Origin of the sequence: Providencia sp. PROV141 (genome assembly GCF_028481645.1) — a bacterium.
In the GTDB taxonomy this organism is placed as follows: Bacteria; Pseudomonadota; Gammaproteobacteria; order Enterobacterales; family Enterobacteriaceae; genus Providencia; species Providencia rettgeri.
Genome location: NZ_JAMPPR010000004.1, coordinates 1 through 115343 on the forward strand (window position 1 = coordinate 1; position 115343 = coordinate 115343).

At 40.0% G+C, this 115343-nt stretch carries 98 protein-coding genes, 1 pseudogene and 1 other annotated feature (1 of these 100 running past the window's edge); of the genes and pseudogenes, 51 read left to right on the forward strand and 48 right to left on the reverse strand.

The genetic code is table 11. The annotated features are described in order from the left end of the window. The 5 genes and pseudogenes from PSF09_RS02775 to PSF09_RS02795 all read left to right on the forward strand — a co-directional run. A pseudogene (locus PSF09_RS02775) lies at positions 1–201 on the forward strand (metal ABC transporter permease); the annotation flags it as partial. 169 nt (positions 202–370) lie between these two features. Beyond that, the gene (ybfE, locus tag PSF09_RS02780) at positions 371–664 is read left to right on the forward strand and encodes a LexA regulated protein (protein ID WP_004909532.1); all 294 of its coding nucleotides are present in this window, start codon (positions 371–373) and stop codon (positions 662–664) included. A gap of 154 nt (positions 665–818) precedes the next feature. Then, on the forward strand, positions 819–1346 hold the full coding sequence (fldA, locus tag PSF09_RS02785) for a flavodoxin FldA (RefSeq protein ID WP_004256261.1): 528 nt from the start codon (positions 819–821) through the stop codon (positions 1344–1346). Between the two features lie 269 nt (positions 1347–1615). Beyond that, the gene (fur, locus tag PSF09_RS02790) at positions 1616–2065 is read left to right on the forward strand and encodes a ferric iron uptake transcriptional regulator (RefSeq protein ID WP_004256285.1); all 450 of its coding nucleotides are present in this window, start codon (positions 1616–1618) and stop codon (positions 2063–2065) included. A 485-nt stretch (positions 2066–2550) separates the two neighbouring features. Further along, positions 2551–3240: a bactofilin family protein gene (locus PSF09_RS02795; protein ID WP_272683462.1), complete on the forward strand. Its 690-nt coding sequence runs from the start codon at positions 2551–2553 to the stop codon at positions 3238–3240. Positions 3241–3379: 139 nt separating this feature from the next. Here the strand turns inward: PSF09_RS02795 and chiP are convergent, their stop codons facing one another. Further along, on the reverse strand, positions 3380–4777 hold the full coding sequence (chiP, locus tag PSF09_RS02800; RefSeq protein WP_371031495.1) for a chitoporin ChiP: 1398 nt from the start codon (positions 4775–4777) through the stop codon (positions 3380–3382). 563 nt (positions 4778–5340) lie between these two features. Between chiP and PSF09_RS02805 the strand changes: the two genes are divergently transcribed. Continuing rightward, positions 5341–6135 carry an SDR family NAD(P)-dependent oxidoreductase gene (locus PSF09_RS02805; RefSeq protein WP_272665319.1) on the forward strand — a complete coding sequence of 265 codons (795 nt, stop codon included), beginning with the start codon at positions 5341–5343 and terminating at the stop codon, positions 6133–6135. A 97-nt stretch (positions 6136–6232) separates the two neighbouring features. Here PSF09_RS02805 and ansB read toward each other — a convergent pair whose 3' ends face one another. After that, positions 6233–7276: an L-asparaginase 2 gene (ansB, locus tag PSF09_RS02810; protein ID WP_272683463.1), complete on the reverse strand. Its 1044-nt coding sequence runs from the start codon at positions 7274–7276 to the stop codon at positions 6233–6235. Between the two features lie 194 nt (positions 7277–7470). Between ansB and ycaO the strand changes: the two genes are divergently transcribed. Further along, entirely contained in the window at positions 7471–9225 is a 1755-nt protein-coding gene (gene ycaO / locus PSF09_RS02815; RefSeq protein WP_272683464.1) for a 30S ribosomal protein S12 methylthiotransferase accessory factor YcaO, read from the forward strand. 66 nt (positions 9226–9291) lie between these two features. Here ycaO and PSF09_RS02820 read toward each other — a convergent pair whose 3' ends face one another. The 3 genes from PSF09_RS02820 to PSF09_RS02830 are packed head-to-tail and all read right to left on the reverse strand — an operon-like array spanning position 9292 to position 13170. After that, entirely contained in the window at positions 9292–10887 is a 1596-nt protein-coding gene (locus tag PSF09_RS02820; RefSeq protein WP_272683465.1) for a UxaA family hydrolase, read from the reverse strand. A gap of 24 nt (positions 10888–10911) precedes the next feature. Beyond that, the gene (locus tag PSF09_RS02825; RefSeq protein ID WP_004909506.1) at positions 10912–12225 is read right to left on the reverse strand and encodes an MFS transporter; all 1314 of its coding nucleotides are present in this window, start codon (positions 12223–12225) and stop codon (positions 10912–10914) included. A 51-nt stretch (positions 12226–12276) separates the two neighbouring features. Then, on the reverse strand, positions 12277–13170 hold the full coding sequence (locus PSF09_RS02830; RefSeq protein ID WP_210840057.1) for a dihydrodipicolinate synthase family protein: 894 nt from the start codon (positions 13168–13170) through the stop codon (positions 12277–12279). A gap of 346 nt (positions 13171–13516) precedes the next feature. Here PSF09_RS02830 and PSF09_RS02835 point away from each other — a divergent pair, with 346 nt between their 5' ends. The 4 genes from PSF09_RS02835 to pflA all read left to right on the forward strand — a co-directional run bounded on the left by PSF09_RS02835 (position 13517) and on the right by pflA (position 18881). Then, complete coding sequence (locus tag PSF09_RS02835; protein WP_210840058.1) at positions 13517–14290, forward strand: IclR family transcriptional regulator; 774 nt, start codon at positions 13517–13519, stop codon at positions 14288–14290. Between the two features lie 462 nt (positions 14291–14752). Continuing rightward, positions 14753–15610, forward strand: a complete 858-nt coding sequence (gene focA / locus PSF09_RS02840; RefSeq protein WP_109911032.1) for a formate transporter FocA — start codon at positions 14753–14755, stop codon at positions 15608–15610. Between the two features lie 70 nt (positions 15611–15680). Further along, entirely contained in the window at positions 15681–17963 is a 2283-nt protein-coding gene (gene pflB / locus PSF09_RS02845; protein WP_272683466.1) for a formate C-acetyltransferase, read from the forward strand. Between the two features lie 165 nt (positions 17964–18128). Further along, the gene (gene pflA, locus PSF09_RS02850; RefSeq protein WP_272683506.1) at positions 18129–18881 is read left to right on the forward strand and encodes a pyruvate formate lyase 1-activating protein; all 753 of its coding nucleotides are present in this window, start codon (positions 18129–18131) and stop codon (positions 18879–18881) included. A gap of 31 nt (positions 18882–18912) precedes the next feature. Here pflA and PSF09_RS02855 read toward each other — a convergent pair whose 3' ends face one another. Beyond that, complete coding sequence (locus tag PSF09_RS02855) at positions 18913–19335, reverse strand: DUF2000 domain-containing protein (protein ID WP_004909488.1); 423 nt, start codon at positions 19333–19335, stop codon at positions 18913–18915. Positions 19336–19490: 155 nt separating this feature from the next. On the opposite strand from PSF09_RS02855, the gene PSF09_RS02860 reads away from it, so the two are divergent. The 3 genes from PSF09_RS02860 to PSF09_RS02870 all read left to right on the forward strand — a co-directional run bounded on the left by PSF09_RS02860 (position 19491) and on the right by PSF09_RS02870 (position 22162). Beyond that, positions 19491–19958 carry an Lrp/AsnC family transcriptional regulator gene (locus PSF09_RS02860; RefSeq protein ID WP_272683467.1) on the forward strand — a complete coding sequence of 156 codons (468 nt, stop codon included), beginning with the start codon at positions 19491–19493 and terminating at the stop codon, positions 19956–19958. A gap of 364 nt (positions 19959–20322) precedes the next feature. After that, positions 20323–21117 carry a BPSS1780 family membrane protein gene (locus PSF09_RS02865; protein ID WP_272665325.1) on the forward strand — a complete coding sequence of 265 codons (795 nt, stop codon included), beginning with the start codon at positions 20323–20325 and terminating at the stop codon, positions 21115–21117. Positions 21118–21268: 151 nt separating this feature from the next. After that, the gene (locus PSF09_RS02870; RefSeq protein WP_272665326.1) at positions 21269–22162 is read left to right on the forward strand and encodes a LysR substrate-binding domain-containing protein; all 894 of its coding nucleotides are present in this window, start codon (positions 21269–21271) and stop codon (positions 22160–22162) included. Here the strand turns inward: PSF09_RS02870 and PSF09_RS02875 are convergent. The 6 genes from PSF09_RS02875 to lrp all read right to left on the reverse strand — a co-directional run bounded on the left by PSF09_RS02875 (position 22148) and on the right by lrp (position 31160). Then, positions 22148–22876 carry a sulfite exporter TauE/SafE family protein gene (locus PSF09_RS02875; RefSeq protein WP_272683468.1) on the reverse strand — a complete coding sequence of 243 codons (729 nt, stop codon included), beginning with the start codon at positions 22874–22876 and terminating at the stop codon, positions 22148–22150. The two genes, PSF09_RS02870 and PSF09_RS02875, sit on opposite strands and share 15 nt — an antisense overlap. Positions 22877–23057: 181 nt before the next feature. After that, complete coding sequence (serS, locus tag PSF09_RS02880) at positions 23058–24350, reverse strand: serine--tRNA ligase (RefSeq protein WP_004909472.1); 1293 nt, start codon at positions 24348–24350, stop codon at positions 23058–23060. A 108-nt stretch (positions 24351–24458) separates the two neighbouring features. Continuing rightward, positions 24459–25802 (reverse strand): replication-associated recombination protein A, encoded by a 1344-nt coding sequence (locus PSF09_RS02885; RefSeq protein ID WP_272665329.1) that lies wholly within the window; start codon positions 25800–25802, stop codon positions 24459–24461. 86 nt (positions 25803–25888) lie between these two features. Continuing rightward, positions 25889–26509: an outer membrane lipoprotein chaperone LolA gene (gene lolA, locus PSF09_RS02890; RefSeq protein ID WP_115167655.1), complete on the reverse strand. Its 621-nt coding sequence runs from the start codon at positions 26507–26509 to the stop codon at positions 25889–25891. An 88-nt stretch (positions 26510–26597) separates the two neighbouring features. Further along, the gene (locus PSF09_RS02895) at positions 26598–30242 is read right to left on the reverse strand and encodes a DNA translocase FtsK 4TM domain-containing protein (protein ID WP_272683469.1); all 3645 of its coding nucleotides are present in this window, start codon (positions 30240–30242) and stop codon (positions 26598–26600) included. Positions 30243–30665: 423 nt separating this feature from the next. After that, positions 30666–31160 (reverse strand): leucine-responsive transcriptional regulator Lrp, encoded by a 495-nt coding sequence (gene lrp / locus PSF09_RS02900; RefSeq protein WP_004256338.1) that lies wholly within the window; start codon positions 31158–31160, stop codon positions 30666–30668. A 535-nt stretch (positions 31161–31695) separates the two neighbouring features. On the opposite strand from lrp, the gene trxB reads away from it, so the two are divergent. The 6 genes from trxB to infA all read left to right on the forward strand — a co-directional run bounded on the left by trxB (position 31696) and on the right by infA (position 39512). Next, complete coding sequence (gene trxB / locus PSF09_RS02905; protein WP_272683470.1) at positions 31696–32655, forward strand: thioredoxin-disulfide reductase; 960 nt, start codon at positions 31696–31698, stop codon at positions 32653–32655. Positions 32656–32837: 182 nt separating this feature from the next. Beyond that, positions 32838–34517: a DUF7057 domain-containing protein gene (locus tag PSF09_RS02910; RefSeq protein WP_272683471.1), complete on the forward strand. Its 1680-nt coding sequence runs from the start codon at positions 32838–32840 to the stop codon at positions 34515–34517. A gap of 414 nt (positions 34518–34931) precedes the next feature. Beyond that, positions 34932–36698, forward strand: coding sequence for a heme ABC transporter permease/ATP-binding protein CydD (gene cydD, locus PSF09_RS02915; RefSeq protein WP_272520076.1), 1767 nt, complete (start codon positions 34932–34934; stop codon positions 36696–36698). A 2-nt stretch (positions 36699–36700) separates the two neighbouring features. After that, positions 36701–38443: a heme ABC transporter ATP-binding protein/permease CydC gene (gene cydC, locus PSF09_RS02920; protein WP_272665342.1), complete on the forward strand. Its 1743-nt coding sequence runs from the start codon at positions 36701–36703 to the stop codon at positions 38441–38443. 7 nt (positions 38444–38450) lie between these two features. Next, entirely contained in the window at positions 38451–39152 is a 702-nt protein-coding gene (gene aat, locus PSF09_RS02925; protein WP_210836811.1) for a leucyl/phenylalanyl-tRNA--protein transferase, read from the forward strand. A gap of 141 nt (positions 39153–39293) precedes the next feature. Beyond that, a complete protein-coding gene (gene infA / locus PSF09_RS02930; protein ID WP_004244560.1) occupies positions 39294–39512 on the forward strand; it encodes a translation initiation factor IF-1 in 219 nt (72 codons plus the stop codon). Positions 39513–39572: 60 nt separating this feature from the next. On the opposite strand, the gene clpA is transcribed toward infA, so the two are convergent. Both clpA and clpS read right to left on the reverse strand, forming a co-directional pair. Continuing rightward, positions 39573–41855 (reverse strand): ATP-dependent Clp protease ATP-binding subunit ClpA, encoded by a 2283-nt coding sequence (clpA, locus tag PSF09_RS02935; protein ID WP_210836810.1) that lies wholly within the window; start codon positions 41853–41855, stop codon positions 39573–39575. Between the two features lie 31 nt (positions 41856–41886). Continuing rightward, positions 41887–42207, reverse strand: a complete 321-nt coding sequence (gene clpS / locus PSF09_RS02940) for an ATP-dependent Clp protease adapter ClpS (RefSeq protein ID WP_004256357.1) — start codon at positions 42205–42207, stop codon at positions 41887–41889. Between the two features lie 390 nt (positions 42208–42597). On the opposite strand from clpS, the gene cspD reads away from it, so the two are divergent. Beyond that, positions 42598–42843 carry a cold shock domain-containing protein CspD gene (gene cspD / locus PSF09_RS02945; protein ID WP_272665343.1) on the forward strand — a complete coding sequence of 82 codons (246 nt, stop codon included), beginning with the start codon at positions 42598–42600 and terminating at the stop codon, positions 42841–42843. A gap of 77 nt (positions 42844–42920) precedes the next feature. Here cspD and PSF09_RS02950 read toward each other — a convergent pair whose 3' ends face one another. The 7 genes from PSF09_RS02950 to PSF09_RS02980 all read right to left on the reverse strand — a co-directional run bounded on the left by PSF09_RS02950 (position 42921) and on the right by PSF09_RS02980 (position 52381). Continuing rightward, on the reverse strand, positions 42921–43868 hold the full coding sequence (locus PSF09_RS02950; protein ID WP_272665344.1) for a DUF1177 domain-containing protein: 948 nt from the start codon (positions 43866–43868) through the stop codon (positions 42921–42923). 237 nt (positions 43869–44105) lie between these two features. Then, the gene (locus PSF09_RS02955) at positions 44106–44858 is read right to left on the reverse strand and encodes an IclR family transcriptional regulator (RefSeq protein WP_210836806.1); all 753 of its coding nucleotides are present in this window, start codon (positions 44856–44858) and stop codon (positions 44106–44108) included. After that, positions 44855–45688 carry a nitrilase-related carbon-nitrogen hydrolase gene (locus tag PSF09_RS02960; protein ID WP_272683472.1) on the reverse strand — a complete coding sequence of 278 codons (834 nt, stop codon included), beginning with the start codon at positions 45686–45688 and terminating at the stop codon, positions 44855–44857. The genes PSF09_RS02955 and PSF09_RS02960 overlap by 4 nt, the downstream gene beginning before the upstream one ends. A gap of 10 nt (positions 45689–45698) precedes the next feature. Continuing rightward, positions 45699–47045 (reverse strand): purine-cytosine permease family protein, encoded by a 1347-nt coding sequence (locus tag PSF09_RS02965; protein WP_004909397.1) that lies wholly within the window; start codon positions 47043–47045, stop codon positions 45699–45701. Positions 47046–47453: 408 nt separating this feature from the next. Beyond that, a complete protein-coding gene (gene macB, locus PSF09_RS02970; RefSeq protein WP_210836804.1) occupies positions 47454–49397 on the reverse strand; it encodes a macrolide ABC transporter ATP-binding protein/permease MacB in 1944 nt (647 codons plus the stop codon). A 2-nt stretch (positions 49398–49399) separates the two neighbouring features. Further along, positions 49400–50506 carry a macrolide transporter subunit MacA gene (gene macA, locus PSF09_RS02975; protein WP_272665347.1) on the reverse strand — a complete coding sequence of 369 codons (1107 nt, stop codon included), beginning with the start codon at positions 50504–50506 and terminating at the stop codon, positions 49400–49402. 210 nt (positions 50507–50716) lie between these two features. Further along, positions 50717–52381, reverse strand: a complete 1665-nt coding sequence (locus tag PSF09_RS02980; RefSeq protein ID WP_109911018.1) for an ATP-dependent nuclease — start codon at positions 52379–52381, stop codon at positions 50717–50719. A gap of 402 nt (positions 52382–52783) precedes the next feature. Between PSF09_RS02980 and PSF09_RS02985 the strand changes: the two genes are divergently transcribed. The 7 genes from PSF09_RS02985 to PSF09_RS03015 all read left to right on the forward strand — a co-directional run bounded on the left by PSF09_RS02985 (position 52784) and on the right by PSF09_RS03015 (position 59545). Continuing rightward, complete coding sequence (locus PSF09_RS02985) at positions 52784–53683, forward strand: lysine exporter LysO family protein (protein ID WP_272683473.1); 900 nt, start codon at positions 52784–52786, stop codon at positions 53681–53683. Between the two features lie 51 nt (positions 53684–53734). After that, positions 53735–55216 (forward strand): DUF2867 domain-containing protein, encoded by a 1482-nt coding sequence (locus tag PSF09_RS02990; protein WP_004909389.1) that lies wholly within the window; start codon positions 53735–53737, stop codon positions 55214–55216. A 98-nt stretch (positions 55217–55314) separates the two neighbouring features. Next, a complete protein-coding gene (gene artP / locus PSF09_RS02995) occupies positions 55315–56043 on the forward strand; it encodes an arginine ABC transporter ATP-binding protein ArtP (protein WP_210840301.1) in 729 nt (242 codons plus the stop codon). Positions 56044–56061: 18 nt separating this feature from the next. Further along, a complete protein-coding gene (gene artJ / locus PSF09_RS03000; RefSeq protein WP_004256405.1) occupies positions 56062–56805 on the forward strand; it encodes an arginine ABC transporter substrate-binding protein in 744 nt (247 codons plus the stop codon). 12 nt (positions 56806–56817) lie between these two features. Continuing rightward, entirely contained in the window at positions 56818–57558 is a 741-nt protein-coding gene (gene artQ / locus PSF09_RS03005) for an arginine ABC transporter permease ArtQ (protein ID WP_210840300.1), read from the forward strand. Next, positions 57555–58223: an arginine ABC transporter permease ArtM gene (gene artM / locus PSF09_RS03010; protein WP_210840299.1), complete on the forward strand. Its 669-nt coding sequence runs from the start codon at positions 57555–57557 to the stop codon at positions 58221–58223. The genes artQ and artM overlap by 4 nt, the downstream gene beginning before the upstream one ends. Before the next feature lie 146 nt (positions 58224–58369). Continuing rightward, positions 58370–59545 (forward strand): hypothetical protein, encoded by a 1176-nt coding sequence (locus tag PSF09_RS03015; protein WP_272665348.1) that lies wholly within the window; start codon positions 58370–58372, stop codon positions 59543–59545. A 66-nt stretch (positions 59546–59611) separates the two neighbouring features. On the opposite strand, the gene rlmC is transcribed toward PSF09_RS03015, so the two are convergent. From rlmC to PSF09_RS03030, 3 genes are all read right to left on the reverse strand, one after another. Continuing rightward, positions 59612–60745, reverse strand: a complete 1134-nt coding sequence (rlmC, locus tag PSF09_RS03020) for a 23S rRNA (uracil(747)-C(5))-methyltransferase RlmC (RefSeq protein WP_272683474.1) — start codon at positions 60743–60745, stop codon at positions 59612–59614. A 9-nt stretch (positions 60746–60754) separates the two neighbouring features. After that, positions 60755–61270 carry a YbjN domain-containing protein gene (locus PSF09_RS03025; RefSeq protein WP_210840384.1) on the reverse strand — a complete coding sequence of 172 codons (516 nt, stop codon included), beginning with the start codon at positions 61268–61270 and terminating at the stop codon, positions 60755–60757. A gap of 140 nt (positions 61271–61410) precedes the next feature. Next, entirely contained in the window at positions 61411–61737 is a 327-nt protein-coding gene (locus PSF09_RS03030; RefSeq protein ID WP_272665350.1) for a YbjC family protein, read from the reverse strand. A 160-nt stretch (positions 61738–61897) separates the two neighbouring features. On the opposite strand from PSF09_RS03030, the gene PSF09_RS03035 reads away from it, so the two are divergent. Next, positions 61898–62161, forward strand: a complete 264-nt coding sequence (locus PSF09_RS03035) for a GrxA family glutaredoxin (protein WP_004256424.1) — start codon at positions 61898–61900, stop codon at positions 62159–62161. A 247-nt stretch (positions 62162–62408) separates the two neighbouring features. Here PSF09_RS03035 and PSF09_RS03040 read toward each other — a convergent pair whose 3' ends face one another. Further along, positions 62409–62837, reverse strand: a complete 429-nt coding sequence (locus tag PSF09_RS03040; protein WP_272683507.1) for a secondary thiamine-phosphate synthase enzyme YjbQ — start codon at positions 62835–62837, stop codon at positions 62409–62411. Positions 62838–63036: 199 nt separating this feature from the next. Between PSF09_RS03040 and ybjG the strand changes: the two genes are divergently transcribed. From ybjG to PSF09_RS03055, 3 genes are all read left to right on the forward strand, one after another. Then, positions 63037–63645 (forward strand): undecaprenyl-diphosphate phosphatase, encoded by a 609-nt coding sequence (gene ybjG / locus PSF09_RS03045; RefSeq protein ID WP_210840385.1) that lies wholly within the window; start codon positions 63037–63039, stop codon positions 63643–63645. A gap of 851 nt (positions 63646–64496) precedes the next feature. Further along, positions 64497–65813, forward strand: a complete 1317-nt coding sequence (locus tag PSF09_RS03050) for a serine/threonine transporter (protein ID WP_115167670.1) — start codon at positions 64497–64499, stop codon at positions 65811–65813. A 75-nt stretch (positions 65814–65888) separates the two neighbouring features. After that, positions 65889–67256 carry an L-serine ammonia-lyase gene (locus PSF09_RS03055; RefSeq protein ID WP_272665351.1) on the forward strand — a complete coding sequence of 456 codons (1368 nt, stop codon included), beginning with the start codon at positions 65889–65891 and terminating at the stop codon, positions 67254–67256. A gap of 81 nt (positions 67257–67337) precedes the next feature. Here the strand turns inward: PSF09_RS03055 and PSF09_RS03060 are convergent, their stop codons facing one another. After that, positions 67338–68543: a serine hydrolase gene (locus PSF09_RS03060; RefSeq protein ID WP_272683475.1), complete on the reverse strand. Its 1206-nt coding sequence runs from the start codon at positions 68541–68543 to the stop codon at positions 67338–67340. A gap of 218 nt (positions 68544–68761) precedes the next feature. On the opposite strand from PSF09_RS03060, the gene PSF09_RS03065 reads away from it, so the two are divergent. Next, positions 68762–69385 carry a glutathione S-transferase family protein gene (locus PSF09_RS03065; RefSeq protein WP_272665353.1) on the forward strand — a complete coding sequence of 208 codons (624 nt, stop codon included), beginning with the start codon at positions 68762–68764 and terminating at the stop codon, positions 69383–69385. On the opposite strand, the gene PSF09_RS03070 is transcribed toward PSF09_RS03065, so the two are convergent. Beyond that, on the reverse strand, positions 69386–70213 hold the full coding sequence (locus tag PSF09_RS03070) for an SDR family oxidoreductase (RefSeq protein WP_272665354.1): 828 nt from the start codon (positions 70211–70213) through the stop codon (positions 69386–69388). Between the two features lie 268 nt (positions 70214–70481). Next, positions 70482–70609, forward strand: a sequence feature (His leader region). 53 nt (positions 70610–70662) lie between these two features. Between PSF09_RS03070 and hisG the strand changes: the two genes are divergently transcribed. The 8 genes from hisG to hisIE are packed head-to-tail and all read left to right on the forward strand — an operon-like array spanning position 70663 to position 77739. Beyond that, a complete protein-coding gene (gene hisG / locus PSF09_RS03075) occupies positions 70663–71562 on the forward strand; it encodes an ATP phosphoribosyltransferase (protein ID WP_272683476.1) in 900 nt (299 codons plus the stop codon). A 6-nt stretch (positions 71563–71568) separates the two neighbouring features. Continuing rightward, complete coding sequence (gene hisD / locus PSF09_RS03080) at positions 71569–72885, forward strand: histidinol dehydrogenase (protein WP_272683477.1); 1317 nt, start codon at positions 71569–71571, stop codon at positions 72883–72885. 3 nt (positions 72886–72888) lie between these two features. Further along, positions 72889–73959: a histidinol-phosphate transaminase gene (hisC, locus tag PSF09_RS03085; protein WP_272665356.1), complete on the forward strand. Its 1071-nt coding sequence runs from the start codon at positions 72889–72891 to the stop codon at positions 73957–73959. 13 nt (positions 73960–73972) lie between these two features. Next, on the forward strand, positions 73973–75040 hold the full coding sequence (gene hisB / locus PSF09_RS03090) for a bifunctional histidinol-phosphatase/imidazoleglycerol-phosphate dehydratase HisB (protein ID WP_272665357.1): 1068 nt from the start codon (positions 73973–73975) through the stop codon (positions 75038–75040). Further along, positions 75040–75633, forward strand: a complete 594-nt coding sequence (gene hisH / locus PSF09_RS03095) for an imidazole glycerol phosphate synthase subunit HisH (RefSeq protein WP_115167675.1) — start codon at positions 75040–75042, stop codon at positions 75631–75633. Before hisB ends, hisH begins: the two co-directional genes overlap by 1 nt. 5 nt (positions 75634–75638) lie before the next feature. Beyond that, positions 75639–76376 (forward strand): 1-(5-phosphoribosyl)-5-[(5-phosphoribosylamino)methylideneamino]imidazole-4-carboxamide isomerase, encoded by a 738-nt coding sequence (gene hisA, locus PSF09_RS03100; RefSeq protein ID WP_272665358.1) that lies wholly within the window; start codon positions 75639–75641, stop codon positions 76374–76376. Next, positions 76358–77134 (forward strand): imidazole glycerol phosphate synthase subunit HisF, encoded by a 777-nt coding sequence (gene hisF / locus PSF09_RS03105; protein ID WP_210838850.1) that lies wholly within the window; start codon positions 76358–76360, stop codon positions 77132–77134. The genes hisA and hisF overlap by 19 nt, the downstream gene beginning before the upstream one ends. Further along, positions 77128–77739 carry a bifunctional phosphoribosyl-AMP cyclohydrolase/phosphoribosyl-ATP diphosphatase HisIE gene (hisIE, locus tag PSF09_RS03110; RefSeq protein WP_004909325.1) on the forward strand — a complete coding sequence of 204 codons (612 nt, stop codon included), beginning with the start codon at positions 77128–77130 and terminating at the stop codon, positions 77737–77739. Before hisF ends, hisIE begins: the two co-directional genes overlap by 7 nt. Before the next feature lie 33 nt (positions 77740–77772). On the opposite strand, the gene PSF09_RS03115 is transcribed toward hisIE, so the two are convergent. Both PSF09_RS03115 and PSF09_RS03120 read right to left on the reverse strand, forming a co-directional pair. Then, positions 77773–78759, reverse strand: a complete 987-nt coding sequence (locus PSF09_RS03115) for an ABC transporter substrate-binding protein (protein WP_272665359.1) — start codon at positions 78757–78759, stop codon at positions 77773–77775. 58 nt (positions 78760–78817) lie between these two features. Continuing rightward, the gene (locus PSF09_RS03120; protein ID WP_442959952.1) at positions 78818–80884 is read right to left on the reverse strand and encodes a TonB-dependent receptor; all 2067 of its coding nucleotides are present in this window, start codon (positions 80882–80884) and stop codon (positions 78818–78820) included. A gap of 462 nt (positions 80885–81346) precedes the next feature. On the opposite strand from PSF09_RS03120, the gene PSF09_RS03125 reads away from it, so the two are divergent. Further along, positions 81347–81823 carry a YbaK/prolyl-tRNA synthetase associated domain-containing protein gene (locus PSF09_RS03125; RefSeq protein WP_371031507.1) on the forward strand — a complete coding sequence of 159 codons (477 nt, stop codon included), beginning with the start codon at positions 81347–81349 and terminating at the stop codon, positions 81821–81823. A 48-nt stretch (positions 81824–81871) separates the two neighbouring features. On the opposite strand, the gene PSF09_RS03130 is transcribed toward PSF09_RS03125, so the two are convergent. Beyond that, entirely contained in the window at positions 81872–82513 is a 642-nt protein-coding gene (locus PSF09_RS03130; RefSeq protein WP_272683479.1) for a CatB-related O-acetyltransferase, read from the reverse strand. A gap of 338 nt (positions 82514–82851) precedes the next feature. Between PSF09_RS03130 and PSF09_RS03135 the strand changes: the two genes are divergently transcribed. Next, a complete protein-coding gene (locus tag PSF09_RS03135) occupies positions 82852–86085 on the forward strand; it encodes a M66 family metalloprotease (protein WP_272683480.1) in 3234 nt (1077 codons plus the stop codon). Positions 86086–86155: 70 nt separating this feature from the next. Here PSF09_RS03135 and PSF09_RS03140 read toward each other — a convergent pair whose 3' ends face one another. Beyond that, positions 86156–87352, reverse strand: coding sequence for a multidrug effflux MFS transporter (locus tag PSF09_RS03140; RefSeq protein WP_272665365.1), 1197 nt, complete (start codon positions 87350–87352; stop codon positions 86156–86158). Between the two features lie 191 nt (positions 87353–87543). After that, positions 87544–88950 carry an NADP-dependent phosphogluconate dehydrogenase gene (gene gndA, locus PSF09_RS03145; protein WP_272665366.1) on the reverse strand — a complete coding sequence of 469 codons (1407 nt, stop codon included), beginning with the start codon at positions 88948–88950 and terminating at the stop codon, positions 87544–87546. A gap of 366 nt (positions 88951–89316) precedes the next feature. On the opposite strand from gndA, the gene PSF09_RS03150 reads away from it, so the two are divergent. Beyond that, positions 89317–90900: a TerC family protein gene (locus PSF09_RS03150; RefSeq protein ID WP_272665367.1), complete on the forward strand. Its 1584-nt coding sequence runs from the start codon at positions 89317–89319 to the stop codon at positions 90898–90900. A 185-nt stretch (positions 90901–91085) separates the two neighbouring features. After that, on the forward strand, positions 91086–91766 hold the full coding sequence (locus PSF09_RS03155) for a hypothetical protein (protein ID WP_272683481.1): 681 nt from the start codon (positions 91086–91088) through the stop codon (positions 91764–91766). A gap of 91 nt (positions 91767–91857) precedes the next feature. On the opposite strand, the gene asmA is transcribed toward PSF09_RS03155, so the two are convergent. From asmA to apbC, 6 genes are all read right to left on the reverse strand, one after another. Further along, positions 91858–93696 (reverse strand): outer membrane assembly protein AsmA, encoded by a 1839-nt coding sequence (gene asmA, locus PSF09_RS03160; protein WP_272665369.1) that lies wholly within the window; start codon positions 93694–93696, stop codon positions 91858–91860. A 127-nt stretch (positions 93697–93823) separates the two neighbouring features. Next, a complete protein-coding gene (gene dcd / locus PSF09_RS03165) occupies positions 93824–94405 on the reverse strand; it encodes a dCTP deaminase (RefSeq protein ID WP_004909269.1) in 582 nt (193 codons plus the stop codon). Between the two features lie 38 nt (positions 94406–94443). Then, positions 94444–95088 carry a uridine kinase gene (gene udk, locus PSF09_RS03170; protein WP_004256495.1) on the reverse strand — a complete coding sequence of 215 codons (645 nt, stop codon included), beginning with the start codon at positions 95086–95088 and terminating at the stop codon, positions 94444–94446. 178 nt (positions 95089–95266) lie between these two features. Next, a complete protein-coding gene (gene htpX / locus PSF09_RS03175; protein WP_210838962.1) occupies positions 95267–96223 on the reverse strand; it encodes a zinc metalloprotease HtpX in 957 nt (318 codons plus the stop codon). A gap of 85 nt (positions 96224–96308) precedes the next feature. Then, complete coding sequence (locus tag PSF09_RS03180; protein WP_210838964.1) at positions 96309–96869, reverse strand: LemA family protein; 561 nt, start codon at positions 96867–96869, stop codon at positions 96309–96311. A 221-nt stretch (positions 96870–97090) separates the two neighbouring features. After that, entirely contained in the window at positions 97091–98203 is a 1113-nt protein-coding gene (gene apbC, locus PSF09_RS03185; protein WP_004256506.1) for an iron-sulfur cluster carrier protein ApbC, read from the reverse strand. A 262-nt stretch (positions 98204–98465) separates the two neighbouring features. On the opposite strand from apbC, the gene metG reads away from it, so the two are divergent. From metG to cdd, 4 genes are all read left to right on the forward strand, one after another. Further along, positions 98466–100493, forward strand: coding sequence for a methionine--tRNA ligase (gene metG, locus PSF09_RS03190; protein WP_272683482.1), 2028 nt, complete (start codon positions 98466–98468; stop codon positions 100491–100493). Positions 100494–100636: 143 nt separating this feature from the next. Further along, positions 100637–101104: a CidA/LrgA family protein gene (locus tag PSF09_RS03195; protein ID WP_004256512.1), complete on the forward strand. Its 468-nt coding sequence runs from the start codon at positions 100637–100639 to the stop codon at positions 101102–101104. Next, positions 101104–101799 carry a CidB/LrgB family autolysis modulator gene (locus PSF09_RS03200; RefSeq protein ID WP_004256514.1) on the forward strand — a complete coding sequence of 232 codons (696 nt, stop codon included), beginning with the start codon at positions 101104–101106 and terminating at the stop codon, positions 101797–101799. The genes PSF09_RS03195 and PSF09_RS03200 overlap by 1 nt, the downstream gene beginning before the upstream one ends. Positions 101800–102003: 204 nt before the next feature. Continuing rightward, entirely contained in the window at positions 102004–102891 is an 888-nt protein-coding gene (gene cdd / locus PSF09_RS03205) for a cytidine deaminase (protein WP_109910994.1), read from the forward strand. 157 nt (positions 102892–103048) lie between these two features. Here the strand turns inward: cdd and PSF09_RS03210 are convergent, their stop codons facing one another. From PSF09_RS03210 to PSF09_RS03230, 5 genes are all read right to left on the reverse strand, one after another. Next, entirely contained in the window at positions 103049–103696 is a 648-nt protein-coding gene (locus tag PSF09_RS03210; protein WP_109910993.1) for a hypothetical protein, read from the reverse strand. After that, on the reverse strand, positions 103683–104351 hold the full coding sequence (locus PSF09_RS03215) for a hypothetical protein (RefSeq protein WP_109910992.1): 669 nt from the start codon (positions 104349–104351) through the stop codon (positions 103683–103685). Before PSF09_RS03215 ends, PSF09_RS03210 begins: the two co-directional genes overlap by 14 nt. A 155-nt stretch (positions 104352–104506) precedes the next feature. Beyond that, complete coding sequence (locus PSF09_RS03220; RefSeq protein ID WP_109910991.1) at positions 104507–105892, reverse strand: serine protease; 1386 nt, start codon at positions 105890–105892, stop codon at positions 104507–104509. A gap of 8 nt (positions 105893–105900) precedes the next feature. After that, positions 105901–106599, reverse strand: coding sequence for a hypothetical protein (locus tag PSF09_RS03225; protein WP_109910990.1), 699 nt, complete (start codon positions 106597–106599; stop codon positions 105901–105903). Between the two features lie 59 nt (positions 106600–106658). Continuing rightward, positions 106659–107282 carry a hypothetical protein gene (locus PSF09_RS03230; protein ID WP_115167695.1) on the reverse strand — a complete coding sequence of 208 codons (624 nt, stop codon included), beginning with the start codon at positions 107280–107282 and terminating at the stop codon, positions 106659–106661. Positions 107283–107707: 425 nt separating this feature from the next. Between PSF09_RS03230 and PSF09_RS03235 the strand changes: the two genes are divergently transcribed. Continuing rightward, entirely contained in the window at positions 107708–109405 is a 1698-nt protein-coding gene (locus PSF09_RS03235; protein WP_004256541.1) for an NAD-dependent malic enzyme, read from the forward strand. A gap of 285 nt (positions 109406–109690) precedes the next feature. Further along, a complete protein-coding gene (locus PSF09_RS03240) occupies positions 109691–110572 on the forward strand; it encodes a rhomboid family intramembrane serine protease (protein WP_272683483.1) in 882 nt (293 codons plus the stop codon). A gap of 64 nt (positions 110573–110636) precedes the next feature. Here the strand turns inward: PSF09_RS03240 and PSF09_RS03245 are convergent, their stop codons facing one another. From PSF09_RS03245 to PSF09_RS03265, 5 genes are all read right to left on the reverse strand, one after another. Next, a complete protein-coding gene (locus PSF09_RS03245) occupies positions 110637–111419 on the reverse strand; it encodes a sulfite exporter TauE/SafE family protein (protein ID WP_004909234.1) in 783 nt (260 codons plus the stop codon). Further along, positions 111419–112264: a MurR/RpiR family transcriptional regulator gene (locus tag PSF09_RS03250; protein WP_004909230.1), complete on the reverse strand. Its 846-nt coding sequence runs from the start codon at positions 112262–112264 to the stop codon at positions 111419–111421. Before PSF09_RS03250 ends, PSF09_RS03245 begins: the two co-directional genes overlap by 1 nt. A gap of 15 nt (positions 112265–112279) precedes the next feature. Beyond that, positions 112280–113641, reverse strand: a complete 1362-nt coding sequence (locus PSF09_RS03255; protein ID WP_004909226.1) for a PTS transporter subunit EIIC — start codon at positions 113639–113641, stop codon at positions 112280–112282. A 56-nt stretch (positions 113642–113697) separates the two neighbouring features. Beyond that, entirely contained in the window at positions 113698–114618 is a 921-nt protein-coding gene (gene murQ / locus PSF09_RS03260) for an N-acetylmuramic acid 6-phosphate etherase (protein WP_272683484.1), read from the reverse strand. Between the two features lie 168 nt (positions 114619–114786). Continuing rightward, positions 114787–115343: the 3' portion of a carbohydrate-binding family 9-like protein gene (locus PSF09_RS03265; RefSeq protein ID WP_210836107.1), read on the reverse strand. Its footprint extends 139 nt past the window's final position; 557 of the gene's 696 nt are visible here — the last part of the coding sequence; its start codon lies beyond the right edge, outside the window; its stop codon occupies positions 114787–114789.

The window sequence follows — 115343 nt, forward strand, 5'->3', positions numbered from 1 at the left end:
GAAGCCGCGATTATGGAAAATATGCCATTAATTACTCGAGGAAGAACCGTCATTAGCATTGCTCATCGGCTAAATACAATTATGCACGCAGATAGGATATGTGTGATTTGCCAAGGAGAAGTACACGAGATAGATACCCACGAAAACCTACTCAAATCAAATGGTTTATATGCCAATTTATGGCGCCAGCAGACGCAATAATTTGAATAAAAAAGCATCACGCTTATAGCAAGTGGTGCTTTTTTACCAAAAGCGCTCATTTTACAATCAATTAAACCCAATCATCATAGATGAAGCTATAGCACAAGGGGATTAGCTAGGGTATCATGGCGCGCTGAATTACTGGCACACCCTTTTAGCAGTTATAGACATGGCAAAAGAACAAACGGATCGAACGACACTAGATTTGTTCGCTGAGGAACGAAGGCCTGGGCGACCTAAAACAAGCCCGCTATCACGGGATGAACAACTGAGGATCAACAAACGCAACCAACTGAAACGAGATAAAGTGAAGGGATTGCGCAGAGTTGAATTGAAACTGAACGAAGACGCTGTCGCGGTATTGAATCAGTTAGCTGAAGATAAAAATATAAGCCGTAGTGAATTGATCGAAGAAATTTTGATGTCACAACTTGAACATGTTGATACATCAATACTCAAGTAACGTTATCTTGATAAATCACACAAATTTGACAGACTTAGCAACATTTTTTCGCCAGAATAAGGCGTAATATTCTATCTATTTTCGTTCTAAACGGGCTATAGAAGGCGAGTTTTCACCTCTAGCTCTCTTAGAAAAACAAGAGGTTAATCACTTTATGGCAGTCATAGGCATTTTCTTCGGAAGTGACACAGGTAACACAGAAAATATTGCCAAAATGATCCAAGAAAGATTAGGCAAAGATGTAGCAGAAGTTCACGATATCGCGAAATGTAGCAAAGAAGATATTGAAGCTTTTGACATTCTACTTCTTGGTATTCCAACTTGGTATTATGGTGAAGCCCAATGTGACTGGGATGATTTCTTCCCTACTCTCGAAGAGATTGATTTCGAAGGTAAACTTGTCGCCTTATTTGGTTGTGGAGACCAAGAAGACTACGCTGAATATTTCTGTGATGCTATGGGTACGATCCGCGATATTATCGAACCACGTGGTGCTGTTATTGTTGGTCATTGGCCAACAGAAGGTTATCACTTTGAAGTATCCAAAGGCATGGCAGATGACAACCATTTTATTGGTTTAGCTATTGATGAAGATCGTCAACCTGAGCTAACTGATGAACGTGTTGATGCATGGGTAAAACAAATCTCTGAAGAAATGTCTTTAGCTGAAATTTTAGGCTGATAGACTGCATAAAGAACCCTTACCCATAGATTACACCACTGTCTTACACAAAATGAACCCCCTAAGCCAGTGGCGTAGTCTAAAATAACCGATAAGGTATCCTAATAGGATAGGTTCTCAAGAGATTATCAAAATAATGAGACAATGCATGGTTTCTATTTTTATTTTCCATGCCTATAATTGTAAATCAGTTTAGAAGACAACTGTATTGATGTTAAAAATGTCTCATTATTGTTAAATTTATGATTTAAGATACAGGACAAACCCGCATGACAGACAACAATAAAGCATTGAAAAATGCTGGACTCAAAGTCACTCTTCCAAGATTAAAAATTTTGGAAGTACTTCAAGAGCCTGAGTGCCACCACGTCAGTGCGGAAGATCTCTATAAAAAGCTGATCGATATGGGTGAAGAGATCGGGTTAGCAACTGTATACCGCGTGTTAAACCAGTTTGATGATGCCGGTATCGTAACCCGTCACAACTTCGAGGGTGGTAAATCTGTATTCGAACTAACTCAGCAACATCACCATGACCATTTAATCTGTTTAGATTGTGGAAAAGTGATTGAGTTTACTGATGAATCCATTGAAACCCGCCAAAAGAATATCGCTGCTCGCCATGGCATTAAACTATCTAACCATAGTTTATATCTATATGGTCATTGCGCAGATGGTGATTGCCGTGACAATGCTGACGCACACGAAGCAAAAGAGTAATAGTATTCAACCATCGTCGATGAAACGTCATGGTTAAAAATGCCAAAACCCTGATAATACAATTTTATCAGGGTTTTTTATTTTAAGTATTGATATTAGCTTTTTTTACTCGATGAGTGATAATTGCTAGTAAATAACTTAAACACTATTATTTATCACTGTATTTTAGCAATAATGCAAGATTTTTATAAAAACTATAATAGTTGCAATTCAAATTAAAACCCTTATATTATTTCAGAGATAAATATATTCCGTTATCTAAAATAATACTTTACATATCAAAGTGGTATATAAATAACATCATAGATGATTCCAAACACTTCATACTATTTAAAATTATTTAATTACCTTACTATAATTTCAACTCCATATTAGAGAGTTAATGATTCAAATGTAGTCATAATGTTAAATCATAATTTAAATGCGTAATTACATTTATTGACTAAACTAATTGAGTACTTTAGTAATTTGTAAGAGATTAACTGATGAAAAAAACCTATCTTTTTCTCAATACAAGTTTTTTCTTCTGGTTTCTTACTTTAATAGGGTGGTTTTTTAGCTATTCAGCTATCACCTTATTTTCGTTTGTATTATCAATATTGTTCTTGATCGTATACTTCAATCAAAAAAAGGTAAGTAAAATGTTCACCAAAAGACAAAACAAGCCCGCGCCTACAGCGACGCCCCCTTCTATAAGTGATGAGCCTGAAGTGATTGCAAAAATAGAAGAACAAATAACACTGTCAACTCCGACTATTAGTGAAGAAAAATCGAATACGATTATCTCTAGGGACGTTATTTTTGAAGGAAATATTACATCTAATGAGCAAGTGCATATCTATGGGAAAGTCATTGGAAATATAACAGGAAAAGAAAATACGGTTAAAGTTATGTTAAACGGCCAAGTCACAGGAAATATCACCTGCAAGGAACTGGTGGTTAATGGTCGTATTGAAGGTGAATGCATATCTGATACTATTTGTATTGAAAATAATGGAGAAATCCACGGTACTATTCATTACAGTAGTTTATCAATTAAAAAAGGAGGGATTTTATCTGGCCAAGCACAAATTAAAAACCCACCCCATCAATCAGAAAAAGTTACCATATTAAAAGATAAATTAAAACAAGACCCCCTTATACTCAATGAAAGCGTAAATACCGTATCCTTGTAATCAAAAATAAAATAAGGGTTTATTCTTGTCTTAATATTCTATTCAATATTAAAAATATATGGTAAGTCCTTTGGTTATCAGGGGAAATGACTGCTATGGTTTCTTTATAGCAGTCATTGCAACTAAAAGATTTTACAAATTAGAATACCGTAAATGGCATCATCACCATAAACTTAATATCTTTTTCATCTTGGAAGATATTTCCGTAACCACCGCCATAGCTCGGAATATCTGTATGGTTATCATACTTGGTAAAATGCAGTTTAAATAGCGTATCTTTTGCTCGACCTGATTGTACGGTATACAAAATATCAAAGTTCCATGCGCTTTCTTTTAAGCGTACATCTTGAGCATATTGACTATTTGTACTTGGCTTAGCATCCCATCCATAAATATATGAGGTTCCGACCTTCCATCCTGCTAAGTCCCAATTTTTTAAATCATACATGACACCGGCCATAACTGCTTTTTCATTATTAGCATTCCAGTCCGAGCGGCCATCCCACCAAATGTCCATACGACCGTTTGATGTTGCCCAACCGGGGGTCATACGCTGTAGAAAATAGCCTTGATTACCTTTGGCTTTTACATAGGTTCCTTCTAATTTAAAATCAAACTCATCGTAGGTGTAGCCGAGTGTCATCGCTTGCAACCAAGCTAAACCGTCATAAACATCGTTAACGCCTCCGTCTGAAACCTTATCTTTTGCACCATAAAATTGATAAGACATACGTAAGTCATGGTCAATAACTGGAACAGCATAGGAAACCTTAGCAAAATATTGATCCATATAGCTTTTAGCTTGCCCATATGCCCCTTCTAGGACTAAATTATTTTTAAAGTCATATTTAAAGCCAATTGAGTGTAAATAGCTGATCCCAGTTTCGCCATCCGCTTCACGAAAGTCATACATAGTGCGATACCAAGGAGCCTTATAGCGGTCGGTCCACATATAGGACATACTAAGTTCACCATTTTGCTCAAAATCAAACACCCCGCCTATCTCTAACCCTCGGTATGTACCGGGCATATAGCTCCAGTGGGATGCGAGTAAAGTTTGACCAGTAGGTTGAATATAGCCGCCTCTACCCCAGAAAGGGCCATATTTCAATTTTGCAGCAGCCTTATAAAAAGTCACACCACTGCGATCCCCTGTCCATTTTTCATCCCAACGTGATTTCGCATCGCTAAAGCCGATTTCATTGGGTGCAGCTGGGCCACTATTTGATAACTCAATAGCGGTAAAACCCGCTAAATCTAGCCCGATGATGTCCTGAAAATAACCGGATGAGAAATCAAGACTGGCATTAAATGTTGAGTGTTTAAGATTATCCGCATACTTTTTATATTTATCACTATTTGGGTCTAAATCTTTACGTGAACGATCGCGTTGCCAGTAGTAAAGGCCACCTGTAAGTTTTGAATCTTCAATAAATTGCTCCGCATGCATGATTGGTTGGTAACCAATAGGAAGCATTGCTATTGCAATTTTTAAGACGAGCAATTTCCTGCCAGTATTGACATTTTTATTAACCATTCTTGTATTCCTCTAATATTTTTTAATTTTATTTTTCGGCCGAAATACGATTTAACTTTCCATTTAAATCTAAATATTCACAATGAGTTATATCTCTTGCGATGTATTTAGCCTATTTTTTGCAACGCGAATTATCAACACAGATACAGGCTTTGTTGCCAAAATATGATCAACGGCACATTAATTTTAATTAACTGTCATTATCACCGATGATGACCTTGCTAAAAATAAAAAGTAATTGATTGATAAATATAAAAAATATGCATGGGATACGTATAAGGAAGTGTTTAAGAAAAAATCAATAAATTAACTAATTGTTCCTTAATTTCGTCTATTTTGCAGGAATTCGCTAAGTTCTATCACCACATTGACCTAATTGCCTTAAAATAGATCAGATTGCTGAGTCAAATAATTAGGATAAATGTTGTTATGCTGAAAAATAACATACACAGCTATAAAATTTATCAACAAATAATCAAATAAAATGTACAGCATTAATAAGAAAAGCACCGCATTATCATTTGCTATTATGAATTCTCCTTTTCAATATAAAGAGTTCGTAAATGAAAATAGACTTAACAGGCAAACGCGCATTAGTCAGTGCATCAACAGCTGGAATTGGTTATGCAATTGCTAAAGGCCTCGCGAATTGTGGCGCAGAAGTTTTGATTAATGGCCGTAACGATATACGCGTTAATGATGCCGTTTCTCGCTTGAAAAAAGAATTACCCAACGCCAAAGTGTTTCCTGCTATTGCAGATGTCAGTGATGCGAAAAGCGTTGATAAACTACTTAGCGAAATCAGTGAAATTGATATTTTAGTTAATAACGCAGGTATCTATGGGCCAGAAGATTTCTACACAATGGATGATGCAAGCTGGGATAGCTACTGGCAAACAAATGTGATGTCCGCTGTGCGTTTATCCAGAGCACTTCTCCCTGCGATGGTGAAAAAAGGTTGGGGTCGAGTGGTCTTTATTTCGTCGGAATCGGCACGTAATATCCCTGCGGATATGATCCACTATGGCGTGACTAAAACAGCAATGCTCTCCCTTTCTCGGGGGCTCGCTAAATCTGTTGCGGGCAGTGGTGTTACTGTAAACAGTGTCTTGCCAGGGCCAACACTGTCTGATGGCTTTGCCAATATGATGGAGGATGAAGCCGCGAGAACTGGGAAGTCGATTGAAACCCTAGCAAAAGAGTTTGTAATGGCCCACCGCCCAAGCTCTGTAATCCAACGTGCAGCGACTGTCGAAGAGGTCGCGAATATGGTAGTTTATACCTGTTCTAAACAAGCCTCAGCGACTTCCGGTGCAGCCTTACGTGTTGATGGTGGCGTTATCGATGACATTGTGTAATTCGAGCATTCAATAATATTGCCTTATTGTCACAGCAAAACTAACGGGGTACAGGCTACTGCACCCCGCTGTATGAAATAAATACTTGTTTTGATAATTAATATTTTTCGAATAATGCCTGAATTTGCTGAGGATCTTTAGTCTGAGTTAAAGCCAATTGCAGCAATACACGCGCTTTTTGCGGATTTAACCTTTCTGAAGCAACAAAACCATATAAATTATCATCCACTTCGGCATTTCTTGTCGTATACCCTGTTGGTACACGGCTTGAGCGAACGACCACAACGTCTTCTTTCGCTGCTTTTGCTAAAGCGTCAAATACTGTTTTATACATATTACCGTTACCCACACCTGCGCTTACAATTCCTTCAACCCCTTCTTCTCTCAAGGCTTTCACAGGTGCTGCTGATGCATTGGCATAATTATAAACGATACCTACCGCAGGGAGCTTTTCAAGTTTGCTGATGTCAAATGCCGCTTTGTCACCGCGTGGTTGTGGTGCTTGGAAATAGGTGACTTTACCATCATGAATAAAGCCTTCTGCTCCACTATTAACGGCATCAAACGCTTGTACTTCAGTGGTGCTCATTTTCATCACATTACGGCCTTGAACGACTTTATCGTTCATTGCCATCAAAACACCGCGCTCTCCGGCTGACTTATCTGCCGCTAACACAACTGCATTATATAGATTTAGAGGACCGTCAGCGCCTAAAGCCGTTGAAGGGCGCATTGCGCCAACTAAAACAATGGGCTTTTTACATTGCGTGGTTAAATCAAGGAAAAATGCCGTTTCTTCTAAAGTATCAGTACCATGAGTGATGACAAAACCATCTGTTTTATCACAATCTTGGTTAATTTTTTTCGCGAGGGTCAGCCAAACTTGGTCATTCATATCTTGCGAACCAATATTCACCAATTGCTCACCGCTTAAATTGGCAATTTTTTTGGTTTCTGGCACCGCATTAATTAAAGCATCAATCCCTACTTTACCCGCTTGGTAACTGGAGGATGTGGCTGAATCCCCACCACCTGCTATCGTTCCTCCTGTCGCCAATACTGTAATATTCGGTTGAGCGATAGCGGATACGGCAAACAGTGAAACCAATGTCGCCAAAAGCGCTTTATTTCTGTTTTTCATCCTATTTTCCTTTCATTAATAAACTTCGGTTATTATGTGGAATTGTGCTGAATTTTATGTGACCTATACAATTATTTTAGGATAAATAATGAATTTTAAGATGATTTATCTATGAATGAATAAAAAGCGTGAGGCTTGCAGCAAAAATCCGTATCATAGCCCGTTTGAAACACTCTATTCACAAGTGACTGACAATGAGCCAAACTTTTATTCCCGGCAAAGATGCCGCTCTTGAAGATTCCATCGATGCATTTCAATCCAAATTAAAGAAATTAGGCTTTGATATTGAAGAAGCCTCTTGGTTAAACCCTGTACCTAACGTTTGGTCTGTACATATCCGTGATAAAGCGTGCCCACTTTGCTTTACTAATGGTAAAGGGGCGAGCAAGAAAGCTGCATTAGCCTCAGCGCTTGGTGAGTATTTTGAGCGTTTATCAACGAATTACTTCTTTGCGGATTTCTACCTCGGTAAATCTATTGCTGAAGGGGATTTTGTCCACTACCCTAATGAAAAATGGTTCCCATTAACCGAAGATGATAGCTTACCTGAAGGGTTATTAGACAATCGTTTGATTAAGTTTTATGACCCCGACAACGCCTTAGCCGCAAGCCAATTAATTGACTTGCAATCTGGCAATGAAGAACGCGGTATTTGTGCACTGCCATTTACCCGTCAATCAGACAACCAAACCGTATATATTCCAATGAATATTGTTGGCAACCTCTATGTTTCTAACGGAATGTCTGCGGGCAATACAGCCAACGAAGCTCGTGTACAAGGCCTTTCCGAAGTCTTTGAACGCTTTGTAAAAAATAAAATCATTGCTGAAAGTATTAGCCTACCGGCTATCCCTGCAGACGTCATGGCACGCTACCCTGCGGTAGTTGAAGCGGTTGAAACCTTAGAAAAAGAAGGTTTTCCAATTTTCTGTTATGACGCATCACTCGGTGGCCAGTACCCTGTGATTTGTGTGGTGTTGTTTAATCCACAAAATGGGACTTGTTTTGCCTCATTTGGGGCTCACCCTGACTTTGGTGTTGCCCTTGAGCGTACCGTCACGGAATTACTGCAAGGTCGTGGCTTAAAAGACCTCGATGTGTTTAATGCACCGACCTTTGATGACGAAGAAGTGGCAGAGCACACGAATCTTGAAACTCACTTTATTGATTCAAGCGGTTTAATTAGCTGGGATCTGTTTAAAGATGATGCCGATTATGCCTTTGCAGATTGGAGCTTTAAAGGTACAACTCAAGAAGAGTTTGCAACACTTATCAGTATTTTCAATACATTAGATGCTGAAGTCTATATTGCAGATTATAACCACTTGGGTGTCTACGCTTGCCGTATTTTAGTCCCAGGAATGTCTGATATTTACCCAGTTGAAGACTTACATATCGCCAATAACGCGATGGGCGCTTATTTACGTGACACCATTATCAACCTACCTGATAGCCAATGGGAAAAACAGGACTATCTTGCCCTTATCGAGCAATTAGATGACGACGGTTTAGATGATTTTACCCGTGTTCGTGAATTACTTGGTTTGGCAGTAGGTAAAGACAATGGGTGGAGTAACCTGCGTATTGGTGAGCTAAAATCCATGTTGGCACTCGCGGGTGGTGATCTTGAACAAGCACTTGCTTGGGTTGAATGGACACAAGACTTCAATAGCTCAGTATTTACTGCTGAGCGCGCAAATTATTATCGTTGCTTGCAAACCCTGTTGTTGTTATCTCAAGAAGAAGAACGTGACCCTGCGCAATACTACAACGCATTTGTGCATATGTATGGGCAAGAGGCAGTAGATGCTGCATCAGCCGCTATCGCTGGGGAATCATGCTTCTATGGCTTGTGGTCTATCGACGAAGAACTTAAAGCACTTCCTGCGCATCAAGCCTTGCTGGCAGCTTATGAAAAGCTGCAAAAAGCAAAGCGTGATAATGCATAATGTGAATTAAATCGTTGACGGGGAACTTGCCCCGTCAACATTTTTACATTTATTGGTTTATATTAATTATAAATCCAATGACCGTTTCCATAATAAGAAATCAAACTGTTCTAGGCGATCCGCTTGGACCTGATAATCACCGCTTGCCGTATCAATTACCCGTTCAAATAGCCCTTTACTGATTGTCGGTAATGGAACCCCATCAATAATTGGCCCGCAATCATAATCAATTATGTCTGATAGACGCTCAGCAATGGCACTATTCGTCGATATTTTTAAAACAGGTACAATCGGGTTCCCTGTAGGAGTGCCAAGCCCTGTTGAGAAAATAACCACATTACACCCTGCAGCAACAAGTCCTGTGACTGCATCAACATCATTACCTGGCGTACAAACTAAGGATAACCCACTGTCAGGCATAGGCTCTGCATAGTCACACACTGCACTAATCGGTGAAGTTCCGCTTTTTTTAGCCGCTCCAGTCGATTTAATCGCATCGGTTATTAGCCCGTCTGCAATATTGCCGGGGCTTGGGTTATCGGCAATGGTAGTATTAAAGAAATTCGCTGTTTTTTCATAACGTTCCATCAAATCTAAGAATTTTTTCTTATCCTCAAAAGAGACACACCGTTTCACCATATCCCCTTCTGCACCACACAATTCAGGGAATTCAGCTAACCCTGATGCGCCCCCCAAAGTCACTAGCCAATCAGAAACTAGCCCCATCGCAGGGTTACCCGAGATCCCTGAAAAACCGTCAGAAGCGCCACATTTCACACCGAGTTTTAAATGAGACAACGGAACATCCACACGAGATTGCGGTATGACGGCCTTCATGCACTCATAGGTTTGCTTCAACGCTGTTTGCATCATTTCTTCTTCGCTACTCCACTCTTGCTGGCGAAAGTAAAGTGCAGGTTTAGCAAAATTGGGGTTACGAGCAGCAAGTGACTCTTTAAACATTTTACGCTGTGCTTTTTCACAGCCCAAACTGAATACCGTAATACCGATGACATTAGGGTGGTCCGCATAAGCAGCAAGCACATCACACATCGTTTTACTGTCAGAGGTCGCTCCACCACAACCACTCGTGACCGTAATACAACGGACACCTTCTATATGTGGGAATAATTTAGGTTTTGCAGTTCCCCCTTGCTCCCCTGCGGTTAAATCCAACGCAAAGTTTTTCAAACTATTGTTGGTATAACCTAATGCTTCATTTAAGGCATCTGTAAGTTTTATTACATTGCGGTTTTCACAAAATACCAATGGAAAAATTAACCAGTAATTTGCGGTTCCCACTCGCCCATCCTCACGTACATAGCCTTTAAATGTGCGTCCTTGATATGTAGATACATCAGGTGCATTCCACTCGTACGGTGCGTCTTGTTCTAAAGAAACTGGGGCTGCATAGTGGCGAATATTATCGACTGTGATAACTTCACCTTTTGCAATTGGCTTTGTTGCTTTTCCTACTGCTGTGCCATACATAGAAACAATGCCATCAACGGGTATCGCTTCCATGGCAAATTTATGCTTTGCTTTAACATCAGTCACGAGGGTCACGTCTTCACTTCCCCAGTGGTAAATATCCCCTGCTTGCAGGTCTTTTAAGGCAACAATTAGGTTGTCGCTCTCATCAATTTTGAGAATTTTTTGCATGTCACACCTTCCTAAAAATTGTCATTAGTTAGATGACAATGCGTTGAGATTCTTGTTATGTGTGTTTTTTTTAAGTAATGCGATTAAGACGGCACAACCTACTGTGATCACCGCTAATGTCACGATACCCGCAGTATTGCTATTCATCATTTTATCGACTTCCACGCGAATGATTGGTGCGAGGAATGAACAAAATGCCCCCATGGTGGTACAGAAACCAATTCCTGCTGCTAGTGCAGGGCCGCTTAATAACTGAGGAGGAAACGTCCAAAACACTGGTTGAACGGATAAAAAACCAACAGCACTTAAACATAATGCTGCAATAGCAAAAACAGGGCTCGCAAATGCTGACAATGCCAAACCTAATGCTGCGGCTAACATACACAGTACTGAAATTTCGATACGACGAGTTGGATGGCGGTCAGCAAAGCGAGGAATGTAATACACTCCGAATGCAGAACAAGCCCAAGGTATGGCAGCAACTAAGGATTGTTTAAAGCCTAAACTTTCTCCCATTAAGGACGCAACTTGGGAAGGCAGAAAGAACATCAAACCGTATACTGAAATTTGAATCGTGCCGTAAATCAGTGCAAGGTGCCAAACTTTGATATTTTTTAGTGCAGATAATACCGATGTGGTTTCAGTTTTTGCATTTTCTTTGGCTAATTGCTCAGTTAGCGCTTTTTTCTCTTCTTCGGTTAAAAAACGGGCTTTTTCAGGGCTATCATCCAAATAAAAGAAAGCAAAAATACCAATCACAACGGCAGGAAGTCCTTCAATGACAAACATCCAGAACCAACCCGGCCGACCTAACCAGCCATGCAATTCCAGTAACGCACCTGATAATGGCGAGCCCAATGTCAATGCCAAAGGTACACCTAGAACAAAGATCCCAATTACAGACCCACGTACATTATTGGGAAAATAAATTGAGGCTAGTAATAGAATTCCTGGATAAAAACCAGCTTCCCCAAGTCCCAACAAGAAACGCAAAACAATAAATTGCGTTTCATTGGTGACAAAACCGGTCATTGCCGACAGAACGCCCCAAATTACCGTAGTAATACTCAGCCACTTTTGTGCACCAATTTTGTTTAAAATTAAGTTAGCGGGAATACCAAATAATGCATATGCCGCAAAGAAAATACCGGCACCAAAAGCAAACGCAGAATCAGATAAACCAATGTCGACTTGCATTGCATCTTTCGCAAACCCCACATTGACTCGGTCAATAAATGCAACAAAATACAAAATAAACATCAGGGGTACTAAACGTTTCCACGATTTGGCTATCGCAGAATTTAAAACAGGATTGTTATAAGCTTTAGTGGTCGCCATGATATTTTTCCCTGTTGGTAAGATGTTCTATTGTGTTTGATTTAGGAAAGGTCAGAGCGGTGAATCAGCAAGGGTTAACAACTGCTGAAGTTGCTCAATCTGTATATTGTTCAACCCAATAAATGGTGCTGTACAATAGTCTGAATTAACCACACCTTTTAGCTGCAACGCTTTCTTAAAGGTTGGGATAAATGGTGCATTGACACCATATATAGCCATCAATTGGTCTACTCGTTGCTGGTGTTTTGCCACTAATGCTAAATCACCTTGGGTAAACGCCTGCATCCACGATGCAAAAAATTGCGGCACAATATTTGAAAGCCCACCAATGCACCCATTTCCCCCCGATAACACCACATGAGCAAAGTTATTATCGTAACCTGCGTATACCTCAAAATGGGGCAAGCGTGATTTCACCGTTTCAATCACCTGGGCGGTATGAGTCGTGTCAGGAATGGTATCTTTCAATCCGATGATATTGGGATATTTATCCGCTAAACGCAGGCAAACATCCGGGGAGACAGAATAACCTGTTCGTTCAGGAAAGTTATAAATGAAAATGTTAGCAGATGTTTTTGCTGCTATCGTACTGTAAAAACGGAAAACACCTTCATCATCTAGCGGGAAATAATATGGGCTAATGATCATCACCCCATCGATTCCTTTTTCATATGCATAGTTAGCCAATTCAATCGATTCTTCCACATCAAGGCGGCTTGCCCCTGCATAAACACGCATTTCCTCCTTTGGATAACGACCACATAGGTCGATTAATGTTTTTGAGCTCTGCATATTGAGCGCAAAAAACTCCCCCGTGCTTCCCATAGCGACAAAACCGGAAACTTTGCCCTTCAATGAGTCATAAACACGTATATTTTGTTCTATATCCACTCGACCTTTGTCATCAAAGATGGTCACTACTGGAGTGATATAACGACTTTCCATACTGATAATCTCCTCATAAACTTCTTGTTCATATATACAAACTTCATTCATAAATAAAAACAAATAACAAGAAATCATGAATCATTGATTGAGTCAAATTCATCCAATTCATATAAAAATTTTATGTAATGATTTGATTAAAAAGGTATTTGAAGGGATTAAATGGCCATAAAGCTAACTAAAGAATACTTTTTTATTACTAAATTTTGAGCAAGGTCACGCCTTTTGGATGACTTCACCCATTATTAAGAATGACCAATTTGAGATTAAACGTATTCCTGAGATGATTTACATAGTGATATTTTAAACCTAGAATAGCGACAAAATTAATCAGGGAGGTGGTTTAATGTCTACGGGGCACATGCCGACAATTCGGGTATTAGAAATACTGCAAGTTTTATCGGCTGAAAATACTGGGCTTTCTTTGACGCAACTTTCTGATAAAACACAAATATTAAAAGGGACGATTTATCCTATCTTAAAAACATTGGTTGAACATCGATATATTAATTACGATGATAATAGCCAGTTATATTATTTAGGTATCGCCTGCTCGCTTCTTTCCCGCTCATTTTTCGAAAAATCCTATTGGCTAAAAATGGTTCATCGGGAAATGGTACATATTGTTGATGAATGCAATGAAGTGTGCCAAATGGGGATTTTAGACGGTGCTAATGTGTTATACATTGATAAAGTTCAATCGGCGCAAAAGGTCCAATTAATCTCTAATATCGGCACTCGTTTGCCTGCGATTTACTCAGCACTGGGTAAAGCCATGATTTTTAACTACAGTGATCAGCAAATTTCCGAGCTTTATCCTTCGGGTTTTACGCCATTAACCCAATACAGTGTGCAAACGTTGGCTGAACTGCGCCTGCAGCTTAACGCGGTTCGCGAAAAGAGTTATGCAGTTGATAATAAAGAAATTGATGAAGAAACCATTTGTTATGCTGTCTCATTACGACAACGCAATAACATCATTGCGGCAATCAGTGTGTCTATCCCAACCTTCCGCATCGATGAACCCAAAGTGAACCAAGTCATCAAAACGCTCTTAACAAGCCGAGAACGTATTGAGCAAGAACTAAACACTCTTGAAAATATTGAATTTTATACCTAGTTACAACGTTAAAAGCTGATTATCTTATTAAGATATATCACTTTAATTCATCGATTAATTTATATTAATCTTTTATTATTTGCATAATTGTTAGATAAATATTGCAAAAATACGGTTTGGCTAAGGAATATATATCGGAATCCCCCCTGATTAACTAGGGCATTATGCAAACATAAGTTAAATTATATGCCAAAGAGATCATATTCATCTTAAATAGTTAACATTTACGCGTATATTTTTACTTATTTTGCTGGCCAAAACTGACCTTATAAAAATTTTATATAAATTTTAAAAAATATTTAATCCTTATTTATCATGTAGATACATCGAAATTTAACATTAAATTAACCAACTTCACCACTCTCTCTAGAGAGTTCATGATCCATATCAAATTTATCAATTCTTCCCTTTGTTACTATTATTGCGTGCTATAATTAATCAACTTTGTAAGAGAGTGTTGGTATGAAAGCTGACAACCCTTTTAATTTATTGCCACCAGCTGTAATGGCGCAAGTCGCAGATGATGCCTCTGTTTATAAGGCAAATAAACATCCTGCAATTACTTACTTGTCAGCATTCACTGCCGGTATTTTTATCTCTATCGCATTTGTATTCTATATCACGGCAACAACCGGGGCAGCTGAAGCGCCTTATGGTTTCACTAAACTTATTGGCGGGATTTGTTTCTCCTTAGGTCTGATGTTAGTGGTTGTATGTGGTGCAGACCTTTTCACCTCCACCGTACTCACTATCGTCTCAAAAGCCACAGGTAGAATCACTTGGGGGCAAATGTTCCTCAACTGGTTTAATGTCTATATTGGTAACTTAATTGGTGCGCTGTTCTTTGTTGCACTGATTTGGTTTGCAGGACAATACACCGCAGCCAATGGCCAATGGGGATTAAATGTCTTACAAACCACCAGCCATAAATTACACCATACCTTTATTGAAGCGGTTGCATTAGGAATTTTAGCAAACTTAATGGTTTGCCTTGCGGTTTGGATGAGTTACTCCGGCCGTAGTTTAACTGATAAACTGGTCGTTCTAGTGTTACCTGTCGCGATGTTTGTGGCGAGCGGTTTTGAGCATAGTATTGCAAACATGTTCATGATCCCATTAGGTATTATGATTAAAGAGTTTGCACCTGCTGAATATTGGTCTCAAATAAATATGTCTCCTGATCAATTTTCACACCTAACAGTCGGTAACTTTATTACAGATAACTTAATTCCAGTTACTATCGGAAATATTATTGGCGGCGCGATTTTAGTCGGCCTCATTTATTGGTTTATGCATTTACGTAGTGGCCAAAAACATTAATAGCCACTGACACACACTAAAAGATTTATTAAGATCCCTAAAAGATCCATTGTTAAAAGGTAAAAGTATCATGTCCGAGTTAAATGAAAAATTCGCTTTAGCATGGCAAGGTTTTAACCAAGGTGACTGGCAGAATAACGTCAACGTACGTGACTTCATCCAGAAAAACTACACTCCATATGAAGGTGATGAATCTTTCTTAGCAGACTCTACTCCAGCAACTGACTCGCTGTGGGATAAAGTCATGGAAGGGATCAAAATCGAAAACCGCACTCATGCGCCTGTTGATTTTGACACAGATGTCGCTTCAACCATCACTTCCCATGATGCAGGTTACATTACTAAAGAATTAGAAAAAATCGTTGGTTTACAAACTGATGCACCTCTGAAGCGTGGTCTTATCCCATTCGGTGGTATCAAAATGGTTGAAGGCTCGTGCAAAGCTTACGACCGTACTTTAGACCCAGAAATCAAAAAAATCTTCACTGAATACCGTAAAACTCACAACCAAGGTGTTTTCGACGTTTACACGCCAGACATCTTAAAATGCCGTAAATCAGGTATCTTAACAGGTCTGCCTGATGCGTATGGTCGTGGTCGTATCATCGGTGACTACCGTCGTGTTGCTCTGTACGGTATTGATTTCCTGATGAAAGACAAATTTAACCAATTCACCTCTTTGCAAGAAAGATTAGAAAAAGGTGAAGACTTACAAATGACTATCCAACTGCGCGAAGAAATTGCTGAACAGCACCGTGCATTGGGTCAAATGAAAGAAATGGCTGCAAAATATGGTTACGATATTTCTGCACCAGCAACAAACGCACAAGAAGCAGTACAGTGGACTTACTTCGGTTACTTAGCCGCTGTTAAATCACAAAACGGTGCTGCAATGTCGTTTGGTCGTGTTTCTACCTTCTTAGACGTGTATATCCAACGTGACTTAGAAGCAGGTAAAATTACCGAACAACAAGCGCAAGAATTAATTGACCACTTAGTCATGAAACTGCGTATGGTACGTTTCTTACGTACTCCTGAATACGATGAACTGTTCTCTGGTGACCCAATCTGGGCAACTGAGTCATTAGCAGGTATGGGCCTTGATGGTCGTACTTTAGTAACGAAAAGCACATTCCGTTTCCTGAACACACTGTATACCATGGGCCCATCTCCTGAGCCAAACATGACTATCCTGTGGTCAGAAAAACTGCCAATGAATTTCAAAAAATTCGCGGCTAAAGTGTCTATCGATACCTCATCAGTTCAGTATGAAAATGATGACCTGATGCGCCCAGACTTCGATAACGATGACTACGCAATCGCATGTTGCGTCAGCCCAATGATTGTTGGTAAACAAATGCAGTTCTTCGGTGCTCGCGCAAACTTAGCGAAAACCATGCTGTATACCATCAACGGTGGTGTTGATGAAAAACTGAAAATGCAAGTGGGTCCTAAACATGCACCAATCATGGACGAAGTCTTAGATTTCGATACTGTGATGAACCAAATGGACCACTTCATGGATTGGTTAGCAACTCAGTATGTCACAGCACTGAACTGCATCCACTTCATGCACGATAAATACAGCTATGAAGCTTCACTGATGGCGTTACATGACCGTGATGTATATCGCACCATGGCTTGTGGTATCGCGGGTCTATCTGTTGCTGCTGACTCACTGTCTGCAATCAAATATGCGAAAGTTAAACCTATTCGTGATGAAGATGGTATTGCTGTCGACTTCGAAATCGAAGGTGAATACCCACAATTTGGTAACAACGACTCTCGTGTAGATGATATCGCGTGTGACTTAGTTGAACGTTTCATGAAGAAAATTCAGAAACTGCCTACTTACCGTAACGCAGTACCAACTCAGTCAATCCTGACCATCACATCTAACGTTGTGTATGGTAAGAAAACAGGTAACACACCAGATGGTCGTCGTGCAGGTGCTCCATTCGGACCAGGTGCAAACCCAATGCACGGTCGTGACCAAAAAGGTGCAGTAGCTTCACTGACTTCTGTTGCTAAACTGCCATTTGCTTACGCGAAAGATGGTATTTCTTATACCTTCTCTATCGTACCAAATGCGTTAGGTAAAGATGACGACGTTCGTAAAACCAACTTAGCAGGCTTGATGGATGGTTACTTCCACCACGAAGCGTCTATCGAAGGTGGTCAACACTTAAACGTTAACGTTATGAATCGTGAAATGCTGTTAGAAGCAATGGAAAACCCAGAGAAATATCCACAGCTGACTATCCGTGTATCGGGTTATGCTGTACGTTTCAACTCACTGACTAAAGAACAACAGCAAGACGTTATTACTCGTACTTTCACAAGCACAATGTAATAATTAGCTTATTAAAATAAAGTAAATTAAAGGCCCCGCTTTATGGGGTCTTTTTATCTATACCAGCAACGATATTTTCTCTAAAGTTTGCGGTATGACAGATATTTTGGAGTGCCTGCTATGTCTATCGATGATACTAAAACCAAAACAATAGCGATAACTAATATGACAGAAACCCCAACCACACTCGGCCGCATTCATTCATTTGAATCATGCGGAACGGTCGATGGTCCAGGGATCCGTTTTATTGTCTTTTTCCAAGGCTGCTTAATGCGCTGCCTGTATTGCCATAACCGCGATACTTGGGACACCCATGGTGGCAATATCGTCACTGTTGACGAATTAATGAAAGAAGCCGTAACCTATCGCCACTTTATGAATGCGACTGGCGGCGGCGTTACTGCCTCTGGTGGTGAAGCTATCTTACAAGCCGAATTTGTGCGTGACTGGTTCCGTGCATGTAAAAAAGAAAATATTCATACTTGCCTTGATACCAATGGCTTTGTGCGCCGCTACGACCCAGTGATTGATGAACTGATGGATGTCACTGACTTAGTGATGCTTGATTTAAAACAAATCGATGATGAAATTCATCAAAAATTAGTGGGTGTTTCTAATCACCGTACTTTGGAATTTGCCCGTTACCTTGCCAAACGCAACCAAAAAACCTGGGTGCGCTATGTTGTCGTGCCGGGTTGGAGCGATGACGACCATTCAGTACATTTACTGGGTGAATTTACCAAAGATATGAACAATATCGAGAAAATCGAATTATTACCTTACCATGAGCTTGGTAAACACAAATGGGAAACCATGGGTGAAGAGTACAAGCTAGATGGTGTTAGACCACCATCAAAAGAAGTGATGGAACGAGTTAAAAGCATTCTTGAAAGCTATGGTCACAAAGTGATGTACTAAAATTATAGAGGCTCTTTACAGAGCCTCTTATTTATTTGAAAAGCGGTAAATGACCAATTAGCTGAGTGACTGCCTTTTTATTTCCCACCAAGCCTATCCCTGCCAATTGAATATCTTTATATTGCTGTTCAGATAATTTCTGCTGATATTCATCATAAGTGCGGCAAGATTGAGCGAGCAAACTAAAAGGAATGATATAAATATCATCTTTCTGGTAAGCTGCCACTTCAATCTCTTTCATATATTGCTCTGCGGATTTTAATATCGGTAATGGTGCATAAATCACCCCTGGGTAATTCATATTATCCAAACTATTAAGATCATTCCCTACCATATTATTGACTTTATTTCCTAAACTCACACCAATTACACTCGCTGCATTCATCGCTAAACCATTCGATAAGTTTTGGTTTACCACGATGGCACAACGGTGTTCTGTTGGATTAAAAATCATCTCTCTTTTCCCTTTTACTGTTTGTTATTGTTCTAAAACACCTCATTATTATTGCATTTAAAGAAAGAAATAAGCTTTCTAACTCAGTCATTACACGCTAAAATTTAGGCGATTTTATCCTATTTTATGCAATTTTAAGGTAAAGGCTTTCATTTATGGCAATAGATAAGACAGAAATAAAAATATTGAAATTACTACAAGATGACGCTCGAATAACGAATCAAGTTCTTGCTGAAAAAGTAGGCATGTCAGCCTCTCCCTGTTGGCGAAGAGTTAAAAAACTAGAAGAAGAACATATTATTGAAGGATATCGCGCTATTCTCAATCGTAAAAAAATTGGCTTAGGTGTGATGGTATTTGTTCGCGTTATTATTGATAGCGATAGCGAGGCTGAAGCTCAAAAATTTGAACAAGAAGTGACTGAGCTCGAAAATGTTGTCGCTTGCTACAGTATTGGTGGTGATACCGACTTTTTATTGCAGGTTGTATCTCATGATTTAGACTCCTACGCCGACTTCGCGATGACGGTTATTCGCCGGTTACCGGGTATCAAAGAAATGCAAAGTATGTTTGTACTAAAAGAGATTAAGCCATTGGATGCTTACCCCATATCGCTCATTTAACCGCTGGGTAAATGGCATTTTGCTTACGTATTAATAATAATGATTATTTAATTTACTATTCACTATTAAATTAGGGTTTGGTCTTACTGTATAGAATAAAAAAAACAGCCGTTTTCACTGTACTACTAAATACTCATACTCTATTCAATACATTAAGGTATAGATAATGGTCTTATTACAATAAAAAATATCTTATACAAGAAAATTTTAATCAAAAATACCTTACCAGAATAGTCTGCTTTATAATAAGCTGACTTATCTGCATACTACTGCCGATAAGTTACTAGAATGAGTATAAGCTCAGAAAACTTATTAATAATAATATATTGCTAATTCACTACGACTAACAGGTTCCTTTTTTATCATGAATAATGAAAACTTCAGTGCAGATAACAACCCTGCACCACAAACTCAAGCCGATACATTCGTTTTTCACGCAGAACCTCGCGCTGTAGATGCAGGTGAAGGTGTTAACTGGATCAGCCAATCATGGTCTCTCGTTAAAGAAAAACTGGGAATGTGGATCCTAATTAACATCGTTCTGTTTGCGGTGATCTTTATCATTTCAATGATCCCATTCTTGAACTTACTGATTACTTTTATTACACCTATTTTTATTGGTGGTATTATCGCTATCAGTGAGAATCAACGTAAAACTGGCCAAGCAGAAATTGGGTTATTATTTGCTGGTTTCCAAAATAAATTCGGTACCCTATTTGCCGTTGGAGCCATCAACTTTGCGGCTAACTTAGTCGGTATGATCATCGCCTTTATTATCGGTGGTTCTGCTATGTTTGGTTTATTAATGGAAAGCAACCAATATGGTTCACCATCTGACGCGGCTATCCTTGCATCTTCAGGCACATTCTTCTTTGCAATTATTATCATGGCCGTTGCTGCATTAGTAGGTACTGCCTTGACATGGTTTGCTCCAGCATTGGTTATGAACCACGACTTCACTGTTGGCGCTGCAATTTCTGCAAGCTTACAAGCTGTTAAGAAAAACATCCTGCCAGGTCTTCTGTTCTTTATCGTTTTATCAATCTTAATGATAATTTCAGTAATTCCTTTAGGTTTAGGTTTATTAGTTTCTATGCCAATTATGTATGTTTGCTATTACAGCAGCTACCGCAGCCTGTTTTTCTCACAAGTAAAATAAACCAAAGTGTGATGGTTTAACGACTTTGCTAAATTATTAAATCTAAAAAAGGAAAGCAATTGCTTTCCTTTTTGCTATCCCATACAAATTCACATATATTCCTTTAAATAGTAATTTCCCTCTTTCCTTTCATAAATTGGAGCTGTTTTCCATGTATTTCGATATCACTGATTTAAAACTGTGTGTCAATGTCGCTAATGCAGGGAGCATCACCCATGGAGCGAAACTAACTTATCTGACACTGCAATCTGCAAGTGAACGAATACATGGGTTAGAAAATGAATTAAACGTAGACATTTTTGTTCGCTCAGTGAAAGGGGTTTCATTATCAAATGCAGGTCATGTATTTATTGAACATGCAAAAACAATTTTGCAGCAAATTGAAGTAATGCAAGATGAACTGCAGCAATATAGTCGACACCTACGTGGGCATATTAATATTCTTTGTAATACCTCTGCTCAAATGGAATTTTTACCTGCCCGTGTTAGCGCTTATTTACGCCAGCACCCCGCTATGTCTGTGTCAGTGAAGGAAATGCCAAGTACTAATATCGTCACTGCAATCAGAAATAAAATTGCTGATATCGGTGTTATCGCAGATTCTACTGATCTCACCGGGCTGGATATTCGGCCATTCAGCTCAGATGAATTAGTTGTTTTTGTCCATAAAGATAGCCTTTGGGCAAACCGAGAAAATGTTCCATTTTCTGACATTATTGATGCTGAATTTATTGGTTTAATGGAAGATAACCCATTACAAAAACATATTGATAATAACGCCAAACAACAAGGCAGGCGGCTAAACTACCGAGTACGTATGCCAACATTAGATTCTGTAATGCAAGGGGTTAATGATGGCATTGGCATAGCTATTATTCCCAAACAAGCGGCACAGCGTAGCCAATTCTCTGCGAGTAAAATAGTGCAATTGGCTGAGATTTGGGCATGTCGAAAATTAGTTATCTGTGCACGAGATTTCAACCAATTACCTGATTACACTAACGAGTTTGTTAATTTCTTAATTAACTGGTCATCTGAAAGCTAATTTTGTCGCCATGTAAATTCCTAATCCGATCAAACCAATAAAAAAGCAACGACGGAATAATTTCTCGCTAATAATCTTGCGTAAAAATTGACCAAGGTACATTCCACCAATAGCAGGTATTAAGGCAAAGGCAGATAAACGCCAATTAATATCATATTGTTGCTGGTCAATGGATAACTTGATTGCTAATGCAACTGTTGATGCGGTAAAGGCTAGCCCTAGAGCCTGAATAAGCTCATTTTTATTTAATTTTAAGGTTTGCAAATAAGGGACTGCTGGAATAACAAATACACCTGTAGCAGCCGTAATCACACCAGTGATATACCCCACTGTTGGGGAAAGCCATATTTCATGTTTCTCGGATGATGGCATTTTTTTTGCGATTAACCCCCATATTCCATAGATAATAAGTACGAAACCAAGTGCAGGTAGTGTCCAATAAGATGCTGAGGTTAAAGAAGGTAAAAAACTGAATACGGTGCCTAGTACCACCCCAATAATAAAACCACTGAGCCGTTTGATTAGTGCCATAAATTGTGGGCCAATCAATAATTGCCATATATTCGTGATTAACGAGGGAATAATTAACAAGCTAGCAGCGGCAGCAGGCTCCATGGACGTGCTTAATAACCCCATTGCGATTGTTGGTAACCCTAACCCAATCACCCCTTTTACAAGGCCTGCTAGTAAGAAAACACCAATAATTACACCCATCTATATCGCTCCGATAAATTTACTTTACCGTAGATTAATGTCCTACATTGAATAGCGCTATTTGGAAAATATTGAGGGGGGATCAGGTTTAGCCTGAGGATACGTTTTCAAAATACTTAAAATTTGCAAAAAAAACGCGACTACTATGAGTCGCGTTTTACTTTTGAAGAAGTAATGGAAATTAACCGATGTACTCTAACCCTTTCATATATGGGCGCAATACTTCTGGAACTTCAATACGGCCATCTGCTAATTGGTAGTTTTCTAAAATCGCCACCAATGTACGACCAACCGCTAAACCAGAACCATTCAGAGTATGAACAAGTTGTGTTTTCTTATCACTCTTACCGCGGAAGCGAGCTTGCATACGACGCGCTTGGAAATCCCACATGTTTGAACAAGATGAAATTTCACGATAAGTATTTTGCGCTGGTAGCCATACTTCTAAGTCATAAGTTTTACGTGAACCAAAACCAATATCACCGGTGCATAAAATCACTTTACGATAAGGTAAGTTCAGTAATTGTAATACTTTTTCTGCATGGCCAGTCAGTTCTTCCAATGCATCCATAGATTTTTCTGGATGAACGATTTGCACTAATTCAACTTTGTCAAATTGGTGCATACGGATCAAACCACGTGTATCACGGCCATAAGATCCCGCTTCAGAACGGAAACAAGGTGTGTGTGCTGTCATTTTCAGAGGAAGTGAGTCTTCATCTAAAATTTCATCACGAACCAAGTTAGTCACAGGTACTTCAGCTGTTGGGATCAAAGCATAAGTACTGCTGTCTGCTTCTTCTTCCAGTGGTTTAGTATGAAATAAGTCTTCACCAAACTTTGGTAATTGGCCAGTTCCGTACAGCGTGTCATGGTTGACTAAATACGGAACATACAATTCTTGGTAGCCATGTTGTTCAGTATGTAAATCAAGCATGAATTGTGCCAAGGCACGGTGCATGCGAGCAATTTGCCCTTTCATGACAACAAAACGAGCACCCGTCAGTTTTACCGCAGCTGGAAAATCTAAGCCGCCAGATAACTCACCAAGGCTAACATGGTCTTTAACTTCGAAGTCATACTGGCGAGGTTCACCCCAACGAGCCACTTCAACGTTGTCAGAATCATCTTTACCATCAGGTACTTGGTCATCAGGGATATTCGGGATACTCAAGGCAATATCACGGATTTCTTGTTGCAGCTTTTCAAGCTCCGCTTTTGCAGAATCCAATTTTTCGCCTAATTGGTTAACTTCTAGACGTAATGGTTCGATATCTTCACCACGTGCTTTTGCCGCACCAATAGTTTTCGATCGCGAGTTACGGTCTGCTTGCAGGGTTTCAGTTTCAACTTGTAAAACTTTGCGGCGTTCTTCTAATTCACGCAGCTTTTCCACATCAAGGGTAAAACCCCTGCGAGCCAGTTTTTCAGCAACCGCGTCTAGCTCCGTACGCAGTAAATTGGGATCGAGCATGCTTATCCTGTGATTATTGTTAGTAATTAATGATACTTTTTGAGGTGCGTTCCAGCACAACAAATAAAGTAAAGTATTTCGCTATATAACCTTACCGCATTGCCCAGTTTAGCGATAGCGTTTTGTGGTGCTAATTTGATCCTGTTGGGCTAACCAGTCTAGTTTTTCAGCAAACTTGCTTTCTTGACCCCGTTTCGTAGGGTAGTAATAACGCGTTGTTTGCATCGGTTCAGGAAAATAGTTTTCCCCTGCCGCGTAAGCGTTAGGTTCATCATGCGCATAACGATACTCTTTCCCTGCTCCCATTTCTTTTAATAGTTTAGTTGGGGCATTTCGAAGATGTTCTGGCACATCGTAATCCGGTTGCATTTGCGCATCTTTAATCGCCGCTTTATAGGCGGTATAAACTGCGTTACTTTTCGGCGCACAAGCTAAATAAACAATGGCTTGGGCAATTGCACGCTCACCTTCGGCTGGCCCCACTCGAGTAAAGCAATCCCAAGCTGAAATGGCGACTTGCATCGCACGAGGATCCGCATTACCCACATCTTCTGATGCAATTGCAAGTAACCGACGCGCAACATACAGCGGATCTCCCCCCGCAGTAATGATCCTTGCAAACCAATATAGTGCGGCATCCGGTGCTGATCCTCTAATAGACTTATGCAGCGCAGAAATTAAGTCGTAATAACGGTCGCCTTTGTTATCAAACCTTGCTGTTCGCTCGCCACTGACTTCTTTTAATAAATCAGCGGTTAAAATACGCTGCCCTTGGCCATCCGCCTCGGCCATATCCGCCATCATTTCCAGCAGATTTAATGAACGCCTAGCATCCCCATTAACCAACTGAGCAACCATTTTGCGCGTGCTGTCAGGTAGAACAATATTTTGCCCACCAAGGCCACGAGATGAGTCTGCCAGCGCTTGCAGCAATACCCGCTCAATATCATTTTCTTCAAGAGATTTAAGCAAATACACCCGAGCACGTGATAACAACGCAGAGTTTAATTCAAATGATGGGTTTTCTGTTGTCGCACCAATAAATGTAATCGTGCCATCTTCTATGTGCGGTAAAAATGCATCTTGCTGGCTTTTATTAAAACGATGAACTTCATCCACAAATAAAATGGTTCTTCGCCCTGCACTACGATTTTGCCGAGCCTTTTCAATGGATTCTCGGATTTCCTTAATACCAGAGGTGACTGCTGAGATGCGTTCAATATCGGCTTGTGCATAATTGCCAATAATTTCAGCAAGGGTTGTTTTGCCTGTTCCTGGGGGCCCCCATAAAATCATGGAGTGCAGATGACCCGCTTTAATCGCACGCGGTAACGGTTTGCCCTCTGCCAATAAATGCTTTTGGCCAATATATTGTTCAAGGGTTTCAGGCCGCATTCTTGCTGCTAAAGGTTGAAATTCATTCTGCGAAAAATCAAGAGACAGGTTACCCACTATATCCTCTTTTTTACCTCTTAAAATATCTTATATATTAACCAGCAAATACCAAAGTTGCTGGTTAATATTTTTTCTAATCAAGCTTATTTTGCGTTTGAGCGCTGGTCATCTAGAGTGACACCTTTTGGTACTGTAAATTTAAATTTACTTGCATCAACGCGACCATTTTTTTGCTCTTTTAATTGATAAGCACTGGTTTGGCCATCTTGCTCAACCGCTGAAAACTGCTCAATCGTCCCTTGGGGAGAAACTGTAATGGAAAAACGTTTTAAAGTTCCATTAGTTTGTTTTGGTTTTAAATCAAACGTATTTCCTTGTTGGATGATTGAGTACTGTTTCCAATCTTTCGGGTCGTTACGTGTAATTAGTAGAAATGGCGTATCTTGCGTAGCATCCGCTAAATTAGTTACGGTCACTTGTTCTACAAACGGATTATAAAACCACAAATTTTTTCCATCTGACACCAGTACACTTTCATCAGGTGATGTCATATTCCAATTAAATAAATTTGGGCGCTCAAGCCATAAATCCCCAACACCTTCTTGAATCAAATCCCCTTCAGGACTTGTCACTTTTTGCGAGAAGCTAGCTTGGAAGCTATTGACCTTATTCAAACGTTCTTGAAGGTCTTGGCTTGCGTCTGCCAATACTTGGCCAATATGTAAACTCAGGGCTAACGCACCCAATAACATCATTTTTTTCATCGATGAAAGACCTTAAAATTATTACCTTAAGAGGCGTCCCGTCTTTATACACCCCTTAAATTAAACCAGCAATTAGCACACTAAATTATTAATGTCCCATTGACGGAGGAGCAAGAACTTCACGGTTACCATTGTGCCCTTGCTCACTAACAATACCTTGGATTTCCATTTGCTCAACAATCCTTGCAGCACGGTTATAACCGATCCTGAATTGGCGTTGAACCCCAGAAATGGAAACTCGTTGTTTCTCAATAACAAACTCTACAGCTTGGTCAAACAGCGGATCGAGCTCTTCGCCACCACTATCATAACCACCGCCTTCGCTATCATCACTACAGGTTGTAATGCTATCAATATATTGTGGTTTACCGCGAGCTTTCCAATCATTCACAACGGCATGAACCTCTTGGTCACGGACAAAGGCGCCGTGCACCCGCACTGGAATTGAAGAGTTTGGTGGTAAATACAGCATATCCCCCATACCGAGTAAAGACTCCGCGCCGCCTTGGTCAAGGATCGTACGCGAGTCAATCTTACTGGATACCGTAAAAGCAATCCGTGTTGGGATATTTGCTTTGATTAACCCTGTAATAATATCAACCGATGGTCGTTGGGTTGCCAATACCAAATGGATACCCGCTGCACGTGCCTTTTGCGCCAATCGTGCAATTAGCTCTTCCACTTTTTTACCTGCCGTCATCATTAAGTCAGCAAACTCATCAACCATGACAACAATGTAAGGTTCTTTTTTCAGCATTGGATGCTCTACATCCATACTATCACCAGGTTTCCAATGTGGATCAGGGATTGGCCGTCCCATTTCGTCTGCCGCTTTGATGCGATCGTTATAACCCGCTAGATTACGTACCCCTAACGCAGACATCAATTTATAACGGCGTTCCATTTCATTCACGCACCAACGCAAGGCATTTGCCGCATCTTTCATGTCAGTAACCACTTCTGTCAATAGATGTGGGATACCTTCATAAATGGATAATTCGAGCATTTTCGGGTCAATCATGATAAAGCGAACATCTTCTGGTTTCGCTTTATACAAAATGCTGAGGATCATTGCATTGACCCCAACAGATTTACCAGAGCCAGTTGTCCCCGCAACGAGTAAATGTGGCATTTTCGCTAAATCAGCAACGACAGGATCGCCTTCAATATCTTTCCCTAACACAATAGTGAGAGGAGATGGATTTTTGCGGAAGTCATCGCAGTCTAATACTTCACTCAAGTAAACGGTTTGCCGTTTCTCATTAGGGAGCTCTAGGCCCACATAAGGTTTACCTGGTATCACTTCTACAACACGTACGGCTACGGTTGACAACGAACGAGCAAGGTCACGTGACAATGTAGATATCCTTGCTGCTTTTACTCCCGGCGCTAGATCAAGCTCAAACCGAGTAATGACAGGGCCTGGCGAGAACCCAACCACTTCAGCTTTAACACGATAATCATTGAGTCTCGCTTCAATCAACCTCGCTGTTTGTTCTAGTTTGAACATGTCCACTGGCTCTTCTTGCGCTGGCGGGCTTGCCAGCAAATCAAGAGATGGCATTGGCGTTGTTGGTTTCGGTAATGGTTGGTCATTACGCACTAAGAACGGGTGGAATAAACTATCTTGCTGTGGCTGCTGTGGCTGCTGTGGCTGCTGTGGCTGCTGTGGCTGCTGTGGCTGCTGTGGCTGCTGTGGCTGCTGTGGCTGCTGTGGCTGCTGTGGCTGTGCAAAAGTTTGTGTTACCGATTGTGGGTTGCCAAGCCCTTTAGCAATATTATCAATATTATTTTGCGAAGCCGCAGGTGGAACAGAAGACGCACTAAATGACGGCATAAATAATGGGTCAGCCGGCTCGTTATCAACCAAGTCATCAATAGGGGTAAAACTATCCAGTACAGAAAACTCTTTTCTTAAATCAATCCTAGGTTCAAAGTCCTCTTGTACTTGCGGAGAATACTCTTGCGTGAACTGAGGTTGATAGCCATTATCCACGATTGGCGTAATCTCCTCAGGCTCTGGAATTGTATGTGTATTATTAGACAATTGCGAAGCCGACGCCCAACGGTGTTCAATTTCTGGCTGTGTAAATGAGCTGATTTTATTTTCTGTCATTGGCTCATTTTGCAATGGTTCTTCATCTGAATGTACGCTATTTAACGGCGCTTCATAATCCGTTTCATCAACTTCACCATAACGTTCACGTTGCTGCTCTAAAAACTGCGCTCGTAGTAATTCACCTTGTTGTGCTTCATCATCAGTTTCAAGTTGCTCAGACTCACTCGCAGACCACTGCTGATATATCTGCTCACGCTTAGAGGCTTCTTCTTCACGCCGTTGTAGTTCTGCATCACGTAACGATGGAATGCGAATACCATATAACTCACGACGAGTCGGTAAGCGAACAGGGTTTGGCCGTGGAAGCTCTGGTTCCATATTTTGTTTAACCTGAGCATGACGTTCCAGCGCAGCCACTGAAATACCCGCAGCTGCTAATGCCGCAGGGTTAGAGCCCCTTTCAATGACTGATGAAGGAATAACACTTTGCGTTATATTTGCAGCGTCAAGTGGTGGAGCTGAGTGAGTTTGTGGTTCAAAAGCAGCTTGCTGAACAGGCGTTTTTTGTTTATCTGAATACTCTTGGTAAGCGGTATTACCTTGTTTCTGTGGTTCTGTTTGTTGATGATGTTGAACACTAAACAGCTGTTCTTCTGGTGCAACATATGGCGACGCTTGAACTAACGGCTCATTAACGGTATCAGATGTTATATCAAAACCAGCACCCAGCTTAGGCTGGTAATCTTCAGGTACTTCAAAATGATAAGTGCTCGGCTCATCCACTGCCGAGAAGGTCGGTACTGGAACTTGCTCAGATACGCTTTGATTCGCTAATGGGATTGAGTTTTCTGTCGCAGTAATCGCTTCATTCGTCGTTTTTTCTGTTGTTGGAACGATTTCAGTGACTAATTCAGCCACTGTGGGAGCAGAAAATAAAATATCATCCGCATCAATATTTTCTAGATCGTCATTAGCCCTGTGCTCAGCTTCTTGCGCACGCTGTAAAGCCCCTTCAGTCTCTTCAACGTCATAATCATAGTTATCTAAATCATCTCCCCTAGCTCGATTTGTCAGCAACGTAATTGGGAGAAGCACAGCCGCACCAATTTTTTCTGCTATTGTAAGCCATGACCACCCAGTAAACAGGGTAAAGCTTATTGCCCATAAAAATAGCAATGCTAACGTAGCACCTAATGAATTGAACCACGGCATAATTGCACTGCTAAATACACTGCCAATCACACCACCAGAGGCGAAGTTAGGTAAGTCATCAAAATTGAGAGCCGCGAGCCCACAAGAGGATAAAATAAGTGCTAAACCACCAATTAATCTTAATGATAAAGAGAAAAAGTCAATATATCGGCGCTGACTTTCGTATTGGAAAATCGCCCAGCACCCTAGAAGTAATAAGGGAGGAATAGCAAATGCAAGAATACCAAAAGCAGAGAAAAGGATATCAGCGCTCCATGAACCAACACTCCCCCCTAAATTTTTCACTGGGGCATTCCAAGTTGTCTGTGACCAGCTTGGATCTGAAGGGCTGAAGCTCAATAAAGCCACCATTAAGAAGAGTGCGCTCAAGCATATTGCGAGCAAAATAACCTCTAATAGCCGTCTTCCGCTACTTAGTTTTTTAAATTTGATGTGTTTATCTTCTGTATATTCTTGGCTCATTATTGTTTCTTTGCTAACTGATGTTCTTGACTAACCTAGGTTTATTCTACCATTAAACGCCTGGCTCTGCCTGCTTTACAACATCTAAGGTAAATCAGGACATTATGAAAACGCTAAGATGCAGTATTCCATCTAATGTATGACGATTCAATTTCTATTTCTCATCAAAAGTCCTAAATATTTATAGCTTTAGAATCAATAAATTGGAAATAAAATTTATCAATTGCTAAGTAATCTTTGCAAAATAACACAGAAAGACTTGGATTACGGTCAGACAATGCCTTTTAAAGGAGAGATATTACGTTTTTATCTAGCTGCAAATGAGGTGAGAAAACGGAACAACGCTGAGTAAACTCAGCGTTGAAACTGCAGTGCGGCAACAAAGCTGAAATGCTGTGCTGAAGCGAGGTTAAAAAGCTATGATTAGCGAGTTTTGATCACTAAGCGGTTGCTTTGTTTAACTTCTTCCATAACTACATAGGTGCGAGTGTCGTTCACGCCTGGTAAACGTAACAGAGTTTCACCTAACAGTTTACGATATGCGGACATATCTGGCACACGCGTTTTCAACAGGTAGTCAAAGTCACCAGAAACCAAGTGGCATTCCTGAATTTCTTCCAGTTTTTGAACTGCAGTATTGAATTGCTCAAACACATCAGCTGCACCGCGGTTGAGTGTAATTTCAACAAACACGAGTAAAGATGCATCTAAGTAGTGTGGGTTTAATAACGCCGTATAGCCAGAGATAAATCCTTGTCTCTCAAGACGACGCACACGCTCTAAACAAGGTGTTGGGGATAAACCAACTCGTTTAGATAATTCTACGTTAGAAATTCGCCCGTCTTTTTGTAACTCGTTTAATATATTCCTGTCGATACGGTCAAGGTCTTTGCCTGGACGCTTTTTATTGTCAATCATCTCTTTATCTCTCTTTCTCTAATTGTTATTTTCTACATCTAAAAATAAGCACCTTAGCCGCCACCTTTTTTATTTAGGAATTCGTGTTCAGGAGCAAATTTTATTCGTAATGCTGAAGTTAGTGTGAATGTAATTATCACCCACAATTTTTACTTGTATTTTAAATTTGTAAGTAGTGTAAAGTTAATTTTCCAGTGAGAACAAAAATGCGCCATTTCCATTGATCCGCTAGATAATTAACTCTTACACTGATGTTTTCGCAAATGCGCAGCCGATTGTCAAAGCAAATGAATAAAAATCAGTACAAGATTTCGCTTTTTTTTCCAGTAAAACGTTTCGCAGCCTTAATTCAAGATAATTCCTAAAAATTGTGATGCGTGACACAAGCAACTTTTTGTCACATTTTTTTACATTTTGTCGGTTTTACCTATTGATGAAATAAGCCAAATGAAACTAAGTCGCACTTAAACCACTTTTGTTAGCCTCTTATTTCTCCTACAATCTGATAAATGCTTTTTAGATTAAAGAGGAATTCATGAGCACAACAACACATCGCAAGTTAATCATTCTTGGTTCTGGCCCAGCAGGCTATACTGCGGCTGTCTATGCTGCACGTGCAAACTTAAACCCAGCATTGATTACTGGGGTGGAAAAAGGCGGTCAATTGACCACCACAACTGAAGTTGAAAACTGGCCTGGTGACCCAGAAGGTTTAACCGGTCCAGGGCTTATGGAACGCATGCATGAGCACGCGTCAAAATTTGATACTGAAATCATTTCTGACCATATCCAAAAAGTGGACTTAAAACAACGCCCTTTCCGTTTAATTGGCGATGAAAATGAATATACCTGTGACGCTTTAATTATTGCGACAGGCGCTTCCGCGCGTTATATCGGTCTGCCTTCAGAAGAAGCGTTCAAAGGCCGTGGCGTTTCAGCTTGTGCAACCTGTGATGGTTTCTTCTATCGCAATCAAAAAGTGGCTGTCGTTGGTGGTGGAAACACTGCAGTAGAAGAAGCGTTGTACCTTTCTAATATTGCATCAGAAGTCCATTTAATTCATCGCCGTGATAGCTTCCGCGCGGAAAAAATCCTTATTAACCGTTTAATGGATAAAGTTGAGAACGGTAATATTATCCTGCATACCGACCGTACATTAAATGAAGTCTTAGGTGATGACATGGGAGTAACGGGTGTACGCTTAGAGTGTACTAAAACACACGCAACAGAAGATATCCCTGTTATGGGTGCATTTATTGCTATCGGCCACAGTCCAAATACAGGCATTTTTGAAGGCCAACTCGATTTAGACAACGGTTATATTAAAGTGCAATCAGGCACCCAAGGCAATGCAACCAAAACCTCTGTTGAAGGTGTGTTCGCTGCCGGTGATGTCATGGACCACATCTACCGTCAAGCCATTACCTCTGCGGGCACAGGCTGTATGGCAGCCTTAGATGCAGAGCGTTATCTTGATGGCTTAGCATCTAAATAATCAATAAATTATTGTGATTTAAATAGGCTTCAATGTTTATTCAATTGAAGCCTTTTTTGTTACTGATATTACCCATCTTAACTATTGGTTTTACATATATTTTTAAGAGCAAGTTTATATTGTACTTCTCGAATACTCCCTATACTGTTTTTACATAACATTTACGAATATAGGGTGTAGGTATGGGGCAACAGTTAGAACGTGATGCCATTCGCGGTTATTCTTATTTTATTATTGTCATACTTGCCGTGATGCAAGGCATCGTCATCACTGCCACCACTGATTACGCCATCCGTATAGAAAGCCAATTAAGCGCGACCACTCTATATCTGCCTATTTTGCTCGCTATTTTTGTTCCTTCAGCAATAAGTTACCTAATTACCAATGCAAAATCCGGTATTTTTTATCTCAACATCGTCGTTATTATTGGGTTAATTTTCTGGCTCAATTACTGGCATGCCCAAGACTTTAAAAATCCTGCAGATACAGACCCATTCTTCGCCTTTATCACCCTAACCGTCCTGTTCTTTTTTATGCTTCCTTGGATGCAACTGTGGCAAGCAACAAGAACATGGAAAATCGATTACGGTTGCTTAATGGGGCTATATATTAAAAATACCTTTTTAGGTGTTCTAGCTGCTGCTATCGGTGGGTTGCTAACTTTAATCATAAAAATAGCCAGTTTCCTATTTGATATTGTTAACCTTAATTTTTTGAGTGAGGCTCTTGATAACGACGTTATCTACTGGGTGAGCTTTGCACTTGGCTTCAATGTAAGTTTAGTTTTTTTACGGACAACACTAAATGTACAGCTCAGTAATTTTGCTAGCTTTATTGCTCGTTTTTTCTTACCTCTCTTAAATATAGTTGCCGTTATTTTCTTAGGTGGTTTTGTTGTTTCCTACTTTTCAGGTTTAAGCTACTCGGAATTAGGCTCCGCCGTGATGCTATGGTTTTTAATTTTAAATCTCATTTTTATCAATTTTGTGTATGGCGATGGCACGAGCCAATATCAATACCGTACAGGTTTAAATGGTTTTGTCTTAATTAGCATTATTCTACTCAATGCATTTTCAGTGCTTTCTCTCTATGGCATTTTGGTTCGAGTTAACCAGTATAGTTGGAGTGTTGAACGCCTGTATGCATTTACTATTGCCTTATTCCTATTTGTATTGGTTTTTGCTTACAGCATTGCCATTATTTATAAAAGATCAGCTTGGATGTCCTATTTAGGGTTTATCAATAAAGCGGGGGTCTTGTCTCTAATTGCCATTATATTGGTCACTAACAGCCCTATTGCTGATTTTAAACGTATCACACTAAACAGTATTCTTGCTGGCGTTGAAAATGGCAAAATTAAAGTCAATAGCTCGCTAGCTTATGACTTAAAACAATTAGGTGAAAAAGGGCAACAGGCTTTTGAGCAACTCAATAACAACCCTGAATATCAAAAACTATTCCAAACTAGCCCTTATGAAGAAGAACAGCGCAAACCACTGAAATCAGTATTAATTCAGGCTCAAAATAGCCCCACAATACCAGACAGCTGGTTCGATCTCGGAGAAAATGTTAGCAGTGCGTGGTATTGCACTTCACAATATGACCCATACCCATGTGTGGGCTTTATGGCCGATGTAAACCAAAACAACCAAAATGATGTAGTTATGTGCTATTCCTACCCAAGTAGTTCGAGTATTGATTGCAATATATGGCAACAAACGGAACAGACCTGGGAGTTAATGGATACGCAAACTCGCACATTTAATAGCATGCAAGAAAAAAATCAGGCTTGGGATAATTTATTAAAAGGAAACTTTAAACTAAAACCCAAAGAATGGTTAATGATAGACCCCACTTCTTAATACTAATTAAAAATGCAGGTGGCTTAACATTTCTTTGTTAAGTCACCTTTTCATTACGTAAAAATACAGTAACATCTCAAGATTATTACATTCCAAACCTTACTGAAATATTAAATTTACCTTTACAAAACAATTTAATAACAAAACACAACTCACCGTAAATAACCCACTTTTATTATGTAACATATCGTGGTGAAACTGTTATGATGTACCCTAGTACCCGAATTTATGGGTAAGATCAAAAACGCAGATTTCCTTATAACCACCAATTGCGTTACCAGATCAAAAAATTATCGTTCTCATGCGGTATAAAATAGTCCAACTGCAATATAGCGCATGGTAAAAGCAACGTTAGGTTGGTATTTCCTAACTATACTCAATGACATTAAAACTACACCTGCTAACTAAATCATTATGGATAAATCAAGACAGACTGAATTGGTACGTTGGTTAAAACAACACAGTGCCCCTGCCAAGCGCTGGTTGCGGATCTCTATGTTACTAGGTATTTTGAGCGGATTACTGATTATTGCTCAAGCCTGGTTCTTAGCTGTTATCTTACAAGCATTGATTATGGATAACGTTCCTCGAGAACAGCTATTAACTCCCTTTATTCTTCTGATTTGCGTTTTCGTCTTACGTGCAATTGTCACCTATATACGAGAACGTGTTGGCTTTCGTTGTGGCCAAGTGGTGCGCCAAGAAATACGCACCATGGTACTCGATAAACTCCAAGAACTCGGCCCTGTTTGGGTTAAAGGTAAGCCAGCGGGTAGCTGGGCTACGATTATTCTTGAACAAATTGAAGACATGCAAGACTACTATTCACGCTATCTTCCACAAATGTATTTAGCGGGGATCATCCCCATTATGATCCTGATTGCTATTTTCCCATTTAACTGGGCTGCTGCACTTATTTTATTCGTCACTGCCCCGCTAATTCCTATTTTTATGGCATTAGTCGGGTTAGGTGCTGCGGATGCTAACCGCCGTAATTTTATTGCATTAGGCCGTTTAAGCGGTAGCTTTCTCGATAGATTACGAGGCCTTGATACCTTGCGGTTATTTTTTCGTGAAAAAGCAGAAATTAAGCAAATTCGCGAATCAACAGAGGATTTTCGTTCTAGAACGATGGAAGTACTAAGAATGGCATTTCTATCTTCTGGTGTACTTGAGTTTTTTGCATCGATTTCTATTGCTGTTGTTGCCGTCTATTTTGGTTTTTCTTACCTAGGTGAAATGAACTTTGGTAGCTACGGTCTACCTGTCACACTATTTGCCGGTTTTCTTGCCCTGATACTGTCTCCAGAGTTTTTCCAACCACTACGAGATCTTGGCACATACTACCACGCCAAAGCACAAGCTGTTGGTGCCGCTGAAACACTCGAAACATTGTTAAACAGTGATGGAGAACAAAACACTCAACAAGGAACCCAAACACTGAGCGATGATGCTATCTATATTCAGGCTAAACAATTAGAAATTTTATCCCATGATGGCGTGCGCCTTGCTGGGCCATTAGATTTCAATATTGAACCACAACAGCGTATTGCGATTGTTGGTCAAAGTGGCGCAGGGAAAAGCTCATTACTCAATTTATTGTTAGGCTTTTTACCTTATCGTGGCTCCATCACCGTCAATGGTGTTGAACTTCGTGAATTATGCCCTGATAAATGGCGTGAATTACTTGGTTGGGTTGGGCAAAACCCTCACCTTCCAGAGCAAACACTGGTTGAAAACATCTGTTTAGGCAAGCCAAATGCTACAGAGGCAGAAATTCAACAGGCTATTGATAATGCATATGTTTCCGAGTTCTTAGCCCATTTGCCTGACGGTCTAAATACCAAATTAGGTGACTATGCCGCCCGCCTTTCGGTCGGACAAGCTCAACGTGTTGCCGTTGCACGAACCCTGTTGAAACCTTCTCGTATGCTACTTCTAGATGAGCCCGCTGCGAGCTTAGACTCCCACAGTGAGCAACGTGTCATGCAAACACTTAACCAGCTATCAAGTCAGCAAACAACCCTTTTAGTCACCCATTTGCTGGAAGAAACCCTTGATTATGACCAAATTTGGGTAATGGCTAATGGGCAAATCATTCAGCAAGGTAATTACACACAATTAAGTCAATCAGAAGGCGCTTTTGCCCAATTACTTGCCCATCGTAGTGAGGAGCTTTGATAATGAAAATTTTATTACCTTTCTTAGCTCTTTACCGCCGCCATTGGTTTTTAATTACATTAGGTATCATCTTAGCGATTGTGACCTTACTGGCGAGTATTGGCTTACTTACCCTTTCCGGTTGGTTTTTAGCCGGAACCGCAATTGCTGGTTTTCCGGGTCTTTACTATTTTAATTACATGTTACCCGCTGCGGGCGTCCGTGGCGCCGCTATTTTTCGTACCGCTGGCCGCTATGGAGAACGCCTAGTTAGTCACGATGCCACCTTTAAAGTACTTGCTCATTTGCGAGTTTTCGCTTTTAGTAAAGTATTACCCCTTTCACCGGGCGGTATCAGCCGTTTCCGTCAGGGGGAATTACTCAATCGCCTCGTCGCCGACGTAGAGACCCTAGATCACCTCTATTTACGCGTTTTATCGCCGATCATTACTGCGTTTTTTGTTACCTTTGTCCTTATTTTTGGTTTAAGTTACCTCGACCCTCGTCTTGCATGGACTCTGGGTGGCATCATGTTGTTCTTACTGTTTACCATGCCATTTATATTTTATCGTGCTGGTAAACCTATCGGCCGTGAACTAACCGAATTACGTGGAAGTTATCGCACTATTTTAACCTCTGCACTGCAAGGGCAAGCTGAGCTAACATTGTTTGGCGCCACTGACCGTTTTCGCCAAAATTTGCTTAATATTGAAAATAAATGGCAAATACGCCAACAACAGCAAGCAGCACTTACCGGGCTATCTCAAGCCATTATTTTATTTGCCTCTGGTGTGACTGCTACACTACTTCTTTGGATGGCAGCCGACCATGTCGGGGGGGATACCAAGCCGGGTGCTCTGATTGCTTTGTTTGTTTTCTGTGCGCTGGCTGCTTTCGAAGCATTAGGCCCTGTAGCGGTAGCCTTCCAACATATGGGGCAAGTGATTGCGTCTGCTACTCGCGTTTCCCAATTAATGACCGCAAAACCGGAGGTAACTTTCCCGAGTGAAAGCCCTTCAATCGCAACATTGGAATGCCTGACTGTCGACAATATTTCATTTACCTATCCAGAACAACCATTTGCCGTTCTTCACAATGTATCTTTAACGTTAAATAAAGGCCAACACCTTGCTTTATTAGGTAAAACTGGCTGCGGTAAATCAACACTCCTTCAATTATTAACTCGAGCTTGGGATGTTGATAGCGGAACCATCTACTTAAATGGCACGCCTATTAACGAATTTAGCGAAAAATCGTTACGCAATATGATGTCTGTTGTGCCACAACGAGTTCATGTCTTTAGTGATACATTACGCAATAATCTATTACTCGCCAATGAACAAGCGACTGATATCGAATTAAGTGAAGTATTACAACAAGTTGGCTTGGGAAATTTATTAGAAAACGAATTAAAGCTTAATGCATGGATGGGTGAAGGCGGTCGACAGCTTTCTGGTGGGGAACAGCGCCGCTTAGGCATTGCCCGTGCTTTATTACATAATACCCCATTAATTCTAATGGATGAGCCAACGGAAGGGCTTGATGCGCAGACAGAACAACAGATTTTAGCGCTACTCAAAGAAAAATGTGCTGATAAAACATTAATTGTCATTACTCACCGCATGCAGGGCTTAGAGGAAATGGATAACATTTGCGTGATGGATAATGGTAAAATCATCGAACAAGGTACCCATCAAGCGTTGTTAGGCATGCAAGGCCAGTATTATCAGTTCCGCCAGCGCCACTGGGCACAGCAACCGCTCTGAGGCGTATATGTATCAATTAGATGACGACTCCTATTTATTCCCTCCCGTGTCTGAAGCCATGCGGGAGCCCAATGGTTTATTAGCGATTGGCGGAGATCTTTCATCAAAAAGGCTGCAAGCCGCTTATTATGATGGTATCTTTCCTTGGTTCAATCCAGGAGAGATGCCTTTATGGTGGTCTCCGGACCCGAGAGCAGTACTCATGGTTGGTGAGCTTCATATTAGCCGGTCAATGAAAAAAGTATTAAAAAAGCAGACTTATCGCATTACTGTAAACCATGCATTCAAGCAAGTTATTGAAGCTTGTTCTGTACGCCAAGAAGGCACATGGATTTTACCGGAAGTTCAAGCGGGGTATTTGGCATTACACCAAGCAGGTATGGCGCATTCCATCGAAGCTTGGTATGACGATAAACTCGTTGGAGGCCTGTATGGTGTGAACATGGGGCACCTATTTTGTGGGGAATCTATGTTCAGTAGAATGAATGATGCATCCAAATTTGCTTTTATTACATTCTATTTTCATTTTTTGCGCTATAATGGGCAACTTTTTGATTGTCAGGTACTTAACCACCATACCGCCTCAATCGGCGCAAAAGAGATATCCCGTAGGGATTTTTTACATATTCTTTATCGGTGGCGTGACAAAGCGATTGACCCCGCCTGCTGGATACCGCAATCGATTGAAATACCGCCAATTTTCGATTAATGAATTTTGGTTTTACATTAATTTTATTCCTTCACTTAAAAATAAAGATCGCGTTAAAATGCGACACTTCTTTACTTAGTGCGGGTTTTTGGGCATTATCTTGCCCGTTAAAAATCACGGTTATTAAACTTAGAGGATTAGATGGCCAAAGAAGACAATATTGAAATGCAGGGCACAGTTTTAGATACCCTGCCAAACACAATGTTCCGTGTTGAACTGGAAAACGGTCACGTGGTGACTGCTCATATTTCTGGAAAAATGCGTAAAAACTATATCCGCATCCTGACAGGCGACAAGGTAACTGTAGAGTTAACACCTTATGACCTGAGCAAAGGCCGAATCATTTTCCGTAGCCGTTGATATTCGCTTCAGGCAAGGCCTGACAACCACAGGTGCATTGATACACCTGTGGTCTATTCGTCAGAATACCGCATCCTCCGGAGAGGCCTTGTGCACGCTACTGAAGCTGTATGTCAGTGTGTTACTTTTTTCATCAAGCCCGATACTTACAGAGCCACCATTCGTTAGTGAACCAAATAGCAACTCGTTTGCTAATGGTTTTTTCAGGTTATCCTGAATGGTGCGAGCCATAGGTCGGGCACCCATCGCTTTATCATAACCTTTTTCACATAACCAACGGCGAGCCGCGGCGCTAACTTCAATTGATACGCCTTTTTCATCAAGTTGAACTTGTAATTCTACAATAAACTTATCAACAACTTGCGTAATAATTTCCGGAGTTAATGAGTTAAACCAAATGATACCATCAAGGCGGTTGCGAAACTCTGGTGAGAATGTCTTTTTGATTTCAGACATCGCATCAGTACTATTATCTTGCTCAGCAAAACCAATAGAACGACGCTGAGTTTCTTGCACCCCTGCGTTAGTTGTCATTACCACAACAACATTTCGAAAATCTGCTTTACGGCCGTTGTTATCCGTTAAAGTACCGTGGTCCATTACCTGTAAGAGGATATTAAACACATCAGGATGGGCTTTTTCGATCTCATCTAACAACACCACTGAATGTGGATGCTTGATAACAGCATCTGTCAGTAAACCACCTTGGTCAAAGCCGACATAGCCAGGAGGAGCACCAATTAAACGACTAACAGTATGACGCTCCATATACTCGGACATATCAAAACGTAATAATTTAATATCCAGCGCTTTGGCTAACTGAACAGTGACCTCCGTTTTACCCACCCCCGTCGGACCTGCAAACAAGAAAGAACCCACCGGTTTATTTTCTAACCCTAAACCTGCCCGATTCATTTTAATTGCCTCAGACAATGAATCTATCGCTTTGTCTTGCCCAAACACTAACATTTTCAAACGAGAGTCGAGTGTCTTGAGTTTGTCTTTATCACTTGAAGAAACAGTTTTTTCAGGAATACGAGCGATACGCGCCACAACAGTTTCAATTTCGGGTACACCAATAGTTTTTTTACGCTTACTTGGTGCAACCAATCGCGTTCGTGCACCAGCTTCATCGATCACGTCAATGGCTTTATCAGGCAAATGTCTATCAGTGATATATTTAATGGATAAGTCTACTGCGGCTTGAATCGCTTTTGCGGTATACCGAACATCATGATGCGCTTCATATTTAGGTTTTAACCCATTGATGATGCGAATTGTTTCTTCTGGAGTTGGTTCCACAATATCAATTTTCTGGAAACGACGCGCCAAAGCTCTGTCTTTCTCAAAAATACTGCCAAATTCTTGGTATGTTGTAGAACCAATAACACGAATTCGGCCACTGGATAGCAACGGTTTAATTAAATTTGCAGCGTCAACTTGCCCACCAGAGGCCGCCCCTGCACCGATGATAGTGTGTATTTCATCAATAAATAAAATACTCTTCGGATCTTTTTCCAGCATTTTTAATAATGCTTTGAAGCGTTTCTCAAAGTCACCACGGTATTTGGTTCCCGCCAGTAATGAGCCAATATCTAATGAATAAATTGTGCAACCTTTCATTACGTCAGGAACATCATCTTGCTCAATACGCCACGCCAGCCCTTCGGCAATCGCGGTTTTACCGACACCTGACTCGCCAACTAATAATGGGTTATTTTTACGACGGCGGCACAGTACTTGAATAGTACGCTCTAATTCAGCCTGACGTCCAACTAGAGGGTCGATATTCCCTTTCTTGGCCTGCTGGTTCAAGTTGGTCGTAAAGTTGTCCATATGGTCTTCTGAGACCGGCTGCTCTTCATTTTGCATGCTACTAGAGGGGATATCTTGTTCTGATGACGCCTCTTCGCCTTTTATCGTGCCATGAGATATATAATTAACCACATCTAAACGGCTAACATCATGTTTACGTAATAAGTACGCAGCTTGGGATTCTTGCTCACTAAAAATTGCGACTAATACGTTTGCGCCGCTAACTTCGTTACGCCCAGATGATTGCACATGAAAAACGGCGCGCTGTAATACACGCTGAAAACTCAACGTAGGCTGGGTGTCTCTGCTATCATTTTCGGGTAACAAAGGTGTCGTTTGCGCGATGAAGTGTTCAAGTTCTTGACGTAATGCAACAAGATCAACCTTACAAGCATCTAAAGCTTCGCGAGCAGAGATATTACTCAGTAGCGCTAGCAATAGGTGCTCTACAGTCATAAACTCATGGCGGCTGTCTTTCGCTTTCGTAAAAGCTACGTTTAAACTAAGCTCCAGTTCTTGATTGAGCATAAGCACCTCCCAAAATTGATATTAAGCCAAATTAGACTTTCTCTATAGTGCAAAGCAAAGGGTACTCATGTTCACGAGCAAAAGTATTGACTTGTGCCGCTTTTGTTTCAGCAACCTCTGCAGTAAAAATTCCACAAACGCCCTTTCCTTGAATATGGACATCTAACATTATCTGTGTAGCGCGTTCTTCATCAAAAGAAAAGTATTTTTGTAACACTTCGACAACAAAATCCATCGGAGTGTAATCGTCATTATTTAATAGCACCTTATACATCGAAGGTGGCTGTAAGGTTTGTTCTATTTCATCTTTAAAAATGACGTCAGTTTTAAATGTGCCCAGAAAATCACTCATTACTTTCTTGCTCAGTGTTTAACTTCAATTTAAGCATAGTCTTTATTATCAACGATTTCTATCAATCATATTGATAACACCACAAAACTATACCATTTCGTAACCATGCTGTTTTTGTCTATATTGCTTCAAGTGACAGTGTACCATGGGAATCACCTTTGCTTCCATGGTTAGCAATCTGTGAGCCACATCAAATATTATAGAAAATGAGCGCTATTGATTAGTGAATTCTTAACACTTTCCACTAATTCCTGTACCTCGCCTCTTGACCTTAGAAGGCAATTTATTACAGTATATTTTACGAACAAATGACATCGTACTTATACTTATTTTGTATGTTTTTTATACATTGCTTTAAACGCAAATATTGGTAAATCTGAAGGATGAAATATGGAGACGGGTATCGTTAAGTGGTTCAATAACGCAAAAGGCTTTGGTTTTATTTGCCCGGCTGATGGCGGAGAAGATATTTTTGCTCATTATTCCTGTATTCAAATGGACGGTTACAGGACACTAAAAGCTGGCCAGAAAGTTCAATTTAGTGTGACTATTGGCCCAAAAGGTAATCATGCAAACCTCATTGTTCCTATTAACATTGAGGATGGCCCAGACAATATTACCGAATTAAATCAATAGCTCAGCAATAGAGCACAGTTAATTATTTTAGTAACACTGACAACACTAATAATTAACTGTGACTATTTATCAATTAATCACTTCTTTACCGCACCATTGCCTGCGGTTTGCAGGTGCGACATATCACCATATAATGACGTTAATAAATCATACTGTTCAACATCATAAAACGCACATTGCTTTCCTGTGAATGCTTTAGCCACTTCTATCATAAATTTCACTGTCGCTGCAATGTCGACCTCATGGCTAGCCCCTGTAGAGCAACCAGGCACCACCGTTTCTGAGCAAATAGCGACACCAACCACTGGCGCAGATGTAGATACTGCAGGTTGTAATATACTGTTGATATGATGTAGGCCATTACCATATGGCGTGATGTCTTGAATGGACAACGGGAATGTCACCGCTTTTTGGCCACTGCTCCACTCCATCAAACGGATTAAATCCTCTGATACAGGTAAAATATAACCATTTTTTACCGTTGGAGACAACGCATACCCTTTATGATTGAGTAAACGATTTCCCTTTGTGGTATCTACAGACAAAATAGCATCCGCTTCTGGGATCGCTTCATGTTGATTCATCGTATCATCTTCAAGGGGGGAATCCATGAAATCAACAGGTGTATGCGGACGTGTTGGCGCATTGGGGCAAATATGTGTTGTGATCACGACATCGCCGAGTAACCGATCACCCTTTTCATACATTTGTGCCAGTTTAAGTGCTGCTGCAAGTGCGGCAATCGCACCATCTGCATCAGACACGACACCAATGCGAGAAGGCCTAGCACCTATCCCACCTAAACGCCCAATGATCCCCAGCGTTGGCGCGTCTTTATGGTGTGATTTACCTTGTATTCCAGGAATAAGGATACGAACAAAATCGCTTTGCCCTTTATTATCCTTAACCGTTTTAGATATGACTTCAATGTGTGGGAAATCTTGGAACAATGCAACAATGTCTTCACCTTTAACACTAGCGCAATCGATTAGCTCATATACGCAAAGAGTTTGTTTTAGACTCATTGTACTTCCTTTAATTTTTTTTATGGGAGTGAAGAACTACTTTGAGGTTAACTCGCATAAAATAACGAGTTAACCTCATTTCGCTCTAGATGGAGCCTCATATAATTGAGGTTCCATTTTTCCTGATGAAGGCGTATTCACGCACTTAAAATAATAACAATATAAATATTTATAAATTACTGATTACTTCTACTGCCTACTTCTTACTACTGTTTGCTTTTATGACACGAAATAAGTTCATGACTTATTCATGCTTTTTTGCAACCAATACGGGTCACCCACCATACAACCAAGATAAGCGGCTTTATGGCAAAGACTTTTGGATAACAGCGCCATAACCTCATCATTCATTTGCGTTGCAGGCAAACTTAAACACAAGGCATATAACGTATTTTGCGCTGGGTCGAACACCGTGCTAGATATGGAAGCGACTCCAGCAACGGATTCATCCATCGAAAATTCCCAGCCGCGCTCAGCCACTATGTCCAAACGCTCAACTAATTTACCGCGCTCTTCTTTGGGTTCACGGTCAATAATTTTTGACCGCTCATTTAGCGGTAACCTTGCTAATAATGCACGCCCCGTTGACGTTCCCAGTATGGGTAAGCGTGTCCCCGGTTGAGTAATCACTTGCAACATGCTATTGCCAAAGCGTGCATGAACGACGCGAACCATATCATCGTCAAGTGCTGACACATAGCTGGTAAAACCGCTATCTTTCGCAAGTTCATCAAGCGCTTCAAGCATCATATCGATTAACGGATTCATTCCCCTAGCTCGATGCGCTAATTCCATAATCAGCAAACCTGGCCGATATATCGGTGCATTGTTTTTCTTTTCTAACAACCCAAGCTCTGCCATTTGCTTTAAAAGGCGGGAGGCCGAACTTTTAGGCATGCCTAATTCATTAACCAACGTTGTCACAGTCAGCTCATTTCCAGAACGCAGGAACAATTGGTAAACGTCAACAACGCTAGATAAAATACTCATGACCCTAAACCTTGGGTTAATACACCGTAGCTTTGTGGCTTTCTATCTCTTAGATAAGGCACTTTTAAGCGTGTATGGGCTTGGTTTAAAAAATCAACCTCACCAATTAATAGCGCCTCACCTTCACAGCTGGCTTCACAAAGTACTTGGCCGCGAGGACCTAAAACCTTACTACCACCAAATAAATGCAGATCTTCTTCATGACCCCAACGGTTCACTGCAAGTAAATGAGTTCCATTTTCTAATGCACGACAAGCACTGTTAATATCCCAGACATCTCGGTCTTGAACACACCAAGCTGAAGGAGCTAATAACAATTCGGCACCTTGTAATGTTAAAATTCGTGCGACTTCGGGAAAGCCCATGTCATAACAAATCATGATACCGATTTTACCAATCGGTGTTTCAAACACCGGGAAAGTATCACCGCGCCCAAACCACTGTTTTTCAAGCCCAAAGGCATGAACTTTACGAAAAACACCACTGATACCTTCACATCCCGGATTCCAAACACCGACAGAGTTATAGATATCACCTAAATATTCACCACGCTCAACAAAGCCGCTCACAATAGTGATATTTAGACGAGTAGCAAGCTCGCTAAATAGCCTATAGGTTTCACTTCCGATGGAATCGCTTAAATCCCACAACTTAGTGGTCAGTAAGTCACCACGGTAACCTGTTGTCGCCAATTCAGGGAAACAAATCAATTTTGCCCCTGAATCTGCGGCTTGTTGGCATAACTGCGCCATACGTTGCAAGTTATTGGTTTTATTGCCAAGTTCTGAATCAAACTGAGCCAGAGCAACTTTAACTTTTGTACCTGACATTGTTTAATCCTTAATCTAAATGAGAGACTTTGCGAAAGTGTACCGTTTCAACACCTTTCGCTTTCGCCTGCCAGCGCATGCCTATCCAATAGGCTACTGCACCAGTAATCAAAGAGTTAAGCGCAGGGATACCATAGTCAGCGTGCAATGGACCTAATTCCGAGGTTCCCCATCCAACAGCCACAGCAATCACCCACACAACTAATGTAACAGGGTTATATGCTTCACAGCTTGGTGGTAATATGCCTTGCTCTCGAGTGATATCTAATTCTTTACGGTCACGCTTCAATAAATAATAGTCAACAACCATAATCCCTGCGACAGGCGGGATGGCTATTCCTAAGTAAATTAAGAAACCAATAAAGTTATCTAAGATCCCTAACATTGAAGCGATTGTGCCAAAGATACCAATCACCCACGTTAAATAACGGCGGTCAAAACGCTTATTGAAGATAGCATTTAGTAGTGTTGAAAAACCTAAAGATGACGAATACAGATTGATATCATTCATTTTTATTGTCGAGAAGATAACAATCGATGCACCTAATAGGCCAGTCAGCGCCATCATTAAATCAAATACTTGGCTTGTACGTAATGATAATGCCATTAGTACTGCTATCATATTGACCAATAGTTCACCAAAAAATGTGCCGATGAGAGTCATCCAAAACACATCTTTAGGCCCTTTCATAAAGCGACTGATATCGGGTGTTGTTACTGCAGCAATAATAAAACCACCAGCAACCATTGTAATGGCCGCAGGCATAGTCATTAATGGCCCGGCGGGTTCAGTGTCATTGATAAGCGTACCAATATCTTGACCTGATAATAAATTATATGTCGCCCAACCTAACGCGAATAAAAATAGCGGCGTTGAGATATTGGCAGTAATAGATAAAAATCGGTACCCATATACTGTTATAACCGTCACCGCAATACCTGTAATAAGTGACCAAGTCCCTGGTGTTAGCACATTAGTCGCTTTATACATTCCATCCGCAAAGAAACCATTTTGGACGCCAAACCAGCCCATTAAGGAGATAGCAATCGCGCCACCAATGAGAGCTGAGCCTAACTTACCAAAACCCGCCCACCGAGACAGTAGGCTGATTGACATTCCTTCACGGCACGCAGCCGCTCCAAGCCCCCAGCTGACAACCTGTAAAATTACAGAGCCAAGCATTGTTGCCCAAAACGCCTGCCAAAAAGTTAACCCATACCCAAGAGCTGCACCTAACATCACTTGTGAAACACAAGCTAGTGCGCCAATTCGTAGAATTAACACTTCATAGAACGGTCTACGAGCACTTTGGGGTACTCGAGCCAAAGAATAATCTTCACCTGCTTTATTCGCCATATCGCACCTGCTGTGTGGTTGTCTTTGCTTATTTTTTACTGGCTTTATTATAAGTTCCATTATATGGAACTAGGTTTCATTTATTCTACAAGGCAAATGATATCCATGATCGATACCAATTCGCAAGCAGAATTTATCTTTTCAGATAGTTTTTTATTATGAAATATTTTGGGAAACGAGGGAATATATAGATTGAAAAAAATATTATCAGGAAATGAAGAAGTTAAAAATAACACATTTAATTAGCAGAATTTATTTGAGGAACTCAGTTCCAATAAATGAGACTATTCTTGAGCAGATATCTCTTTCAAGTTAGCATTTAATGCCTTCTTTATATCTTCTGCACCAAACCCTGTGATGCAGAAGACACACAGTTATTATTTAGCTTATAAATGATTAAGCTATAAACTATTCCCTCGCTAATGCGTCAATTGGGTTTAAGCGAGCCGCATTTCGAGCCGGTAAAAAGCCAAAAATAATACCAATGGCTGTTGAACAAGCAAAGGCACTGATTAACGCCACAGGATCAAAAGAGAAAGTCCAGCCCGGTAGCGCCATTTGAGCCAATAAACTAATTCCATACGATAGGCCAATTCCCATCAGCCCGCCCATTAAACATACCAGCACGGCTTCGATGAGAAATTGCTGCATCACATCGCTGGTTCTAGCCCCTACCGCCATGCGAATACCAATTTCCCGCGTCCTTTCTGTCACAGAAACCAGCATAATATTCATCACACCAATTCCTCCAACCACTAATGAAATGACGGCCACTAGTGTGAGGAATAACTGCATTGTTTGGGTTGTTTTCTCTGCCGTTTTAATAAAGGTATCTAGGTTATAGGTAAAAATATCTTGCTTACCATGACGCAATGTCAATAAACGGATCAGTTGCTGCTCCGCTGTTTTAGCATCATAGCCCTCTTTAACCCGCACAGTGATACTGTCGTAGTATGGCCGGTTAAGCACTTTACTATTTACCGTGGTGTCTGGTAACCAAATGGATAATGACTTATTCGAACCAAAAGCTGATTTTTTTTCTTCAAGTACACCGATGACCGTTGCTGGCATATTACCAATGAGTAAAGTTTCGCCAATAACATGCTCTTGTTTAGGAAAAAAGCGGCGCTTGGTGTTAGCATCAATGACCACCACTTGGGCTCGTCTGTCCGCCATATCTTGAGTAAACCCCATTCCTTCTGAAAACCTTGAAGCATAAACATTAAAATAATCACGCCCAACACCTGAAAGTTGAGCTGATGCATCTAAATTGCCTTTTCTTAGCCGAGTTGAGCTATTTAATTCCCCAGAGACAGCATGGACATAAGGTTGCTTAGCAATCGCGTCAATATCCGACGACTTTAATGATTGCCTATTTTCCGCATCGTCACTCCCGAAGTCTTTCCCGGGATAGATAGAAATGGTATTGGTTCCGATCGATTTAATATCATTGAGTACCATGCCTTGCGCCGCATCGCCAATCACCATAATTGAAACCACGGAGGCAATACCAATTATAATTCCAAGCATCGTCAGCAGCGTGCGCATTTTATTGACAACCATGGCTCGCCAAGCCATTAACAATGCCTCACTAAATCGGCCATACATTTGATTTAATGTGAGTTTTCTTGCAGGAGCTTTTGGTAATGAATTCGTACGTATCGAGGCTTTACTCCCCGAATCTTTCAAAATTTCGCCATCTTTAATTTCTACGATACGTTCCGCTTGCTGAGCAATTTCGGGATCATGAGTAACAATAATCACTGTATGCCCCTGAGCACAAAGGTCTTTTAAAATACTCATGACCTCTTCCCCTGAATGGCTATCTAGCGCTCCTGTTGGCTCATCCGCGAGAATTATTTGCCCACCATTCATTAGAGCGCGAGCAATACTCACGCGCTGTTGTTGCCCGCCAGACAACTGACTTGGACGATATTCAATTCGCTCCCCAAGCCCTAAACGCTGTAATAGTTGAGCTGCTCGTTCACGACGTTGGTTTTTACCTGCCCCTGCATATACCGCAGGTACCTCAACATTTTGCTCCGCACTTAAATGGCTTAATAAATGGTAACGTTGAAAAATAAAACCGAAATGCTCTCGACGCAATTCTGCTAATTGGTCGTTATCTAATGTTGCAACGCTTTGGCCATCAATACAGTAATTCCCTTCTGTTGGTTTATCTAAGCACCCAATAATATTCATGAGTGTAGATTTACCTGAACCAGAAGCACCTATAATTGCTACCATCTCACCTGCATTAATTTGCAGTGAGACATTTTTTAAGACCGTAACTTGGTTTTCACCTTCCCCGTAGCGGCGAGTGATCCCTTGAAGATCAATTAGCGCAGCCATAGTTAGTATTCCGCCTCACTGTGCCCAATGACGACTTTGTCACCTTCATTTAGGCCTTTGGTAATTTCCACATACACATCGTTTCGGCTACCAATTTCAACTTGTTTTTTCTCGACTTTATTGCCTTGCAGAATATCCACTTCATAGGTTTGTGGTGAAATTTCATTGCCTAATGCAGATAGTGGTAGCAACAGCACATTCTTACGTGAATCTAATTCAATCGTGACCTGAGCGGTCATCTGTAATTTCAGCAAATGTTGCGGGTTAGGCACTTCAAAACGCGCATAATAGAAAATGGCATCATTAATTTTTTCAGGAGTTGGCAAAATATCCTTTAATTGCCCAGCAAACTTTTTATCTGGAGCGCCTAGAACAGTAAAAGAAGCATCTTGACCGGGTTCCAAATAAATTACGTCGGCTTCAGAAACTTCGGCTTTCACTAGCATCGTGTCCAAATCCGCAAGGGTTAAAATTGTTGGTGCTTCTTGGGCAGCAATAACTGTCTGCCCCTGTAGTGTTTTAATAAAGGTCACAATGCCATCCATTGGCGCTGTAATTTGCGTATAGTTTAAATTATTTTTTGCTGTGTCTAATGTGGCCTGATTACGTTTAATTTGTGCTTGATAAGTAGCAACTTGCGCTTTTTTCACCTCAACATCTGTTTTGGCTTTATCGAGATCTTGCTGAGCAACAGCTTGTAACTTCGCCAAACTCAGATGGCGCTGATAAGTCACCTGAGCAAGACGCAGCTCGGCTTGAGCTAATGATAAATTGGCTTCGAGCTCACGTGTTGTTGCCTCAGACTCAATAACATCATTTTGGGCTTTTTTCGGGTCAATAACCGCTAATAAATCGCCTTTTTTAACATAATCTCCCTCTTTGACATACAGAGTTTGCAGCTGCCCACTCACCTGAGCCCCCACATCGACTTTACGTACGGCATCAAGTTTCCCCGTTGCCAGTACTTGTTTATCTAAATTGCCTCGAGTGACATCTACGGTTTGAAAAACCTTGGCTTCCTCACGATTAAAAAGAAACCCAGCGGTGATTAGGGCAACAATAATGATTGCCAAATAAATCGGCCACTTTTTCTTAGGCTTTGCCTTCATGTTTACTTGCTTCCTATGAACAAAAAGAGGGCTTTGCCCTCTAAGATCGCTGACAACGTGTAAAAAGGTGGATCCAATTAGTTGCCAGCTAAAAACTAATGATCAAATTATATATCACTTAAGTTATCAATTGATTCAACATGTGATAAACCTGAGAGAGCCATTTCTTAATAATCAATCAACAACAAGTAATATTTATCGATATCACCATTAATTTGCTTTCCCCCTTGCCAACCATGCCACGCGAGAAAACATACTTTTTAATTGCAGAGGAATACTGTCTGGCCCTAGTTCTGCGGCTCTATTTACAGTAGCTAGCGCTAAATCTGGTTTCGATGTACGAGAAATCGCCTTAATAATGACTCGCCTGGTTGAAACCTTCGCATTATCTGGAATATCAGCAATTTCATGATAAAGGCTTCTAAACCCTTCACGATATAGGAAATGTTCCATATCTGGTGCGGGGAGCATCGTTAGCCTATCCCTATCTGAGGAATTAATTTTGTTGGCATAATGTGTCGCTGTTGCTGCATACTTGCGCCCAGCCTCATCACCATCGGTTAAAACATGCCATTCAATACCCATTTTATTGGCAAACTTCAGCAATGGTTTCAAACCACTTTGTGCAAATGCAATAACTTTTATTCCTTCAGTTTCAAAGTAATAGTTACACTGGCGCGAAAATTCATTCATCAACCAAATTTCAGTTTCCCCTTCAACTAATAACCAGCAGCGAGCAAACAGCGCTGATGGACGATTAAAGCGAATATGGAAAGAAATTTTACGTAATTCTTCAGCACTTAAATCATTTTCACTCAATCGATAAGCTGAAACTTTATTGGTATTGCGTACCAAACGACACAAATCTTCCAGAGGTGCTAATGAAAGTAACTCCCCTGAGTTCGTCGTGGTAATCCGCTGTAGAGAAAATAGGCTAAATAACCCCCATGCGATGGAGAGCATAATCGGGTGTAAGCGTGTTTCTGGATCTTCAACGATAATCAATGGCCGTGCATGTTTATCTAACTGAATATTACCTTTTGATTGTAATAACGAAGAAAACATTCCTAAGATAATTAAACGAATATTGCGTTGGTTTGGTTTAGCGATTAAACGGCTAATATTATCAAGTGCTTTCCACCCACGCTTGCGCGGTTCTATATTGACAATTGAGTTATCCAGTTTTATAAGATGCGCGCTCTGCCCTGAAAAATAATGACTGAGCAGCTGTTGCATTGCATCAATACCATCACCAAGGTCCTCGTCACTTAAACATTCAGGATTATTGACCAATGCATGGGTTAATTCTTTAATGCGAACGTTGAACAAATCACGTAAATCTTTTTGGCCCGTAACGATAGTTTCAGTGTTAAGTGTATGCAAAAAGCGGGCATCTCGCAGGCGAATAACCGGATACAACCTAATAATTTCTTTAATGTATTTACCTACATTATCTAAAGAAAGCTTATTACCGCCTGAGTTCAAAAAGTTTTTATCTACAACTATCGTGTCATCATCTCTCAGCTCTGCGCTAACACGATAGAAAATATGTTTAAGGCCATCTCCGTTATCGACCCAAACAGAGTTAAGATTATGAAAACGATATGATTGATGACGTCCTTTTCGGCGTTCACAAAATTTTAGAACAATCTGTAATGAGCGGTAACGTGATTCATCGTTCCCTGCTGGGTGATGGAAGTCATGAAGGCTGAATTGGTAATCTGTATGCTCAGGGGAAAGAAGAAGGTCAAGTGCGTCCAGTAAACTCGATTTTCCCCAGGAATTCTCACCGACTAAAACCGTACTATTATTCAGTTCTAAAGAAAGCCGGTTAATCCCTCTAAATCCGTATATTTCCACACGTTCCAGGTACATATTACTCTCCTTGGAAGATTTTTAATTCACCCTCAATATTATTAGTTTTCATTACATACCGGGTGATTCCGTCAATTAAACAGACTAAAAGACACTATTTAGAGCTTACCGATTAAGCGCCTTTATTACTATAAATATGTAAGCAAAATAAAAATACTTATAACAAAACAGCGAACTGTGTTGAGCATCTAATTACAGTGTTATAAAATAGTAAAACTTTCATTTTTAGTGTTTTTGACCTATTTTTCTTTCTTTAACCAATAAAAAAATTTTATAACAATAAATTCTTTTAGCACAGGGCGCTAAATCAGGTTTATGCTTCGATAACCTAAATAAAAAAGATAAGCATAACCCTTTGTTTACATTAACCTAGTCGATGGGATAACCTCTAAGGAAACGGCCATGTATTCAGGACTCTTAATTATTCTTCTACCGTTAACACTCGGTTATCTTATTCCTATTAAAAATAAACGTATTCTCCATCGAGTTCATCAATCTCTGAATTCAATGGTATATGTTATTTTATTTTTAATGGGAATTACCCTCGCACTACTTGAAAACTTAAGCGTTCACTTATTTTCTATTTTAATTTATGCAGTTACCTTTTTTGGTTGCATATTTTCATTGAATGTAATCTCACTGTTATTGCTCGACAGATTTGATCCATGGAGAATTCCGCAACATAAACAAGAAAAGCCACCTTCACGAATCAAAATGGTTCTCGAATCCTTACAGCTATGCGGTGTGCTACTACTCGGATTTGCCGTTGGCTTGACGCATTTTGACTTTCTACACTATGCCGACAAAGGCAGCCAAGTGGCGTTAATGCTATTGCTATTACTTGTCGGTATCCAGCTACGCAATAGTGGCATGAGCATCAAGCAAATTTTAATCAATCGCCGTGGTACCACCATCGCGTTTGTCATGGCAATCAGTGCGTTAGCCGGTGGCGCGTTAGCTGCATTTTTACTCGATCTTCCAGTGAAAATGGGGCTAGCGCTCGCTTCTGGCTTTGGCTGGTACTCATTAACAGGCATCGTACTTACCGATGCATATGGCCCAGTCATGGGAAGTGCGGCTTTTTTCAATGACTTAGCAAGGGAACTTGCTGCCATCATGCTCATTCCTATTATTATCAACCGGTACCGCTCAACGGCTCTTGGCATTTGCGGTTCAACATCAATGGATTTTACATTACCTGTTTTACAACGCAGCGGTGGAGTTTCAATTGTCCCTGCCGCCATTGTTCACGGCTTCGTACTTAGTCTAATTACGCCAATTCTTATGGCCTTCTTTACATAGGTAAAATTTCAGTCACAATAGCCGTTAATTTGCGTGAAACAGGAAATTAACATGACAGATAAACAACGTGTTTTAGTGTTGGGCGCTAGTGGCTATATTGGTCAGAATTTGATCCCTAAACTCATTGAGCAAGGATATGACGTAACAGCAGGTGCACGCCGTGTTGATTGGATGCTATCTCAAGGCTGGCAAGACACCCAATGCATTTATGTAGATCTTCACGACCCCGAAACATTAAAAGGTGTCATGGAAGGCATCGACATTGTTTATTTCCTCGTTCATAGCATGGCTGACCAAGCCAATTTAGTCGAACGTGAGCGCGCAGCCGCTCGCAATGTGCAACAAGCCCTTGAAGGCTCAAGCGTTAAACATGTTATCTATCTCAGCGCATTACAACACGGGCATACCTATTCACCACACCTAATAGCACGGCGTTTAACCGGTGATATTTTACGTGAGAGCCAAGTCCCTGTTACTGAAATTCGTTCATCCATTATCGTTGGCTCTGGTTCTGCTGCATTCGAAATCATGCGCGATATGGTCTACAACTTAGCGATTTTAACGCCACCGCGTTGGGTTCGCTCTAAGTCGTCACCTATCGCCCTGTCGAATATTTTGTATTATTTAACGCAACTAGCAAAAATACCAACAACCGAGAACCGAATTTTCGATGCGGGTGGTCCTGAGTTTATTAGCTACCAAGAACTATTTAAACGCTTTATTAAAGTCAGTGGTAAACGGCGTTTACTTATCCCTATTCCGATCCCCATCAGTATGATCTCTGTGCATTTCATCAGTTTGATCACCTCTGTGCCACCATCAATTGCTAAGGAGCTAATCCAAGGCTTGCAGCACGATCTCCCGGCAGATGATAAAGCGTTACGAGAACTGATCCCACAAACCTTAATTTCTTTTGATGACGCGGTTAGAACCACTTTAGCTGAAGAAGCCGATGCCGTTGATAACGCAGATTGGGGTTATGACCCAGAAGTCAGAAAGCGTTGGCGTCCTGGTTATGGCTATTACCCAAAACAAGCGGGAGCAACCCTTGGAACAACGGCCAGTTCAGAATCGCTCTGGTATACAGTGCAACAGATTGGCGGAAAAAACGGCTATTTCTATGCCAATGGTCTGTGGAAAACCCGCGCCATCATGGATGATATGATGTTGAATAAAGTGAAATATGGCCGCCCCGATCGTGAACAGCTCCAACTCGGTGATGAGATTGACGGCTGGCGCGTGATTAATCTTGAGCCTAATAAACAACTTAGCTTGTTATTTGGTATGAAAGCTCCAGGACTTGGCCGCCTAACTTTTACTATTCATGATAGCGGAAACCGCCGTTCAATCGATGTTCGGGCATGGTGGCACCCTGCTGGCTTTTGCGGTCTACTCTATTGGTTTGCCATGATGCCTGCACATTTATTTATTTTTAAAGGCATGGCAAAACGCATCAGTGAGCTAGCTTATGAGCGGGATAAACAACTCGCTAAACAACAGCAAGCAGAGCAACTGACCGTTAAATCAGAATAAATTTAGCGTAAAAACCAAATTTTTATGCAGAAATTATTGCATAAATATGCTCATAGGATTAATATCGCGGGTAGTGAAATAAGATATTATTGGTACACATGAGCATTCAATTAAAAAACATCAACTGTTTCTATGGTTCCCATCAGGCACTCTTTGATATCAATCTAGAGTGTTCTTCTGGTGAGACTATGGTATTACTCGGGCCAAGCGGAGCAGGTAAAAGCTCATTGTTACGTGTCCTCAATTTATTAGAAATGCCACGTTCAGGCCACTTAAATATTGTGGGTCAGCAATTTGACTTTTCTTCAGCTCCAGATGCGAAAGCGATTCGTGAGCTGCGTCAAAATGTGGGAATGGTATTTCAACAATATAACCTATGGCCTCATTTGAGCGTTATGGACAACTTAATTGAAGCACCGTGCCGCGTGTTAAAATTGTCCAAGCAAGAAGCGCAAGCAAAAGCCTCTAAGCTATTAGAGCGCTTACGGTTGTCTCAATTTGCTGATCGCTACCCCTTACATTTATCGGGTGGGCAGCAACAGCGTGTTGCGATTGCTAGAGCATTGATGATGGAACCAAAAGTTTTATTATTTGATGAACCAACTGCTGCACTTGACCCAGAAATCACCGCACAAGTTGTTGATATTATTCGAGAACTATCTGCAACTGGAATTACGCAAGTCATCGTTACTCACGAAGTGGAAATTGCTCGTAAAACCGCTAGCCGTGTAGTGTATATGGAAAATGGCCATATAGTAGAACAAGGGGATGCAAGCCATTTCACTGCACCTCAAACAGAAGCATTTGCAAATTATCTGTCACATTAATAGATATAGGATTAAGCAATGAAAAAAATTATATTAGCTGCACTACTGGGCGCTGTAACCCTATCTGCAACTGCTGCGGAAAAAGAAACCATCCGTTTTGCAACAGAAGCGACTTACGCACCTTTTGAAATGTTCGATAAGAATAACCAAATCGTTGGCTTTGACGTTGATTTAGCCAATGCCATGTGTGAAAAAATGAATGCAACTTGTACATTTACTCACCAATCTTTCGACAGCTTAATCCCTAGCTTAAAATTCCGCCGCTTTGAAGCATTAATGGCAGGTATCGATATTACCCCTGAGCGCCAACAGCAAGTGGATTTCACTGAAACTTACTACCCTAACTCAGCAGAGTTTATTGCTGTGAAAGAAAAAATCAGCTCAGTAGACCAATTAAAAGATAAAAAAATTGGTGTTCAAAACGGAACCACTCACCAAAAATATATCATGGAACAACATAAAGGTATGACAACCGTTCCTTATGATAACTACCAATCTGCTATTTTAGACCTGCAAAATGGCCGTATCGATGCCGTCTTCGGTGATACCGCAGTTGCTGACGAATGGTTAAAAGCTAAAGGTAACGAAAACTTAGCCGCTGTAGGTGAAAAAGTGACTGATCCACAATATTTTGGTATTGGGCTTGGTATTGCGGTGCGTAAAGGAAATAAAGAGCTGTTGGATAAAATGAATAAAGCCTTAGCTGAAGTTAAAGCAGACGGCACTTATGATGCTATCCACAAAAAATGGTTTCAACAGTAATTGATATAATTAATGAGCAACTTTCTATTTTTAACAAGTGCCGCCGGTATTACCGTCGGCCTTGCTGTTTCTGCACTGGTTTTGGGGCTGATCCTCGCCATGCTATTTACCGCGTGGGAATCCGTCCGTTTTAAACCTATTGCCTTTTTAGGGACTTGTTGGGTTACTTTGATTCGCGGTCTACCTGAATTACTGGTCGTGTTGTTTGTCTATTTTGGTACATTACAACTGATCAATTTGTTTGGTGATGGGTTCGATATAAACCTCGGTTTTTGGCAAGGCACTATCCAGATTGACCCCAGCATATTCTTTGCTGATAGTGGTGAATTTGATTACACCCCATTTGTTTGTGGTGTTATTGCCCTCGCCTTGTTATACGCATCTTATGCATCACAAACATTAAGAGGGGCTTTAAAAGCAGTACCTTATGGTCAATGGGAAGCCGGTTTTGCATTAGGCTTAAACAAACGTACTATTTTCTTTCGGTTCATTATGCCGCAAATGTGGCGCCATGCGCTTCCAGGCTTAGGTAACCAATGGCTTGTATTATTAAAAGATACTGCGTTAGTTTCACTCATCAGCGTTAATGATTTGATGTTGCAAACAAAAACAATCGTCAATAGGACTCACGAACCATTCACATGGTACGCCATTGTGGGTTTGATTTACCTTGCCATTACGTTAGTCAGCCAAGTTATTTTAAAACGTATTGAATTGCGTACGACTCGCTTTGAGCGAGGTGAATCAAAATGATGGATTTAATTTTAGATATTCTTCCTGGGCTACCAACCAGCTTATCACTGACATTTAGTGCTCTTATTGTAGCTTTTATCTTAGCGATATTATTTACTTTAATTCTTTCACTTAAAACCCCCGTGGTTTCTCAAGCCGTTAAAGTCTATATCACGCTTTTCACTGGTACGCCTTTATTGGTGCAGTTCTTCTTAATTTATAATGGTCCAAGCCAGTTTAAATCGCTGCAGAATTACCCAATGCTATGGGAGTTTATCTCAACCCCTTGGGTATGCGCCATGATAGCATTGGCACTAAATAGTGCAGCATATTCTACTTTGTTATTCCACGGTGCAGTTAAAGCTATTCCGTCAGGCCAATGGCAATCGTGCCAAGCCCTCGGGATGAGCAAAATGCAAACCATGCGTATTATTTTGCCTTATGCCTTTAAACGTTCGTTATCGTCCTATTCCAATGAAGTCGTCCTGATTTTCAAAAGTACTTCACTTGCCAGTACGATTACAATGCTAGATGTTATGGGTTACAGCCAACTGATCTTTGGTCAAAGCTGGAATGTGATGGCGTTTGTTGCAGCAGGAATTATTTATTTAGTGGTCAATGCAATTTTGACCATTCTAATGCGCTTAATTGAACGCAAAGCGTTGGAATTTGAGCACAGAGGTTAGTCCTTCTTTCTCGCCGACAAGTAAAAAAAGCTTGGTGTTATGCCAAGCTTTTTTTAATAAGATTCATTGTTTTTTGAAAGAACATTAAAATTACAAATACCATAATTCAGGTCATTGCATAAACAAAATAAATAATTGAGATGACTATGCCTAATATTAAATTTGACATTCCTTTTAATCAAAATAAATTAATTACCTATTTTAAAAAAGACAAAAAAAACATAATAAGTAACAAACTATCTCTTGTAAAGAATACATCACATATAACTAATGGCCTTTGTTATGGATTGTCCTCTGCTTATCTTTGTAATGAAAACAAGAATCAAGGTGATAAATTAATAAAAACCATAACTTCACAATTAAAAAAATGCAACCAAGATAAAGCATCAAACAAATTTAAGTTACTTAGTACAAAAACAAAGAAATACAATTATAATATATCGACATTGAACACTCATTTAGCTAATATTTTAAACATTCAAATAAATTGCTCACGCGCATATAATTTCAATTACATCTCATACAACTTAGATTCAATTATTGGAGAAACAGTGTCCCAAAAACTCTCTCTAGATAAAAAGATAAGCTACCTAAATACCAATGAAGAAACTAAACCATTAATAATTGATAATAAAAAAAACAACAGCTTATATAACATACTATTTTTTCTTAATGAAAGAAAAGATGTAATTAATGATAAAATATCATTTTCAAAAGAGAGTCATGAAGTTTTAAAACTGGTGAATTTATACTACAATCTGTTAAAAACAGAAAATATTGAATTCTATCCTAAATCAGATTTAAATATAGATATCCTTCATAAAATAAAAAATGACATAGAATTAAGTGAAGCTGAAGTAATAGATTTTTTAAAAAGCTCATTTAAATTTTTAGCCAAAAATGAAATGTATAAAAATACGTCTAAAAAATTAAACTTTGGTTTAGTAAACTGTAAAGAACGAAAAATCAATGACGATGAAAATTTAATTTTCAATAATAACCGTTCATCCATTCAAGAACTTAAGGACAGAATAAAAAGCATAATAAACAATGAAAGGGATTTTCATTCATTAATTATTTATGATAATCATTGCATGGCTATTTCGATTAAACGTAACTCAACAAGCTCCGATTATATCTATAAATTCTTTGATTCTAATAAAGGGATAAAAAAATATAAAACTCAAGAATCTTTTTTTGATGATATTGAAGAGTTACTTTCCAATCATAGTTCAGATAAAACTCTAATCAAAACACTGGATTTTCCAGTTGAAATAATCTCAATGGAATCACTTAATAATTCTAGTTATAATATTTTATAAAATAACTAGAATAAATTTTGAAAATAGAGCATAAAAATGTCGAACAATAAGCTGTTCAAATAGGCTTTACTGTTCGATTCGCTTTAGCAATGTCAGCACTTCAAAGTGTGCAGTATGAGGAAATAAGTCAAATAACTGGACTTTACAGACTTGATAGCCAGCCAACAGTTGTAAATCTTGCGCCATGGTTTGTGCATTACAGCTAGAATACAAAATATATTCAGGCTGCATATGCGTAAGGTAATCGCATAATTCCTTACCGATCCCTCGACGTGGCGGATTAACTAAAATAAGCTGAGGGATATCCTGATTCGCCGTGGCAAAACGCGTTGAATCAAGGGCTTTAAACTCAACATGCTTTAATCCAAGTTCATCCGCTGATTGCTGTGCGCTGGCAATCGCTGGTGCACTGATTTCTATCCCTGTTAAGCGAGTGTCTTTTTCAGCACAGTGCAACCCAAAACCGCCCACGCCACAAAACAGATCCCACAAGCTATCGATATCTAACGCTTTAACCCATTCTCTAGCGGTTTGGTATAATTTTGCAGCCACTATAGGATTCGTTTGGAAAAAACCTTGTGGACGAATAAATAAAGGGACTTGATTAAACTCTTCACGAAGTGTGCGCTGCTCCGTTAAGAAAATTTCATCCTCACCTTCAAGTATTGCCATATGCACGGGTTGAATATTGGCGGTGATCACCTCAAGCTGTGGCAACTGTTCTTGTAGCCATGGCAGTGCCTTTTTTAATTGCTCAATTTTTTTCTCTGAGCGCAACACAAACCGCAGCATAAATTTCCCAGTATGATGACTTTGAGTCAATAATAGGTATTTTAACTCACCACGTTTGCGTTCAATGTTATAAGGCGTCAGCCCTGCCCTTGCAATAAAAGGAATAATGGCACTAAACACATCAGAAAAGGCATCTGGATACAACGGGCAGTCCGTTAAATCTACACCTTGCCCATCTCGCCCAACAATACCTAAAATGGGCTTCTCAACACTACCACTAACGACCATTTTAGCTTTATTGCGAAAAGCCGTTTGCGGCCCTGTAGCTGGAGGCTGAAATAGGGAGGTATCAATAGCAGGTAAAAGAGCCTGTAGTTGGCTCTGCTTTTCAATAATTTGCTGTTCAGGAGTTAGTGTTAGCCATTGGCATGAATGGCATTGCCCTGTGGCATACTTTTCACAATGCATAACAAAGACTTAGTGGATGATTATCGAAGGTTTGTCGTCAAGAGAATGCTCAGAGTCTTCATCAACATTGTCATCGTCTTCACTGAAATCATCTTGATTCGCATACAGCAAGTTATTGCTAAAAATTTCAAATACAATAGCTGAAATTTGTTCTTCTGCTTGCTGTAAAAAATGACCGAATTGACGATATGTCATTCCTGCTGCTAATGAAAATGATTGGCTAACAATCAATTTAGGCAAGTTTTCATTATTTATTTCAAGGAAAACTTTTGCCGTTAATGAGCTGGCATTAATTTGGCTGATATTCGCCACTAACGTCACAATCGCTGTCGGTTTGAGCTCAGCTAATGCAGACAACACCAAAACATTATTTAAAATATCGAGCTTCGCATCAAAAATACCGTCAATATTTTGCATATGAGGTAAATGTAATGCAGAGCAGGAATCACACTCGAAATAAGAGGTTTTGAGTTGGTCTAGCCATTCACGTAACTTAGTGATGTCAGGGTAACAAATAGAATCCATGGGCAGTAACCTTCTTCAACTCAAAATAGTCGTGCAATATTGATTTGTTAGGGTTTTGGCACATTTTCCCCCTAACGAAAAAAACGAATAATTCTCACATATTGTAGGCCGAAACACCAGTAAAACCGCGTTTAATCTGCTTATTCATCGAGTTTATTATCTGTAGAGTCTGATTTTTTAGAGGCTTTCTTTTCTGGTTGTTTATTATCTATCCCCAAAAAACTCAGGCCATGAATTGCTCGCCAGACAATATTGATCATTGCAGGTACCAAACAGCCAATACCGACCATAATAATGCTGACGATAGCCCCCGGCTGCATTAAAGGCTCCGGCAGGGTGATATAGTCATTTAATGCCAACAACACAATGATAAGCAGAATGATCCCGACACCTTCTAACACGATAATGGGCTTTGGCATATCCGCCAATGAACGCATCGTCCCTTTAGACTGAGGTTTATTACTCATTCTTCCTCTCCTCTCATTATTGTGTCACTTCCTCAAACTGAGGATTATATGCCATACCTATAGGTATAACAGGAAAATTCGACTTTTATTTCATAATTTATGTAGGCATAGTATTGAGCATTGTAATTAGAATCTGAGTTCAAGATAAAAAGGAGATACTATGTATACTGTTATTTTTGGTCGTCCTGGCTGCCCATACTGCGTTCGTGCAAAAGAACTCGCTGAAAAACTGAAAAATGAACGTGAAGATTTTGACTACCGCTATGTTGATATTCAAGCAGAAGGTATTTCTAAAGAAGATTTATCTAAAACTGTCGGCAAACCTGTTGAAACCGTTCCACAAATTTTCATTGATGAGCAACACATTGGTGGGTGCACAGATTTCGAAGCTTATGCAAAAGAAAATTTAAATCTTTACAAATAGTTAGCCACTTCCGTTTTTCATCTCAACAAGCAAAGTTGTTCACTTATTTATCGGTGCTGACACTTTGCTTGTTCTTTTTGTGCTATTTAAGCCAAATTTAATAAAAATATTGCACTTTTTTTCATCTAGGTGAGAACTTTCTTTTTTAGACGGAGTCTTAATTAATGCCACTGCTTTTCTTTGATGTCCCCATATTGAGGAGCCCGATAGCCAACTTTTTGTTTTCCTGCTATCGGGTTTTTTGTTTCTAACGACTGGGTTCACCTTGCAATGTAATGATTAACCTACGTTTTCCACCATAATTTCGGTGCTCACATAAATAAATCCCCTGCCACGTCCCCAAGTTTAAACGCCCTTTAGTAATCGGAATAGTCAAACTGGCACCTAATAAACTGCTTTTTAGGTGAGCTGGCATATCATCACTTCCTTCATAATCATGTTTATAATAAGGCTCATTTTCAGGAACGGCCTGATTAAAAAAACTTTCGAAATCTTCTCTGACAGTGTAATCCGCATTTTCATTTATCGTTAAAGATGCCGATGTATGTTGAATAAAAATATTGGCTAAACCAACATTGATTAAACTAAGTTCGGGAAGCTGCTTGAGAATTTCTTCTGTCACTAAATGAAACCCTCTTGCTTTTGCGCTAAGTTGTATCTCTTTTTGCCACCACATCACTTTTTTTCTTCCTTTTACTTATCAAAGTCTGTTACTGCACTAAATAATTATTGAGTAATAGTTAAACCGCAAGTAAATTTGTCGCACAAAGCTTTCAATAATAAGACAAAGGGACTTTACCTGCTCATTAAGAAACTTTAATCTCCCTTTTTGACTCTATTCTGTCTCACTAACTATCTGTCCGAGGTACTGAACTGTGCTGGAACAACTTAACCTTGATCTATTCAATTTGATCAATGCCACTCCAGAAACCGCAAGTGGAACCATTGCTGTAGCGAACGTGATTGCGAAACGTTTAATTTTGTTATTTCCACTATTTACTGTTGCTTGTTGGTTTTGGGGCGCCCAGCCAAATATGACTCGCCAACGTGCCTTTGCCTGTAAAGCCGCTATTGCTATCGTCATTGGTTTAACTATCTCATGGTTAATTGGTTATTTTGCTCCACATGACCGCCCATTTGTCATGGGGGTTGGTACCAATTTCTCTGATCATGAAGCTACGCCATCCTTCCCGAGTAATCATGGCACAATTGTCTTTACATTCGCCTTCGCATTCCTTTTCTGGCTAAGAACTTGGGTCGGGCTTGTGATGATGATCCCAGCTGTTGTGATTGCTTGGTCACGTATTTACCTCGGTGTTCATTGGCCTTTAGATATGGCTGGTGCTTTCATACTTGCGATGGTGGCATGCGGCTTAACTCAAATTCTCTGGTCTCTTGGTGCGAATAAAATTCAATTACCTATCACTCAACTATATAGCTTTATTTTTTCCCCACTTATTCGTAAAGGTTGGTTTCAACCATAACAATATAGACTCAAATACTGGCATTAATTAATGCCAGTATTTTTCGCCTTATAAAAATTGAGCTAAATCAAAGTTTCTGTTTATTTTCATTTTCATCATTAAAACTTTTTTGAAGTTATCAATAAAATTATCAAAACAATTAATTAACAAATATTTTGTTACCTTTTTCAATTATTTTTTTCGTTGCAAAAAAAGTGACAAATATAGGTCTGAGAAAAACATAAAATAATTAATATATAGTTCTATTCCCTCCAATTTTCAAACTAATTAATCACGCAATAAACCAATCAATAAATGAAAAATATTTTGTTATTTTTCATGTAAATACAAAAATACACAGCTTAGAAAATCGTACTACTATTACAGTACAGTTCAATATTCACATTGATATGGATGATATTTTAACCAGCTACATTCCGATCATTAATATAATAATATTTTTCTAATAGAATTTTATTCTACTCACATTTAAGCAAAGAAAAACTTATTTACTCAGTATTTAATCGCTAACAAAAATAAACTTAACACAAATTTATTTAACAATTTTATAAAATATGATTATTTCTCGCAATCTTGGGGGATATTTCTCTTTTGAGATAATGATCACGGCATTTTATTCTGGTAAAATATAAATTCACACACTCAAAATCCACTGTTAAAATTAAATGATAAAAATACAAAACTGATTGAAAATCAATTTACCGTAAATTTTAGTTTTATTTCCAATCAGATTGTTACGCAAAAGAAAACAATTGTTATTGAGTAATTGTTCGTACCAAAAGATTAAAAGTTCGTAACGCAATTGCCGTTACGCTAAATGATTTTTTTGACTTATATTTTCGGAGACTATTATGGATGCAACAAAAGTTGGTTCCATCGACAAAACAGCCTCGCAAACAGTAACGAGTAATGCTTGGCGCAAAACTGACACAGTATGGATGCTGGGTTTATATGGTACAGCTATCGGTGCTGGAGTGTTGTTTTTGCCAATCAACGCAGGTATGAGTGGTTTATTACCTGTTTTACTGATGCTGGTATTAGCCTTCCCAATGACATTTTTTGCTCACCGTGGGTTAACACGCTTCGTTCTCTCTGGTTCAAAACCTGACGGTGATATTACTGAAGTCGTCGAGGAACACTTTGGTCGCACAGCAGGTAACTGGATCACCCTACTCTACTTCTTTGCTATTTACCCTATTCTTCTTGTTTATGGTGTTTCCATCACCAATAACGTCAATAAATTCTTAACCGAATTATTAGGCGTTGGCGCACCACCACGCTGGTTACTTGCCTTGATCCTTGTCGGCGGAGTCATGGCGATTGTAGCATTCGGTGAAAAATACATCGTCAAAGTCATGAGTATGTTAGTGTTTCCATTTATCGCCGTACTGGTTGCATTCTCACTGTATATGATCCCACACTGGTCTGGTGATGTACTGAATACCTTAACTTGGGAAGGTATCACTGAAGCAACAAAAAATACGGGTGGGCAAAGTATTTGGGTCACCATTTGGCTGACAATCCCTGTGATGGTATTCGCATTTAACCACTCGCCAATTATTTCTGCTTTCTCTGTGGCAAAACGTGAAGAATACGGTGATGCCGCTGAACAAAAATGTTCACGGATCCTTGCATCCGCGCACATTTTGATGGTGCTGACCGTTATGTTCTTCGTGATCAGCTGTGTATTTACCTTATCTTCAGCAGATCTCGCACAAGCTAAAGCACAAAATATTAGTATCCTTGACTATTTGTCTGGCTATTTTGATCAGCCATTCATCAAGTATGCTGCTGCAATTATTGCCTTTATCGCAATTATTAAATCTTTCCTCGGCCACTATTTAGGGGCTCGTGAAGGTTTCAATGGCTTAGTTGAACGTGCTTATCGTGCAAAAGGTAAAACCATTGATGTTCGCAAATTAAACCGCGGTACTGCAATTTTCATGTTAGTCACCACTTGGATAGTAGCAACATTAAACCCGGGTGTATTGGATATCATTGAAAGCCTAGGTGGCCCAGTTATCGCTATCTTACTATTCTTAATGCCAATGTATGCAATTAGCAAAGTACCTGCGATGCGTAAATACTCAGGTAAAATCAGTAATGTATTTATCGTAATTATGGGTCTGGTCGCTATCTCTGCGGCAACATATAAGTTATTCTTCTAATTGAAGCCACTAGGTAGCAACCAGTAATGGAAGCTACCTAATTTCAATGACTTTCTACAAAAGGAAGCACTGAATATGATTAGTGTATTTGATATCTTCAAAATTGGTATCGGCCCTTCAAGCTCCCATACTGTCGGCCCAATGAAAGCAGGCAAACAGTTTGTTGACGACCTTATCCAGCAAGAATTACTCACTCGTACGACACGAATTTCAGTAGATGTCTATGGCTCACTCTCTTTAACGGGTAAAGGCCATGCAACGGATATGGCGATTATTATGGGCCTTGCGGGTAACTTACCAGACACCATTGATATTGACGCTATTCCTGCTTTTATGCGTAATGTAGAGCAAACTGAAAGGCTCTCCCTTGCACACGGGCAACATGAAGTTGATTTCCCTACTGAAGGTGGCATGAATTTTCATACTACCAACCTCCCCCTCCATGAAAATGGAATGAGTATTACGGCATTCAGTGGTGATGATGTTATTTACAGCAAAAATTACTATTCTATCGGTGGCGGTTTTATCGTCGATGAAGAGCACTTTGGCCAGTCTGATGAAAATGCAGTGCAAGTCCCTTACCCATTTAAATATGCGGCCGACCTGCAAAAGCATTGTAAAGACACAGGGTTATCACTTTCGGCACTCGTGATGCAGAATGAATTAGCATTACGTAGTAAAGAAGAAATTCAGCAATACCTCTCGTCCGTATGGGAGGTCATGAAATCCGGTATTGAACGGGGAGTGACAACCGAAGGTTTACTACCTGGACCATTACGTGTACCGCGCCGAGCAGCCGCATTACGCCGTCAACTCGTGACAACCGATAACACCAATATGGACCCAATGGCAGTCATAGATTGGATCAATATGTATGCGCTTGCCGTTAACGAAGAAAATGCAGCGGGTGGTCGTGTTGTCACGGCACCAACTAATGGCGCATGTGGCATCATTCCTGCGGTATTAGCTTATTATGATAAGTTTATTCGCCCTGTGAATGAAAATTCCTATACCCGTTACTTTTTAGTTTCTGGTGTGATTGGTGCGTTATATAAAATGAATGCATCAATTTCCGGCGCCGAAGTAGGTTGCCAAGGAGAAGTGGGTGTTGCTTGTTCGATGGCCGCTGCGGGGCTCGCCGAATTAATGGGCGGTAGCCCTGAGCAAGTGTGTATCGCAGCAGAAATTGCCATGGAGCATAACTTAGGTCTCACCTGTGACCCTGTCGGAGGGCAAGTTCAAGTCCCTTGTATTGAACGTAACGCCATTGCTTCCGTTAAAGCCGTGAATGCGGCACGCATGGCACTTCGCCGCGTCAGTGACCCACGTGTTTGCCTCGATAAAGTCATTGAAACCATGTATGAAACTGGTAAAGATATTAACGCGAAGTATCGAGAAACTTCTCAAGGCGGCTTAGCGATTAAATTGGCTCACTGCGAATAGTATTGGTTATCTATCGTCTCTAAAAAAATGCCTGCTAATGCAGGCATTTTTTTGTTCACATCATTTTCAACTCAACCATTATTAACCGAAAATGGCACTCCACCAGCCACTAATGGTTTTCATGATATAATCCCAAATACGCCCAAAGAACCCCGCTTCTTCAACCGCATTTTTTGCGACTAAAGGGTGCTGTTCGACGACTTCATCATTAAGAATAAAGTTAATCGTTCCCACTGTTTGGTTCTTAGCAAGAGGCGCTTCAAGTGAATCGTTGGTGAGTTGAATATCCACTTTTAAGTTTTGCAATTGCCCTTTAGGAATAGTAATAGAAACATCATCGGCAACACCTAAATCAACTTCTGAAGTATCACCAAACCAGACACGCTGCTTTTTCAATGTGTCATCAGCTTTAATTGGCGTGACAGTTTCAAAGAAACGGAAACCCCATGTTAGTAATTTTTCGCTTTCAGAAAAACGCACTCGGTCACTTGGTGCCCCCAACACAACTGAAATTAAACGCATATCACCTTCTGTTGCAGAGGCGACTAGATTATGACCTGCACCACTCGTGTGCCCAGTTTTTACACCATCCACCTTTAAATTTTGGTTCCATAACAGACGATTTCGATTAGGTTGACGAATTTTATTAAAGGTAAATTCCTTTTCCTTGTGCAATGCGTATTCATCGGGAACATCACGGATCATCGCTTGGGTTAACAATGCCATATCCCGTGCCGTACTGTATTGCCCTTCAGAATCGAGACCATGAACCGTTTTAAAGTGAGTATTTTTCAAACCAATCTTTTGCACGTATTGATTCATTAAGCTCACAAATGAATCTTGGCTACCTGCAACATAATCAGCAAGGGCGATACTGGCATCGTTCCCTGACTGGATCACAATCCCTTTATTTAAATCCAATACAGAAACGCGGTCTTTTGGCTTCAAAAACATCAAAGAAGAGCCTTTCAAAACAGGATTACCCGTCGCCCACGCATCTTCCCCTACCGTGACCATGTCTTGAGGGGTAATTTTCCCTGCATTTACTGCCTGACCAATCACATAGCTGGTCATAATTTTGGTTAAACTTGCGGGGTCTAAGCGTTCATCTGGATTCCCAGAAGCTAAAATTTTACCGCTATTATAATCCATCAGAACAAATGCTTTTGCATCGACTTGAGGAGCAACCGGTGTCTGCGCCGCATAAACACTGCTACTTACGGCAACCAAAAGACTCAACCCGATACCTGCTCGGCGGGTTTTTAAAGACAACATTTTCTTACTCATCGGTTATTCCTTCACTTAATTCTACACATTTAAAATACGGTCATTGACTCAGCATCACTAAACGAGAAACCATCGCCGTGACAAAATTCGATAACTAGACCTAATATAAGACTTTAATTTCACAGAGGCCACAGCTAACAAATAAACATTTGCCTATGAGTGAATTTAATCTATCTTAACCATAGTCGATACCAAAAAAATCAATTTAGGAGACTGCAATGTTAACTGTTTGGGGACGCGTCAACTCTTCCAATGTCAAAAAAGTACTTTGGTGCTTAGAAGAATTAAATATCGCTTACAATCAAAAAGATGTGGGTGGCCCATTTGGTGGACTAGATACACCTGAATATATAAAAATGAATCCAAACAGCACCATTCCAACTCTACAGGATGATGACTTTGCGCTGTGGGAATCAAATACGATTTTACGTTACCTTACGGAAAAATTTGATCATTCTCACTTATTACTCGCACAAGACCTACAAGAAAGAGCTGCCGCCGATAAATGGATGGATTGGGGTGGTGCTAATTTATTCGACCACATTAAGCAAATGATGAACAAAATTGTTCGTGTCCCTGAAGCAGATAGAGACCCAGAGCAAGCTAAAATTATATATGGCAATATTAATCGATTACTCACAATTGCTGATAATGCATTAGCCAACCAAGCCTATTTCAGTGGTGATAAATTTGGTATCGCAGACATCGCTATCGCGCCACTATTTTACCCTTGGCATGAAATTGTGACTGAACGCCCTGAATTTAACAATTTGGAACGCTGGTATCAGCAGCTGACCACGCGTCCTGCGTTCCAAAAAATTGTCATGATCCCGATTAAGTAATCACAGAGTCATACTCATCAAACTTGGGTTTGGGTACTGGTATTCAAACCCGAGTTCTTGGCAAATTTTATTACCGTTAATGACTTTCCCTTCTAATGCATTCCCCTCTTCAATAAATTGTGGTGGAACTAAACCAATAGATTGAGCGGCATGAGTATAAAATTCGGCTCGTGTTGGGTGGATTGGCGCACAAAGGTTATAAATATGCCCGCCTTGTGGCTGCTGGAGCAATAATAAAATGGCGTCAATGACATCGTCTTGATGCACCATATTGACAGGCTGACTTGCCCCTTTCACCCCGGTTTTACCTGCTAAAAAACGCCCTGCATGTCGTTTTTCCCCGACTAATCCAGCTAATCGCAGAATATCTACCGATATGTTCGGTAACTGATGCAACCACTGTTCTGTCGCCACTAAAGCTTTAGCCGAATCCGTCACGCCATCCAATGGGCTATCTTCGGTCATTTCACCATTTTGCTCCCCATAAACCGCAGTAGATGACGTGAAAATAACTTTGGGTACCTGAAATGCTATTGCACTATTCACCAGTGTTTCAATCGCTGCCATATAGTATTCGGTATTAATTTTAGAAGGGGGAAGCAAGATGACGATAGCATCGCTTTGCATCATCAATTGCGCTAAATCATCGTTATCACATTCAAGTTCTGGGGTTAATTTCAATGCATAGCACTCAATTCCTACCGCTTGAGCGGCTTCAATACCATCTGGTGTTGTTTTAGTGCCAACCACATGAATGCCTTGGGACAATAAAGCTTGGGCAAGGGGTAACCCTACCCACCCTAACCCAATAATGGTGACTTTCTTCATACGATAACTCCTCAATCGACCAACTGACTGAAATTAATCACAGAGTAGCTGAAAACCATAAAACTTCCGAACACAATTTCTGAGAGATTAATCACTATAAAAGCGCATCAACTAATTATTATTGGTTATTTTTTAAAAAAAGGTTGCATTCATAGGGGGAAATCGGATAGGTTGAATACCAATGAGTATTTAGTTAGCACAATGAATGTTTAGTCATTCACTTAAATAACAGAACGGAAGACATTATGAATCGTATTTCACGCAACCATCATCATCACCATCATCCTGACTAGTCTTTCGGGCGATGTGTGCTGGAAGACGTTCAACGAATCTTCCGGTGGCTGAAATGCGAATTGAGAGAACCCTCGGAAGATAATCTTCCGAGGGTTTTTTTATTCTTGAACAAAGAGTTACTAAACAAAAAATTTTAAAGGGATAAGGGTAAAGTCATGTTGGATAAATCACGTTTACGTATTGCAATTCAAAAATCAGGTCGCCTGAGTGAAGAATCAAGAGAACTACTGGCTCGCTGCGGTATCAAAATCAACTTACAACAACAACGTTTGATTGCTTATGCAGAAAATATGCCTATTGATTTACTTCGCGTTCGTGATGACGATATTCCAGGGCTGGTCATGGATGGCGTTGTTGATTTAGGGATCATTGGTGAAAACGTTCTTGAAGAAGAATTATTAAACCGCCGCGCGCAAGGCGAAAACCCACAATACAAAACACTGCGCCGCCTCGATTTTGGTGGCTGTCGCTTGTCATTAGCTGCACCATTGGACTTCAACTACACTGGCGCAGAATGCCTGAATGGTTCACGTGTTGCGACTTCTTATCCACACTTGTTAAAACGCTATTTCGACCAAAAAGGCATTCAGTTTAAATCATGTCTGTTAAATGGTTCGGTAGAAGTTGCCCCGCGTGCTGGACTTTCGGATGCGATTTGTGACCTTGTTTCTACTGGTGCCACATTAGAAGCAAACGGCCTAAAAGAAGTGGAAGTTATTTACCGTTCGAAAGCGTGTTTAATTCAACGTGACGGTGAAATGTCAGTTGATAAACAACAACTTATCGACCGTATGATGACCCGTATCCAAGGTGTTATCCAAGCGCGCGAATCCAAATACATCATGTTACACGCGCCAAGTGAAACACTAGAAGAAATCATTGCCTTATTACCAGGTGCTGAACGCCCAACCATTCTGCCATTAGCCGGTGACAACAACCGTGTCGCTATGCACATGGTGAGCTCAGAAACCTTGTTCTGGGAAACCATGGAAAAATTAAAAGCCTTAGGTGCAAGCTCAATCCTTGTGTTACCAATCGAAAAAATGATGGAGTAAGCCGCTATGGAACTGGGATTTAACCAACCCATTCGCTGGGCAAGCTGTGATGAACAACAGCAAAGTGCACTGTTAATGCGCCCTGCTATTGCGGCTTCCGGTAGTATCAGTGCCGCAGTGCGTCAAATAATTGACCAAGTGCGTAACGAGGGCGACACTGCCCTCCAAGCACTAAGCCGTCGTTTCGATAAAACTGAAATCGAAACAGTGCAAGTACCTGCAAATGCCGTTGACGCGGCAGAGGCTCGTCTTGGCGATGAAATCAAAACAGCAATGAAAACAGCCATTAGCAACATTCGTCGTTTTCACGAAGCCCAAAAACCCACTCCGATTACAGTGGAAACACAGGCAGGCGTAGTGTGCCAACAAGTCACTCGCCCAATAGATGCGGTCGGTTTATATATTCCAGGGGGCTCTGCGCCTTTGTTATCAACGGTCATGATGTTAGGAACTCCGGCGAATATCGCAGGCTGTCGCAAAATTATTTTGTGTTCGCCCCCACCTATTGCCGATGAAATTTTGTATGCAGCGAAACTGTGCGGCATCAGTGATATTTTCCAAGTAGGTGGCGCACAAGCGATTGCAGCAATGGCATTTGGTACCCAAAGCATTCCTGCGGTTGATAAAATTTTCGGGCCGGGTAATGCCTATGTCACCGAAGCAAAACGTCAAGTTAGCCAAAGCCACGAAGGTGCAGCTATCGATATGCCAGCGGGCCCTTCTGAAGTGTTAGTGATTGCGGATAACGGAGCAAACCCAGCATTCACCGCATCTGATTTACTATCACAAGCGGAACATGGTCCTGATTCACAAGTCATTTTATTAACTGACGATGAAAACTTTGCCCAGCGCGTGATTGAAGAAACAGAAAAACAATTAGCGCAACTTTCTCGTGCCGAAATTGCGAGAGAAGCACTAAGTGCCAGCCGTGTCATTATTGCTGATTCGATCGAACAATGTGTTGAAATTAGCAATCGCTATGGCCCTGAGCACTTGATTTTACAAACACGCAATGCCGATGACCTAATCGATTCTATCACTAGCGCAGGCTCCGTGTTTGTCGGAGACTGGTCACCCGAATCTGCGGGAGACTATGCTTCAGGCACTAATCACGTATTACCAACTTACGGATATACTGCAACCTATTCAAGTCTTGGGCTCGCGGATTTTATGAAGAGAATGACGGTGCAGAAACTGTCAAAACAAGGGTTATTAGGTTTAGCCAACACCATCGAAACCTTAGCGCAAGCAGAGCAACTCACCGCTCACAAAAATGCCGTTACCTTACGCGTTAACGAACTAAAAAAACAAAATCGGGAGTAAGTCATGAGCCAACCATTTAATGCCGCCAGTCTTGCACGTGAAAATGTTAAAACCATGACCCCTTATATGTCTGCACGACGTCTAGGAGGAAATGGAGATGTTTGGCTCAATGCCAATGAATACCCAATTGCACCTGATTACCAATTCAGTGAACGCAACCTTAACCGTTACCCTGAATGCCAACCGGTAGCCGTGATCAATAACTATGCGGCTTATGCGCAAATTACACCTGAACAAGTATTGGTTTGCCGTGGGGCCGATGAATCTATCGAGTTATTGATCCGCGCATTTTGTGAGCCGGGTAAAGATGCGGTGATGTTTTGCCCACCAACCTATGGCATGTACAGCGTTAGTGCAGAAACCTTTGGCGTTGAACAAAAGAAAATCATGGCATTGCCTGACTGGGCATTAAACGTTAACGCGATCCGTGAAAACTTATCTAATACCAAACTGATTTATATTTGCAGCCCAAATAACCCAACGGGCAATATCATCGATAATAAAGATTTGCGTGAAGTGCTAGATATGGCGGCAGGCCGCGCATTAGTCGTTGTCGATGAAGCTTATATTGAGTTCTGCCCACAATACAGTGTGGCAAGCTGGTTAGCACAATACCCCAATTTGGTGATTTTAAGAACCTTATCTAAAGCCTTTGCATTAGCCGGTTTACGCTGTGGCTTTACCTTAGCCTCTCCTGAAGTGATTGAAGTGCTATTGAAGGTTATCGCTCCTTATCCTTTATCAACCCCTGTTGCGATGATTGCTGCTCAAGCCCTTGAACCACAAGGCATTGAAACCATGAAAAGTCGTGTAGTAACGGTAACAGAAAACCGTATTGCACTCAGTGAAGCTCTGCGCGACTTGTCTGTGGTTGAACATGTTTATCCGAGTGAAACTAACTATATTTTGGTGCGTTTCACCGATGGTAGTAAAGTCTTTAAAGCCCTATGGGATCAAGGCATTATTTTACGTGACCAAAGCAAACAGCCGGGTCTCATTAATTGCCTGCGTATTACTGTCGGGACAGAAATTGAAAATACCCGTGTTATTGAAGCTATTGCCGCACTTTGCTAATTAGGAATGACTCATGAGCCAGAAAATTTTATTTATCGACCGTGATGGAACATTAATTACCGAGCCACCAACCGACTTCCAAGTTGATAGCTTAAGTAAACTCGCCTTTGAAAAAGCGGTCATTCCTAGTTTACTTGCCCTGCAAAAAGCCAATTACCGCTTAGTAATGATAACCAATCAAGACGGCTTAGGTACAGAAAGCTTTCCTACGGCAGATTTCGAACCACCGCATAATTTAATGATGCAAGTATTTGAGTCCCAAGGTATTAAGTTTGATGACGTGTTAATTTGCCCACATAAGCCTGAAGATAACTGCGCTTGCCGTAAACCTAAACTTCAGTTGGTTGAGCGCTATTTAGATAGCAACGTACTAGACAGCGAAAATAGCTATGTGATTGGTGATCGCGAAACAGATATTCAACTCGCTAAAAATATGGGTATTAAAGGGTTACGTTATAACCCTACAGAACTAGACTGGAAAGCTATCACCACACAATTAACCAAACGCGACCGCCATGCGCTAGTCAAACGCGTGACAAAAGAAACCAATATCCAAGTCGAAGTGTGGCTAGACCAAGAAGGTGGCAGCAAAATTAGCACGGGTGTGGGCTTCTTTGACCACATGTTAGACCAAATCGCGACTCACGGTGGTTTCCGGTTAAACATTGAAGTCAATGGCGACTTATTTATTGATGACCACCACACTGTCGAAGACACGGGCCTTGCTTTAGGGGAAGCACTGAAAATCGCGCTTGGTGATAAACGCGGTATCGCACGTTTTGGTTTCGTTCTGCCAATGGACGAATGCCAAGCACGCTGTGCACTGGATATTTCAGGTCGCCCACACCTTGAATATAAAGCAGAATTCAAATATCAACGTGTCGGTGACTTAAGCACTGAAATGATTGAGCACTTCTTTAGCTCACTTTCCTATGCTATGGGTTGTACATTACACCTGAAAACCAAAGGGAAAAACGATCACCACAAAGCCGAAAGCTTGTTTAAAGTTTTCGGCCGTACACTGCGCCAAGCGATTCGTGTTGAAGGGGATACGTTACCTAGCTCAAAAGGGGTTCTGTAATGAACGTTGTCATCCTTGATACTGGCTGTGCGAATTTAGCTTCCGTGGCCTATGCGGTGAAACGCCTAGGCTATGACCCGGTGGTGAGCCGTGATACCAATACCATTTTACAAGCCGACAAAGTCTTTTTGCCGGGTGTCGGTACGGCTAGCGCGGCCATGGAAAAGCTCACTGAACGTGAATTAGTGCCGTTAATTAAAGCCCTGACTCAACCCGTGTTAGGCATCTGTTTAGGTATGCAATTACTCGGTTCTTTCAGTGAAGAAGGTCAATCAACGGTGCCACTACTGGGGTTAATTGATAGCCCTGTACAAAAAATGGATGCCAATGGGCTTCCAGTTCCACATAGCGGCTGGAACCAAGTAAAAGCCCTAGCAGGAAATCCTTTGTTTAGGGATATCCCTGATAATGCCTATTTCTATTTTGTACACAGTTATTCGATGCCAATTTCCAGTAATACCATCGCACAAACTCAGTATGGCAACCCGTTTAGTAGCGCGGTGAATCGCGATAACTTCTACGGTGTCCAATTTCACCCAGAACGTTCTGGCACCGCAGGTTCACGCTTGATTCAAAACTTTTTGGAGATGTAATTACCATGATCATTCCCGCATTAGATTTAATCGATGGCACCGTAGTGCGATTGCACCAAGGGGATTACGCCAAGCAAACTGATTATGGCAATGACCCGCTCCCACGTTTGCAGCAATATGAAAAAGAAGGGGCAAAGCTCCTACACTTAGTGGATTTAACGGGCGCCAAAGATCCACAAAAACGCCAAATTCCACTGCTGAAAAAATTATTGGCTGGCGTGAATGTTCCTGTACAAGTTGGTGGGGGTATTCGTACCGAAGAAGATGTTAAGGCCTTACTGGAAGCCGGAGCGGCTCGTGTTGTCATTGGCTCAACTGCGGTGACCAAACCTGAATTGGTTAAAACATGGTTTGAAACCTATGGTGGGGAAGCCATTGTACTTGCGTTAGATGTACGCATTAATGACAAAGGCGTAAAAGAAATCGCCATTAGCGGCTGGCAAGAAAATTCAAATTTAACATTAGAACAAGCCATTGAAATATATCGTCCTTATGGCTTAAAACATGTCCTTTGCACCGATATTTCCAAAGATGGAACATTGGCGGGTTCTAATGTGAATTTATACCAAGAAATTAGCCAAAAATTCCCTGATATTGCCTTTCAGGCATCAGGGGGAATTGGCGATTTAGATGATATTGCGGCTATCCCGCCATCTGGTGCGGCTGGCGTGATTGTGGGTCGTGCATTATTAGAAGGTAAATTCACCGTTACGGAGGCAATCAAATGTTGGCAAAACGCATAATTCCTTGCTTAGACGTCCGTGATGGGCAAGTGGTTAAAGGTGTCCAATTTCGTAATCACGAAATTATCGGTGATATTGTTCCATTGGCACAGCGCTATGCCCAAGAAGGTGCAGATGAACTGGTATTTTATGATATTACCGCCTCTTCTGATGGTCGAGTAGTAGATAAAAGCTGGGTTGCCAAAGTCGCTGAAGTGATTGATATTCCTTTTTGTGTTGCAGGTGGTATCAAAAGCGTTGAAGATGCCTCGCAAATTTTATCTTTTGGTGCAGACAAAATCTCGATCAACTCCCCTGCACTGTCAGACCCAACCCTGATCAGCCGCTTAGCAGAACGTTTTGGCGTACAATGCATCGTTGTGGGTATTGATACTTGGTTCGATGAAAGTACGGGTGAATATCTCGTTTACCAATTTACCGGCGATGAAAAGCGCACAGCGCAGACGCGCTGGAAAACCCTCGATTGGGTGAAAGAAGTGCAACAACGCGGCGCAGGTGAAATCGTATTAAATATGATGAACCAAGATGGTGTACGCCAAGGGTATGATCTGGTACAACTGAAGAAAGTTCGTGAAGTTTGCCAAGTGCCATTAATTGCCTCGGGTGGCGCTGGCGAAAAAGTGCATTTCCTTGATGCCTTCACTGACGCAGGCGTTGATGGCGCTTTAGCCGCTTCTGTATTCCATAAACAAATTATTAATATCGGTGACTTAAAACAATACCTAGCCGAAAATGGAGTTCAAATTAGAGTATGTTAACCACAGAACAATCTAGCCAACTGGCATGGCAAAAAGTCGATAATTTAATGCCTGTGATCGTACAACACGCCGTTTCAGGTGATGTGCTAATGCTTGGGTATATGAACCCAGAAGCATTACAAGTCACTTTAGATAGCCGTAAAGTCACCTTTTTCTCTCGCACAAAACAACGTTTGTGGACGAAAGGCGAAACCTCGAATAACTTTTTAAATTTAGTAGATATCTACCCAGATTGTGACAGTGATACGCTGTTGGCTCTCGCACTGCCGGATGGCCCAACTTGCCATAACGGCACACAAAGCTGCTTCGCACCAGCACAAAGCGATTGGGGGTTTTTATTTGAGTTAGAAACGTTACTCAAAGAACGCAAAACTGCGTCGCCAGAAAGCTCCTATACCGCGCGTTTATATGCTAGCGGGACTAAACGCATTGCACAAAAAGTCGGTGAAGAAGGTGTTGAAACTGCATTGGCAGCCACCGTGAATGACCGCGCAGAATTGACTAATGAAGCTGCTGATTTGATGTACCACTTATTAGTCTTACTACAAGACCAAGAGCTGGATTTAAGCACGATAATCAAACGGTTAAAAGAACGCCATCAATAGTTAATCCGCTGCCAGTCTCACTGGCAGCCTATTTTATGGGTGCAAGATTTTATCTATTTGCTCATCACTGAGTGAAATAGCAAAAAATTTCAGATAGAAGTCCGCCGTTTCTTGCTTCATATCGATATCTGCAAAGCGCTCTGGGTACAGTGTTTGTGCTAGCCACAGAAACTGCAATGCCTCCTCTGACGTTTCTCGGCACCACCAAAACATCCCCTTTGGGTTCACATATACCTGCTGTTTTTTTACCGCGCTAATTGCTTTCCATTGAGGAGACGTGCGTATGATATTGGCATCTTCTTTATTCATCGCAACAATCACATCAGGGTTCGCAATAATAATGCTTTCCAACAAGACCTCACCTGAATTATTTTTTTTATCCGAAAACCACGTTTCAGCCACATTTTGTGCCCCCGCTAAATCCATCCAGTCTTGGTTTAATGACGGACGCCCAGAGGTAAATAACGCATTTCCCATACTGTGGTATACCGACCGTTTTTCTGCATCAGTCAGCCCCACTAAACGCTCACTCACTAATGCGACATTGCGGTCAAAATAACGTTGGTATTCAAGGGCTTTTTGTTTTGCATCAGGGCCTAACTCTTTCGCTGTTGCTTGCACCCTTGCTTGTAAAGCTTTTAATGAATTGGCAGGATATTCAACAACTTTAACTCCAGCACTTTCGAGTAAATCGCGCTGCGGTACTTCCATCCCCTTTGCAATAAATAGCAATTGAGCTCGCAATGAAATAATTTGCTCTGGGTTTAGTTGATTGCTAATACTGATCACTGGAACATTATCAATGTTGGGTAACATTTGGCGAAACAATGGAATTTTTTTCGCGATCATCGATGTGCCAACGATTTGCTCACCATATCCTAACATCATAATGATGGTATTTTGTGCTGGCCACGGCGTCGCAATTCGCAGTTCTGGGTTATCCGTCTTACCGTAAGACAGGCTGTGGATGAGTAGCCCTGCCAGCAAAATAACCGTTTGTAAAAACGTTGTTTTTCTCATATTTGTCACTCTTCCTGTCCAAAGAAAAGAAGAGTGCTCCTGATTTTTATTTAACCCATTAGAAATCAAAGGTCACCGTCGCGCGCACTTCTCGACCTGCTCCTAAGAAAGCACTGCCCCCTTTTCCTTCCCCATTAATCCCTGATGGGAAGATAGAAGCCCAATAACGCTCATCGGTTACGTTATTGACGGATAGCCTGACTGTCGTTGGGATTTGATTGATTTTCGTGCTATAACGCGTGCCTAAATCTAATGTCGTGTAGCTTCCCGCCCAACTGGTATTGGTGTCATTGGCGGCTCGTTTCCCCGTATAATGCACATTAGCGCTGTACACCAGTTCTGGCATCGACGACAAACTATATTCCACTAGCATATTGGCTTGAACTTTCGGTACACCAACGACACGTTTATTCCGCGTAGTGGCTAACTTAGTGTCTTTGAGTTTTGGGTCTAAGAAGGTAACACCGCTATACACATTCAACCCTTGCCATACATGGCCTGTGGCCGTGAGTTCTAGCCCTCGGTTCACTTGATCACCTTGTTTGCGAAACACGTTATCGTCCCCCGCATAGGCAAATGGACGCTCCAAGTGAAATACGGCAGCACCCAGGTTTAAATCTGCCAAATCGGCTTTAATGCCCAATTCATATTGTTTGCTACGATAAGGGGCTAAGGTTTGTCCTTCATTTTTCAGATTTTGATTCATCGGCGCGGTATCACCCTCTTCCAACGAATCTGCATAGCTCACATACGTCATCACATTTGGGGTAATTTTATACATCAACGCGCCTTGAGGGCTAAGGCCATGGTCATTGGCTTGGCTAGTTTTGTGATTTTGTTTATCAAAGCTACGGCTTTCTATCCAGCTTTGACTAAGGTAAAACATGGCTGACCATTGTGGGTCAAAGGTGATGGTATCGCCGATAGTGATACTTTGTTGGCTATTTTCAGCAGACTTATAACGTGAACCTCCCGTATGAATTTTACCGTCCGATGGCTCTTCCATCGGCGATGGGTGATACATATTGGTTTGCCCTAAATCACGTCTCACACTCTTATCTTTGGCACTGTAAATCGACCAAACATAACCGTTTGTCGCTAATGATAAGTCATGGCCGATAGAGCCTGTGTCCACGTGGCCATTTAGTACTACTGAGTTACTCAACACACGAAAACGCCCCGAAGCAGGAGAATCGCTTAATGAGCGACTAATATTCCCATTGTTATCTTGAATGGCACTGGTTACTGTACGCATCGCTCTATCTGCTTGCTGGTAACCGACTGCAGCTTTTAGCGTCCAATCCTCATTAAAATCATGAAGTAATCGAGTGCTAACAGTATCCGTAGTTAAGTCATTACCCGCCGTATGTAACGCTAAATTCTTATCTTGTGGGTTAGAGGCTTTCGGTAATTTAATATCAGAACCATAGCTAAAACTACCCACATAACCTTTTTGCACAAAATTGTAATGACTCGCATTAAATTGAAGTTGCGTACCTGGCTGAATATTCCAATCTAGCGCTACATAAGCTAATTTACGGCGTAATGTACTGTCTTTCAGGTTGCCTGTTCCTTCCTCATCCAGCAAATTAAGACGATAACCAAAGCGTTTATCTGTATCAAAATAACCGCCTAAGTCAGCATGGCCACTATAGGCATTGCGGCTTTGGTAACCTAAAGAAAAACGCTGAATATCTTCTGGGCGTTTTGTGGTGAAATTAAATTGTCCAGCAGGACTTGCAGGGCCATACAATGCGCCCGTCAAGCTATTAATAATGTCTACTCTATCCAACATTTCCACAGGGAATGCGGTCGTTGACACCATATACAAATCATCAAGACGGCTATTTGTTACCACACCACCTTGCATACCACGGCTTTGTGGACGACCCACATCCATTCCCCCGCGAGCTTGCATTTGTGTACTTGGCGCATATTTCAATAACTCACTCAAACTTTTGGCTTGCTGGTTATTGATCATTTCACGGTGAATAGTGGTTGTAGAATATGGCGTATCAATCCACTCACGAGCACCTAATGGCCCAAGATCAATTTGTGAAGTAAAAAAACCAGTGCCAGCCTGAGCTTCTCTGGACACATCGCTTGGTGCTGCGATGACTAGCATTTTATCTTGCTTAAATTTAGCCAATTGTTCCGAAACTTGTGCAGCAACAATAGACGGTGCGATCCCTGTAATCAGCGGTAATATTACATATAAGTTAAATTTACGATTCATATTATCTTTTCGTTATATAAAACTTTATATTACCGATAATAAAATGCAGCGTAAATGATCAAACTCAATTCTTAACAATATGTATTCTCACTTCTTCATAATAAATCATAAAAATAACCTATTGATTTAATTTAGAATAAATAATCTTCCAGAGGATATAACAATAAAACCTCAAAACAGATTCGCAATATAGTTAAAAACCGCATCTGATATGCAATTTATAATATTTTCCACAATTACGATTTTTAGCTAGCACTATTTCTCGGTTGTATCTCTTGATGAACTTGTTATCATTCCCTGTTATTGATGTGGTTTTAAAGGGAAAAAACAGTGTCTGAAAATTCTATTTTTATGCAACTCACACAATTACTTGATAAAAATAATGCTAAATATCGTGTGATGGAACATTCCACTGCGGGGAAATCAGAAGAAGTGGCAAAAATACGTGGCACGCAACTTGGACAAGGGGCAAAAGGATTAGTATGCCATGTCAAAGGAAATGGTATCCGCCAACACGTACTGGCAATTTTACCTGCCGATAAACAAGCTGATTTGAGTAAAATTGCCACAGCAATTGGCGGAACTCGTGCATCTTTAGCAAGCCCCAAAGAAGTCAACGAGCTCACTCAATGCGTATTCGGGGCTATTCCACCTTTTAGTTTTCACCCTAACTTAAAGTTAATTGCTGACCCACTATTATTTGAACGTTTTGAGGAACTCGCCTTTAATGCCGGTACATTAGAGCGCTCTATTATTTTAAATACAGAAGATTACCAAAGAATAGCGGCGCCTAGTTTAGTTGAGTTTATTCGTACAGAAGAAAATTAGTTGTCTATTAAAAGGGGGATTCCATAGATCCCCCCTCAATAAGAAAAGCTAGCTAATCAATCGCTGGTCATATTTCTGACTGGCATTTTTTAATGCCAAAAAATCTGATCCACAAATAAACTGCTTTAATGCGGTAAATTTTTCCTCCGACCAATCATAGATTTTCAATGCCAATAGTTCAGTAATGACATCGTGTGAGAAGCGGTAGTTAATCGGCTTTGCAGGGTTCCCTCCCACAATGGAGTAAGGCTCGACATCTTTGACCACTACACTGTTAGCAGCAATTACAGCCCCTTCACCTATTTTAACTCCGGGCATGATAAAGGCACGCATGCCAACCCAGGCTCCGTCGCCAATCACTGTGTCGCCTTTTCCTACGTAAGCTTCTTCAATAAATTCAAGAAAAGGATATAAGCAAAACCAATCCATTCGGTGAGTATGGTTCCCTCCCATTAATATCACAGCTTCGCTACCAATACAGACATAATCACCGATATAAAGTTGGTCAACATCCCATGCTAGCTGCCAGTCTCGGCTTTGTTCATCACCTTGTAGATAACGCACAACTGACTGCTCAAACCCGTTATCCCAACAGTCGCTGTAATAACTATGCCTACCTTTGATATGGATATTGGGGTTTTGTACGACCTCATGAAGTAGTTCGTATTTTGACCAATGCTTTTGATTCATGGTACTAAACCTTTTAATTCGTTTATATTTACCATAGAACGCATTCTATGGTGATGCATTCGCGTTCAAAATACATCACCTTTAGCCACTCGAGGTTGTTTTAGTAATGGATTCAACATGTTATTCATCCTAACAAACCTGTTATTATTTAAATTACTTGTGCAAATAATATCATAGAAAATAATTTCCATATAATTAATTATCAATTAATAAAAAATGAACAAAAGAAATAGTATTTAAGACTAACTTTCAAATAAAAAATCACACAATTAATATATTTTATTATAAATTAAATAAAAATAATTTCAGCATACTGTTAAATAGACGAAAAATATAAAATGATAGAAAAAAAACCAATAATTCAAGATGTTATTAATCCCTCCCCTTATAACTCATTAGAATTTCCTTATTCAACAAGCGTGGCCAATAATATTTACGAAATATTTCATATATTAAATAATGAAAACAACGAATCAAACGTGGAAATAATTATCCATGAAGATAAAACAAACAATCCGCTTATTCACTCAGATAGAAACGACGAAAAAACCAGTAGAATAATACGATCGGATAACGCCATTTACTTTAATAAAAACAAGTTTATTGACCCTTTAACACATAAAGAAATCAGTGATACTAATGGTGAATTAAAGGGAAGTGTTTATTTCGCTCAAAACTCAATCATTCCTGCTGTTAATCGAATTGAAGGAGATATACAGCCTAAATTGGTATCCGGCCGAAAAACGTTAGTCATGTTTAAACCTCAATCATCAATTAAAAAAAATGAAAACATTAAATTAAATATTTATAATGAAAATAATAAATTGATAAGTAGTGAAAACCTACTCCCACCCATTAAATTACCTACAATAGCAGATAACAACATCATAGAAACAAATTTATTCCCCCATTGCTTCAAATTACCTAAAAGATTTGATATTTCCATTGAAAATGAAAATCATTTAAATGATATAGCTTCCAACCAAAAAGCTTTACATAATTTAATTTTAACCAATGAATCAATAGAGTTAAGTTTTAATCATAATTATATAAAGGAAACATTCATCCTAAATAATGACATAAAATATAAAGGGAAAACTGTAATTTTAAAAAACATTAATAAAAATGAAATTAACATTAGCTATGGTAATGAAACAGTCCCATTACCAAAAGGTGTCACAATTCAATTTATTTGTGACAACAGTGGCCATTGGCTCACTGAAGAGAATGTCAATTTAATCGAATATTGGAAGTCACCTGATATTTCAGCACTTAATTTGCCACCATTTTTCGATGCTGAAATTGAATTCCTGCCAGATATCGATGTTAGCGAAATTGATGCTAACTTTATGAATGATATCTTGAATAAACATTCAACAATAAAAATAACTAAGGTTGATTATGATACGACTAATAGTTTAATGTTAAAAGGTAATCTTAATCATGTATATAAACAAATCCTATTTACCTCAACATCCGATGAGCCGACTCTTATTCATACTAAATATAAATGTATTGAATTAAAAAAAGGAGACTTATATTTATTCAAGTGTAATACTAATGGGGATTGGGAAAATATACCTATAACCAGAGATATCCCACCGCTAGACTATTCACAACCAGAAAGTTATGATTTAACTTTAGATAATAATAAGTCAATTAATGAGTCATCTAAAAACAAAAAACACTTATTGGAATTATTAAAAAACAATGAATCAATAAAAATAGCCACAAGTGACGGAAATTGGGCACGTAACTTTACACTTATGGCAGATAATGACCTTCATAATAAAAAAATCCTTTTCAGCTCTAGTGCCGATTATAATAGCTACATTCATTATGGAAAAAATAGCCTAAAAATGAAAACGGGTGAAAGTGTACTTTTTGTTTATGACTTTCATAAAAAATGGATCCCTATTTATCTTAATAATGATTCTTCTATCGCAAAAAATGAAGATTCAACGAGTAATTTGGAATACATTGAAGATACATGGTCAGTGAAAATTTCTGAAGAGTATATTCACCCAGGTATAAAGCTAGAGTTTGTTTTGAAAGACCAAAAAGGCACACTATCAGATATTGATATTGGTGCCTCAAATGAATTACTGGTCAATACATTGGATATTGGTTTACTTACTCCTCCTAGGGATGCATTTCTTTTTCAAGAAAAGCCCGAACTTAATCGGCAATATTACCAAACTATCCCCGTCAAAAATTTCATTGTTTCTCGCTATGAGCCAATCCACCTTACAAAAGTGGTGATGCCTGATGGGCAAGTTTTCACGGATAAAGCAACGGGTGAAGGTGGTGGCCATAGTGGTAATATGAGGGAGTCGATAACCAAACGTTTCTATGCCGATGGCATTAATCTAGCGAATTATGGTGTGAACAGTTCAGCTTCTGATGCTGAGTCATTTAATCCTACGAGCCAAATAACCGCCTATAATTCTGTTGGGGTATATGAGAATGGGAGGGTCATTCATGGCTGGTCAGGCGGTGGTGGGAAAGCAACGTTAAATAGAACAGATAGTAATGAGCTTAGTCATGAGTTTGGCCATAACTTTGGTCTAAGTGATTACTATGGAGGCAAAGAAGGAGGAACGCATGCAACTGCTGATAAAAAAAATGCAACATGGCTACTGGATTCTGATAATAACTATTTTATCCCAAATACCTATCAAGATGGTTCATTAAACCATGACGCAATGAGTGGTGGGGAAGCTTACAATCCCAAATACAATGCCTATACCGCATACACACCCAACTCCCTTGTTGCTATCCAAAAGAAATTGGAAAGTAAATATACTTTTTGCCCAAAATCATCGACGGGATATAAAAAATGGGATCCAAATATTAAAAAAAGCGTTGATGCTAAATTAGATCTTTCCAATTTCAGTCTCATTAAGTTTTCCCCAAAAAATGGTTCTGATATTACAACTGATGGTATAAATGAATTGTTGAAAAAAAGTAACTTAGTCTATCTTTACCAAGGAAATGGCTATTATGCGCCGAATATTAATCTCCCTGTGGCATCCGAACATAATAAAAATAGTACTATTAAAATAAAGTCATATGCACAATACAACAGTAAAGTACATGTCAATAATAAGGTGGAGACAATCACGAAAAATGATTTATTTTGCTATCGTTCAGATGGAGTTAATTGGAAACGAATTTCGGAACCAGAGTCTGCTATCCATAAAAAAGCCACAAAGCAAGGTGTAGAGGTTGTCACTTTAATGGGCTTCTATGATCCTGAAGGAACCATTGATAGCTATATTTATCCCCCTTTATTTGGTTCTTATGGCATGGTTTATCAAAACGATCAGCGAGTTAATACTGACTCCTCTTACCTAGAGGTGAGCTTTAAGGATGGGAAAAAAAGTCAATATCAGCTTAATAACTTTCGAGCCAACAACGATATGATGAATAAATTCCATATTAATATTGAACACGATTTAATCCCAATTGAGGCTAAATTGTATATTAATAATAAAATGGTTCACTCAAGACCGATTGAAATTAAAGAGAATCGGTTTCTCACTACGATTAATGGCACTATTGTTGAATAAATAATCCAATCCTGTCACTGGTTATATCCTGCAACCAGTGACATCTTGATGTATCAATAAAAATAGTTGTTTAACGTGCCTTAGCCATTGAATGGCTAGCAAACGATAAACTCGTTTTTCTTGCTATTAGCCCAAACAGACAACCGACTAACATCACTATTGCTAAGGATAATTTTGGGGCAATGGGCAAACCGATTGCACAAAGCCCAAGAGTTGCCCCTCCGGCCATTTGTACAAAACCCACTAAGGCTGATGCGGTACCTGCTTCATTACCAAAGGGTTCTAAAGCATAACTGGTTGCCGTTCCCATCATAAAGGCCAGCCCTGTACAAGCACAGGCGACAGGTAACATATAGACTAACCAATGGCTTTGTATTTCTACCGGCAATACGACAAAACCTAGCAATAATCCTAAGCAACCAAATGCCATCATTAAACTGCCAACTAATAAACAGGTTGGTCGCCCTATTTTATGAATAAAATAATTAGCGATATAACTGGCGAACATAATCCAAAAACCATTAATACCGAATACAATAGAAAACGCTAGCGGAGATAACTGCGCATCCCCCATCAGTACAGTTGGTGCAAGTGACACATAAGTTAATGCCATACCCATCGTGCCTGCGTTCACTAAGGCAAAAATAATAAATTGATAATTTCCTAAAATTCGCCAATAGGTTTTCAGCGGAATAATCTTTGCTTTAGGTAAATTAACTGGGCGTGTTTCCGGTAAAAAAGCAACAATTAGCACTAATATAACCAACGCATACAAAGCAAGAAACCAGAACGGTGCCCGCCAGCCCCATGCCTCTGCCAGCAAACCTCCAAGTAGTGGAGCTAACGCTGGAACAATATTTAATGTCCCATTTAAGAAACCAAAAGCGCGAGCTGCCTCCGTACCATTCATCCGGTCACGTACACAACTAAATGCCACTACCGAAGTACAACAAACCGCAACACCTTGCAATAAACGCGATGCAATAAATACAGTAGGTGTTGTAGCTACAATAGCAACACCTGCACCGATGATGTATAACAGCATACCCGCAATCGCGACAGGTTTTCGTCCATATCTATCGACTAATGGACCCGATATCAATTGCCCTAGCCCCAGAACAAGAATGAACAGTGCTATCGTTGACTGGATCACCGACTCACTGCTACCTAAATCCTTCGCAATATCAGGTATTGTTGGTAAATATAAATCAATCCCTAATGGACCAAGTAATACTAATAAAAGTAATAAGATAAGAAAATTACGCATAAACCATGCCTAGACTTGATAAAATGTAATTTAGAAAATATTCGCTGTTATAAATTATAAAAAAGCTAAATTCGCTACCGAATTAACGAGTTACTCATAATTATAAATTCAACATTTTACGGTGCTTAAAAGTCAAAAAAGGCGCTAAACCTAGCGCCTTTTGTGTTATCAAAAATTAATGATAACGAGTTTTATTCCATCCACTCAGTATGGAAAACACCGTCTTTATCCGTACGCTTATAAGTGTGAGCACCGAAGTAGTCGCGCTGCGCTTGGATTAAATTTGCAGGCAATACGGCTGAACGGTAGCTATCATAATAAGAAATAGCGGCTGAGAATGTTGGTGTCGGGATGCCATTTTGTACACCATAGCACACCACATCACGCAGTGCTTGCTGGTATTCGTCAGCAATTTGTTTGAAGTATGGCGCTAACAACAAGTTGGCAATTTTTGCATCTTGGTTATACGCATCGGTGATTTTTTGCAGGAACTGCGCACGAATAATACAACCTGCACGGAAGATTTTTGCGATTTCACCGTAGTTTAAATCCCAATTATATTCTTCTGATGCCGCTTTCAGCTGTTGGAAGCCTTGTGCATAAGACACAATTTTACCTAAATACAATGCACGGCGAACTTTTTCAATGAACTCTTTTTTATCGCCTTCAACCGCTTTGAGGGTTGGACCTGTTAATACTTTAGACGCCGCAACACGCTGATCTTTTAAGAAAGAAATATAACGTGCAAATACAGATTCAGTAATTAACGTCAGAGGGATACCTAAATCCAGCGCACTCTGGCTAGTCCATTTACCGGTACCTTTATTAGCCGCTTCATCAAGAATCACGTCAACCAGATATTTACCATCTTCATCTTTTTTCTTGAAGATATCTGCTGTGATTTCAATTAAATAGCTACTCAGTTCACCTTTATTCCATTCAGCAAAGATGCCTGCTAATTCTTCGTTGCTCAGGTTCAATGAACCTTTTAATAATGAATAGGCTTCTGCGATTAATTGCATATCACCGTATTCAATACCGTTGTGAACCATTTTAACATAGTGGCCCGCACCATCCGCACCAATATAGGTCACACAAGGTTCGCCTTCTGCTTGTGCTGCAATTTCTTTTAAAATTGGAGCAACCAGTTCGTAAGCTTCTTTTTGACCACCAGGCATAATTGAAGGGCCTTTCAGTGCGCCTTCTTCACCACCAGAAACACCTGTTCCAATGAAGTTAAAACCTTGCGCTGATAATTCGCGATTACGACGGATAGTATCAGTAAATAAAGTATTACCACCGTCAATTAAGATATCTCCTTTGTCCAGATGAGGAGTCAGCGAGGCAATTGTTTTGTCCGTTGCTTCACCCGCTTTTACCATCAACAAGATGCGGCGAGGTTTTTCCAGAGAGTCAACAAACTCTTCAATTGTATAGTTGGGAACTAGCTTTTTCCCTGGATTTTCGGCAATCACTTCGTCTGTTTTATCTTTAGAACGATTAAAGATAGACACTGAGTAACCACGGCTTTCAATGTTAAGCGCAAGGTTACGCCCCATGACTGCCATTCCGACAACACCAATCTGCTGCTTTGACATGAACAACTCCTGTCTGATTAGGACCAAGTCAGCCTCGACCGTGCTGACATTCTGTTAACGGGATCACATATTAACCTAGGATTGTGTTGCATGGTAGTTATTGATGCAATCGATGACATATACAAGGCCATTTTTGTCAAGAATTGCCCAACTATACCCCAAATGATTCGAGTTGCAGGTAGGCGACAAGCAAAGATAGACGGGGGCACAGATAAACTAAGTAACTCGGCTAGCTGAGTGCAGTCAACACCGCTGCAACTTGAAGGATTTCGAGTATAAAGTGAATTTTTATTGATATTTCGTTCAATAAACCCCATTATTCACTCGTCGGTATAAGCCGTCATATCAGAAGGTAAAACAAACTGTATGGAATGGATCGCAGATCCTTCGATTTGGGCGGGCCTCGCTACCCTTATCGTTCTAGAAATCGTTCTTGGTATTGATAACCTCGTCTTCATCGCCATTCTGGCCGATAAGCTCCCGCCAAAGCTGCGTGATAGAGCCCGTGTAACTGGACTTTTATTAGCCCTGATTATGCGTGTTGTGCTTCTATTTAGCCTGTCATGGCTCATTACCCTCACGAAACCGATATTAACGCTCTTTGATCACGCTTTTAGTGCTCGAGACCTAATTATGTTGGTGGGTGGTTTATTCCTCTTGTTTAAAGCCACCATGGAGCTAAACGAGCGGTTGGAGGGGAAAGACGAACACACCAATACCCAAAGAAAGACATCTAATTTCTGGGCTGTTGTTGCACAAATTATTGTTCTTGATGCCGTATTCTCACTGGACTCCGTGATCACCGCTGTCGGTATGGTTGACCATATCGGTGTAATGATTGCAGCTGTGACCATTGCAATGGCATTAATGATTTGGGCAAGTAAACCGTTAACGAGCTTTGTTAACCAGCACCCAACCATTGTCATACTGTGTTTGAGCTTCTTACTAATGATTGGTTTCAGCTTAGTTGCCGAAGGGTTTGGCTATGCCATACCGAAAGGTTACTTATACGCTGCAATTGGCTTCTCTATCATGATTGAAGTCCTAAACCAATTTGCACAATTTAATCGACGTAAATTTCTTAAAGGCTCACGCCCACTACGTGAACGTACAGCAGAGGCGGTATTACGTATTCTTAGCGGTAATAACGAGCGTGGAGAATTAGACCCACACACTTCTGATCTTATCGCTGATAATCAATCCGTTTTTGACCCACAAGAGCGTTTAATGATTGCTCGAGTGCTCGGTATGGCGCAGCGTAACGTAGAAAGCATTATGACTTCACGCCATGATGTGGATTACCTCGACATTAATAAATCTTCTGCCGATTTATTGCAATTAATGGAGAAAAATCCACATTCGCGCCTTGTAGTCATTGATGAAACCATTAGTGACGAGCCAGTCGGTGTTGTCCACGTCATGGATTTAGTTAAACAACAATTAAGTGGTCAGCCGCTAAATTTACGAGCGCTAATTACCCAACCGTTGATCTTCCCTGAAGGGTTATCACTGTTAAAAGCGTTAGAGCAATTCCGTAAAGCGCATACCCACTTTGCCTTTGTTGTGGATGAATTTGGTTCTATCGAAGGTATCGTGACATTGACCGACGTAATGGAAACAATAGCAGGTAACTTGCCCGTTGGTGATGAAGAAAATGACTCTCGCCACGACATTCAAAAATTGGATGATGGTACCTGGATTGCCAACGGTTTTATGCCACTTGAAGACCTGATCATGTTTATCCCGATGGAATTAGACGATAAACGTGAATATGAAACGATTGCGGGTCTTTTAATGGAGCACCTGCAACGTGTTCCTGAAGTGGGTGAACAAGTGACAATTAACGGTTGTATATTCCAACCTCTTGAGGTTAACAGCCACCGAGTCAATAAAGTGCTAATCACTCCACCAGCCCCTGAAGGGGATGGTTATGAGTTTGAAGATGACTAACCTTTAGCGCTAATACAAAAATGCCGGCCTCTGCGTCGGTATTTTTTTGTCTTTTTCTTAGAGAAAAATGACGATTTAATAACTGTAAATAAAAAACTGCCATCGTTTTTTAAAAGAAATAAACATTGAAATGCTGAATAATTCATAGCAATTAAATACACCCAAACTCTAATAAAGGTCATGCTATGCGAGTAAATACCCAGCCTCTAAATGTAAATACATTAAAAACATCAAATATTAATAAAAGTGCTGATAAATCATCAGGAAAAATTGCAGTTACAGCAAGTCGCATTCAAAATAATGCGGAGCAATGCCCAGTAACCTCTAAAAAGAAAGTCTGCTTTTCAGACGTCAGCCAAATGAAAGAGTTTTTTAGTAAAGACGCTCCTATTGAAGTTTCAAAAACTCAATCTTTTGGTATTTCAACTAGTTCAGGATTACCAATCACATCTAAAAAAACTGTCACCACTGATAATATAAAAAACTTGAAAAGTGATACATCTAAAGATTTATCAAGCATCGCAAAAAAAATAAAAAGTATCGGCACCTCTGATGGCCGAGGATGTAAGGTCATCTTATCTAAAAATACAATGACTACATTGAATAACAAACTATCAGAATTAAAAGGGAATATTCAAAACTATAGGAATGAATTAGAACGTTCAACTTATCAGCACAATAGTAAAAAAGAAAATGCACTCAATGAATTAGAAGGTAAAATAAATAATACAATAGCAATATTTCATCAAGGTAATGCTAAAAATAGCTTTTTATCTGGAGAATACTCGATTGATAAAACTTCAAGAACCTCTGCAGATATACAGAAAAGAAAAGCAGACTATAAAACAGGAAATGGCTACTATTGATTTTCGGCTGATAACACAAAGCGGGAAAAAACACGCTTTTATCCCGCTTTGTCAACAACCTCAAACGCCCATTTAAGGGCGTTTTGTTGTCTTAAAGGGCATTCAATAAATCATTGAGTCCTTTATTTTCTTCTTTCTTTAAAAAATTACCAAGCGCTTCTTTAGCTTGTGTACGTAACTCATTACGCAGTAATTTTTCGATATCTAATTGGTATTTCAAATTATGCCAATTACCATAAATTCGCAGTGGAATGGTCATTGCTTGCAATTGTTGAACTAAACGTGAATCCCCACCCCAGCCATTGGCAATATTAACCCCTAAATTGACATCAATGGTTTCATTAGGGATATTCATACGGCCTTGCCCACTGATGTTAACTAAGGATGACATCGCATTCATAGAGGAAATGTTCAACGTACCTTTATTTAATTTACCTGCCACAGTGAAAGAATCAACCTCAGTGACGTTCCCCGTATTCACGGGCGCATTAATTTTATTGGTTACTCTGGAAACCGATTGCTGAATTAATAACGGAATATTCAACCCCTGTAGTTTGGCATTTCTTAACTCAAAATTAACAGGCCCTTGCCACTGATTTTTCACTGCATTGTCATCATAACCCACACCCGATAACGCCGCATTTAACGAAATTATTCCACTTAATTTTTGTGGCATATCGAAGGCTTTTAATAGTGGTGTTAAGTCGATATTTTTTAAATCTGGCTTTGCTGAAACATAAGCAGGAGTTGAACTGTAATTAAATGTCACCGGTAATGAAAAATCACCACCAAATGCCTCACCTTGTAGTTTTGAAACAGTCAAACGAGGGGTTTGGTTTTGTGCCTCAAAAACCACGTCACTGACTACCATTCCACGATAAATTAACTGGTTAATGGCTAAATTGAGATTGGCGGAAAATGCCTGCAAGCCTGATAAATCATACTGTTGAGGATTAGCCCCAGAAATAACCGGCTTAACACCAACGCGGTTATTATTCACCTCTGATGAAGCGTTGGTACTGGCAAATGCCGTCCCTAATAGATTATCTAAGTCTAATTTCTCGGCCACTAAACTAACCATAATTTTAGGAGTATCAGATAGTTGGATACTGACATTCCCTGATAGAGCACTGTCATTAGCCGTTATTGCTAAATTGCTTAAACTCGCACTTTCTACTTTCCCTTTGGTGTATAGAAAATCACTCGTTATTTGCCCTTCAATTCCACTTTCAGGTAAATCGACACCACTCAATTTATAATCAAATTGGGTTAAATTCCCGTTAATCTTTTGATTAATATCTGATAAATCGATATCTGCACGTAGATTAAATACAAATTCTTGTTGGTTTTTATTTAGATTTCCACTGAATTTAACTACGACCTGTTTTTTATCACTTTTCTTCAGTGATAAGTCAATGTTACGCAGGTTAAATTCATCTTTAGCTGTTTGCCAAATAACTAAGCTATTAGAAATATTAATTTTTTCTATATCTAATAACCAGTCACTTTTCTCTTGTGCAGAGGTTGATGTTGGTACACCACCGGGTGCTACAGGGGCGTTACGGTGAGTTTGGATTTCGCTATCGGGTGTTTTGCGAATAACAGCACCATCGATAACAATTTGCTCAACAGAAAGCTTATGGGAAATGAGAGGCCATAATTCAACATCTAAGCGCATATTATCTGCACTTAGGATGGGTTTAGCGGCATTCGGTGCAGTAAGGGAAACAGGCCCAGTAATAATGCTTAAGGTTGGCCACACATGCCAACGCATATCACCGTTGAATTCAAGTTGATAACCACTTTTTTTCTCTACTTGTTCAACAATATAATGACGGAAATCATTCGGGTTCACTAACATTACAAGTGTTGTTAACCCTGCAACAATCACCACAAGTAAAATAATCAGTGTCGTCAAAAAACGTTTCATCCTTCCCTCTCTTAAATTCCGCTTGCGCTCGCCACAAAAATGAACTCACACCTATCCCTGAAAATGGGCGGAAATTACCGGTTTAATCTCCATTAAACACAACAACTTCCGCAAAGTTCACCGGTTATCAGTCTTCACTGATACGGCTACCAACAGCACCTTGTTGGTTTTTATATTTAGCATCTTGTCGGCTATTATAAGGGCGATCAGCACTACCTGATAACGGCTCAAAGCTTAATGCACCAATCACCATGCCAGGACGCAATGCTAATGGTAATTTACCTGAATTATAAAATTCTAGCACGATTTGCCCATGCCAACCGGGGTCAATTCGATGTGCGGTTACGTGCACCATCAAACCTAATCTCGCTAATGAAGAGCGCCCGTCCAACCAACCTACAAGGTTATCAGGGAGCGTAACAGACTCAAGCGTCACTGCAAGTGCTAATTCTCCTGGGTGCAGGAAAAATGGCTCATCCTCATCAAGAACAATTTCATCGCTCATGACGCGATCTAATGCGGCATTAACCTCATCTTTAGGGCCACTAAGGTCAATAAATGCAGCCGTGTGTCCTCGAAAAACGCGGAATTGATTTCCCAAACGAACATCTGCAGTTGCACCATTGATTCGTTCAACTGGTGGGCGTGGGCTAATAACTAATTTACCATCATCCATCCATTGAATAATATCGCGGTCACAAAGACGCATGGTTGTTTCCCCCTTCATTATTTTAATTTCTGCGCGGTTTAATCTTGACAGAATTCGCCAATTTTCGCTTTCAAGATATCAATCGCTACACGGTTTTTCCCACCGCGAGGAACAATGATATCGGCATATTGCTTTGATGGCTCAATAAATTGCAAAAACATTGGGCGAACCGTTTTATTATATTGGTCAATAACGGAATCAAGTGTTCTGCCCCTTTCATTTACATCACGTTTAATACGGCGCATCAAGCAAATATCAAGTGGTGTATCAACAAAAATAGAAAAATCCATTTCACCACGTAAGCGTTTATCTGTTAATAACAAAATACCTTCAATGATAATGACTTTTTTAGGTTTGAACGTGATGGTTTTTTGTTTACGTGTATGAGCGACATAGTCGTATTGCGGGATTTCTACTGCTTGGCCACTTTTCAGTGATTTGAGATGTTCATAAAGCAAGCTGTGGTCCATCGAGTTAGGATGGTCATAATTTACTTTAAGGCGTTCTTCCATTGGGACATCGGCTTGGTCTTTATAATAACAATCTTCTGGAATAACACCGATATTATGATCACCGACCTGTTCTCTTAATTCACGGTATAACGTGCTTGCAATTAAGCTTTTGCCAGATGCAGAGGCTCCCGATATACCTACAATGGTACAGTGATGCGCTATGTCAGTCATAAAATGATAACCTGGTTAAATATTTAGAAATGAGATACACAACAGAAAAATGTTATGTTGGCGGAATTATAGGGGGTAATGGCGTGTTGTTCCAGCATACCTCAACAAAGTTCGCTAAAAAAACACCCATTGGATAGGAAATGCCGTAAATCGGAGCGTACAAAATGTCATTTATACACTAAAATTGTTTTTTTCCTTCTAATACCGCAATGCGATTTTCAATCGAAGGGTGAGTAGAAAATACAGAATCGCCTTTATTAAAAATATAAGCGGCCTTGCGGTAAGCTTGCCCTGTGGTACTGTTATCATATTCATGGGTTTCATGATTACCGGAGATTTTTTTCAACGCACTTATCATGGCTTGGTTATCTGAAGTCAAATCCACTGCCGCTGCATCAGCCATATATTCACGGGTACGAGATAAATAAAAATAGAGTATTTGGGTTATCCACGGTAAAACAAAATTTAGAACCAATAGGATCATTTGCGCTTTATTAGCAGCATTATTGCGGCTGCGCCCTGCTGTTCGGATAAAAATCTGACTAAATAAATTCGTTACCGTTAAAATCACGTTTGCCAAAATCCCCACATACAGCGTTAATTTTGAATCGCCGTGAATAATGTGCCCAACTTCATGAGCGAGAACGGCTTGAACTTCTTGCCGATTAAGTGTTTGTAACAAACCTCTGGTTACCCCCACAAGTGCATTACGCTTATTCCACCCTGCTGCAAAAGCATTCGGCTCATCCGTTTCTAAAATATATAAACGGGGAATATAACCTAAACTAGCACTTAAGCTTAATTCTTCAATAATATTAAAAAGTTGCTTTTCTTGAGGGCTACTCGCATTTTCTTGGGTGATTTCTCTGGCATTCATCCCAGCTAACATCATTTTATGGCCTCTAAAATGAATATAAATCAGCCCAAGAAAGGTTAAACCTAAAACAATAAAAGTGGCGATAGGTAATTCATGAAGTGTCACAAACATCATCGCATTATCGACTAAGTCCAATTGCTCATTTGGATGTGTTGCAATATCTGCCAATAAGCCAATAATTAGCATTAAAAAAATATAGCTCATCACCACCAAACGCGTGCGAAGATTATTTTTACGAATGACGTTTCTAAAATCCATAATGTGACCTGCTATCTACCACTCATATAATATCGGAACACCATAAGGCATTCCGATGATTGATAACTTCAAAGGTAAGAGATTTTTAATCAAAATTAATGCGACGTGATTCCTCAGTCTTAATAGTTTCTTCATCAAGACGCCAATATTCCTTTGAAATTTTTAAGCTAGGAATAATGCCAACAATTAGTGCCGCGGGCATAGACGCAATATACGCATTATACGTTTCTAATGAGCGGTTATAACCACGTTTAGCAAATGACAGTTTATTTTCTGAAGAAACGATTTCTTCTTGTAAATTTGCCATAATTGCATCGGATTTTAGCTCAGGATAAGCTTCAACTGCGACATTAATCGCCCCACTGGTCACCATTTTTGATAATGCATCTTCGGCTTCGCGGGCTTTATCTCCTGTCGTATTTTGTGCTTGTGTCCGTAGTTCAGTAATTTTGCTGAACACCTCGGTTTCATGGCTTAAATATTTTTTAACTGTTGCCAATAAGCTATCAAATACTTTTCCACGACGGTCTAATTGAACTGAAATCTCTGTTTCACTCGAAATAACAGCTTCTCGCAATGCAACGATACGGTTATAAAAATAGATAACGATCAGCACCACGACAACAATAAAAATTAAAAATTTCATAGTCACCTTTTCGGGTTACCCGCAGGTAGAAAGAAAACTGATTAAATAACAGATGCGGCTATTCTACGCGAACATGACGCAATAAAGAAATATTCCGAGAACAATTCAGAAAAATAGAAGGTATAGAAGGTTAAAGTAGGCGTGTTTAGTAAAGAAAGGGTTCAACAATAAATAAGGCTATTTAGAGATAATACTAAATAGCCTTTTTGCTCTATAACCGATTAAACTGCACGGAAAGAAATTTCTGTTGGGATTTTATCCCCTTCCCAATACATCAAGGCTGAAATTCCTGAAGCAATTTCACGGTAGATATCGGCAAATTCACCTTCTGGATCACGCATAACAGTAGGCTGGCCACGGTCAAGGTCTTCACGTAAAGAGATATGCAGAGGAACCTGTCCCAATAATTTAGTATGGTATTTTTCTGCTAATTTCTCAGCACCACCGGTACCAAAAATCGGTTCTACATGCCCACAATTGCTGCAAATATGTGCACTCATGTTTTCAACAACACCCAGTACTGGGACATTAACTTTCTTAAACATCACAATGCCTTTCATGGCATCAACCAAGGCAATATCTTGTGGAGTCGTCACCACAACAGCACCGGTTACTGGAATATTTTGAGAAAGCGTCAGCTGGATGTCACCTGTTCCCGGTGGCATATCGATAACTAAGTAATCCAAATCCGGCCATAACGTGTCTTGTAGCATCTGCATCAATGCTTTGCTTGCCATTGGGCCACGCCAAACCATCGCGTTATCATCGGTCACTAAGTAACCGATTGAGTTTGTTGCCAAGCCATACGCCATGATTGGGGCCATATGCTGACCATCTGGGGAGGTTGGGCGCTCTAGTGTTGTGCCTAACATATTTGGAATTGATGGGCCGTAAATATCCGCATCAAGGATCCCCACTTTCGCTCCTTCTTGTGCCAGCGCAAGCGCTAAGTTCACAGAAGTACTGGATTTACCAACACCACCTTTACCCGAACTGACGGCTAAGATATTACGAACACCATTAATACCCGGCAAATCATTTGCACGTTTTAATGTGGTGATGTCATGGCGCAGTTTCCATTCAACAGCATGAGCGCCTGTTTGTTGCTTCAATTCAGCGGTTTTTTCGCTAATTAAAGTTTGAAACGGCCCTTTCCAAACGAATGGCATAACTAATTCGACATGCAGCACGTTGTCCAACATTGCGCAATGATGTAACGCTTTGATAGAAATCAAATTACGTTGCAGTGTTGGGTGTGTAAATGAAGCCAAAACTTTGGAGACTTGTTCAGTCAGCAGTTCTGGTTTGTTCTGCTCGGGGGATTTATCGTTCATCCCGGCTCCTTTATTTATATTTTTGAACTAGGTACATCCTGAATAATAAGCTACATAAAATTAAACAGATATACTTTGACTGAGATTAATCATAACAGAGAACACAAAAAATAGTGATTACCCCGCACAGTAAAAACCACAAAGAGGTAAAAATTTCTTTTTCGAACAAATTGCCAATTAATATTTTATACCCCTAGCAGCGATGGTTTTGATCGGTTAACATCAAAGACCCTTTTCAAATAATGGAAGTAAGAAAGTTACTATGTCTCAAGTCGCGAATAAATTACTGGTAACCTGTGCGTTACCCTATGCTAACGGTTCAATCCATCTTGGTCATATCCTGGAACACATTCAGGCTGATATTTGGGTCCGTTATCAGCGAATGCGCGGCAAAGAGGTTCACTTTATCTGTGCCGATGACGCGCACGGAACTCCAATCATGCTTAAAGCTCAACAGCTGGGCGTAACGCCAGAAGAGATGATTGCGGCAGTGAACCAAGAGCATCAGAACGATTTTGCTGGTTTCGCCATTAGTTATGACAACTATCACTCCACACACAGTGAAGAGAACAAAGTATTATCCGAACTAATTTACGGAAAACTGAAAAATAACGGTTTTATTAAAAATCGCACTATTTCACAGCTTTTCGACCCAGAAAAAGGCATGTTCTTACCAGATCGCTTCGTTAAAGGCACTTGTCCAAAATGTAAAGCCGAAGACCAATACGGTGATAACTGCGAAGTGTGTAGCGCAACCTACAGCCCAACAGAGCTGATTAACCCACGTTCAGTGATTTCAGGTGCGACACCTGTCATGCGTGATTCAGAACACTTTTTCTTTGATCTTCCTGCCTTTAGCGACATGCTTCAAGCATGGACTCGCTCAGGTGCACTGCAAGAACAAGTCGCCAATAAAATGCAGGAGTGGTTCGAATCTGGCTTACAACAATGGGATATCACCCGTGATGCGCCTTATTTCGGTTTTGAAATTCCGAATGCGCCGGGTAAATATTTCTATGTCTGGTTAGATGCCCCTATCGGTTATATGGGCTCCTTTAAAAATCTGTGTGATAAACGCGGTGACCTTGACTTTGACGAGTTTTGGAATAAAGATTCGAAAACCGATCTTTACCATTTCATTGGTAAAGATATCGTCTATTTCCACAGCCTGTTCTGGCCTGCCATGTTAGAAGGTAGCCAGTATCGTAAACCAACAAACCTGTTTGTTCATGGTTATGTCACGGTTAATGGGGCAAAAATGTCGAAGTCGCGCGGTACATTTATTACTGCCCGCTCTTACTTAGATCACCTAGATGCCGACTGCTTGCGCTATTACTATGCAGCAAAACTGTCTTCGCGTATTGATGACATCGATTTTAATTTGGAAGATTTCGTCCAGCGTGTCAACAGCGATATCGTCAATAAAGTGGTTAACTTGGCATCACGTAATGCGGGCTTTATTGCTAAACGCTTTGGCGGTCAATTATCAGCAAACCTTGCTGAGCCAGAGTTATACCAACAATTTGTTGATGCCGCTAAAGTTATCGGTGAGGATTATAACAACCGTGAATATAACAAAGCGATCCGTGAAATCATGGCATTAGCCGATATCGCAAACCGCTATGTTGATGAAAAAGCCCCTTGGGTTGTGGCAAAACAAGAAGGTAAAGATCAAGAGCTGCAAGATATTTGCTCGATGGGCATCAACTTGTTCCGCGTTCTAATGACTTACCTAAAACCTGTTTTACCAGGCCTTACTGAGCGCGCTGAAGCTTTCTTAAACAGTGAATTATCATGGGATACGATTAACACCCCATTATTGAACCACAACGTCGCACCATTTAAGGCATTGTTTAACCGCATTGAAATGGCAAAAGTGGATGCAATGGTCGAAGCCTCAAAAGAGAGTATCAAACCCGTTCAGCAACTTACGGAGCCGCTAGCCGATGACCCAATTCAAGATACCATCACCTTTGATGACTTTGCGAAAATTGACCTGCGAATTGCATTAATCAAGCAAGCTGATTTTGTTGAAGGCTCAGACAAGCTACTGAAATTACAATTAGATATTGGCGGTGAAACTCGCCAAGTATTTTCTGGTATTCGCTCCGCTTACCCAGACCCTAAAGCTTTAGAAGGACGTTTAACCGTGATGGTTGCCAACCTCGCACCTCGTAAAATGCGTTTTGGTATTTCGGAAGGTATGGTAATGGCTGCTGGCCCTGGCGGTAAAGATATCTTCTTACTCAGCCCAGACAGTGGTGCACAACCCGGTATGCAAGTTAAATAACCCATACTTGCTCTAGTCTGTTATTCATTAAAAGTGGGAAGCTAAATACTTCCCACTTTTTTATTGGCTTTTTATTGTGATCGGTAGCACAATAATAAAGTTAATTGTATGATGAATAGATATTACATTACAGGACCAGTCTCATGTCATTTAAACAGGTACTGATAACGGGATGGCAATATTTGCGAGCTTTCGCAATACTCTACCTTTGCCTGATTATTGGAAACCTTATCTCAACACTACTTCCATTCTCCATCCCTGGCAGCATTGTCGGCATGTTAATTTTATTCATACTGCTTGCGTTACAAATTATTCCCGCGAAGTGGGCACAACCCGGTTGCAGCATTTTGTTGAAAAATATGACCATCCTGTTTGTTCCTATTGGTGTTGGCATAATGAATTACTATGAATTACTCAGCCAACAAATGGTTCCTATCATCGTTTCCTGCGTGGTTAGTACCTTAATCGTTATGGTCGTTGTCGCCATCAGTTCCAACTATATTCATAAGGAACGCCCTGTCGTTGGGGCTCAACCTGATGACGTTCCTTTACCCCCCGAAGACCCAATTTCTTCGGTCATTAATAATGATAAAACTAAGGGGAATGAATAATGTTAGAACATATTTGGTGGTCATTGCCGTTGACCATTGTGGTGTTTTATTTGGCTCGTAAGCTGTCGACCACATTTAAGTTACCGATTTTAAACCCACTATTAATTACTATTGCGGTATTGATTGCACTACTAGTGATCACGAATACCTCTTATGAGCACTATTTTGCAGGTAGCAAAATACTCAATGATTTACTACAGCCTGCAGTCGTCGCGCTCGCTTTTCCACTTTACGAACAAATGCACCAAATTCGAGCCCAGTGGAAATCTTTATTAAGTATTTGTTTTGCAGGTAGTTTAGTGGCCATGTTTAGCGGTGCCGCCATCGCGTTATGGTTGGGGGCAACCCCTGATATCGCGGGTTCTATTTTGCCTAAATCGGTTACTACCCCTATCGCGATGGCTGTTGCTGATTCGGTTGGTGGGATCCCTGCGATTAGTGCCGCCTGCGTGTTATTTGTTGGGATCTTAGGCGCCATGTTTGGCCATAGCTTATTTGATGTGCTGCGTGTACGAACCCACGCATCAAGGGGACTCGCGATGGGAACCGCTTCCCACGCCCTAGGCACTGCCCGCTGTGCCGAAGTGAATTACATTGAAGGTGCTTACAGTTCCCTTGCATTGATGACCTGTGGGGTTATCACCTCACTTATAGCCCCGTTTATCTTTCCTGTTATTTTACATCTTTTTAGCTAAGCTTAATTCACTAAGCCAATATCCAAGCAAATGAGTAAGAGGAATTTATTAGTCTCTTACTCACTAACACACGGAGAAAACATGAGATATATCTCTCAATTAAAGAATTTGTTTCATATGTTTCATTTAAAATGGTGACTTAAGTCACATATTGTTGAGCGCATTATTGAATAGAATAAAAATAATTAATTAGGGAGGTAACACATGCATTCACGATTTAAGGCCGCTTGGGCCGAACTTCCAGAAAAGTTACAGTCGGTACTTAGACCAATCATTGATAATTCTGATTTCCGAGGTATGTTAACAGCGGAACAAGTCAAACAGATTAAAGCTGAAGCAGGTGTAAGCGACGCTGAATTAGCCTTTGCGTTGTTGCCTTTCGCTGCGGCTTATGCAATTACTCCAATCTCCCATTTTCACGTTGGTGCAATCGCTTGCGGCGCAAGTGGTAATTTATATTTCGGCGCCAATATGGAATTTAGCCATGTTTCAATGGGGCAAGTGATCCATGCAGAACAGTGTGCAGTGACACACTCTTGGATGAAAGGTGAAACGCAGATTACCTCAATTACCGTGAATTACACACCTTGTGGGCACTGCCGCCAATTTATGAATGAATTGCGTGAAGGCGGTAAAATTATGGTGAATTTACCGGGCCGCACACCCGCAGTACTACACCACTATTTACCCGACTCATTTGGGCCGTCTGACTTAAACATTACTACTTTACTACTCGACCCGGTTGACCATGGCTATAAAAACCAAAGCCGTGACCGGTTATTAAGTGCAGCAATCGAGGCAGCAAACCAATCCCATGCGCCTTATAGCCAATCTCATTCAGGTATTGCGTTACAGTTAAAAGATGGTTCATTATTTACAGGCCGCTACGCAGAAAATGCCGCATTCAACCCAAGTTTACCACCACTGCAAGCCGCTTTAATTATGATTAACCTTGCAGGTAAAGATATTCACGCCATCGACCAAGCTAAGTTTGTTGAAAAACAAGATGCAATTATCAAACATTGGTATGTTACCGAAAATACATTACAGGCACTAGGTTGCCAAAATATTGAATTAGCTTATTTGGATTAATTTTATATTTATTTAAATATAACGGTTATTGCTGGGAGCTTGAATAAATAGCAATAACCGTATAGTTGTTATTAGAACTTTAATCTTGTTCACAAAACTATTTACCTGCAAAGTAGCCATCCATAATAGGACTCACTAGTTTTGATTAATATATGCCCTAGTAAGTAAATTCATTAAACAATTTTTCTGTTTCATTTATCGTGTCTTCTAATGTAATAACTAAAGGGATCTTTCGCATTTTTTCTAGCCAAGCTTGGCTTTGTTGCTGTTTTATCGATACAGATTGCGCGGCTTCTTCTTTCATGTCTAGCCAAATGCTAGCAAATAACGCTGATTCACCATTAAGTGATTTATTAGAAAAGCTATTTAATAGTTTCCCTATAATTTTATTCTTTTTATCTATAGATAATACTTCAAATACATCTTTAAACAACCAACCTTCATAAGGAATCCCTGAATTTAACATCGCTTCTTTTTTTATTTTAATAAATTCTTGATGTGTAATATCACCAATTGGGATGTTATCACTTTCTTTGCGATTTTTCATAATTCGTCCATATGCTAATTTGACTTCTTTTTGATACCGACTCCGTTTTTCACTGGTGAATGACTCACCCCGTGCCTTCATATGATTATTTAAAAACTCTTTTTCTAGATAAATAAAAATACTGAAATATTTATCACTTGAATCATTTACCTTTTGAGGGTTATATTTTTCATTAAAAGAGTAACCTTTATTTATGAGAATTAAACATGATAAAATTATAAAAATTAATTTAGAAATAATAAATTTAGAAACCATCATTAGAACTCCTTTTATTCTTATTAAAATTCATTGAATTATTAATCATTTCTTCAAACATAAAGTCTAATTCTTTTTCTATATTTTTAACTAAAGTAATCCGCCTCATTTTCTCCAGCCATCTTTTGCTTTTAATTTGCTTGTCTGATGGTGGTTTGGAAGCTTCTCTTACCATTGCATACCAAAGCATCATGAATAATTTAGCTTCCTTCGCAGGATCGTTGTTATTCATCACAAAAACGAACTGTTGCCATAGTGCCTCTCGGTTTCTCTCATTAATAATATCTAAAACATCTGCTAAAATCCAAGCATGATAAGACATTCCCATTTCATTTAAATTCTCACGATAAAAATCCATTGCCTGTTCATGGCTTAATTTTTTAATAAATGCTTCTTTTGGATACTTTAAAAATTCTAACATTGGGTTATTATCTTTTCCCCCCTTGAAAATAACTAATTTTTTTCTATCAAATATTAAATCCTTAGATTCAGAAAAGTATAACATCTGTAGCATAAAGAAAAGACGTGGCGTTTTAACACCTTTTTTTTCACAAAAATTAGTTGTATTTTTTTTATTATATTTTACATTATTTCCTTGAGGATTTTGGCAAGCACCGAGAAGAAAAACTGAAAGCACAACTATTAATTTATAATTCATATACATCCTTGTGATTCATAAAGTTAGAAACCAATAATCTTAAAAATAAATTATGTAAAAAACACATTGCCCACATAAAAAGAAACATCAGTAATCACCATTCGTTTACTAATAACTAAAATAATTTATTTTATTATAAGTAGACTTTTTAAATATTAATTAAAACTAAAAGATCCTCCAGAAGAATAACCACTATAACTAAATTCAGGTATACTTGGCATTGAGGGTATTGAGTATTTATCTTCAAATGAGTCCATTGAATTGTTCATTGATGACATATTGTCTCTTAACTGGCCAATCATATTTTCAAAATGATGGTTATTTCTTATGGTATCTGTAGGGAAGTCTTTAAATCCTGGCGTTCCCGGAAGAACAACACTCGGGCGTTCTAGATAATAATTTGTTGGTGTTTCATTATCCTTAAACCTATCAAGTAGGTTTGTTGTACGAGGTGCTAATTGTCTATTCGGTTCGGATTTTGGATAAGTGCTTTCCAATATCGATTTATCTACCATATTGTGTGGATACTTAATTGGAGGTGTTGACTTGTTGTTTATTGATGGCATATTTCCCCTTAAATCATCAATCATACGATCATAATGAGCAACATCTGGTTGATAATTAACTGATGGTGAATCAAATAAGCCTGTTTCTGGTAATATATAGTCAGGTCTTTCTAAATAATATTCAGACAATAGATTTTTATGTGTAAATTCCGTTTGGCCACGCCAATCTGTTTGTACTTGAAATGATTCTAAATGTTGTGAAGGATAATCCCAAAATGAAAAACGCTCTGTTCCTCTATCAATTAAAGGGTTTCCTGTATTATAAATAATTGTATTTATTCTATCCATATTATCTTCTTCTATATGAGATATAATATTTTGATAAGATTTCTTGGCTGTAACCACCACGCCATCTACTACATTATCAATATCCAGAACTCGTTTAGTCCAACTATGTATTTTAGGCTGCATATGCGCTGGAGCTTCATATAATGCTCTAAACATTATATCTTTAGTATTTATACTTAATAATATTTCACTTTCTATATCACCTACAGAATTTAAAGCTCTCTGCCAATAACTCTCTCTTTGTTCTCTAGGTAACACAAAAAATACAGGTTCTAAAGTCCATGCATCAGAAGGAAGATTATAATAAGAAAATACACTACTATGAAATAATTTAGCCTCTATGTGATTTATATCACCATAGATTACATCCTTTCCATCTTCAAATCTATTTTTTAGGGTTTGAACATAAGCTATTGCCATATCATAGCGAATACGCTCAATTATAAACTCATCTTGCACTCCAATATGCTCTAAAATAGCTTCATCTAAATAATTAAGCGCAAAAGCACCTGAAAGAGAATCACCTTTAACCACACTATTAGCTAATTTAGCATATCGGTCTCCTTTACTTTCCAAATATTCATACATCAACTTTGGTTCTTTGGTTACGTATAAAATTTTAATTGCATTAGAAACATCACTACGAGTTAACTTTAAATCACCCTTTCTAATTTCTTGAGTTCTCATATTATCTCCTAATTTTTAACATGGTCGAGTAAAAAAATGCGTATTTTTTCCCTCATTATATTGCTATTAGATAATTCTTTAGCATCAAAATAAAATTTAACCTTAGTTCCTATTTCTGGAATCAAAAAATATTGAAAACACTTATGATACTTCTCATCAATTGGTAACCATTCACACTCAATTAAAAAAATTACTTCATTATTAATTTCCTTCCAATAATATCCTTTTTTATTAAAATACATATCATCTTTATGACCAATACTTCTTCGTATTGTTACAGTCACTTCAGTAAAATAAAGATCCAACTCTTCATCATAATATAACTCCCCCTTTCTTTTGAGGTACCCCATATCTAAATACACGTGTTTTCTATAACTCAAATATTTTTCAGGGTTTCCTTTTAATGGTTCAGCATAAACTTCTATAATTTTAACATCATTACTTACCTCATTAGATGGTTTCAAATCAGACCAAGACATTCGCATTGGCAGCACTCTAAAATTAGCCTCACACCCTTTTTTATTTTCAATAAACCTTGGGTCAAAATAGCTATACCCTTCATATTCAGCAAATGGAAAAACATACTCGCCAGGAACTTCTATAATATTCTTATTAAACTGCCCACAGACAAAACCGGGGCGGTTCTCGCCATTTACAATGCAGGAAAATAATAATAACGGTAGAATTAAACAAAAATATAATTTCATAATAATTGACACCTTAATACTTATATAACATTTAGTTTTCAAACTTATTTAAATGAAAACTATGATTTAGCAGAAGCTAATGTTTTACTCATACGTTCATACCATTTATTAATAATTATTTTCTGTTTTTTAGTGGCCTTCTTTTCCTTTTCTGACATCACTTTCATCAAGCTGTATATTACCGATAATTCATGGCCACGGTCTCCAGAAGCTGCCATAATTTTTTGCCAATAAAATTCTTTTTCTTTTTCATCTAATACAGAAAATACCACACCTAAAACCCAAGCTTCTTCGGGTATTTTATTACGTAACATGACCAGATAGTGTATTTCATCTGCTTCTTTATAAGTCATATCATGAGAGACTTTTTCACCTGTACTCTGTTTCTTCGCTTTTCGCTTCAATACTTGAAGCATTTCTAATGCATGGTCATAATTTATTTTGTCTATCAATGTTTTATTAATTGTTTTGTTTTTTTCTTTCATCACCAAATAAAAATAATCTGTTATAACTCGACCAAAAATTGATGAGCCATATTTGTTTTCATAGAAATAGCTGTCAATATTCCTTAGTGTTTCGATTGGGTTATAGTCTGCTCTTGAATGATTCATTCCTCCTAGAAATGCCATAATAATTAATATATAAATACGCTTATTTCTTAACACCCCATTAATTAAATTCATAAAACTCCTTAGTGAAAAATGAAATATAAAATAAAATTTAACTTATATAAATTTAAAACTTGCAGCAATATATGATATTTAAAAATATAATTTAACTTTCATTGAATCCGTTTTTTCTCTCTGTAACTGACTAAAAATAAGAAAAAACATGAAAAAATTGAACCCGCAGAAAAGCTAAACTAACGTTTGAAAACGTAAAAATAACGATGAGACATTCATTATTTGCCTAAGCGTGATCTACCTACCGTAATGCGTATGCCGTTATCGGCTTTCATTCCCTTCCGCGCATAAACTCCTTATCATATGCACAATATTTTTCAGTAAATTTTTTAACGCTTTTTTATCATTATTTACTGTACATATTTGCTGTTTAGCTTAGGATCTACCCTGACTTTGTTGATTAATCGTCCGAAGAGTGATATTTCATGGAACATGAATACGAAACAAAACGCCCTCTCTATATACCCTACGCTGGCCCAATTTTGCTTGAATTCCCTTTACTGAATAAAGGAAGCGCCTTCACAGAAGAAGAGCGCGCAAATTTCAACTTACATGGTTTGCTCCCTGAGCAAGTTGAAACCATCGAAGAACAAGTTGAACGCGCCTATCGCCAGTTAATTGATTTTAAATCAGATATTGATAAACACATTTACCTGCGTAATATTCAAGACACCAACGAAACCTTATTTTATCGCCTTATAGATGCCCACCTGACAGAAGTAATGCCAATTATCTATACCCCAACCGTGGGGGAAGCTTGTGAGCATTTCTCTGATATTTATCGCCGTGCACGTGGTTTATTTATTTCTTATCCAAACCGTGAATACATCGACGACATGCTGCAAAACGCCACTAAACAAAATGTGAAAGTGATTGTGGTCACTGATGGTGAACGTATTTTAGGCCTTGGTGACCAAGGTATCGGTGGTATGGGCATCCCAATTGGGAAACTCTCTCTCTATACCGCGTGCGGGGGTATCAGCCCTGCTTATACCTTACCTATTGTTATTGACGTAGGAACCAACAACCCACAGCGTCTGAATGACCCTCTGTATATGGGATGGCGTCACCCACGTATTACTGGTGATGAATACAACGAGTTCCTTGATGAATTTGTTCAGGCAGTTAAACGCCGCTGGCCAAACGTATTATTGCAATTTGAAGATTTCGCACAGAAAAATGCGATGCCTTTATTAACCCGTTACCGTGATGAACTATGCTGTTTCAATGATGATATTCAAGGCACCGCGTCAGTTGCATTAGGTAGTTTAATTGCCGCCAGCCATGCCGCAGGCAGTAAGCTAAGTGACCAACGCGTGACTTTCTTAGGTGCAGGCTCAGCGGGTTGCGGTATCGCAGAACAAATTATCGCTCAAATGAAATCTGAAGGGTTAAGCGACGAAGAAGCGCGTTCTCGCATTTATATGGTTGATCGTTTTGGTTTATTAACCGATAAACTGCCTAATTTACTCGATTTCCAAGCCAAATTAACCCAAAACAGTGGAAATTTAACCGACTGGGATGTTAACAGTGACTCAATTTCACTGTTAGATGTCGTACGCAATGCCAAACCAACCATATTGATTGGTGTGTCTGGCCAAGCTGGGTTATTCACAGAAGAAATCATTAAAGAGATGCATAAGCACTGTGAACGCCCTATTGTGATGCCGTTATCTAACCCAACATCACGTGTTGAAGCTCGCCCTGAAGACATTATCAATTGGACTGATGGCAAGGCCTTAGTCGCAACAGGAAGTCCATTTAGCCCAGTGTCTTACAAAGACCAAGTGTTCCCAATTGCACAATGTAACAACTCCTATATCTTCCCGGGTATTGGTCTTGGTGTGATTGCCTCTGGTGCCAAACGTGTTACTGATGGCATGTTAATGGCCGCCAGCCGTGCGCTTGCCAGCTGTTCACCACTTGCCAAAAATGGTGAAGGTGCGCTATTACCTCTACTGTCTGATATTCAAGATGTATCTCGCATTATTGCTAAACAAGTGGCAAAAGAAGCACAGATCCAAGGTGTGGCAACGGTCACTTCGGATAGCGCGCTTGATGAAGCTATTGAACGCAATTTCTGGAAGCCTGAGTACCGTACCTATAAACGAACTTCGTTTTAATTACTCATAATTCCATTGAAAGGAGCTCTTTAGAGCTCCTGAGGTTGTTGACAAAGCGGGATAAAAGCGTGGTTTTTCCCGCTTTGTGTTATCAACCGAAAATCAATAAATTGATTTTCCTCATTTATTTTCAAAACCTATCAGACTTGCCGCTCTTTAGAGCTCTTTTTTTTTGTTTTTTATGACCCCTACAAAATGATATCTGCATTCTCAGATAATGATAAATTGCGCTAAACAAATCACTTATTTAAGATAACGGCCATGACTGATTAATAGGATATTGACATGACTGGCGACCTCAATGCTGCTATTCCACAGAAACATAAGTTTTCCCTATGGGCAATAGCCCTAACGCTTTTTATTGCAGTGCTGAATATTGTTGTTTATTTTTACCAGCTCAATTATGCCGCCCCACTCGATTCCCAAGAAAATAATTTATTGCTATTCGGTGCCAATGTTTACCAACTTTCATTAACTGGAGATTGGTGGCGTTATCCAGTCAGTATGGTATTGCACTCAGGCGGTATGCACCTTGCTTTAAATACGTTGGCCTTGTTTGTTATTGGGATTGAATGCGAACGTACCTATGGGAAATTTAGGATGCTTGCGATATACCTATTTTCAGGTATTGGCGCAGCATTTTTTAGTGCTTATTGGCAATATAGCGAAGCCATTAAGGAAGCAGCAAGCCGAGCATCAATGAATACATGGAACAGTTTATATTTACCTGATAATACGGTGTATATCACTGTTGGCATTGGTGCATCTGGCGCCATTATGGGATTAGCTGCAGCTTCTGTCATTGATTTATTAAAAAGAATTAATCACCCCAACCTTTCTCTTGAAGAACGTAACCAATTAAAACGCCCGCTATATAATATTATTGGGATGATTGCGTTAACGCTCATCAATGGATTACAGTCAGGTATTGATAACGCAGCTCATATTGGTGGCGCAATACTCGGTGCGGTTATCAGTGGTGCTTTTGTACTTGCCCCCCATGCAACAGCTCGAGCAAAACTGCTGTCTAGTGGCTTAATTGTACTTATAGCCGCCGCCTTACTCGCTATTACACTCAGCCAATTTTCTTCCTTACAAGACGAAAACCTAAACTATGAGCGCCAGTTTATTTACCAAGAAATGACAAAAGAGCTTAATCAGCGATAAACGCACCGTTTTTAGTGAAGAGTCAATCCTATTATTAACAACATCAATAATAGGACTCATGACCCTAGAAGGTGAATAAATTCATTGTCATCATTACTGCACTACAGGTAATTAATAACAATGTAATGTATTGAAAGGTGCGTTCAGATAAACGGATCAGTAAATATTTAGCCAGTGGCATCACAATCAATGCCCCTGCACACAATATCAGCGCCAATTTTAAATCTGTATAGCCGTCTTGCGCATAGGCTAAAGCAGAGGAACCGGATAACACGGTTGTCACAAAAATCGATGTACCAATTGCTTGCTTAATATTCAGTTGCATATAGCGCAATAACATAGGGAGAACAACCACACCACCACCAACACCCGTTGCTCCAAGTACAACACCTGCCAAGATAGCCGGCACAGCCATGGATTTTAGCTGGTCCCCTTTTGCTGTTTCTTGTTTGATGATCGAAACAAAAAACATTCGCTGAATAAATAAATAGAGAGAAAAGATAATGGCAGCAGCCACTAACAGATTAATACCCCACTCAACTTGTTTTTCATACCCCGGTAATCCCCCTAGCCATGTCACAAACAAACTAGAGAGAAAGGTGCTCGGTAACATAATCGCTAACACAATCATTGCCCCTTTAAAGGGAATATTGCCTAGTCGAAAATGCATATAAGAAGAAGAAACCTTCATTAACATCGAAAGAAAATTCGCAGTGGCTACTGCCGCTAATGCATTTAGCCCAAAAAAATAGGTCAGTATCGGTAATACAATCACACCACCACCGACACCCGTTGTGCTAATAATCAGCCCAATCAGTGCACCTATCGCTAACTCCGTTACAATCATTAACTCTTGCCTTGTATCAGTGCTCGTCGCCCTTTTTGTAATGCTTCATTTGCATCACTATCTGCTAACGTGAGGTATTTAAAAAATAATGTATCGAAAGTAATCATCTGCAACACTTGGGGGGTGATGATGCCTAATTGGGAATGTTGCTCATCATAAAAATAAGGCAAGGCGAAATCCGCTAACTTCATCGCTTCATCTTGGCCAAAACGCGTCAGTGCGACTGTCGGGCATCCGGTTTCTTTTGCAGAGCGAAGCATACTATTGATTTCTTGAGTATTTCCACGTGCCGTTACCGCAATAGCAAGGTCTTCTGGCCCCAAATTTGCCGAGTAACTTAGCTGAACATGCAAATCATAACTAAACAGTGCATGTTTATTAATGCGAATTAATTTATGGAAAATATCACTGGCAACAATAGCTGAAGACCCGACACCAAACAGCACAATACGTTTGGCCTGGTACATTTTTTGCGCAATCGTATCCACAACGGGTGGCTCAAGTAAATCCAGTGATTTTTCAATAGCCGAAATAAACATGTGCCCCGTTTTAGCGATAATCTGAGAAGTATCATCGTGGCGACTCAGATTACCGTATAGACTTTCGGCTTTGTGTTGCTTTTCATCCGACAAATAATCGACTTTAAATTCAGGATAGCCACGGTACCCCATTTGGCGTGAAAAGCGGATAACAGAAGCACTACTGACCCCAGCCGCCTGTGCCAATTCCGCTGCATTCATCGCGATAAGACTTTCGCGGTTATCCAGCAAAAATGTGGCAATACGTTGTTCTGTGCCTTTACCGCGTGTCTGCAAGCTTTCCAGTTTTACCGTCAGTGTCGACATGGCTATTCCTTCTAATTATTTTTCTGGATCAGTGAAGCCTATTATCATACTGGCAATGAACCCGACAATCCATGCACCCGCAACAGCAATTAAAAAATCCAATATTTGGCCATCACCCACTAATGGAATTAATGATAACCCGGCAGTACCAAATGGAATGATGATCCCGACATGGAAGAACGCCATTAGTGCGCCACCAGCTGCACCACCAATACAACCTGCAATGAATGGTTTACCCAATGGCAATGACACACCGAATAATAACGGTTCGCCGACACCAAAAATACCAACAGGTAATGCACCGACTAAGGTTTTCTTCAGGCGTTGGTTTTTGGTTTTTAAATAAACCCAGAAACACGAACCCACTTGCCCCATTCCCCCCATGGCTAAAATTGGGAATAAGTAATTCAAGCCAAAGGTTTGTAAAATTTCAGCATGAATTGGGATCAGGCCTTGGTGTAAACCCGTTAATAATAAGAATAAGAAACTACCGCCTAAAATACCGCCCGTCGCCACGGCGCCACCGCCACTATTTAATAAAGCAACAGAAACGCCTTGCGCTAAAATTTGATTTAAGTAATGCCCTGCGGGTTGGAATACCACAATTGCCACCATCGCTGAGACTAAAATAGTCACAAATGGCGTCACGATGAGGTCTAAACTTTCTTTAATGATACTTCTAAACCACACTTCAAATTTAGAAGAGAAAACGACCACCATAAGCACTGCAAAAATCCCTCCACTACCTGGGACTAACTTCGAGCCAAATAAGGTGATATCCGCTAAACCTGGCATCGAAAGTAACCCAGCCATGACCGCACCAATTGAGGTAGACGCACCAAGCTCTTTCGCGGTATTCACCCCAATCATAATTGAAAGATAAACAAAAACTGCACTGCCAATCAATTTTAATAACTTAAATAATTCAGGGAATTGTTCAACAACGCCGGGTGCCACTAAACGCACAATATTGATCAGCCCCATAATCAAACCACAACCAATCAGTGCAGGAATGGTTGGAACAAAAATGGCGGCCAACGTATTTAGCATGCGTCGTATGGAAAACGCTTTTTTCTCTGCTGGTGCTGCACTTTCCGTTGTCGCAGAGGTGCTACCTTGCATGCGTTTGTTCATCACCGAAAAGACTTTCGCTGCGGTTCCCATTCCAACAATCACTTGTTGTTGCTCACCATTGAAAATAACGCCTTTTACACCCTCAATTTGTTTCAAAGCTTCAGCATCGAATTTACTGTTATCTTTTAAAACTAAACGGATACGCGTCATACAGTGAGTTAATGTTGCCACGTTCTCAAAGCCGCCCGCATATTTTTCTATTTCTCTGGCGAGTACTTCCAGATGTTCTATCTTATTAGCCATATGATTCCCCTGATGTTGACTGAGCCTATAAACCCGCTCTTCATCACGCTATCCCATTACTTAACGGTGATTGCTAACATGCTGTCCAAGGTGGTATTTGGATGCTGTTGAACGATATCCGTTGCTTGCTGTGCATTAATCTGTAGCTCATGCATTAAAATTGCACGTCGAGGATGATAATCCACTTGTGCCAATAACCCTGCTGCGGTGTGTTCATCTATACCGCAAACTTCACTAACAATCCGTTCTGCGCGGCGCAGTAATTTGATATTACTGGCAACGACATCAACCATTAAATTAGTATGAATACGACCTAATCGCCCCATTACACAGGTACTTAGCATGCCTAAAATCATTTTTTGTGCAGTACCGCTTTTCATGCGAGTTGAACCCGATAACACTTCAGGGCCAACATCGGGTGCAATCGCCAATTTTGCGACATCACTAACTAACCCTCGGCCTCGCGTGGTAATAGCCACCGTTAACGCACCGATTTCATTGGCGTATTCAATACCCGCTAAAGTAAATGGTGTACGTCCGCTGGCAGCGATACCCACCACGACATCTTTTGCACAAAGCTGGCGCTTTTTAAGCTCATCAATCGCTGATTCCGCTGAATCTTCAATATTTTCAACCGCTTTTAACATCGCATCTTGGCCACCCGCAATAATCGACTGTACCATTTCAGACGAAGTACCAAATGTTGGTGGGCATTCTGCACTGTCTAACACGGCTAGCCTGCCGCTGGTACCTGCCCCAATGTAAAACAAGCGTCCACCTTGCTTTAAGCACTCAGCAATAGCATCAACCACTTGGGCAATCGCAGGTAGAACGGCCTGAATAGCACCTGCAACCGTACTATCTGCTTGGTTAATAACTTTCACCATAGAGAGTGTATCCAAACGTGAAAACTGTTGCGTTTCCTGATTGAATTCATTGTGTAGACAGTCACTCAGAGTATTTTCGGCTAGAGACATTCAAACGCCCTCATGAAATTTAATTTCATTAAAAAATACATTAAATGAATTTTTATTTCAATTTAAATCACTGCGATTTCATACAACTTAATTGCAGGTTATGATCTTTCTCACAATAATACGTTTGTATTGAAAAGCTACCGGTGACAAAAGCCACCGGCGATAATGCTATTTTACGAACTTGCAGGTTCCGAAGGCTGATGGGATGTGAAAATCAGGTTTAACAGAATCAGGCTTGATCCAGCTAATCCATTTACGCACTTGCTTAGGTTCGCCCGCACTGAACTCTCCGCGCAAAATGGCACACATTAGTGTCTGTTTGTCCGCGTCTTGCCATAAATTGAGTTTAGTAAATTCATCTAAATCAATTTTTCCTGTTAATACATAACCATTTGGCGTTATTTCACCCACCGTTTGTAATGTTTCCCAATTCCAACTTGGGTCAACTTCACGATAATAATTAGCTTTTGCATCGAAAGTGCGCCCTTTCGGGTCCATTTCAGCCGTATAATAAGGTTTTAATTCAGGGCTAGTCGTGAAAAAAAGTTCAACACGATCAGAATCTAATACTGCTTGGTCTTTATCTTGGTTATCACCTAGCTGAATATCTTTATCATCTGCAATAAAGCGGAAATATAATGCGTCATCACTCCACAGAGCACGAAAATCTGTTTTGGGAGCCGTTTCCTTTTCCCATGGGTAAGTAAAATCGGTTAATACTTCTG

Bases quoted from the DNA above. Each gene is read 5' to 3' on its own strand.
- ybfE (WP_004909532.1), top strand. From the start codon at position 371: ATGGCAAAAGAACAAACGGATCGAACGACACTAGATTTGTTCGCTGAG.
- fldA (WP_004256261.1), top strand. From the start codon at position 819: ATGGCAGTCATAGGCATTTTCTTCGGAAGTGACACAGGTAACACAGAA.
- fur (WP_004256285.1), top strand. From the start codon at position 1,616: ATGACAGACAACAATAAAGCATTGAAAAATGCTGGACTCAAAGTCACT.
- PSF09_RS02795 (WP_272683462.1), top strand. From the start codon at position 2,551: ATGAAAAAAACCTATCTTTTTCTCAATACAAGTTTTTTCTTCTGGTTT.
- chiP (WP_371031495.1), bottom strand. From the start codon at position 4,777: ATGGTTAATAAAAATGTCAATACTGGCAGGAAATTGCTCGTCTTAAAA.
- PSF09_RS02805 (WP_272665319.1), top strand. From the start codon at position 5,341: ATGAAAATAGACTTAACAGGCAAACGCGCATTAGTCAGTGCATCAACA.
- ansB (WP_272683463.1), bottom strand. From the start codon at position 7,276: ATGAAAAACAGAAATAAAGCGCTTTTGGCGACATTGGTTTCACTGTTT.
- ycaO (WP_272683464.1), top strand. From the start codon at position 7,471: ATGAGCCAAACTTTTATTCCCGGCAAAGATGCCGCTCTTGAAGATTCC.
- PSF09_RS02820 (WP_272683465.1), bottom strand. From the start codon at position 10,887: ATGCAAAAAATTCTCAAAATTGATGAGAGCGACAACCTAATTGTTGCC.
- PSF09_RS02825 (WP_004909506.1), bottom strand. From the start codon at position 12,225: ATGGCGACCACTAAAGCTTATAACAATCCTGTTTTAAATTCTGCGATA.
- PSF09_RS02830 (WP_210840057.1), bottom strand. From the start codon at position 13,170: ATGGAAAGTCGTTATATCACTCCAGTAGTGACCATCTTTGATGACAAA.
- PSF09_RS02835 (WP_210840058.1), top strand. From the start codon at position 13,517: ATGTCTACGGGGCACATGCCGACAATTCGGGTATTAGAAATACTGCAA.
- focA (WP_109911032.1), top strand. From the start codon at position 14,753: ATGAAAGCTGACAACCCTTTTAATTTATTGCCACCAGCTGTAATGGCG.
- pflB (WP_272683466.1), top strand. From the start codon at position 15,681: ATGTCCGAGTTAAATGAAAAATTCGCTTTAGCATGGCAAGGTTTTAAC.
- pflA (WP_272683506.1), top strand. From the start codon at position 18,129: ATGACAGAAACCCCAACCACACTCGGCCGCATTCATTCATTTGAATCA.
- PSF09_RS02855 (WP_004909488.1), bottom strand. From the start codon at position 19,335: ATGATTTTTAATCCAACAGAACACCGTTGTGCCATCGTGGTAAACCAA.
- PSF09_RS02860 (WP_272683467.1), top strand. From the start codon at position 19,491: ATGGCAATAGATAAGACAGAAATAAAAATATTGAAATTACTACAAGAT.
- PSF09_RS02865 (WP_272665325.1), top strand. From the start codon at position 20,323: ATGAATAATGAAAACTTCAGTGCAGATAACAACCCTGCACCACAAACT.
- PSF09_RS02870 (WP_272665326.1), top strand. From the start codon at position 21,269: ATGTATTTCGATATCACTGATTTAAAACTGTGTGTCAATGTCGCTAAT.
- PSF09_RS02875 (WP_272683468.1), bottom strand. From the start codon at position 22,876: ATGGGTGTAATTATTGGTGTTTTCTTACTAGCAGGCCTTGTAAAAGGG.
- serS (WP_004909472.1), bottom strand. From the start codon at position 24,350: ATGCTCGATCCCAATTTACTGCGTACGGAGCTAGACGCGGTTGCTGAA.
- lolA (WP_115167655.1), bottom strand. From the start codon at position 26,509: ATGAAAAAAATGATGTTATTGGGTGCGTTAGCCCTGAGTTTACATATT.
- PSF09_RS02895 (WP_272683469.1), bottom strand. From the start codon at position 30,242: ATGAGCCAAGAATATACAGAAGATAAACACATCAAATTTAAAAAACTA.
- lrp (WP_004256338.1), bottom strand. From the start codon at position 31,160: ATGATTGACAATAAAAAGCGTCCAGGCAAAGACCTTGACCGTATCGAC.
- trxB (WP_272683470.1), top strand. From the start codon at position 31,696: ATGAGCACAACAACACATCGCAAGTTAATCATTCTTGGTTCTGGCCCA.
- PSF09_RS02910 (WP_272683471.1), top strand. From the start codon at position 32,838: ATGGGGCAACAGTTAGAACGTGATGCCATTCGCGGTTATTCTTATTTT.
- cydD (WP_272520076.1), top strand. From the start codon at position 34,932: ATGGATAAATCAAGACAGACTGAATTGGTACGTTGGTTAAAACAACAC.
- cydC (WP_272665342.1), top strand. From the start codon at position 36,701: ATGAAAATTTTATTACCTTTCTTAGCTCTTTACCGCCGCCATTGGTTT.
- aat (WP_210836811.1), top strand. From the start codon at position 38,451: ATGTATCAATTAGATGACGACTCCTATTTATTCCCTCCCGTGTCTGAA.
- infA (WP_004244560.1), top strand. From the start codon at position 39,294: ATGGCCAAAGAAGACAATATTGAAATGCAGGGCACAGTTTTAGATACC.
- clpA (WP_210836810.1), bottom strand. From the start codon at position 41,855: ATGCTCAATCAAGAACTGGAGCTTAGTTTAAACGTAGCTTTTACGAAA.
- clpS (WP_004256357.1), bottom strand. From the start codon at position 42,207: ATGAGTGATTTTCTGGGCACATTTAAAACTGACGTCATTTTTAAAGAT.
- cspD (WP_272665343.1), top strand. From the start codon at position 42,598: ATGGAGACGGGTATCGTTAAGTGGTTCAATAACGCAAAAGGCTTTGGT.
- PSF09_RS02950 (WP_272665344.1), bottom strand. From the start codon at position 43,868: ATGAGTCTAAAACAAACTCTTTGCGTATATGAGCTAATCGATTGCGCT.
- PSF09_RS02955 (WP_210836806.1), bottom strand. From the start codon at position 44,858: ATGAGTATTTTATCTAGCGTTGTTGACGTTTACCAATTGTTCCTGCGT.
- PSF09_RS02960 (WP_272683472.1), bottom strand. From the start codon at position 45,688: ATGTCAGGTACAAAAGTTAAAGTTGCTCTGGCTCAGTTTGATTCAGAA.
- PSF09_RS02965 (WP_004909397.1), bottom strand. From the start codon at position 47,045: ATGGCGAATAAAGCAGGTGAAGATTATTCTTTGGCTCGAGTACCCCAA.
- macB (WP_210836804.1), bottom strand. From the start codon at position 49,397: ATGGCTGCGCTAATTGATCTTCAAGGGATCACTCGCCGCTACGGGGAA.
- macA (WP_272665347.1), bottom strand. From the start codon at position 50,506: ATGAAGGCAAAGCCTAAGAAAAAGTGGCCGATTTATTTGGCAATCATT.
- PSF09_RS02980 (WP_109911018.1), bottom strand. From the start codon at position 52,381: ATGTACCTGGAACGTGTGGAAATATACGGATTTAGAGGGATTAACCGG.
- PSF09_RS02985 (WP_272683473.1), top strand. From the start codon at position 52,784: ATGTATTCAGGACTCTTAATTATTCTTCTACCGTTAACACTCGGTTAT.
- PSF09_RS02990 (WP_004909389.1), top strand. From the start codon at position 53,735: ATGACAGATAAACAACGTGTTTTAGTGTTGGGCGCTAGTGGCTATATT.
- artP (WP_210840301.1), top strand. From the start codon at position 55,315: ATGAGCATTCAATTAAAAAACATCAACTGTTTCTATGGTTCCCATCAG.
- artJ (WP_004256405.1), top strand. From the start codon at position 56,062: ATGAAAAAAATTATATTAGCTGCACTACTGGGCGCTGTAACCCTATCT.
- artQ (WP_210840300.1), top strand. From the start codon at position 56,818: ATGAGCAACTTTCTATTTTTAACAAGTGCCGCCGGTATTACCGTCGGC.
- artM (WP_210840299.1), top strand. From the start codon at position 57,555: ATGATGGATTTAATTTTAGATATTCTTCCTGGGCTACCAACCAGCTTA.
- PSF09_RS03015 (WP_272665348.1), top strand. From the start codon at position 58,370: ATGCCTAATATTAAATTTGACATTCCTTTTAATCAAAATAAATTAATT.
- rlmC (WP_272683474.1), bottom strand. From the start codon at position 60,745: ATGCATTGTGAAAAGTATGCCACAGGGCAATGCCATTCATGCCAATGG.
- PSF09_RS03025 (WP_210840384.1), bottom strand. From the start codon at position 61,270: ATGGATTCTATTTGTTACCCTGACATCACTAAGTTACGTGAATGGCTA.
- PSF09_RS03030 (WP_272665350.1), bottom strand. From the start codon at position 61,737: ATGAGTAATAAACCTCAGTCTAAAGGGACGATGCGTTCATTGGCGGAT.
- PSF09_RS03035 (WP_004256424.1), top strand. From the start codon at position 61,898: ATGTATACTGTTATTTTTGGTCGTCCTGGCTGCCCATACTGCGTTCGT.
- PSF09_RS03040 (WP_272683507.1), bottom strand. From the start codon at position 62,837: ATGTGGTGGCAAAAAGAGATACAACTTAGCGCAAAAGCAAGAGGGTTT.
- PSF09_RS03050 (WP_115167670.1), top strand. From the start codon at position 64,497: ATGGATGCAACAAAAGTTGGTTCCATCGACAAAACAGCCTCGCAAACA.
- PSF09_RS03055 (WP_272665351.1), top strand. From the start codon at position 65,889: ATGATTAGTGTATTTGATATCTTCAAAATTGGTATCGGCCCTTCAAGC.
- PSF09_RS03060 (WP_272683475.1), bottom strand. From the start codon at position 68,543: ATGAGTAAGAAAATGTTGTCTTTAAAAACCCGCCGAGCAGGTATCGGG.
- PSF09_RS03065 (WP_272665353.1), top strand. From the start codon at position 68,762: ATGTTAACTGTTTGGGGACGCGTCAACTCTTCCAATGTCAAAAAAGTA.
- PSF09_RS03070 (WP_272665354.1), bottom strand. From the start codon at position 70,213: ATGAAGAAAGTCACCATTATTGGGTTAGGGTGGGTAGGGTTACCCCTT.
- hisG (WP_272683476.1), top strand. From the start codon at position 70,663: ATGTTGGATAAATCACGTTTACGTATTGCAATTCAAAAATCAGGTCGC.
- hisD (WP_272683477.1), top strand. From the start codon at position 71,569: ATGGAACTGGGATTTAACCAACCCATTCGCTGGGCAAGCTGTGATGAA.
- hisC (WP_272665356.1), top strand. From the start codon at position 72,889: ATGAGCCAACCATTTAATGCCGCCAGTCTTGCACGTGAAAATGTTAAA.
- hisB (WP_272665357.1), top strand. From the start codon at position 73,973: ATGAGCCAGAAAATTTTATTTATCGACCGTGATGGAACATTAATTACC.
- hisH (WP_115167675.1), top strand. From the start codon at position 75,040: ATGAACGTTGTCATCCTTGATACTGGCTGTGCGAATTTAGCTTCCGTG.
- hisA (WP_272665358.1), top strand. From the start codon at position 75,639: ATGATCATTCCCGCATTAGATTTAATCGATGGCACCGTAGTGCGATTG.
- hisF (WP_210838850.1), top strand. From the start codon at position 76,358: ATGTTGGCAAAACGCATAATTCCTTGCTTAGACGTCCGTGATGGGCAA.
- hisIE (WP_004909325.1), top strand. From the start codon at position 77,128: ATGTTAACCACAGAACAATCTAGCCAACTGGCATGGCAAAAAGTCGAT.
- PSF09_RS03115 (WP_272665359.1), bottom strand. From the start codon at position 78,759: ATGAGAAAAACAACGTTTTTACAAACGGTTATTTTGCTGGCAGGGCTA.
- PSF09_RS03120 (WP_442959952.1), bottom strand. From the start codon at position 80,884: ATGCTAGTCATCGCAGCACCAAGCGATGTGTCCAGAGAAGCTCAGGCT.
- PSF09_RS03125 (WP_371031507.1), top strand. From the start codon at position 81,347: ATGCAACTCACACAATTACTTGATAAAAATAATGCTAAATATCGTGTG.
- PSF09_RS03130 (WP_272683479.1), bottom strand. From the start codon at position 82,513: ATGAATCAAAAGCATTGGTCAAAATACGAACTACTTCATGAGGTCGTA.
- PSF09_RS03135 (WP_272683480.1), top strand. From the start codon at position 82,852: ATGATAGAAAAAAAACCAATAATTCAAGATGTTATTAATCCCTCCCCT.
- PSF09_RS03140 (WP_272665365.1), bottom strand. From the start codon at position 87,352: ATGCGTAATTTTCTTATCTTATTACTTTTATTAGTATTACTTGGTCCA.
- gndA (WP_272665366.1), bottom strand. From the start codon at position 88,950: ATGTCAAAGCAGCAGATTGGTGTTGTCGGAATGGCAGTCATGGGGCGT.
- PSF09_RS03150 (WP_272665367.1), top strand. From the start codon at position 89,317: ATGGAATGGATCGCAGATCCTTCGATTTGGGCGGGCCTCGCTACCCTT.
- PSF09_RS03155 (WP_272683481.1), top strand. From the start codon at position 91,086: ATGCGAGTAAATACCCAGCCTCTAAATGTAAATACATTAAAAACATCA.
- asmA (WP_272665369.1), bottom strand. From the start codon at position 93,696: ATGAAACGTTTTTTGACGACACTGATTATTTTACTTGTGGTGATTGTT.
- dcd (WP_004909269.1), bottom strand. From the start codon at position 94,405: ATGCGTCTTTGTGACCGCGATATTATTCAATGGATGGATGATGGTAAA.
- udk (WP_004256495.1), bottom strand. From the start codon at position 95,088: ATGACTGACATAGCGCATCACTGTACCATTGTAGGTATATCGGGAGCC.
- htpX (WP_210838962.1), bottom strand. From the start codon at position 96,223: ATGGATTTTAGAAACGTCATTCGTAAAAATAATCTTCGCACGCGTTTG.
- PSF09_RS03180 (WP_210838964.1), bottom strand. From the start codon at position 96,869: ATGAAATTTTTAATTTTTATTGTTGTCGTGGTGCTGATCGTTATCTAT.
- apbC (WP_004256506.1), bottom strand. From the start codon at position 98,203: ATGAACGATAAATCCCCCGAGCAGAACAAACCAGAACTGCTGACTGAA.
- metG (WP_272683482.1), top strand. From the start codon at position 98,466: ATGTCTCAAGTCGCGAATAAATTACTGGTAACCTGTGCGTTACCCTAT.
- PSF09_RS03195 (WP_004256512.1), top strand. From the start codon at position 100,637: ATGTCATTTAAACAGGTACTGATAACGGGATGGCAATATTTGCGAGCT.
- PSF09_RS03200 (WP_004256514.1), top strand. From the start codon at position 101,104: ATGTTAGAACATATTTGGTGGTCATTGCCGTTGACCATTGTGGTGTTT.
- cdd (WP_109910994.1), top strand. From the start codon at position 102,004: ATGCATTCACGATTTAAGGCCGCTTGGGCCGAACTTCCAGAAAAGTTA.
- PSF09_RS03210 (WP_109910993.1), bottom strand. From the start codon at position 103,696: ATGATGGTTTCTAAATTTATTATTTCTAAATTAATTTTTATAATTTTA.
- PSF09_RS03215 (WP_109910992.1), bottom strand. From the start codon at position 104,351: ATGAATTATAAATTAATAGTTGTGCTTTCAGTTTTTCTTCTCGGTGCT.
- PSF09_RS03220 (WP_109910991.1), bottom strand. From the start codon at position 105,892: ATGAGAACTCAAGAAATTAGAAAGGGTGATTTAAAGTTAACTCGTAGT.
- PSF09_RS03225 (WP_109910990.1), bottom strand. From the start codon at position 106,599: ATGAAATTATATTTTTGTTTAATTCTACCGTTATTATTATTTTCCTGC.
- PSF09_RS03230 (WP_115167695.1), bottom strand. From the start codon at position 107,282: ATGAATTTAATTAATGGGGTGTTAAGAAATAAGCGTATTTATATATTA.
- PSF09_RS03235 (WP_004256541.1), top strand. From the start codon at position 107,708: ATGGAACATGAATACGAAACAAAACGCCCTCTCTATATACCCTACGCT.
- PSF09_RS03240 (WP_272683483.1), top strand. From the start codon at position 109,691: ATGACTGGCGACCTCAATGCTGCTATTCCACAGAAACATAAGTTTTCC.
- PSF09_RS03245 (WP_004909234.1), bottom strand. From the start codon at position 111,419: ATGATTGTAACGGAGTTAGCGATAGGTGCACTGATTGGGCTGATTATT.
- PSF09_RS03250 (WP_004909230.1), bottom strand. From the start codon at position 112,264: ATGTCGACACTGACGGTAAAACTGGAAAGCTTGCAGACACGCGGTAAA.
- PSF09_RS03255 (WP_004909226.1), bottom strand. From the start codon at position 113,641: ATGGCTAATAAGATAGAACATCTGGAAGTACTCGCCAGAGAAATAGAA.
- murQ (WP_272683484.1), bottom strand. From the start codon at position 114,618: ATGTCTCTAGCCGAAAATACTCTGAGTGACTGTCTACACAATGAATTC.